This window comes from Streptomyces virginiae (genome assembly GCF_040638905.1).
Lineage (GTDB): Bacteria > Actinomycetota > Actinomycetes > Streptomycetales > Streptomycetaceae > Streptomyces > Streptomyces virginiae_B.
This window is the reverse complement of sequence record NZ_JBEZYV010000005.1, coordinates 173,015-288,357: the sequence shown is the minus strand read 5'-3', so window position 1 is coordinate 288,357 and position 115,343 is coordinate 173,015. Positions and strand designations below refer to the sequence as shown.

The window sequence follows — 115,343 nt, the reverse complement described above, 5'->3', positions numbered from 1 at the left end:
TCACCACTATTTTGTTCAGCGCTGCCGTGATCGCTGCGGTCCTGAATGCTGGCAAGGAAGTGAGTCTGCAAGCCCTCAAGGCGTACGAGATCACGGTTACCACGCCTCGCCCGGAAGCCACGGATGAGCTCGAACGCGCCTTCACTCGGCTCTTGGAGAAGATCAAGAAGAAGCGGGTCGTGATCGCCGTTGACGATATCGACCGACTTGGTGCAGACGACGTTCTTGATGCCCTGGCGACCGTCCGCAGCCTGCTTCTCACTGGTACGAATCACAAGCTGCACCCCGTATTCGTGCTGTCTTGCGATGAGGACATCGTTCGCGAGGCGATCGTCGGGGTCCGGCCGGGGCTGGCTCACCGGCCGGCGTCAGCCAGCCAGCCGACCGCCGGAGACTCGGCGGCACCGGCTTCGGAAGTCGCCGAGGGCTCGGTCTCGCGAGCCAGAGATGTAGCGGTTCGCAAGGCCACGGAGGAAGCCGCCCAGGAGTACCTGAACAAGTTGTTCACAGTGCGTATCGTCCTGCCCGCGCACCAGGACACAGATCTGCGTACCTACGCGGAAGACCTTCTGCTGAACGGTTCCCAACAGCACCCTGCTGTCGAACTCCTCGGTGGGCCCGCGGATCTGCGCACCTTGTTGGAAGTGCTCATCCACCGAGACGTGCAGAACCCGCGCCATGTCATCCGGCTGCTCAACTCCTTCTTTACGAACTACGACCTTGCCCGCCACCGGGAGGCAACCCCCGAACGCATCGGCAAGACAGCCCGAATCGCCCGCGGCGAGGTCACGGGCTACCCAGTGGAGCTGGCGCGGCTCACGGTACTGCGTCACGACTTCCGTGACCTCTACGACCGCGTCTGCGCCGAGCACAGCCTGTTGCATCTGCTCGATGACGCGCTGCTCGGTGACGAGGGAGCCATGCGTGACGTATTGCTCGACGACTTCATAGTCGAGCATGCCGGTAAGCCGCCGCGTATTGATCTCCGAATCCCTGGCCTCAGCTTCCTGAATGCCACAGTGCGACGCGCCAAGACGCAAAGACCTCCACGGATCGGCCCTCTGCTCAGTCTTGGATCCACCCAAGCGAGCCGACTGCTCGGTAGCGAAATGGCCACGGCCATCGAGACCGAGATGGTCCAGGGCGACAGTGCTGCCTTCGCCGAGCGTCTGGGCGAGGCAGATGGAAGGCGGCGTGTCCTGGAAGCCGCCACAGCAACACTCGATGCCGCTCGGGCTGGGCTGGATCGCGACAATGCTCTCGTTGCCGTCGTCGAAGGACTGGCGCAGGTGCCTGCCCTGACTGCCCTCACAGCGTCGGACGAGGACTTTCAAGCATTGCGCACTCTCACCGACCGCGTCGCGCGTATGCGAGGCAGTATGACTCTGCCGCTCCCCAGTCATCACCTGGTGCCCTTGTTGGGCCTGACTGACGACCCGCATCTGCCTCATCTGATCGCCACCCTGAAGATCGTTCCTCTCGATGCATTGGAATCGAGACGATGGGCCGTGGCGCTCCTCGCTCTTCCTTCCACTGCCCATGCCGCTGCCCTGGCACCGGCCGTTGTGACCTACTTCGAGCGAATGGCCGAGGACGGTACAAGTCTGGACACCTTGAACTTCTGGAGTAGCGGCGCTGAGATTCCGGCAGGTGCACTTCCCCTCGAAGCGTTCGGCTCCTTGATCCGTCTCACGGCGCGCCATGAGGACCCCGACGCGCTGCGGAGTTTGGGCCAGCTTGCAGTTGAGGCTGCGGACAAGGATGGCTGGGACGGCGTGATCACCAGGGCCCTGCTGGCTTGCCTCGTGATCCCAGAACTGGCGCCGGCTGCAGTGGAGATCCTCACGCACACCACCCCGGACGAGTCGTGGGGTCAGGCCGATGACCTCCCTGGACGCACGCTGGCGACAGAGATCGTGCTGGCTCTGAGTGGCTCGCTGACCGAGAACGATGAAGAAGCAGACATGCTGGCGACAGCCAGCTTGCTGCTCGACTGGCTGCCGTCGATTGCGGCACTACCCGATGCTGAGCAGGCTCTGGAGGCCGTCGCCACTGCTGTGGCTGGCGCGGGTGGGACCAACGAGGAGATCACGACAGTGGCCGGAGAGGTGCTGCTTGGCCTCACTGGGCAACACGCCGCCTCGCTGGCTCGCGGCCTCGCAGGTCAGGTGGCAGACCACAGAAGCGAGGCAGATCCCATTGGAGTGGTTCTTCGTGAGTCCTTGATCCGCTACCTTCAGGGCGTCACCGGCGACTCCCCCCAGCTCGTACTGCAAGCCGCCGCCGAGTGCGCCAGGGTGCTCACGACTGACCTTGAAGTTCTTGATGCAGGCGGCCACTTTGCCCGCATGTCGCTAGGTCGGCTGATGGTCACGCATTCCGGAAGGGTCATCGCGCAGGACCTTGCTCAACGGCTGATTGAAGGTGTTGAGAACCAACGGTCGTCGCCGCATGTGGAAGAGCTGCTATCGAGCCTCCATCTGCTCTTCCGGCATCCGAAGGTGCGGGAAGGTGGTCTGCCCAGGGCTCTGCAGGCCATGAACATGCTCATCTCGAGCAACCAAGTTCAGCCGGGCGTGTCATTCGCTGCTCACTACGTGGGTGAAACCGCACTCGATGGTTCTTGGCTCCACGTGTTCACGAACCACTGGGGGTCGGTCCCATCAGCAACCCACGCCCTGCTGGTGAAGGGGTTGGAACGACCGGACGCTGCGTCGTCTCCCCTTACTGTTCACCTGATCGACTTCCTGCTCGCTGCTGACGGGCCCGAGCTCTGGAAGCATGCTGAAGCCGCTTGGGCTCATGCGACTACAGAGGCCAAGAGCAGCCTGCTGGCCAAGGCTCAGGGCCAGGCTCCGGGGCTTGCGGGCTGCGCAGCTACTGCTGACGCCGATCTCCTGTGCGCCGCACTCATCAAAAGCGGCCCGCACATCGCAGAGACGCTGCAGCTCATGAAGGATGCTGAGCAAGCCGACGCCGCCATCGTACGGTTCATCGACCGTTGCCTTGTCCAGCCTCTGTGGGATCCGGAGCTCATCATCTCTGCGGTCGTCGCTTCCACTGCTCCTGAAGAGTTGTGGATTCACCTGCTACCCCAGATGACTGAGGAGCAGACAACGGCAGAAAGAGTCGCTGTGGCACTCAGGGCACTCATGAATGCCCATCCCGGCTCCTACCCCGACGGCCTCGTCGACAGCTTGCATCCGGTCCTCAGGGACGCGCGCCCAGACCTTGCCCGGGCGATCGGGCGGGTGTTCGCATCAGCCAGCAAGCTGGGGGACAAGCTTCGCAAGAGCCTGAACGGCCAGAGCAGCAGTCCGGAGGAGCGGGCACGCAACCAGGCATTCAAGGAAGGCCGGGAAGGCTAGGAGGGCGGATGGTGGCAGACGCTGGCCCTGTCGTAGGGGCTGGCGTCGGCCCGGTCGTGCGCAGTCACCACTCTGGCTTCGATTCTGCGAGCCTCGACGCACCCCGATGCGCACTGGCAAGAGCGCGGAGTTCTGGCGGACGGTGCCGCTGATGCCTGGAGGCAGGACATGGATCGCCGCCATGCGCCTCGTGCGCACAACCTGGGGGCGTTTTGAAATCCGGGGGATGTCGTTTTGGGTCACTTCGCACTGAGGCGCTGACCTGGACCTTCAGGGTTTTTGACAGATCCCACGAAGGCGGGGGCTTGTCGCGAACCGTGTCGGAAACCCCGCTGGGGCCGCCCGACTCGGACGGACAAACGTCATGGTCAGCTTGCGTGCGTATGCGGATCGGGCAGCGCCCTCGCGGACACTTTCCCGGGCACACGCCTGGTAGCCGTCTGACCGCTGACAGCCTAGCGGATCAGGCTGGGAGTGGTCGCATGGATTGCCGCAGCAGCGGGTCTGAGGCGAGGGCATGGTCGTGACCTGGGGGTTTTGAAGCCGGGGGGACGCGGAGAGAGGTTGGGTCACCTGGCAGCGTCGCCGTCGAGGTCCAGGCGGATCAGGGCCAGCGCGTCGGCGATCTCGACGGTCAATCTCGTCGTCAGGGCCGAACATCATGCACATGTCCGGATGGAGCGGTTCGAGGACCTGCCGGGCTTCGGCGCCTTGGCCCTGGGCGAGCAACAGCATCCCGATGTTGTGCCGCAGCTCCACCGCTTCCTCGCTCACGTCACTGTGACGCGGGCGTAGGCGTCGGCGAGGGCCTCGAACTCGGGCAGGGCGGCCCGGTAGTCGCCGCCGAGGAGGCGGATTGCCGCTCGCTCGCGGCGCAGCGCCAGAACGGCCTTGCTCTCGGAGCCGAGGGCGAGGGCCGCGGTTCGATGATCTGTGGGACAAGAACAAGGGCCGCATTGTCCATCGAGCCATTAGCATCGGCGTCGGTTTCGGCACAGGCCTCACTGCCGTAGGTGGGACGCTGTCCGACGTGCTTACATCGCCACGTTCGGCTGGGGAAACTGGATCTGAGCGTGCCGTACGCACACTGCTCGCGCAGCGTGCGTACGGGCGTCAGTCGACCCCTCTCAGGTAGATCCGGCTGCTCCGTTCGTCGATCTGTGCCACCGCGACCTTGAGCCAGTTCAGGTCGCCCTTGCAGGGAGCGCACACCTGCCCCTCCCTGACCTTGGGAAGCGAATCCGGTTCCGGCAGCCCCAGGCGTGCGAACGGCGTGGCCGGTGTTGCCTCGGCGGCGAAGGGCTGCTCGCGCAGTCTGAGGGGCTGCTCCGGCTTCAGCTGGGTGAGGAAGGAGTCCACGGCTTCCGCGGGCAGGACGAAGGACAGGATCAACCCGTCGTCCTGGAACCCCCTGCGGTGCGCTGCCGCGGTTTGGGTCGCTGTCGAGGGGACTTCCACGTGCAGGGTCCGAGCGATGGACTCGGCGGTGGCCCCCTCGACCCAGTCGGACGTCCCCGGGTCCGCCGAGCGGCCGCCTTCCCTGCCGCTACCGCCGGACGCCCCGGAGCATCCGGCGGCGAGCGCGCCGAGCAGCACCGCTGCCATGGCGAGCGCCGGGGCGCGGCCCGGGCGTCGTGCGCGGATCATCGGGCGGCCGTATTACGGCCGATGTCCGTGCGGGTGCCGTCCCGCCCGGTGTCCTCGGGCGCGGGCCAGGAATTTCCTGCCGACAGGTCGTGCCGCTGTACCGAGCTGCTTCCTCGCATGTCGAACTCCCTGGCCAGTCCTGTCGTGTGCATGCGGGCCATGTCGGCATCGGTGACGGTGGTCGGTCCGATCGGCGTGGCCTTGATTCCGTCCCAGTTGTAGCGGTCCCACACATTGACCTGGTAGTCGATGCTGACCTGCGGCTTCCCATCGGGTCCGGGGACGGCGGTGACCACCCCGGTCGTGTTGGTCATGCCGCTGCCTACGGCCAGGTACCAGTTGTTCGTACCGTCCGGGCCCTTCTCGTGTTCGTATCCGCTGCTGCCGGATTCCACGGGGATGGCGACAGGCTTGCCGCCTGACTTCTCGAAGGCATCCAGTGCCTGCTGCCGCCACTCGTCCTGCTCTGTGGCCCGGATCCGTGCCACCTCGTCCCGGAGCGCCGGGTCGTCGGCCAGCATGCGGTCGACGTCCAGATCGAGCGTCTTGCCGCTGCCGTTGAGGTAGTGATCCATGTGTCGGGCCGCGTCGGTCTTGCCCATGAAGTCGCCGGAGTTCGAGATGCCGTTGGCCTGGATCTCTTTCCAGTAGTCCGATATTCCGGGCGATTCGACGTCATACGGTCCAGCGCCGTCGTCCGCGGCGACCTGCTTGACCTGGGGGCGGAGCAACCCGGCCGCAAGGAGGTCGTCCCGGTGCTGGGTCCACAGCTGGGCCCGGGCCTCGGGCCCGAGTGACTGCCAGAGCCGCTGCAGCTCCTTCCGCTCTTTGGTGTTGGCCTCCTCGCCGAGGCCGCCCAGTTTCAGTGCTCGCGGGAGCATCTCCTGGTCGAGGGAGGTGTACGTCGCATGGCCGGCGTTGTGCGGATCCGCACCGTGACTGCCACGCAAAGCGCGTACGGCAGCGGCATCGACCTCGGCCGCGTGGCTCACTACTCCGCTCAGGGTGTCGGCGTACCAGCGCATGAGGTCCTGCTTGCGCTGGCCGGGACCGTCCACCTCGCAGACCAGGGCATCCTCAATCGTCACCGCTCCGCCTTGCCCCACACGGACGTTGAAGCCTGCCTCCTTGGCGTCGGCGGTCACGTTCTTCGCCTGCTGCTGGATGGCCACCAGTTCGGAGTGGGCGTCCTGGAGGACGCTGAAGATGCTCTTGGCCTCCGTATGGAGGTCCTCTATCTCCTTGACCGTCTTGCCGACGAAGGCGCGGGTCACACCGGCGTTCACGCCTTCCCAGCGGGCCTTCTCGGCCTTGGCCTTTGCACCGTCGCGGGCCTGTCCCCCCAGGCTCTGCAGAGCGTCGGCCATGCGCTTCCAGTCCTGAACGGCGGATCCCAGCTTCGTGAGGTCGAGTTCCATGAGGTCCGAGTAGTCCATGCCGTGCTCCCTACTTGAGGTACTCGTCGATACGGGAGACGGACACGGCCGAGCCGTCGCGGTTGCGGAGCGAGGCTGCGATGGCCTCGTCGTCCGCGGCGTGCGCCTTCTTGGAGTAGTCCAGGTGGTTCGAAATGTGGGCGCATGCCTGCAGGACCGTCTTCACCTGAGAGGTCCACACGGACACGGCGGTCTCCAGCTCGCCGCCGAGTGAGAAGCCGGCCGTCTTCAAGGATGCTGCGGCCTGCATCGTGGAGCCGTTTCCTGAGCCGTCGGCACCGGCGCCGGCGATGTCGGCCTGTTTCTGCAGTTGGCCGTGGAGCAGGAAAGCCTCATGACCCACTTCGCCCAGGTCATCCTGGTGTACGACCAGGTCGGCCTGACCGCCACCAGGTCCGCTGGTCAGCTGATTGAGGCGCATCGACACCTGGCGCTCGCCGGCGACATCTACCTTGGCCTTTTCCCATTCGTCCCACACCATGGCGCCATTTGATCATGATTTGACAGGCGAGGTAGGAGCAATGCGAGCCGGGTTTTCACAGCTCTGACCTGCCCGACACGGGCGGCCTGAGCCCACCGTCAGCCACCTGATGTATCGGCTGGTCGAGATGCCGATGCAGCGCCTGGGCCGGCGGGTGCACGCGGCGGTGGACCGCCGTCGGCCGGTGACCCCGACCGCGCTCCCGGCCCCGTCCGGAGCCTCCGTCGAGGCCGAGGCCACCCTCTCCGGGACCCGGCGCACCGGAGCCGCCCGGACGTAGGCGATGGCGCCCCGGCTCCCCTGTGGGGGCCGGGGTGGAGTCGTCAGGCCCGGCGGGGGCCGGCGGGGTCGTCAGTCGAAGGGGCCGCGGCGGGCCAGTGGGGGGATCGCGATCGGCGTGGCGATCTCGTCCTGCGCTGCGCCGCTGTCCTGGCGCAGCGCCGACATGACCATCAGCTGCGGGTCCTGGAGCAGCAGCCGGGCGTGGAGCGCGCGCAGGGCCGGGCCGGGCTCGACGCCGAGTTCCTCGACGCTGGTGAACGAGCGCGTGGAGATCCGGCACAACGGCGCCCACCTCGACCTGGCCGGCGTCGAGGACCTGTCGGGGGAGGAGTTCGGCCGGGGGCCCGACCTGGGCAGGGCCCTGGGCGGGCGGGAGCTCTCGCGCCCCGTCGTGCTCCTCGCCCACCAGCCGGTCTTCGCCGACGAGGCGGCCCGGCACGGCGTGGACCTCCAGCTGTCCGGGCACACCCACGGCGGGCAGATGTTCCCGCTGACCGCGGTCACCTCGCTGGCCAACCCCGTCAACTCCGGGCTCGGCAGGGTGCAGGACACGCAGCTGTACGTGACGAACGGCGCCGGCTTCTTCGGCCCGCCGGTCCGCGTCGGCGCCCCGGCGGAGATCACCCTGCTGGAACTGCGCTCGCCGCTGCCCGCGTAACGGGCCGTGCCCCGGGAACAGCCTGTACGGCTGTTCCCGGGGCACGGTCGTCAGGGCGCGGTCCGCCCGGTGGATCAGTTCTGCTGGTAGACGCCGAACATGTCGACCACGAGGTCCGCGGGCTCCCAGCCCCGGTTCCAGAAGTCGATGACGCCGGTCTTGCCGGTGCTCGCCTGGACCAGGTTCGGGACGGTTGCGCCCCCCGTCCAGTTCAGGTTCGAGGAGTTCGGCGGGGTCGGCGGCTTCCACGTGTCGTTGTCGTACTGTGCCCAGGTGTTCGGGTCCGGGGCGACCGAGAGGTGACCGCTGCCGCGGGTGTTGGTGACCGTCGTGTTCAGGACGTACGCCGTGTTGTTCGGCTTGCCGTCCGCCAGCGGCAGCCAGCGGTAGTCCTGGCCCTCCACCGGCCAGTCCCACTCGCGGGAGTCGTGCAGCCGCGTCGGCAGCACGGGCAGGTAAGCGGCCCCGCCGTTGGGGGTGTAGTAGCCGACGACGTCCACGACCACGTCGGCCGGGTCCCAGGCGCCGTTGCGGACGTTGATCTGGCCGTCCGGGCCGACCGGGACGATCACCGAGTTCGCGATCGTCTGGTTGGCGCTGAAGTTCACGTTCGACGTGCCGGGCGCCTGCTGTCCGCTCGGGAAGACCGTCAGGTGGCCGGCGCCGCGAGGGCCGGTGACGGTGACGTTGAGGGCGACGGCCGTGACGTTGGAGTACGGGATCGCCCCGCGGCCGGCGACCTGGACGGGGAACTGGCTCTGACCGGCGACCTGACCCCAGGTGCCGAGGCCCGCGCGGCTGTCGACGATGCGGGTCGGTTCCAGCGCGGTGTAGCCGCCGGCGGCGGCGGAGCGGCTGAAGTAGCCGGTGACGTCCGCGAGCAGGTCCACGTCGCCGTAGCTGCGGTTGACGAGCTCGACGTAGCCGTCCGCGCCCACCGGCACGATCGTCATGTTCGGCACGGTCTGGCCCGCGGTGAAGTTGACGTTGGAGGTGGTCGGCTGCTCCGTGCCCGACGGGTAGGCCGTGATGTGGCCGCCGGAACGGGGGCTGACGACGGTGAGGTTGAGCGCCACGGCGGTCGCGTCGTCCGGGATGCCGCTGTTGCCGCCGACCTTCACGCGGGCCACGCCGTACGGGGTGACCGGACGGTTGCTGCCGCCGATGCCGGAGCGGGTGTCCAGCAGCCGCGTCGGGGCGTGCGGGGTGAACTTCGAGCCGGCGGCCTGGACGTCGACGCTGTTGGTGGCCGTGACGTTGTTGTCCTGGTCGGTCAGAGTGACCGTGACCTTGTGGGTCCCGACCTCGGCGAAGGTGTGCTTCGAGGTCAGCAGCTTTCCCCCGGTGACGTGCTCGGTGTCGGTCTTGCCGTCGCCCCAGTCGATGTCGACCTTGACGGGCGAGCCGGCGGCGCTGGTGATCTGGGACGCAAGGCTGAAGCCGTGCGCCGAGGTGGCCGAGGCGCGCAGATCGACGGCGAGGCCGGCGTTGCCCTTCGCGGCCCCTGCGGCCCCTGCGGCCTGCGGAGCGGCCGCTGCCTTGCCGGATGTGCGGACCGTACGCTCCGCCGGGCTGTGGAAGACGGCGGACTTCGCCGCGGCGGCCTTGGCGGCGTCCATCGCCGCGGCTGCGCTCCCCTGGCGCTCCGCGGGGCGGTCTGCGGCCTGGGCCGCGGTCGGTACGAAGCCGATGACTGCCGCTACGACGGCAGCCGAAATCATGACGCGGTGACGCTGCACCGGTCCCCCCTTGTTTATTGAACCAGTTCAGAAATGAAGCGCGTTCAGAGTACACATACCGGATGGTCGATGCGAACAAGTTTCCGAAACGTGTGAACGCCCTGTCGAAGGGGACGACAGGGCGTTCGCGGCGGTTGCACCGAAAGTGATCAATGTGGCTGGAGAGGATGTCCGACCGCAGGCAGCCGGCGACGGTGCGGGCGATGGGGGTCAGGCATCGCCCGCGGCCGTGCTGCCGTCGTCGTGCGTGCCCGGGATCCGGTCCCCCCGTGCCTCCGGGCAGTCGCGCCGACGCGTCAACCGCCGAGGTGGCCTCGTCGATCCACGCGGGTGGACGTCCCCCAAGGCCCCGACAGGCGGCTGTCTTTCGGGACCATACCCGCAAGTCCGCGCAGGTGGGCGGAGTCCTCGGGCCGCGGGGCGGACACCGCCCGGCGTTCCCGCGGTGCGTACGGAGGGTGGCCGGGCGGTCGCGGTGGGAGTGCGTCAGGGCGGCTCCTGAGCCCGTCAGGCACGGGATCGGGCGCCTCTCGGAGGGTGTTGTGGCCCGCCGGGCCGGGGCCGTCGGATGTCCGGTTCGGGGTGGTACGGCCGCCCGCCGCAGGTCGCTTTCGAGCCGTTTGAATTTGGCTTGATCGGCTGGGGCGCGTTGGCGGGAAATGGTCGCTCAAGGGTGACGAAGAAACGGAATCGGGTCATGCCGGATGAGTGTGAGATGTGGCCGATTCGTGTGGAGCGTTCGTAATCCGGAGATTCCCTCTCGACACCTCAAGAGTTCCTCAGATGCGAGATGAGCGGCTTGACTCGATCTAGGTACCCCATGAAAGATCTAGGGGTGCGGAGGGGGGCTGCACGTTGCAGGCCGGTTGTTCGCATCCCCTTCGTGGCGCAGAGATCTACCAGGGGGAATGCCGTGAAGTTCCAAGTGCTCGGACCAGTAGAGATAGAGACAGAGGACGGGACCCAGGTTTCGCCGAGAGCGCTCAAGCTCCGCTCCCTGCTGGCCTATCTCTGTGCCCACCACGGCGAGGCAGTGTCCTCCGGCCGGCTCATCGAGGCCCTGTGGTCGGGCGCTCCCCCGCAGACCGCCTCCACCGCCCTGCACGTCTACGTGTCCAAGCTGCGCAAGCACCTCCAGGGCCTCGATCTCGACGCGGCCGCCCTCATCACCACGCAGCCGCCCGGATACAAACTCCGGCTCGTCGGGTGCGATCTCGACGTCTACGAATTCGACCGGCTGCTCGTGACAGCCCGGGAATTTCGCCGGAACGGTGAAAGGGAGAATGCTTCGAAAACCTTCGAGCAGGCCATTTCTTTGTGGCGCGGGCAGGCTCTTGAGGATCTGCGCAGCATTCCGGCGTTCGAATCCCTCGGCCGCAGGCTCGACGAACGCCGTTCTTTCGCGCACGAGCAGCGTTTCGAGCTCGAACTCGAACTCGGAAACCACAAGGCTCTCGTGGGCGAGATATACGCCCTGCTCGACGACCGGTCGACGTGGGAGAACCTTTACGCCTACCTGATGGTGGCGCTCTACCGCAGCGGGCGGACCGCCGAGGCGCTGGCCACGTACAGCCGGGTCAGGCGGAACCTGGTCGAGGACCACGGGATCGAGCCCGCCCCCCGCCTCCAGCGGCTTCAGCATGCGATCTTGACCCACGCCCCCTCCCTGGACGACTGTGGCGCGGATCAGCTGGTGGGCGTGACCGCGGCGTGAGGGCGGTCACCCCGCTGCATAGGCTGACCATTGGTCAATCCGGATCCGGGTCAGGGTCCATGGAACGAGGAGAATCACTGATGGTCGGGTCCCGCGTCCTTTCCTTCGGGCACTATCAGCCGTCAAAAGTTTTGACCAACGCCGATCTGGAGCAAATGGTCGAGACCAGTGATGAGTGGATTCAGAGCCGGGTCGGGATCAAGACCCGTCGGGTGGCCGCCGAGGGCGAGTCCGTTTCGGACATGGCAGCAAAGGCCGCTGCAAACGCTCTGGCGAATGCGGGCCTGACCGGAGCCGACATAGATTTCGTCATCGTGGCCACCTGCACGGCGCAGGACCGCTCTCCCAACATGGCGGCCCGCGTCGCCGCGGCCGTCGGCGCGAAGGCTCCGGCCGCGATTGACGTGAACACGGCTTGCTCTGGATTCCCACACGCAATGGCGCTGGCGGACCAGAGCATCCGGACCGGATCCGCCACCAAGGCTCTGGTCATCGGCGTGGAGAAGCTGACGGACTTCGCCGACTGGACCGACCGCACCACCTGCGTGCTCATCGGCGACGGAGCCGGAGCGGCCGTCGTGGTCGCCTCCGAGGAGTCCCTGATCAGCCCGGTCGTATGGGGGTCCGTACCCGAGATGGGCCACGCCGTGCGCATCGAGGCGCCGTCCCACACCTTCTCCCAGGAGGGGCAGTCGGTGTACCGCTGGGCCACCACCGCCCTGCCGAAGGTCGCGCTCCAGGTGTGCGAGCGGGCCGGGGTCAAGCCCGAGGACCTCGGCGGCGTCGTCCTGCACCAGGCCAACCTGCGGATCATCGAGCCGCTGGCCCGCAAGATCGGCGCGGTCAACGCCGTCATCGCCAAGGACGTCGTGGACTCCGGCAACACCTCGGCCGCCAGCATCCCGCTCGCACTCTCCAAGCTCGTCGAGCGCGGCGAGATCGAGAAGGGATCGCCCGTACTGCTCTTCGCATTCGGCGGCGGCCTGTCCTACGCCGGCCAGATCATCCACTGCCCGTGACCGGGAGAGGCGACGTGACCACGGTGAAGTCTTCCTCCACCGCCCCCTGGTGGCCGCTTCTGCGGCTGCAGGGGGCGGCGGTCGCGCCCCGGCTGCGGCTGCTGGTGTTCCCGCACTCCGGCGCCGGCCCCAACACCCTCTTCCCCCTCGTCGAACCGCTCCCCGACGACATCGAAGTGCTCGGGCTGTCGCTGCCGGGCAGGGAGCGCCGCTTCGGCGAGACCCCCGGCTGCCGCCTCGACGAGGTCCTCGACTCGGTCACCGACGAGGTGCTCGGCCGGGACCCGCTGCCCACCGTGGTCTTCGGCCACAGCCTCGGGGCGCTCCTCGCCGTCCGCACCGCGCACCTCCTCGGTCCGCACTGCCGCGCCGCCGTCGTCAGCGGCCAGGTGCCCGGCCGGACCAGGCGCCGGGCCCACGCCACCAGCAGCGAGGAGGACGCCGTCAGGCTGCTGCGGGACGGCGGGGGCACCCCCGAGTGGGTCATGCAGGACCCGGACATGCTCGCCCACGTCACGCGCGTCCTGCGCGCGGACATCGACCTCAGCCGGGAGGCCGCCGTGGGGTTCGAGGACATACGGCTCGACGTGCCCCTGCACGTCCTCGGCGGCACGGCCGACCCGCTGGTCCCGCACGAACCGCTGGACGGCTGGGCCGACCACACCACCGGCCCCTGCCGCGTCCGCCGCTTCGACGGCGACCACTTCTTCCTCCTCGCCGGCGAACACCGCGGCGCGGTCGTGGACACCCTGCGCGAGGCCCTCGCGTACTGACCGACCGGCAGCCGGCCGCCGCCGTGGGGACTGCCCCACGGCGGCGGCCGCTGTCATGCCCCGTCCATCTCGGCCGCCAGGTGGGCGGCGAGGGCCACGGCCGTCGGGTGGTCGAAGGCCGCCGTCGCGCCCAGCCGCACCCCCGCCTCGGTACCCAGCCTGCCGGTCAGCTCCAGCGCGGTCAGCGAATCCAGGCCCAGCTCCCAGAAGTCGCGGTCCGCGGCGACCGCCTCCGCCCCGGCGTGCCCCAGCACCTCGGCGACCCGGCGGCGCACGATTTCGACGAGTTCCGCCCGCCGCTCCGCGGCCGGCAGCCCGCGCAGCGCGTCCCGCGGGGAATCCGGCCCCGCGGACCCGGCCGGGGGCACCCCGCCGCCGAGGGCGAGCCCCCGCAGCAGCGCGGGCAGCCGGCGCCCGTCACCCCGCAGCGCGGCGGGTGCCAGGGCGACCGGTGCGACGACCGCCTCGTCGCCCGCGCAGGCCGCGTCGAACAGGTCCAGGCCCTGCTCCGCCGAGAGCGGCGCCAGGCCGATCCGGCCCATGCGGGCCAGGTCGGCAGCCGTGAGCCGGCCACCCATCCCGGCGCCGCCCCACAGCCCCCAGGCCAGGGACAGCCCCGGCAGCCCGAGGTCCCGCCGGTGCCGGGCCAGTGCGTCCAACTGGGCGTTGGCGGCCGCATAGTTGGCCTGACCGGCGCCGCCCAGCAGACCCATGACGGAGGAGAACATCACGAACGCCCGCAGCGGCGCGCCCTCCGTCAGCCGGTGCAGGTTCAGCGCCGCCGCCGCCTTGGCCTCCAGCACCCGCTCCAGCCGGCGCGGGGTGAGTCCCGCGATCGTCGAGTCGTCGGTGATCCCCGCCGCGTGCACCACGGCCGTCAGCGGCCGGTCGGCCGGTACGTCCGCCAGTACGGCGGCCAGCGCCCCGGCGTCGGAGGCGTCGCACGCCACGACGGTGGCCGACGCCCCCAGGTCCGCCAGGGCGGCCACGAGCCGCCCCGCGCCCGGGGCCTGCGACCCGCTGCGGCTGAGCAGCAGCAGGTCGCGCACCCCGTGGCGGCGCACCAGGTGCTCGGCCAGCAGGGCGCCGAGGGCGCCGGTGCCGCCGGTGACGAGCACCGTGCCGTGCGCACCCCATGCGGCCGCGGCCGGCTCCAGGCCGCCGTCGCCGCCGGTGACGGCCCGGGTCAGGGCCGGGTGCAGTACGGCGCCGGCGCGGATCGCGGACTGCGGTGCGCCGGAGGCCACGACCGAGGCCAGGGCCCGCGCGTCGATGTCCTCGTCCGCGGCCACGTCGACCAGGACGAACCGGCCCGGGTGCTCGGTCTGCGCGCTGCGCACCAGCCCCCACAGGGCGGCGCCGGCCAGGTCGCAGAGCTCGTCCGCGGCCGTCGCGGCGACCGCGCCGGAGGTGACGAAGACCAGCCTGCTGTCGCCGAGCCGGGTGTCGGTCAGCCACTCCTGGAGCAGCAGCAGCGTGCGCTGGGTCGCGGAACGGGTCGCGTCGGCGGTGTCCGGGGCCTCGCCGCGCGCCGTGACGAACACGACGTCGGGGACCTCCCCCGCCGCGCCCAGCCCCCCGTCGAGGGCGAGCAGGTCCACGAACGTGGTCACCGCTGTGTCCCGCGCCTTGAACGCCGTGGCCAGACCCAGGCTGTCGGACCCCAGCACCGCCCAGCGTCGGCCGTGCACGGCGGCGGAAGCGGCTTCCGGCGCGGGCGCCGGCTCCGCCCCCCGCTCCGCCCCCGATTCCGCCCCCGGCTTCGATGCCGGCGACCAGTCGAGGAGGAGCAGGCCGGCCGCCGGGTCGTCCCCGGTCGGACGGGCCCGGAACACGACGGACTCCGCCGTCAGGATCGGCCGCCCCCCGCCGTCCGTCAGCTCCAGCGCGAACGCGCCCGCTCCCGGCCCGGACTCCAACCGCACCCGGGCCGCGCCGGCTCCGGGGCTGTGCACCCGCACACCCCGCCACACGAAGGGCAGCAGGACCTCCTGCCCGCCCGAGTCGAGGGAGTCCACCAGGAAGGGGTGGAGCGCGGCGTCCAACAGCGCGGGGTGCGCCGCGAAGGCCGACCCGGCGGGCCGCTGCCCGTCCGGCAGGGCCACCTCGGCCCACAGCGCGCCGTCGGTGCGCCGCATCGACCGCAGCCCCCGGAAGCCCGGCCCGTACGCGAACCCCAGGCCGGCCAGCCGCTCGTACGTGCCGTCCGGCAGCCCGTGCACCTCGGCCGGGTCCACCGCCGCCGCCGCGCCGGGCGACCGCTCGTCCTGCGCCGCCGGGGCCTCCAGCAGGCCACCGGCGTGGTCGGTCCACGGCTCCCCGCGGCCCGCACCGGCCGGGCGGGAGTGCACCGTGACGGTGCGCGCGCCGTCCGGGCCGGGGGCACCGACCTGGCAGCGCAGGTCCACCGCGACCCCGGGGCCGAGCGCGAGCGGGCGCCGCAGGACCAGTTCGGCGATGCCCGCGGCACCGACGGCGGCACCGGCCTGCAGGGCGATCTCGACGAAGGCCGTACCGGGCACCAGGACCGCGCCCTGCACGACGTGATCGGCGAGCCACGGGTGGCTCTCCGTCGACAGCCGCGAGGTGAACAACAGGCCGTCTTGGCCGGGCAGTTCGATCTCTGCACCGAGCAGCGGGTGGCCGCTCGCCCCGATGCCCGCCGCGGCCAGGCCCCCGCCGGCCGGGCCCGGCAGCGGCAGCCAGTACGCGGCGCCCCGGAAGGGATAGACGGGCAGGTCCACCCGGCGCGCCCCGCGCCGGGACAGGACCCGGTCCCAGGCCACTGTCGTGCCGCGCACGTGCAGTTCGGCGAGGGCGCCGAGCAGCGTGGCGGGCTCCGGCCGTCCCCGCCGGGCCGCCGCGGCCAGTACGGTCGCCCCGGGCTCGGCCAGGCACGAGCGGGCCATGGCGCCGAGCACGCCGTCGGGGCCCAGTTCCAGACAGGCCCGTACGCCGTCCCCGGCGAGCGCGGTCATCCCGTCGAGGAAGCGCACCGGCAGGCGGACGTGCTCCACCCAGTGGTCGGCGGTGCACAGCTCGGCGGCGGACACCGGCCGCCCGGTGCGGTGCGACACGACGGGGATCCGCGGCGGGTGGTACGTCACCGACCGGGCCACGGCGGCGAACCGCTCCAGCATCGGCTCCATGAGCGGCGAGTGGAAGGCGTGACTGACGTTGAGGAGCTTGCCGCGCCGGCCCGACTCCCGGCAGCGGTCCAGGAGTTCCCGTACGACGTCCTCGTCCCCGGACACCACGACCGAGCGGGGGCCGTTGACGGCGGCGATGCCCGCGACGGCCTCGTGCCCGGCCAGCCAGCCGAGCACCTCCTCCTCGGGCGCGTGCAGCGCGGCCATGGCGCCGCCCTCGGGCAGCGCGCCCATCAGCCGGGCCCGGGCCGCGACCAGCGCGCAGGCGTCGGGGAGCGACAGCACACCGGCCGCGTGGGCGGCGGCGAGTTCGCCGACGGAGTGCCCGAGCAGCCGGTCGGGGCGCAGGCCCCATGCCTCGACCAGCCGGAAGAGCGCGACCTCGAAGGCGAACAGCGCCGGCTGCGTCCATTCCGTACGGTCCAGCAGCGCGGCCTCTGCAGTGCCCTCGTCGGCGAACATGACGGAGCGCAGCGGGCCTTCGAGCAGGCCGTCGAGGTGTCCGCACACCTCGTCGAGCGCGCGGGCGAACACCGGGAACGCCGCGTACAGTGCGCGGCCCATGCCGGGGCGCTGGCTGCCCTGCCCGGTGAAGAGGAAGGCGAGGCGGCCCGGTGCGGAGGCGGCGGTCCCCCGGTGGACGGACGTGGTCGCCGTGCCGTCCGCGAGGGCCGTCAGCGCTGCCGTGAACTCCTCGCGGCCGGTGGCGAGGACCACCGCGCGGTGCGCCAAGGCGGCGCGGCCGGTGGCCAGGGAGTGTCCGACGTCGGCCGGTGCGGGCGCCAGCTGCCCGCCGGTGACCGTGTCGCGCAGCCGGGCGGCGGCCTCGCGCAGCGCGTCCTCGTCGGCGGCCGACAGCGGCCAGGCGACGGGCACACCGGCCGGGACCGGGGCGGCCGCCGGTTCGGCGGCGGGCGCCGGGGCGGGCGGTTCCTCGACGACCACGTGTGCGTTGGTGCCGCTGATGCCGAAGGAGGAGACGGCGGCCCGGCGCGGGGCGGCGGCCGCCGGCCAGGGCCGGTGCTCCTGCAACAGCCGTACGGCGCCCGCCGACCAGTCGATGTGCGGGGAGGGGGTCTCGGCGTGCAGGGTGCGCGGCAGCAGGCCGTGGCGCATCGCGAGCACCGTCTTGATCACGCCGCCGACGCCGGCCGCGGCCTGGGTGTGGCCGATGTTGGACTTGAGGGAGCCCAGCCACAGCGGGGAGTCACCCGGCCGGTCCCGGCCGTAGGTGGCCAGCAGCGCCCCGGCCTCGATCGGGTCGCCGAGCACGGTGCCCGTGCCGTGGCCCTCGACCGCGTCCACCTGGTGCGGGGCGAGCCCGGCGGCGTCGAGTGCCGCGCGGATGACCCGCTCCTGGGAGGGGCCGTGCGGGGCGGTCAGCCCGTTGCTGGCGCCGTCCTGGTTGGTGGCGGTGCCCTTGACGACCGCGAGGACCGGGTGTCCGTGGCGGCGTGCGTCGGAGAGCCGTTCCAGCAGCAGCAGGCCGGCGCCCTCGCTCCAGCCGGTGCCGTCGGCGTCCGCTGAGTACGCCTTGCACAGGCCGTCGGCGGCCAGTCCGCGCTGGCGGCTGAACTCGGTGAACATGCCCGGGTTGGCCATGACGGTGACGCCTCCGGCGAGCGCCGCGTCGCATTCGCCGCGCTCGATGGCCTGCGCGGCCAGGTGCAGGGAGACCAGGGAGGACGAGCAGGCGGTGTCCACGGTCAGTGCGGGCCCCTGGAGGCCGAGGACGTAGCTGATCCGGCCGGATATGACGCTGGGCGCGGACCCCGTCAGCAGGTGGCCCTCGGCGTTCCTGGGGGCCTCGTGCAGCGGGGGACCGTAGCCGGAGGGCATGGCGCCGACGAACACGCCGGTGCGGTGGCCGCGGACGGACCGCGGGTCGATGCCCGCCCGCTCGAGGGCCTCCCAGGCCAGTTCGAGCATGATCCGCTGCTGCGGGTCCATGGCGAGGGCTTCGCGCGGGCTGATCCCGAACAGGGTCGCGTCGAAGCGGGCCGCGTCCAGGAGGAAGCCGGCCCGTCGGGCGTACGTGGTGCCCGGGCGGGCGGGATCCGGGTCGTGCAGGGCGTCCAGGTCCCAGCCGCGGTCGGCGGGGAACTCCGACATGGCGTCGCCGCCCTCGGTGACGAGCCGCCAGAGGTCCTCGGGGGAGCGCACGCCGCCGGGGTAGCGGCAGGCCATCGACACGATGACGACGGGGTCGGCGTCCTCCCGCGCGTCGCCGTCCACCCGCGCCACGCCGTCCACCCGCGCCACGCCGTCCTCCCGCGCGTCGGCGGCGGCGGCCGGTTCGGCGGGCGCGCCCGCGGGCCCGTGCGCCCGGTCGCCGTCCAGCTCCCGCAGCCGCCGCGCCGTGGCGTCGGGCGTGGGGAAGTCGAAGAACAGGGTGGAGGGCAGCCGCAGGCCGGTGGCCTCGGCGAGGCGGCGCCGCAGCTGCACCAGGGTCAGGGAGTTGAAGCCGAGGTCGCGGAAGGCGCCGTGCGGGTCGACGTCCGCCGGGTCCGCGTACCCGAGCAGTGCGGCCGCGTGGCCGAGTACGAGGTCCAGCGGGTCCGCGGCGGACGCGTCGGCGGCCGGTGCCGCCGCCGGCTCCGGCTCGACCGGGCCGGCGGGCCCGGCGGGGGCCGGGGTCGCGGTGCGCGGCTGAGTACGCAGCCAGTGCCGGCGCCGCTGGAAGGGGTAGGTGGGCAGCGTCACCCGGCGGCCCCCGGCGGCCCGGGCCACTTCGGCCAGGTCCGTCGCGGCGCCGCCGGCGTGGGCCTCGGCCAGCGACAGCAGGAAGCGGTCCCGGCCGCCCTCGTCGCGGGCGAGGGTGCCCACCACGCTGACGTCGGCGCCGCCGTCGGCCGGGCGGGACTCCAGGGTGTCGGCGAGCCCGGCGGCCAGTACGGCGTGCGGGCTGACCTCGACGAACAGGTCGAAGCCGGCGTCCAGCAGGGTCCGTGTCGAGCGGTCGAAGCGCACGGTGTCGCGCAGGTTGCGGTACCAGTAGCCGCCGTCGAGCACCCCGGTGTCGAGGAACTCCCCGGTGGTGCTGGAGCAGTAGGGGACGCGGGCCGCGCGGGGCCGGATGCCGCTCAGGGCCGTGCGCACCTCGTCGGCGATGGCCTCGACCTGCGGGGAGTGCGAGGCGTAGTCGACCGGGAGGGTGTGCGTGCGGACGCCGCGTTCCTCGCATGCCGTGCGCAGGGCGGCGAGCGCCCCGGGGGATCCCCCGGCCACGGCCGACGAGGGGCCGTTGACCACGGCCAGGGCCAGCTCGCCCGGATGCCGGGCGAGCAGCGGCTCCAGCTCCCGCGGGGACAGGGCCACCGACATCATGCCGCCGGTGCCCGCGAGGCGGACGATGGCCCGGCTGCGCAGGGCGACGACGCGGGCGGCGTCCTCCAGCGAGAGCGCCCCCGACACGCAGGCGGCGGCGATCTCGCCCTGCGAGTGGCCGACCACCGCGTCCGGCTCCACACCGTGCGAGCGCCACAGGGCGGCCAGCGACACCATCACCGAGAACAGCACCGGCTGGACCACGTCCACCCGGTCCAGGCCGGGAGCCCCCGGCGCGCCCCGCAGGACCTCCGTCAACGACCAGTCGGTGTGCGGCGCGAGAGCCGCGGCGCACTCCTCGACGGACGCCCGGAAGACCTCCGAGGTCTCCAGCAGGTCCAGCGCCATGCCCTCCCACTGCGAGCCCTGGCCGGGGAAGACGAAGACCGTACGGGCCGGGCGGCGGACCCGTCCGCGGAAGAGGCCCGGCGCGGGGCGGCCCTGCGCGAGGGCCTCCAGGCCGGTCAGGAACTCCTGCCTGGAGCCCGCCACGAGCACGGCGCGGTGTTCCATCCGGTCGCGGGTCGCGGCCAGTGCGTAGGACACGTCGGCGGGGGTCAGGCCGAGGTCGGCGGCGAAGCGCTCGCCGAGGGCCCGGGCCTGGTCGCGCAGCGCGGCGGTGCTGCGGGCGGAGAGCACCCACGGCACGACGGCGCCCGCGGCGGTCTCCCGGGCCGGAGCGGTGGCGGGCCGGGGCGGTGCCTGGCCGATGACCACGTGGCAGTTGGTGCCGCCGACGCCGAACGAGCTGACGCCGGCCAGCCGCGGTCGGTCCCCGCCGGGCCAGGTGCCGTGCTCCCGCTGGACGGCGAGCCCCAGCCGGTCCAGGGGCACGAGGTCGCTCGGCCGCTCGAAGTTGCGGCTGAGGGGGATCTCCCCGTGCCGGACGCTGAGCGCCGCCTTGAGCAGCCCGGCGATGCCCGCGGCGCCTTCCAGGTGGCCGATGTTCGTCTTCACCGAGCCGACCCGCAGCGGGCCGACGGCCTCGCGGCCGGCCGCGAACACACCGCCCAGCGCCTCGGCCTCCACCTGGTCGCCGCGCCGGGTGCCGGTGCCGTGCAGCTCGACGTAGCCGATGTCGCGGGCCGCGACGCCCGCCCGGCGCAGGGCGGCGCGGATGACGTCGCCCTGCGCGTCGGGGCTCGGCACGCCGAGTCCCTCGCCGCGGCCGTCGTTGTTGACCGCGCTGCCGTGGATGAGGCAGACGATCTCGTCCTCGTCGGCGAGCGCCCGGGCCAGCGGCTTGAGCAGGACGACGGCGGCGCCCTCGCCGCGTACGAAACCGTTGGCGCGGGCGTCGAAGGCGTAGCACTCGCCGTCCGGGGAGAGCACCCCGAACTGCGAGGCGCGCACGGCGCTCTCGGGGATCAGGTTGAGGTGCACGCCGCCGGCGAGCGCGAGCTCGGACTCGCCGCGGCGCAGGCTCTCGCAGGCCAGGTGGACGGCGACCAGGGAGGAGGACTGTCCCGTGTCCACGGTCATGCTGGGGCCGGTGAGGCCGAAGGTGTGGGAGAGGCGGTTGGCGACGAGGGCCCGCTGCAGGCCGGTGAAGGCGTACGGGCCGATCGCCTCGGGGCCCTGCTGCGCGAGCAGGGCCTCGTAGTCGGCGGCGATGGAGCCGACGAAGACGCCCGCGGCGCTGCCGCGGACCTCGGAGGGGCGCAGTCCGGCGTTCTCGAAGGCCTCCCAGCCCAGCTCCAGCACGAGCCGTTGCTGCGGGTCCATCGCCTCGGCCTCCAGCGGGGAGATGCCGAAGAACTCCGCGTCGAAGCCGGCGACGTCGTCGAGGAAGCCGCCGCGCCGCGTGTTCACGCGGCCCGGCCGCTGCGCGTCCCCGTCGTAGAAGTCCTCGGCGTTCCAGCGGTCGGCGGGGACGTCCTTGATACCGCTCGCCCCGTTGCGCAGGAGGCGCCAGAGGCCGCGTGGGCCGGCCGCGCCCGGCAGGCGGCAGGCCATGGCGATCACGGCGATCGGTTCGGCCGGCGTGTGCGGCTCCGGGTGGCCGGCTGTGGTCCCAGGCTTGCTGCTCATCGCTCTCTCTCGTCCGCTCGTCCGCTCGTCTGTTCCGTCCGCCGGCCCGCCGCGTGTGCCGCCGCCCGCCGGTTCAGTCCTTGAGGAAGTCCAGGACCCTGCCGATGACCTCGGGGTCGCCCAGGATCCGGCGGTGGCCGAGCTTGCTCGTGATGAGCAGCTCCGCCCGGTCGCCGTAGCTCGCGGCCAGCCGGCGGCCCTGGTCGACGCCGACCTCGCGGTCGTTCTCGTCGTGGACGACGAGGATGCGCGCCGTGATCTCCTCCGGCCGGTGGTCGGCGGAGAAGCGGTTCCAGACGTCCCGCTCGGGCGCGAAGAACAGCTCGGTGCGCCGGCGCAGTTCGGCGGCGAGGGCGGGTCGCAGGCCGAGCTGGCCGCAGAAGGTGTCCGGCAGCGAGCCGAAGTCCGCCACGGAGGAGATGGAGACGAGCCGCTCGGTGACGAGGCCGCGGCGGGCGGCCAGGTAGGCGGAGGTGCCGCCGAAGGAGTGCCCGACGACCGCGTGGAAGTCGCCGTACCGCTCCTGCAGCGCCGTCATGACGGCGCCGTGCTCCAGGATGGTGCAGGTCGAACCGCCCGACGAGCCGTGGCCGGGGGCGTCGTAGGCGACAGCGGTCAGGCCGAGGGCCTCGATGCCCTCGACGAAACCGGCGAAGTTCGCGGCCCGCCCGCTCACGCCGTGCACCAGCAGGACGGGCTTCTCGCCGTTGCCCCAGCGGTAGGTGCGGATGTCGCGGCCGCCGACGGTGAGGGTCTCCTGCTCGGCGCGGTCGTGGACCTCCCGCTGCTCGGGCCGGACCGGGGTGCGGGGCGGTGCACCGTGGAACAGCTTCCAGGCCGGGCCCCCGGCCGCCTTGACGGAGACGTACGACACGGCGTTGATGACGTTGCGTATGGTGCTGAGGGAAGCCATCCGGCTGCCTGCTTTCTCGCTGGGTCGGGACGGGAAGTGGGGGAACAGGCGCCAACACGACGCGCGTGGGACTCAGTTGACCTGGCGCTCCCGGTCCTGCCAGAAACGGTCGCGCAGTTCCCGCCGGAGGATCTTTCCACTCGGGTTGCGCGGGAGGGTCTCGATGAACTCGAAACCGGACGGAATCTTGAAGTCGGCGACCGTGCCCTTGAGGGAGAGCACCAGCTGCCGCGGACTGACCTCGTGACCGGGCCTGACCACGACGAACGCGTGGACGGCCTCGCCCCAGCGCTCGTCCGGGACGCCCACGACCGCCGCCTCCACCACGGCTTCGTGCCGGGCGAGCGCGTTCTCGATCTCGGCCGGATACACGTTCTCGCCGGCCACGATGATCGTGTCCTTGATCCGGTCGCAGATGAACACGTAGCCGCCGTCGTCGAGGTAGCCGGCGTCCCCGGTGTGGATCCAGCCGTCCACAAGGGTGTCCGCGGTGGCCTCGGGCAGCCCCCAGTACGAGAGCATCCGCGAGGGCGTGCGCAGGCACACCTCGCCGATCGCGCCCGTGGGTAGCACCCGGCCCGCCCGGTCGACGATCTTGGCCTCGAAGCCCGGGTAGGACCGCCCCGCCGCCTTCAGCCGGGCCCCGCCGGCCACGTGCTCGTGCGGCGGCAGGCACACCGCGGTGTTCCCCGTCTCGGTGAGTCCGTAGATCTGCGCGAATTCGCAGCCGATCCGCTCCAGGCACTCCTGGAGCAGGCTTTCGGAGATGGGCGAACCGCCGTAGACGATCTTGCGGAGCGTCGCGAAGTCGGCGGTGCCCGCGCCCGGTTCGGCCAGCATCATCTGGAGCATCGCCGGCACCAGGCACGTGGTGCTGACCCCGTGCTCGCGGATCAGCCGCACCGCCTCGCCGCTGACGAACATCCGCATCGCGACGTTGGTGACACCCGCGTTGAAGCCCTGCGTGGCCCACCAGAGGCCGCCGATGTGGAAGCCGGGGATGCCGATGAGGCTGACGTCGTCCTCACGCCAGTCGATCCACCCCAGCCCCTCGGACGCGAGGGCGTCGCGCACCTTGAAGAAGCTGCGGTGCGCGAGCACCACGCCCTTGGGCAGGCCCGTGGTGCCGCTCGTGTAGATCTGGGCGATCGGGTCGTCGGGGGAGGCGGACGTCTCCGGGTCGGCGTCCGAGTGCCCCGCCTGCCAGGCGGTGAAGCCGCTGCCGGGGCCCGCCGGGCCGTCGAGGGCGACGATCCGCACCTGCGAGGGCAGTTCGGCGGCCGCCTTGTGCGCGACGTCGAGGAACTCGTCCTCGACGAAGAGCAGTGCGGTCCCCGAATCCCGCAGGATGTGGTCCACCTCGGAGGCCGTCAGCCGCCAGTTGATGGGGACCAGGACCGTACCGGACTTCGCGCAGCCGAAGAGGATGTCGTAGTAGTGCTCCGACTCCTTGCCCAGGTACGCCACCCGGGAGCCGCGCACCGCCCCGGCGGCGTGCAGTGCGCGGGCCGTCCGGTTGCTGCTCCGGTGCAGCTCCCCGTAACCGACCTCGCGGCCCTCGCAGACCACGGCCGTCCGGTCGGGGCGCTCGGCGGCGTGGAAGGCCGCCGTACGGTCCAGGGTCTGCAGCTGCGGGTGGTACATGTCGGGCTCCTCGCTCCTCAAGTCCACTGGTTGCCCTCCGGCCAGTACCGCCGGCCGCGCACGGGCGCCGGTCCGGGCGCCTGCCGCGGGGGCCCGTCCACGCCCTCCATCAGGACGTGGGCGTTGGTTCCGGTGAAGCCGAACGCACTCACCCCGGCCAGCCGCCGCGGCGCGTCCGGCCACGGCTCGGAGGCCGTCGGCACCCGCAGCGCCAGGCGCTGCCAAGGGATCGCCGGGTCCGGCACGTCGAAGCCGGGCTGCACCGGGACCGTGCGGTGGTTCAGCGCCAGCACGGCCTTGATCAGGCCGGCAGCGCCGGACGCCGTCTCCAGGTAGCCGAGGGTGCCCTTGGCCGAGCCGACGAGCAGCTCGGGCGCGTCCGCCGCGTCACGGCCGTAGACGCCCGCGAGCGTCTCCGCCTCGATCACCCCGCCCAGCTTGGAGCCGTTGGCCTGCGCCTCGACGTAACTCACGGCGTGCGGGTCGATCCCGGCGGAACGCAGCGTGTCCGCGATGACCCGCCGCTGGCCCAGCGCGGACGCCGCGGCCATGGCGGGCCGGTCGCCGTGCTGGTGGATGCCGCTGCCGCGGACCACGGCGTACGGGACGTCCCCGTCCGCCTTGGCGTCGGACTGGCGCTTGAGCACCAGCACCCCGCAGCCCTCGCCCCGCACGTGTCCGTCGGCCGCCGCGTCGAATGGCCGGCTGCGGCCCGTCGGCGAGACCATGCCCGCCTGGGCGAACACGGCCGTGGTGAACGGCGCCAGCAGCAGGTGGCAGGCGCCGACGACGGCGAGGTCGCACTCGCGGGCCCGCAGCGCGTGCGAGGCCAGGTGCAGCGCAGTCAGCGCCGAGGAGCAGGCCGTGTCGACCGTGAGCACCGGCCCGCCCAGGCGCAGCCCGGTGGCGACGCGGGCCGCGGTGGCGCTCAGCGCGCCACCGGTGCCCATGTACGGGGAGAGGCCCTCGGGCCCCACCCCGTTGCGCAGACAGGCGTAGTTGTACTCGACGGTGCTCACCCCGGCGAACACGCCGACCCGGACGTCGGTGCCGGGCGCCGCTCCCGCGTCCTGGAGCGCCTGGGCGGCCACCGTCAGCAGCAGCCGCTGCTGCGGGTCCATGAAGGCCGCCTCCTCCTCGCCGATGCCGAAGCGCTCGGCGTCGAAGAGGTCGATGTCCGCCAGGTAGGAGCCCTGGCCGAGCAGCCCGGCCAGGGGAGCCAGGTCGGGTGCTTCCACGTTCCACCGGGGGCGGCCGGTGGAGTCGACGGGTATCCCGCCGCCACCGGCCACCACGCGGCCCTCCCGCAGCGCCTCCCAGTACTGCCGGGGGCTGTCCAGGCCGCCCGGCAGGCGGCAGGCGAGCCCGGTGACGGCGATGCCCTCGGTCTCGCGCAGCCGCTGCCGTGCCAGCATCAGGACCAGCTGCTTGCGGGAGAGCCCCGACAGGGACTCGATGTACTCCTTCACCGCGTCACAGATCCATCAGTTCGGCCAGTTCGGCGTCGGCGTCCGCCTCGGACAGCTCCCGGACGTCCGCAGGCTTCCGGCGCGCGGACCCCTCGTCGGCGGCCGGCGGGGAGATCTCCTGGTCCAGGTACTCGGCCAGCAGCAGGATCGACGGGTAGTCGAACACGATCGACGTCGGCAGCGGCACCTGGAAGCCCGCCTCCAGGGCGTTCTTCAGCTCGACGGCCACCAGGGAGTCGAGTCCCAGCTCGGTGAACTTCGCGTCCGCCGGGACGTCGTCCGCGCCCTCGAAGTGCAGGAGCACGGCGATGCGCTCACGGATCAGCTCGTTGACCGTGGCCCGGCGTTCGGCCCGCGGCAGCGCCCGCAGCGCCTCCAGGTCCACCGTGCGCACCGCCGCGGCGGAGGCCCGCGCCACCTCACGGTAGAGCGCGCTCACCGCCGGCCGCCCGGACGCGTACCGGTCCCAGTCGAACTCGCCGATCGTCACGTGCGACTCGCTGCCGCCCAGCGCCTTGAACAGGCACCGCGCGCCGTCCGTCGGCTTGAGGAACCGCATCCCCTGGCCCTCGATGCCGCGGATCAGCTCGGCGCTGAGGTTCGCGGCCATGCCCACCTCGGCCCACGGGCCCCAGCCGATGCTGAGACCCGGCAGGCCCGCCGCGGAGCGCCACTGCATCACCGTGTCGACGAAGGCGTTGCCCGCCGCGTAGTTGCCCTGCGCCACCGGTCCCAGCACCGAGGCCACCGAGGAGTACCCCACGAGGAACGGCTCCTCGGGGAAGGTCCGCAGGACCTGGTCGAGCTGCCAGGTGCCGAAGACCTTGGCCTCGAAGACCTTCTCGATGCTCTCCCAGTCCATCGCCGAGATCGGCATGTCGGCCAGGACGCCGGCGCCGTGGAAGACGCCCGCCAGCGGCCTGCCGGACGCCTTCAGGTCCTCGGCGATGCGGAGCACGTCCTCGGTGCGGGCGATGTCGCCCTGGTAGGCGGTCACCGAGACCCCCTCGCCGAGGCCGGCCGCGATGGCCGCGGTCCGCTCGGCGGACACGGCCCGCCGGCTGACCAGCCCGATGTGCCGGGCGCCCAGGGCGACCAGGCGTTCGGCGGTGACGGTGCCGATGGCGCCCAGACCACCCGTGATCAGGTACGTGCGGTCCGCGGCGATCTCCACGGGCCGGGCCGGGCGGTCGCCCGACGAGGTGAGGTCGAGGACGAGCTTGCCGATGTTCGCACCCCGGCTGAGGACCCCGAACGCCTCCTCGATCTCCTCCAGGGAGTACGAGGTCGTCGGGATGGGCCGGATCTCCTCGCGCTCCAGGAGGCCGGCGACGGTCTCCAGGATCTGCTTGTTCACCGCGCGCAGCTCGCGCTCGGGGAACTCGCTGAGGTCGAAGTTGTGGTAGGCCACGTCCGGACGCGCCTCGCGCGCCTGCTCCGCGGACCAGATGCCGATCTTGCCGAGCTCCACGAAGCGACCGCCCCGGCCCAGCGCCCGCATGCCCTCGGCGATGTACTCCTTGTTCAGGCTGTTGAGGACGATGTCGACGCCCGCACCGCCGGTGATCTCCAGGATCCGCTCGGCGAACTCCGGGGAGCGGGAGTTCAGGACGTGCTCGACCCCCTGGGCGTGCAGCAGGGCCTGCTTGCGCGGGCCGGCCGTGGCGATGACCTCGGCCCCGGCGAGCTTCGCCAGCTGCACCGCGGCCTGCCCCACCCCGCCCGCGGCGGCGTGCACCAGCACCTTGTCACCGGCCTTCATACCGGCCAGGTCGTGCAGGGCGTAGTACGCGGTCACGTACGCGGTGGCCAGACCGGCCGCCTCGGCGAAGCCGACGTTGGCGGGCTTGCGCACCGCCATGGCCGACGGCACCGTCACCCGGCGCTTCATGCACCCGAGGTGGCTGAGGACGACCTCGTCGCCCGGGGCGAACTCGGCGTCCGGGCCGGCCGCGAGGACCGTGCCGGAGCCCTCGAAGCCCAGCGGCAGCCGCTGGTACGGCACCCCGGTGTCCTCGGCGTGCTGCTTGAGCAGGCCGAGCGCGTTGAGGACGTCCTTGAAGTTGAGGCCCGCGGCGTGCACCTGGACCTGCACCTCGTCCCCCTGGGGGGTGACGTCTGCGAGCGGCACCGGCTTGATGTTCGAGAACTCGCCGTACTCCGTCACGGTCAGCTCGAAGTTGTCGTCGTCCGCTGCGGCCGGCTCCACCGGGCGCAGCCGGCGCACGTGGCGGTTGCCCGCCCGGTAGCCGATCTGGAACTCCTCGGCCTCCGCGGCCAGCCACTCGTCGGCCAGCGACCGCGCGTCGCCGCCCTCCGGCAGGTCGACCAGGGTGACCTTGTACGTCGGGTACTCGCTCCACAGGGACAGGCCGAAGCCCCACAGGGAGGACGCGGGCACGGCGCCGGCGCCCGGCGCGGGCACGTCGCCCGGCAGCCGCTGAGCGCCCTCGGTGACCAGCCACAGCCGCTGATCGCGGCCGAAGCCCTGCTGCTCCAGCGAGGCCAGCAGCGCCAGCAGGTCCCGGTAGTTGGCCTCGGACTCGGCGCGCAGCCGCTCCTCGGTGAGCGGCCCGGGCTCGGCACGCCAGAACCAGGCGACGTCGGTGGGCCGGCCCGCCAGGCCCTGGGCCGCGCGGGCCGTCGAGCCGGCGTCGGGGGCGAAGGCCAGGGAGGCGTCGGCCGCCTCCAGATCGCCGACCGCCCCGGCGAGGGCCGTCTCGTCCCGGCCGACGACCAGGATCCGGCGGGCTCCCTCGGCGCCGCGCCGCACCAGCGAGCGCTTGGTCCAGCGCGGGGTGTGGAAGAACCTGCGGCGGGGCCCGCCGGCGGTGTTGGCGACCCGCTTGAAGCCCAGGTCGCGCACCACGAACAGCGGCCGGTCGCCCTCCAGCAGCACCAGGTCGGCGGTGAGTTCGCCGTCGGCGCTCTCCTCGCTGGTGATCCGCGCCAGGCTGCGCAGGGCGCCCTGCTTGGGCTTCTTCAGCAGCTGGAAGGTGCCGAAGGCGACCGGGAGGTAGGTGTGGCCGTTGTCGAGGACGGCCGCCAGGGACTGGATGACGTTGTCGAGGACCGACGGCGGCATGTGCTCCACCGCGCCGGCCGGCCGGCCGAGGAGCTGGGCGACGGCCACGCCGTCGCCCTCGCGGGCCAGGAGCTCGATGCGGCGGAACTCGGGGCCGTACTCGAGACCGAGGTCGGCGAAGTCGGCGTACAGGTCGTCCGCCCGGCGGGGGGCCGGAGCCTGCCCGTCGGCGTCGGCGGCGGCCCGCGCGGACAGTTCGGCCGCCGCCTGCTCCAGCTCGGGCAGCAGGGTCCAGCCGGCGGCGATCCGGGCGACGGCGTGCCGCCGCTCGATGGCCCGGCCGGAACCGTCGACCCGGCTGACGATCTCCACCTCGGCGCCGCCGTCGGGCAGTTCTCTCAGGCGGGTGCGGACCTCGGTGGGCTGGTCCTCGGTGAGGATCAGCGGTTCGAGGATCTCCACGCCCTCCAGCGGCCGGCCGGTCTCGCCGTACACGGCGTCCTGGAGCGCCAGCAGGATCTCGACGTAGCCCGCTCCGGGGAACACCACCTGGCCCATGACCACGTGGTCCGCGAGCTGGGCCGGGCGGTCGGGGGCGATGGTCGCGGCGAACTCGCGCAGGCCCTTCTCCCGGCCCGCGGCGTCGGTGATCTCCTGGCCGAGCAGCGGGTGGTGGACGCGCGAGGCGTCGGCCACCAGCTCCTTGGAGTGCCGGACGCCGTTGATGGGGAGCCAGTAGCGCTTGCGGTCGAAGACCGTGCGGGGCAGCGGGACGCGGCGGTGCGGGCGGCCCGCGTGGTAGCCGGCCCAGTCCACGTGCAGGCCCGCGGCGTAGACGTCGGCGAGCGCCTTGCGGGCCGTGGAGCCGGCGGTGTCCTCGGCGCCGGTGCTCGCCACCCACACGTGGTCGCGGGCGTCGAGGATGCGCCGGCCCAGGCCCAGCAGCGTCGCGGCGGGCCCGACCTCGATGAAGGCGTGGCGGCCGCGGGCGCCGATGGTGGCCATGCCCGCGCTGAAGTCGACCGGCTCGCCGATGTGGCGCACCCAGTACTCGGGGGTGGCCAGCTCGGCCGGGTCGGCGACGGCGCCGGTCAGGTTGGAGACCAGGGTCAGCTCGGGCACCCGGAAGTCGATCGTGGAGACGACCTCGCGGAAGGCGTCGAACACCTCGTGCATCAGGGGCGAGTGGAAGGCGTGCGAGACCGGCAGGGCCTTCGTCTTCACCCCGCGGGTGGTGAGCGCGGCGGTGATCTGGGCGAGCGACGCGGTGCCGCCCGAGATCACGCACTGGCCGGGGGCGTTGAACGCGGCGAAGGAGACGTCCGCGTAGGACTCCAGCAGGGGCGCCACCTCCTCGGCCGGCGCCGTCACGGCGACCATGCCGCCGGGGGCGGTCACCGACTGCATCAGCCGGGCGCGGGCGGCGACCAGCCGCACGGCGTCCTCCAGCGAGAACAGCCCGCCGATCGCGGCGGCGACGACCTCGCCGATGCTGTGGCCGATCAGGACGCTCGGCTCGATGCCCCAGCTCAGCCAGAGCTTCGCGGTGGCGTACTCCAGGGCGAACAGCGCCGGCTGGGTGTAGCGGGTCTCGTGGATCACCTCGGCGTCCTCGGCGGTGCCGAGGACGAGGGCCTTCACCGACCGGCCGATGGCCTGCGAGAACAGCTGGTCGCAGGCGTCCAGCTGCTCCCGGAAGACCGGGTGGGCGTCGTACAGCGAGCGGCCCATTCCCGGGTACTGAGAGCCCTGCCCGGTGAAGAGCAGCGCGACCTTGCGCAGGTCGGAGGCGGCCGCGGGGGCCTTGTCCAGGAGCGCCTCCAGCTCGGCGCGGTCACGGACCACACCGGTCAGGCGGGTGCCGAAGTGGGCGCGGCCGATGTTGCCGGTGTAGCAGAGGTCGGCGAGGTCGGCGTCCGGGTTCTCGGCGAGGAAGGCGCGGTAGTTCTGCGCCTGGAGGGCCAGGGCCTTCTCGCCCTTCGCCGAGAGGGTGAAGACGTGCCCCGCGCCCTGCGGCGGGTCCTGGTCGGGGTGCTCCTGCCCGGCGGGTGCGGGCGGCTGCTCCAGCACGGCGGAGGCGATGGTGCCCTGGAAGCCGAAGGAGTTGATCAGGGCGCGGCGGACCGGAGCCTTCCAGGCGCGGCCCTCGGTCGGCACCTCGACGGGCATGTTCGCCCACGGGATGTGCGACGAGGGCCGGTCCGCGTGCAGGTGCGGGTAGATCTCGCCGTTCTGCAGCTGGAGCGCGGCCTTGACGACACCGCCGATGCCGGCGGCGGCCTCCATGTGGCCGATGTTGCTCTTGAGCGAGCCGACGACGAGCGGCGCGTCCGCGGTGTGGGAGCGGGAGAACACCCCGTTGATGGCGCCCATCTCGATGGGGTCGCCGAGCGAGGTCCCGGTGCCGTGCGCCTCGACGTAGGAGACGTCGCCGGGCTCCAGCATCGCCGCGCCCAGTGCGGCCCGCATCACCTGTTCCTGGGCGGAGCCGTTGGGGACGGTCAGGCCGCCGCTCTCGCCGTCCTGGCGCACCGCCGTGCCGCGGACCAGGGCGATCACCCGGTCGCCGTCGCGCAGGGCGTCGGACAGGCGCTTGAGGACGACCATGCCGCAGCCCTCGGCACGGCTGTAGCCGTCGGCCGAGTCGTCGAAGGTCTTGCACATCCCGTCGGGCGAGAGCATGCCCGCCTGGGAGAAGACGATGTGGTTGCGCGGGTGGTGGATGGCGTTGACGCCGCCGCACAGCGCGATCTCGCACTCGCCGCGCCGCAGCCCCTCGACCGCGAGGTGCAGGGCGACCAGCGAGGAGGAGCAGGCGGTGTCGATCGCCATGCTCGGGCCGCGCATGCCGAGGAAGTAGGAGATGCGGCCGGCCGCGACGCTGTGGGCCGTACCGGTGCCGACGTTGGCGTCCAGCTCGTCGTAGGCCAGGTCGTCGATCTCGATGGTGTAGTCGACGCAACTGATGCCGACGTAGACGCCGCCGTTGCCGCCGCGCAGGCCGGTCGGGTCGATGTTCGCGTGCTCCAGCGCCTCCCAGGCGGTCTCCAGCACGAGCCGCTGCTGCGGGTCGATGTACTGGGCCTCCTTGGGGGAGATGTTGAAGAAGCGGGGGTCGAACCGGTCGATGCCGTCCAGGAAGCCGCCGCTGTGCGGCAGGATCTTGCCCTTGGCGTTCTCACCGCCGGACGCGAACTCCGCCACGTTCCAACGCGATTCGGGAATGGGCCCGGTCCCGACACCGCCGGCGCGCAGGAACTCGGTGAAGCCCTCGGGGGTGTCGTTGCCGCCCGGGAACCGGATTCCGGCCCCGACGATGGCGACGGGTTCGTACTTCTCCAGCATCAGCTCCTTGAGGAGCTGCTTGTGCTGCTGGAGAGCCTCACGGGACGCCTCCAGCTCATCCTGCTCACGCGCGGGCGTGTTGGGCACGGTCTTTCCTCCAGATCCGGCAGGGCCGCGAGGACCCTGCCGGAGAGACGTGGTCAGGCCTGGTAGAGGTCACTCAGCAGGTCGTCCACCAGGGACTTGCGCAGGTCGGGTGCGGCGGGCGCGGCGGGGAGCGCCGGGCCGGGTGCCGGCGTACCGTCCAGGGGCTGCGTGAGCAGGTGGTCCAGGAGCCGGTCGACCGTCGGGCTGCCGAAGAGCACGGACGTGTCGATCGTGACGCCGAGACCGGCCTCCAGCCGCTGCTTGATCTCGGTGGCGCGCAGCGAGGTCAGGCCCAGGTCGAAGTAGTTCTCGTCGAGCGGAACGGTTTCGTCCCCGGTCATCAGCAGGGCCGTACGGAACTCCCGGACCACGAGGGCCTCCAGCTCCGTCCGCCATTCCGACCGGGGGAGCCGCCGGAAACGGTCGGCCGCACGGGGGTCGATGGTCATCGTTGCACCGCAGTCGTCGGATGGGTGATGGCGATCTTCACTTCGCCGTGGCAGTTGCCGCCGCTCGCGTCCCAGTACCGGCAGGCGGTGTGGACGACGAGCAGCGGCTCGCGGATGTCGCTGCCCTCCCACTCCACGACGTCCAGGATCTGGATCTCGCCGGAGAAGTGACGGCCGCGCATGGCCCGCTTGAAGGTGCTGCGGAAGTCGGTGATGAGGAAGTCGGCCAGCTGGCGCTGCCAGTAGTCCTCCATGGACCAGTGCGCGAAGGACTCCAGGAGCCCGTCCTGCACCGACTTCGCGATGACGTAGTACAGCATCTGGTTGTAACAGATGTTGAACTCGACCGAGTTGAAGTGCCCGGTGTCGTCGATGTAGCACGACTCGGGGATCTCGAACTCGCAGCGGGCCGACACCAGCCCGGCCGGCCCGTCACCCCCTACCGCCACCTCGCACGACTTCAGGTACTGGCAGTGCTCCCGGTAGGGCTTGAGCACCTGCGCCAGCAGTTCGGTGTCGGTCATGGTCAGTAGCGGATCGGAATGGCCTTGGGGGCGCGGATGAGGTACGCCTCGCGCCACTGGACGGAGTCGGCGGGCGCGGCCAGTTCCAGGTTGGGCAGGCGGCGCAGCAGGGTCTCGATGGCGATGGCGATCTCCATGCGGCCCAGCTCCGATCCGGGGCAGTAGTGCGGGCCCTGGCCGAAGGCGATGTGCGTGAGGTTGGGCCGGTCGAAGTCGACCTCGTCCGGGTTCTCGAAGCGCAGCGGGTCACGGTCCGCGGCACCCATGGAGCACAGGACGACGTCGCCCTTCTTGATCTCCACGCCGCCGATTGCCATGTCCTCGGTGGCGAAGCGGCGAACACCGGTGTGGGCGGTGCCGTACAGGCGCAGCAGCTCCTCGACGGCGTCCGGGATCTGCTCCGGGTGGGCCCGCAGCCGCTCCAGCTTGGGCCGGTCGTCCAGCAGGGCGAGCATGCCGCCGCCGATCATGCCCACGGTGGTGTCGTAGCCGCCGAGCAGGACCATGAAGCCCAGGCCGATCAGCTCGTGGTCGTCGAGGTGCTTGCCGTCGTCGTCCGTCCAGGCGATCCAGTCGGAGAAGATGTCGTCGCCCGGGTTGGCGCGCTTGTCGTCGATGAGGCGCTTGAGGAAGCCCAGCATCGTCGCGCCGGCCTCGCGCACGACCTCGGTGTTGATGCCCAGCATGGAGTCGGTCCAGTACTGGAAGTTCGCGCGGTCCTCGTCGGGGACGCCCATGATGTCGCCGGTGATGGTGATCGGCAGGGGCAGGGCGATCGCCGTCATGAGGTCGGTCTCGCCGGACTCGCCCATCGCGTCGATGTAGCCGTCGGTCAGCTCGACCACGCGCTTGCGCAGCGCGCGCACGCGCTTGATCGCGAACGACTTGTTCATGAACTTGCGCAGCCGCATGTGCTCGGCGCCGTCTTCGGTGGCGACGGTCTTGGTGCTGAACTCGGCCGGGAGCGGGAGCGTGCGGTAGTCCTCCCCGGCGTGTTCGATGCTGCGGGCGAGCCGGCGGTCGGCGAGCGCGTCCCGGGTCTCCTCGAAGCCCGTGACCAGCCAGGCCGGGAAGCCCTCGGGGGTCATGATGCGGTGGACGGGCCCCTTCTCGTGCAGGGACGCATAGGTCCCGTAGGGGTCGCGCATGTACTGCTGGTCGAACACCTCATGGGCGACCGGGCACTGGGGAGCGGTCATTCTTCACCTCTGTAGAGCGGGACTCGTGGGGGGCCGGCGGGAGCGTGCACCGCGTCAGGCGCCGATGCCCTCGTAGAAGGGGTACTGGTCGTACACGGTCACGCGGTGCGAGACGGCGGGCTCCGCAGTGGCGGTGTGCAGTGCCCGGTGGACGAGGCTGCGGTTGTCCCAGACGAGGAGGTCGCCCTGCTCGAAGGTCTGCAGGTGGATGTTCTCGTGCTCGAACGTGTCGTCCAGCTGGCCGCTCGACTCCAGGAGGGCCGTCAGCAGGGACTTGTCCAGCGCGTTGCCGTCCGCGTCGATCAGACCGGTGGTGAAGCCCTCGCTGATGTAGAGGACGCTCTCGCCGGTGGCGGGGTGCTTGAAGGCGGTCGGGTGGGGCGACGGGGGCGTCTTGGCCTGGATCTCGTCGACCAGCTCCCCGACGGGGCGGTAGACGTCCTCGGGGCGGATCTTGAAGTAGCGGCTGACGTTCTGGACCGCGCGGGTGCCCTCGACGGCGTGCTTCAGCTCGTCGGACAGGCCCTCGTAGGCGCGGCCCATGTCGATGAAGAAGGTGCCGCGGTTCTTCTTGGGGACGACCTGCGGGTAGATGAGGGTCAGGCCGAAGGGGTGCGGCATGAACTGGTAGTCCGCGTGCCAGAACTTGCCCGTCTTCGGGACGCCGACCTGGGTGCCGTCCGAGCTCGTCACGTTCGAGGACACGAAGATCTCGGAGACCTCCGGGTGCTGGTACATGGGCTCGTAGTACGTCTCCACGGTGCCCAGGCGGCGGCCGAGCTCGGCGAATTCCGGGGAGGACAGGTGCTGGTTGCGCAGCACGACGATCTTGTCACTGTAGACGCGGTTCTTGATCTCTTCGAAATCCGCTTCCGTGGCGGTGCTGAGATCGAATTCCTCGACGGTTACGCCGAACTTCTTGTCTTCTTGGCGGAGAATCTTCACGAGAACCTCTCTCGGTGGTCGAGTCGCGCTCGAATCGAGACTATCGGCGGAGACTAAAGCCCTTCTTATTCCGCGCTTGCTGCCGATGTGGTCCGGGATTCCTCCGCCGCCCGGCTCTTGACCGTGGCGGCATAGGTGTCCACGTATTCCTGGCCGGTCAGAGCGGATATCTCCTGGGTGATCCGATTCGTGACCGTCCGGCGCACGCGGCGGTCGTCCTCGCGCCCGGCGTGCTCGGGGAAGGTCATGGGGGTGCCGAAGCGGACGTCGAAGCGGGAGACGTAGAGCCGTTTGGCGCCGGCCGGGTGCACCCGCTCCGTGCCGGTCAGCCCGCACGGGACCACCGGCGCCCCGCTCCGCAGCGCGATCCACGCCGTGCCCGTGTTCCCCTTGTACAGGCGGCCGTCGGGCGACCGGGTGCCCTCGATGTGCACGCCGACCCCGTGCCCCTCGCGCATGATCCGCAGGGAGGTCTCCAGGCCCGCCATGGTCGCGGAGCCGCTCGTGCCGTCCACGGAGATCATCCCGACGGAGCGGAAGAACAGGCCCTGCAGCCGGCCCTTGAGGCCCGGCATCTCCAGCCAGCCCTGCTTGCCCACGAAGTAGAGGTGCCGCGGGACCAACAGCGCGATGAATATCGAGTCGAAAAAGGACAAGTGGTTCGCCGCGATGATGAACGGGCCGGATTTCGGCAGGTTGTCGACGCCGCTGACGCGGGGCCGCAGGACGAGCTTGAGCGGAATGAGGAGAAGCCGCCTCAGCAGCATCCGGAGCATGTGCACGTCTCCATCTCTGAACGTCTCGGCCGAGCGTTCACCGGGAATATAGGAGGGGTCGACGGGGTGGGCAAGGCTGATTTAGTGCCGCGGACAGCCGGATGAAAGGGTCGCTTTAGCCGGGTGCAGTCCGCTTCTTGTTAGGCTGCTGCGCGTTTCACTGCTCAGGATTCAGAGACGAGGATGTCGTGCCCCAGCCCGCCGATCTTGCTTCCGTCCGTGCCTTCGTCGAGCGCGAACTCGTCGACTTCGGGGCGGAGCCCGACGCGATCACGGACCAGGCCAGGCTGGAGGAGCTGGAGATCGACTCGCTCGGCGTCGTCGAGCTCACCGCTTCCGTCAAGCGCGAGTTCGCCGTCGACGTCCCCCTCGAAGCGCTGACCAAGGACCTGACGGTCGCTGCGGTCGTCGCCCTGATCCAGGACGCGGCAGCGGCCTGACCGGACGGCGCCGCGCAGGCAGGGCCGGTCCCGGACCACCGTCCGGGACCGGCCCTCGCGCGTACCCGCCGGCGGTCAGCCCGCGGGCGGGCGCTCCGCGTCGAACGGGGCGTAGCGCCGCCGTTCCCACGGGTACGCCGGCAGGTCGACGACGCGCCGGGGCAGGTCCGCGAACCCGGGTGCCGTGTCCGCCGCGACCTCCCGGACCTCCGGCGGGGTCAGGCCCCCGGCGACGGCGTCCAGGGCGGCCGCCGCCCGGTGCCGGTCGGACGCCTCGACCCGGATGCGGGTGGCCAGGGCCGTACGGCCGTGCGTGACGGTGTAGGCGAAGGCGGCGTACTCCTCGTCCTTGATGCCGGCCAGGCGGGCGGCCAGCCGCCCCGCGTAGGACCGCAGCGCGGCGGGGGTCCGGGCCGACACCTCGAAGCCGGTCACGGCCACGGGGGCAGCCGCGGCCGGGCCCGCGGCCGTCCCCGGGGCCGGGTCCGGTGCGCCGAGCACGACGTGCGCGTTGGTGCCGCTCATGCCGAAGGAACTGACGCCCGCGTACGCGCCGGCTCCGGCAGGCCACGGCTCCAGTTCGGTCGGGATGCGAAACCCCGTCCCCGACAGGTCGATGCGCGGGTTCAGGGTGGTGAAGTGCGGTACCGGCGGCACCGCCCGGTGCCGCAGGCTCAGCATGGCCTTGATCAGGCCCAGCACACCCGCCGCCGACTCCGTGTGGCCCAGGTTCGCCTTGGCCGAGCCGAGCAGGACCGGCGCCCCCGCGCCGCCCGGCCGGCCCAGGGCCGCCGCCAGCGCCTCCACCTCGATCGGATCGCCCAGCGAGGTACCGGTGCCGTGGGCCTCCACATGGCCGATGTCGGCCGGGCCCAGGCCCGCCTCCGCCAGCGCCCGCTCCACCAGCCGGGTCTGCGCCAGCACGTTGGGCGCGGTGAAGCCGGAGGCCCGCCCGTCGTGGTTGACCGCCGAACCGTGGATCACCGCGTGCACCCGGTCGCCGTCGCGCACGGCGTCCGCCAGCCGCTTGAGGACCACGATGCCGCAGCCCTCGGAACGGGTGAAGCCGTTGGCCCGCGCGTCGAACGGACGGCACACCCCGTCCGGGGACAGGGCGCCGGTGCGCGCCGCGAGCGCGGTGGCGTGCGGGGACAGCACCAGGTTCACCCCGCCGGCCACCGCGATGTCGCACTCCCCGCTGCGCAGCGCCTGCCGCGCCAGGTGGATGGTCACCAGCGAGGAGGAGCAGGCCGTGTCCACGGCCATGGCCGGGCCGGTCAGGCCCAGCGTGTGCGCGAGCCGCCCGGCGGAGAAGCAGTGCCCGTTGCCGGTCGCCCAGTACGAGTCGGGCCCCTCGCGCATCCACTCCCGGTAGTCCTGGCCGGTGATGCCCACGTACAGGCCCGTCGCGGCCGCCGCCGCCCGGCCGGCGGGGATGCCGGCGTCGTCCAGGGCCTCCCAGACCACTTCGAGCAGCATCCGGTGCTGCGGGTCCAGGGAGCGCCCCTCGCGGGGCGCGACACCGAAGAACGGACCGTCGAACTCCAGTACCTCGTCCAGGAACCCGCCCCGGTGCGGCACCTCGTCCCAGGCCTCCCCGAAGGGGGCCCGCCGCGACTGCGGGATCGGACGCACCGCGTCCGTCCCCGACGCCAGTGCCGACCAGTAGCCGTCGAGGTCCTCGATGCCGCCGGGGGCCCGCAGGCCGACGCCGACCACGGCGACCGGCTGGGCGCCCCGCAGCGCCGCCAGCTCTTCGCGCAGGGCGCGGATCGTCTCCATGGCCCGGCTGACCGGGGTGGCGCGGACCGCGCCCGCCGCCTTGCCGCTGTCCTGTTCCACCGTCAGGCCTCCTGTTCCGCGAGCCGCTCCACCAGCGCGCCGGCCAGCGGCCGCAGCGCCCCGTACGTCCACAGGAGCGTCGGCGACAGCCGCAGCCCCAGGTCGGCCTCCAGCCGGTTGCGCAGCTCCAGGCTCATCAGCGAGTCCAGTCCGAGCGACTTGAGCGGCGTCTCGCGGTCGATGGAGTCCGCGGACAGCCGCAGCACCCGGCCGGCGAGCTGCCGTACGCGCTCCTCGACCACCGCGTGCCGCTCCTCCTCGGGACAACCGCCCAGCAACTGGCGGAAGTCGCCGCCCGAGCCGGCGCCCGGCTCCTTCGTCGTGCGCAGCAGGCTCCAGCTGGGCAGGCCCGCCGCCGCCGGGTACGTCTCGAACCAGCGGCGCGGGTCCAGGGCCACGTACCCCACGACGCTCTCGCCGTCCGCGAGGAACGACTCCAGCGCCCGCCAGGCCTCGGCGGCCTCGAAGCCGTCCATGCCGCGGTCCGCGAGGCGCTCGCCGCGCTCGGCGGACCGGGCCGCCAGGCCGATGCCGTCGAAGGTGCCCCACTGGACGCTGAGCGCGGGCCGGCCCGCGGCCCGCCGGGCCGCGGCCAGCGCGTCCATGTACGTGTTGGCCGCCGCGTAGGCGGACTGGCCGACGTTGCCGACGAGCCCGGCGGCCGAGGAGAACAGCACGAAGAGGTCCAGCGGATCGTTCGCCGTCAGCCGGTCCAGTTCGGCGGCGCCGTCGACCTTCGGCGCCAGCACCCGGGCCACGTCGTCCGCGTCGAGGTTGCGCACGACGGCGTCGGAGAGGACGCCCGCCGCGTGGAACACGCCGCGCAGCGAAGGGAGTTCTGACCGCACCCGGGCGAGCGCCAGGTCCAGGGAGGTGGCGTCGGCGACGTCCGCGTGCACCACCGCGACCCGGGCGCCGGCCCCGCGCAGCGCCGCGATGCGGTCCGCGGCCTGCTGGGACGGCGCCGAACGGCCCAGCAGGGCCAGGGCGGTGGCCCCGCGCTCCACCAGGTGCTCGGCCAGGGAGAGTCCGAGGTCGCCCAGGCCGCCGGTGATCAGATAGGTGCCGTCGGCGCGGAACCGGCCGTACGGCAGCGGGTCCGCCACCACCCGCTCGACGCTCTGCGGTCCGTACAGCACGAACTTGCCGATGTGGTCGCCGTGCGACATGGCGCGCAGCGCCTCGGCCGCGTTGTCGAAGGCGTACTGGGTGACGGGCAGGGCCGTGAGCCGGCCCGCCTCCACCTCGTCCCAGACCGCGCGGAAGAGGCGGGCGAACCGCTGGGGCCGCCGCATGACGAGCCCCTCCAGGTCCACGGCCGCGAAGCTGACGCCCTTGCGGAAGGGGGCGAGGCCCAGCGTGCGCTCGCCGTGGATGTCCTTCTTGCCGACCTCGACGAACCGGCCGTCCTCGGCGAGCACCTCCAGTCCGCGCGCGATGGCCGCGCCGGTCAGCGAGTTGAGGATGACGTCGACGCCCCGGCCGCCCGTGCGCTCCAGCACGGCGTCCGCCCAGGACAGGTCGCGCGAGTCGAAGACGTGCTCGACGCCCAGTTCCCGCAGGTAGGCGCGCTTGGCGGCGCTGCCCGCCGTCGCGATGACCTCGGCGCCCAGCATCCGGGCCACCTGGACGGCGGCCAGGCCCAGGCCGCCCGCCGCCGAATGGACCAGGACGGTCTCGCCCGGCTCCGTGCGGGCCAGGTCGTGCAGCGCGTACCAGGCGGTCGCCAGGACCAGCGGCAGCCCGGCGGCGTCCTCCTGCGTCATCCCCTCCGGCACCGGCCGTGCGTGGTCGGCGCGGACGGTCACGTGCGAGACGATCGCGCCGAAGATGCACGCCACCACCCGGTCGCCGACGCGGAACCCGGTCGTGCCGGGGCCCACCGAGACGACCCGGCCGGAGCAGTCCCCGCCGAGCAGGTCCTTGCCGCCGGCCTCGTCGGGGTAGGTGCCCACGGCCTTCATCACGTCGATGAAGTTGAGGGAGGCCGCGTCCACCTCGATCTCGATCTCGCCCGGCCCCGGCCGGCGGCGCACCAGCGGCAGGTAGCGCAGGGACTCCCACAGGCCGGGCCGCGGGCCCGGGTGCAGCCGGAACGGCTGGCGGCCCGTGTACGGCAGCGGTGCGGCGGAGTCGTCCGGGCGGTGCCCGCCGCGCTCCAGCCGGCCGGCCAGGCGCCGCTCCCCGCGGCTGAGGGCCTGGTCCTCGCGCTCGGCGTCCAGCAGTTCCCGTACGACGCCGACCGCCCACCCGTCATCGCCCGCGGTGTCCACCAGCCGCGCCGCCAGCCCCGGGTGCTCGCCCTGCAGGACCCGTACGAAACCCCAGTACAGGGCGGCTCCCGGGTCGGGCGCCTCGGTGGCCGAGGCGGCCTGGGCCCGCGTGGTCAGCACCGTCAGGCGGGGCGCCACCGGCCGGTCCGCACAGGCCCCGGCGAGCGCGCCGAGAGACGGCAGGCCCGCCCGCTGCTCCTCCTCGCCCGCCGCACGGTCCGGGGCGACGAACACGACCTCCCCGCCGTCCGCGGCCCGCAGCGCCTCGGCCCAGGCCTGCGTTCCGTCGGCCCAGGCCCGCGGCAGCGTCACCGCGGTCCCGCCCAGCGCACCGGCCAGTTCGACGACGGCGGCGCGGGCCGAGTCCGGTCCGCACACCAGCCAGGGCCCCTGCTCCGCGTCCGGTCCCGGTCCCGCGTAGGGGCGTTCGCGGAAGCCGAAGCGGTGCACGCGCTCGGGGGCCGGTCCGGACCGCTCGCCCGTGCGCAGGCGGCGCAGCTCCAGCCCGCTGACGCGGGCCACCGGCTGGCGGTCCGGCCCGTACAGGGCCAGGTCGAAGAGCCCGTCGGGGCGGTGCACCGCGTGCACCCACAGCTCCGTCAGGTCCGAGGGCCGCCCCGGCAGCAGCGCGAGCCGCTCGATCGCGACGGGCACCACGGTGTCCTCGTGCCCGCACAGCGCGAGGGAGACCTGGAACGCCCCGTCCCACAGGGCGGGGTGCAGGACGAACCGGCGGGCGCCGGGCCGGCACTGCTCGGCCAGGGTCACCCGGCCGAGGGCCTCGTCGCCGTGCACGCGCAGTTCGGTCACGCCCTGGAAGGCCGGGCCGTAGCGCAGCCCGCGGGCGGTGCAGGACCGGTAGAACGCGGCTCCGTCGACGGCCGGTTCCCTCAGCAGGTCGGTGGGGAAGACCGGCGGGGCCGCCTGCTCGGAGCGGTAGGAGGCGTGCGCCGTCATGTGCCGCGTCCAGCTGTCGGCGCCGTCGGGCAGCGACAGCACCTCCAGGCCGGCGCCCTCGCCGGCGTCCTCCCGCCAGACGCCGCCCAGGTGCAGCCCGCCGTCCGTGAGGGTCATGTCGCTGAGGAAGGACAGGCCGCGCAGCGACTGCGGGACACCGCCGGTACGGGCGGCGGCCGTGCCGAGGCACAGTTCGATCGAGGCCGCGGCGGGCACGACGACGGCGTCGTGCACCTGGTGGTCGGCCAGCCACGGATGGGATCCGGTGCCGATCTCCGTGGTGCCGTGCCAGGTGCCGGCCTCGGTCGGCAGCGGGGCGAGCGGGAAGGCGAACGCGGCCGAGCGGCCCGCTCCGCGCTGCGGCGCACCGACCCAGTAGCTCTCGCGCTGCCACGGGTACGCGGGCACTCCCGCGTCGCGCGAGGTCGGGCGCGGCCCGTACGCCGTCAGGCCCGCGACGTGGCCCTGCGCGAAGCTCTCGGCGAGGTCCTCGGGGGCGCCGCGGTCGCGGTGCAGGGTGCCCAGCACGGCCGGGGGCTCCTTGCGCAGCGCGCCGATCTGCTCCAGCGCCGGTACCAGGACCGGGTGCGCGCTGACCTCCACGACATGGGTGACGCCCTCGTCGAGGAGCGCGTCCAGGGCCTGTGCGAAGCGCACCGGGCGGCACAGGTTCTCCACCCAGTACGCGCCGTCCATCTCCGGGCCCGCCAGTTCCGCGGCGCGCACCGTGGACATGAGGGGGATCGAGCCCTCGCCGGGCCGGACCGGGGCGAGCACCTCGTGCAGTTCGTCGGTCAGGTCGAGCATGAGCGGGCTGTGGGACGCGTAGTCCACGTTGATCAGACGGCAGTACGTGCCGTCCGCCTCCAGGAGTTCCTTCAGCAGCAGCACCGAGTCACCGTCGCCGGAGAGCACGCAGGAGCTGGGGCCGTTGTGCACGGCCAGCGCCACGCAGTCCTCGAAGCCCTCCAGGGCGGCGGCGGCCGCGTCGGCGTCGAGGTCGACGGCGAGCATCCGGCCGGTGCCCGCGGCGGTGCGCAGCAGCACGGCGCTGCGCCGGGCCACGACGAGGGCGGCGTCCTCCAGGGAGAGGATCCCGGCCACGGTGGCGGCGGCGATCTCGCCCTGGCTGTGCCCGACGACGACGTCCGGTTGCACACCGGCCGCGCGCCAGGCGGCGGCCAGGGCGACGGAGACCGCCCACAGCACCGGCTGGACGATGTCGACGCGGCCCATCCAGGCGTCGCCGTCGCGGCCGGTGAGCACCTCGGTCAGGGACCAGTCGGTGTGCGGGGCGAGGGCCGCGGCGCACCGGTCGATCACCGCGGCGAACCCCGGGTCCTCGGCGTACAGCCGGGCGCCCATGGCGGCCCACTGCGAGCCCTGGCCGGGGAAGACGAAGGCGGTACGGCCGCGGTCGCGGGCCCGGCCGCCGACGGTGCCCGACGAGGTGGCCTCCGGGTCGGCGGCGTAGGCGTCGAGCGCCGCGCGCAGGCCCTCGCCGTCCGTGGCGACGAGGCCCGCCCGGAAGGGGAACTGGTCGCGCTGCCAGCCGAGGGTGGCGGCGATCTCCCGCGGGTCGGCGCCGGGGACGTCCAAGGCCTCGCGGACGTCGCGGGCGCGCTGGACGAGGGCCGCCTGGCTGTGGGCGCTCAGCGGCAGGACGAAGGGCGCCCTGCCGCGGCCTTGCGGCGCCGGTCCGTCCGCCGTTTCGGTGGCCGGTGGCGCCGCGGTGATCACGGCGTGGGCGTTGGTGCCGCCCCAGCCGAAGGAGCTGACGCCAAGGTAGACCGGGCCGCCGTCCGAGGGCAGCGGCAGCGGCTCCCGCACCACCTCCAGGCCCAGTTCACCGAAGGGGATGTCCGGGTTGAGCTCGGCGGAGTGCAGGCTGGGCGGCACGACGCCGTGCTTCAGCGAGAGCACGGCCTTGAAGAGACCGGCGAGCGCGGCCACCGGTTCGAGGTGCCCGATGTTCGTCTTCACCGACCCGATGCCGAGCGGCCGGCCCGCCCGCTCGGGGGCCTGCCCCAGCACCCGGCCCAGGGCGGTCGCCTCGACGGGGTCGCCCGCCCGGGTGCCGGTGCCGTGCGCCTCCACGTACGCGACCCGGTCGACGGGGATGCCGGAGTCGGCGTAGACGCGGCGCAGCAGGTCCTCCTGGCCGGCCAGGCTGGGCGTCACCAGGCTGGTGCCGCCGCCGTCGTTGTTCGAGGCGGTGCGCACGATCACGGCGTGCACGCGGTCCCCGTCCCGGCGGGCCCGCTCCAGGGTCTTGAGGTAGACGGCGGCCACACCCTCGCCGCGTACGAAGCCGTCCGCGCCGGCGCCGAAGGCGCTGCACCGGCCCTTGGGGGAGAGGCCGCCGAAGTGGGTGAGGCCGATGGTGACGTCCGGCGTGAGCATCAGGTTGGCCGCGCCGACCAGCGCGCCGTCGACGTCGCCGGCCCGGATCGCCTGGCAGGCCAGGTGCAGGGCGACGAGGGAGGAGGAGCAGCCGGTCTCCAGGGTCAGGCTGGGGCCCGTGAGACCGAGGAAGTAGGAGATCCGCGCGGACAGCATGTCGAGGGCGTTGCCGGATATGGAGTGCTGGGTCGGGCGGGCGCCGCGGTCCTCGCGCAGCCGCTCGTAGTCCTGCCACAGGCCGCCGAAGTAGACGCCGGTCCGGGTGCCGCTCAGGCTCGCCGTGGGCACTCCGGCGTCCTCCAGCGCCAGCCAGCTGGTCTCCAGCATCAGCCGCTGCTGGGGGTCGAGGACCTCCGCCTCGCGCGGCGAGACCCCGAAGAAGGCCGCGTCGAACTCGTCGATGCCGTCGAGGAAGCCTCCGTGGCCCTGGATCTCCTTCTCCGGGTCCAGGGGCTGGTCGGTCTTCCAACGGGCCGACGGGATCGGGCGGATCGCGTCGCCGCGGTCCATGAGCAGGTCCCAGAACCGGTCCGTGTCGGGAGCCTCGGGGAATCGCCCCGCCATCCCCACGATGGCGATCAGCTCAGCCGGGTCGTGATGCACTTCCTACCTCCGTACGGCAGGGGGCCGGAGCTCCGGTTCTCCCTGGTTCGTTCATGGGTTCTGGTACGCGCGCCGGGCGGGCGGCGGCCCGACCGGCGGGACACGGCCTACGGGGTGCGCAGCACCACGGCCGAGGCCTGGCCGTGCTCGTCGGTCGTCAGGACCAGAGCGGGTCCGCCCGCCAGGGCCCGCGGGCCGTCCGCGGTGGCGACGGCGGGCAGCTCCGGATCCGGGGCGCCCCGGCCCGCGGTGGGCGGGGCGCACCGGTCGGCCAGGGCCCGCGCGGACAGCGCGACCTGGAGCAGGGCGGTGGCGCCCGCGCAGTCCCCGAGGGCGCCGAAGGGGCTGTGGACGGGGGTGCCGGATCCGACGGCGCCGTGCACGGCGAAGGCCTCGGCGCGGTCGGTGTGCGGGTCGCCGGCGGCGGAGGAGCAGACGAGGGAGAGGTCCCCGGCCGGGACGCCGGCCTCGGCCAGGGCCGCCGCGACGGCGGGAGCGGCGGCGCTCGCGCCGTCGGCGCCGCCCCGCAGGGCGCTCACGCCCGCGATCTCGGCGTGCACCCGGGCACCCCGGGCCCGCGCCCGTGCGGCGTCCTCGACGACGAGCACGACGGCCGCCTCGCCGGGCGGGGCGCCGGCCCGGGCCGCGCCGAACGGCCCCGGTCTGCCCGCCCGTTCACCCGCGGCCAGCCGCAGCGGGTCCAGCACGTCCACGGCCGCCACGAGCACGGCCTCCGCCTGGCCCGTACGGACGTAGTCGGCGGCGACGGTCAGCGCGTGCGCTCCGGAGCAGCGGCCGGCCGTGACGGTGACGATGCTGCCCTGCGCGCCGGCGGCGATGGACAGGTCCGAGGCCGCGGCGTTCAGGCTGCCCTGCGGGCCGGCGTACGGGCTGACCAGCTCCGGGCCGAGGGTCAGTCCGTCGCGCATCACCTGGAGGTAGCCCGTCAGACCGCCGCCGGCGGTGCCCAGGACCACGGCGGTCTCCTCCGGGTCCGGGGCCGTCCCCGGTCCGAATCCGGCGTCCTGCCAGGCGAGCATCCCGACCCGGGAGACCAGCAGGGACTCGCGGCTGAGCGCGCGCAGCCGCTTGCGGCCGAAGGCCGGTACGTCGGGCAGGTCGTCGGCGAGCGCGCCGGCCGTGGCCTTCACCACGCCCGGGTACAGGCCGTCGGCGGCGGTGGCCCGTGTGAAGCCGGTCCGTCCGGCCAGCAGCGCCTCCCAGGTCGCGTCGAGGCTGCCGCCGAGCGGACTGGCCAGGGCGATGCCGGTGACGGCGGCCGTGGGGCTCATCGTGCGCTCCCTGCTGTGCTCGGGCGGGTGAAGACGGTGCATGCGGTGTTGCCCCCGAAGCCGAAGGCGTTGTTGACGGCGACCCGCACCGGCGTCTCGCGCGCCTGGCCGCGCACGACGTCGACGTCGCACTCCGGGTCCAGGTCGACCAGGTTGGCCGTGGGCGGGACCACCCCGTCGCGCAGCGCCAGGACGCACGCCACGGCCTCGATGGCGCTGGCCGCGCCCTGGGTGTGCCCGAGGGCTCCCTTCAGCGAGGTCACGGCGGGTGTGCGGGCCCCGAAGACGTCCCGCAGGGCCTGTGCCTCGACGCGGTCGTTGGAGGGGGTGCCGGTGCCGTGGGCGCTGACGTGGTCGACGCGGTCGGGGGAGATCCCGGCGGACTTCAGGGCCCGCAGCATGGAGCGGCGGGCGCCGCTGCCCTGCGGGTGCGGGGCCGTCATGTGGTGGGCGTCCGACGCCGAGGCCCAGCCCGCCAGTTCGGCGTGGACGTGCGCGCCGCGCCGGCGGGCGTGCTCGTAGGACTCCAGGACCAGCGCGGCCGCCCCCTCCGAGACGATGAGCCCCGCGCGGTCGCGGTCGAAGGGCCGCAGGAAGTCGGGGGCCAGTGAGCGCAGGCTGGAGAACATCATCATGATGCCGCTGGACAGTTCGTCGACCCCGCCGGCGATCATCACGTCGGCGCGGCCCGCCCGGATGGTGTCGGCGGCGTGGGCGAGCGCGCTGTTGCCCGAGGCGCAGGCCGTGGCGACGGCCAGGCCCGGTCCGAGGAAGCCCAGTTCGCGGGCCACCGCGTCCGTGAGGTCCGGCGCCGGCCGCGGCCCCGGGTACGGCGCCCCGTGGGAGTCCGCGCCGCGGTGGAAGCCTGTCACGGCCGGTTCGAGCCCGGCGCGGCTGCCGAGGAGCGTGCCCAGGCACACGCCGGCCCGGTACGGGTCGCCGGTCCACCGGGGGATCCCCGCGTCGGCCGCCGCCGCGGCGGCCGCGGCCCTGGCGAGCGCCAGGCTGCGCTCACCGCCGGCCCGCGGCACGTCGAAGCCGGGCACCTCGCCGGCCAGCGCGGCCGGGAAGTCGGCCGCGTCGGGACGGGTCAGCGGGCCCGTGCCCACAACTCCGCGGACCGCGGCGTCCCAGAAGCCCGCCACGGTCGTGCCGATCGGCGTGAGCACGCCGAGCCCGGTCACGACGACCCGCGCGGGTCCCGTCTGCGCTGCCATCGCTGCCATCACCGCGCTCCCTCAGTTGCTGATGCCGCCATCGACCCGGATCACCTGTCCCGTGATGTAGGCGGCGCGGTCCGACGCGAGGAACGCCACGGTGTCGGCCACCTCCCCTGCGGTGCCGATCCGGCGGAGCGGGATCGTGGCGATGACGCCGTCGCGCGCCTTCGCCGTCATGCCGTCGGTCATGTCCGTCGCGATCAGGCCGGGCGCCACCACGTTGGCGCGGATGCCGAAGCGGGCCACTTCCTTGGACAGCGACTTGGTGAAGCCGATGATCCCGGCCTTGGAGGCCGCGTAGTTGGTCTGCGTGGCGCTGCCGTGGACGCCCGCCACGGACGACACGGTGACGATGCTTCCCCGGCCCTGCTTGATGAGGGCGAAGACGGCGGCGCGGCACACGTTGTAGGTGCCGGTCAGGTTGGTGTCGATGACGCTGTTCCAGGCGTCCTGGCCCATCGTCACCAGCGGGCCGTCGTGGACGATGCCCGCGCTGGTGACGAGTGCGTCGATCTGCCCGAGCCGTTCCTGCGTCCGCTCCAGGAAGCCGCGTACGGCGTCGGCGTCGGTCACGTCCACGGACGCGTCGAAGACCCGGCCGCCGTGCTCGGCGGCGAGGCGCTCGACCGCGTCGGCGTCGGCGGGCCTGGAGCGGTAGCAGTAGCCGACGTCGTACCCGTCGGAGAGGAACCGCTCCACGACGGCCCGGCCGATGCCGCGCGACCCGCCGGTGACGACCGCGACCCTGCGCGTGTCGTGCGGCATCAGGCGGCGAGCTTCTCGGCCAGCAGGTCGTGGACGACCTCGAAGGACCGCATCAGCTGGAGGTTCGACTCCTCCATCTTCACCTGGTACTTGCGCTCCAGGGTGACGAGGATCTCCAGCGCCAGGAGGGAGTCGACGTCGAGGTCCTCCTTGAAGTCGGCGGTGTCGGTCACCTCGGAGGGGTCGACGTCCAGGATCTCCGCGATGGTGGAGCGCAGGTCCTCGGTGTCCAGTACGGCGGCGGCGCTGGTGGTCTGCTCGGGCATGATCGTTTTCTCCTGGGATGGGTGTGCGGGTGGTGCGGGGGAGGGGTCAGACGAGGCCTTCGCCGCCGTCGACGTCGATGACGTTGCCGGTCATCCACGAGGAGTCGGTGGCCGAGAGCATGACGACGGCCTCGGCGACGTCCTCGGGGACCGTCAGGCGGCCGTGCGGGTTCGACTCCGTGGCGTAGCGGGCCAGGCCCTCGCTGCCGGGGATGCGCAGCAGCGCCGGGGTGAGGGTCAGGCCGGCGCGCAGGGCGTTCACCGAGACGCCGGAGGGAGCCAGTTCGACGGCGAGCTGGCGCACGTGCGAGGCCAGGGCGGACTTGGCGGCGGACACGGCGCCGTAGCTGGGCATCACCCGGCCGTCGCCGCGGCTGGTGAGCGCGAACACCTTGGCGCCGGCCGGCAGCAGGCCGGCGACGTACAGGTCGCGCACCCAGTACACGAGGCTGTGGCCCATGACGTCGACGGTCATGTCCATCTGGCGCGGGGTGATGACGTCCTCCTGGCCCTCCTGCGGGAGGAAGGGCAGCAGGCTGCCGAAGGCGAGGGAGTGCAGCAGCACCCGTACGCCCCCGGGCCCGGCCAGCTCCTTGAGGACCGGCACCAGTTCGGCGCGGGTCTGCTTGCTGGCGGCGTTGCAGTTGTGGAAGGACACCTGCACGCCCGTGGCGCGCAGCTCCGCCACCAGCTCGTCGGCCTCCTCCTGCTGGGCCGCTGTGCCGAAGTGGACGCCGAAGATGTTGGCGCCCTCCTTGGCCATGGCCAGGGCGGTGGCCCGGCCCATGCCGCTGGAGGCGCCCAGGATCAGGCACCAGGAGCCCTTGAGGGATGTCAGCATGCGTACCTCTCAGTCGGTGTGTTCGGGGGTGTGTGCCGTGGCGAGCGCGACGTTGCCCGCGCGGGAGGCGGTGACGACGAGCCGGCGGCCGGCGCCCGCCGGGAGGGGGCGTGCGGCCAGCCGGACCACCGGGGCCAGGGCTCCGGCCCGCGCCCCGGACCGGCGCGTGGACACCGGTGCGCGGTCGGCGCACCAGGAGCGCAGGGCGTCGGCGACGGCGTCGCCGACCGGCGAGGGGTCGGCCAGCAGCTCGACCTCGTCCGGTGCGGGCCCGCCCGCGCCCAGCGCGTCCAGGGCCTGCCGTACGGAGTCCCGGGCGCGGCGGCGGCCCTCCGCGGCGGCCAGGGCCGGCGGCGGGACGAAGCGCAGTACGGTCCGCAGGACCGCCCCGCCGGCCGGTACGGGCACTCCGCCCGGGCGCAGCACGAACAGCGCCGCGCCCGCCTCCGGTTCGGCGTCGCCCGCCCGCGGGTCGGGGGCCTCGGCGGCCCCGGCCAGCGTCACGGCGGCGCGTCCCGCGGCCAGTTCGAGGGCGGCCAGGTGCAGGGCCTCGACGCCGGCCACCCGCGGCGAGGTCACGGTCAGGTTGAAGCCCTTGAGCTGGTGCTCGGCCGACAGGCGGCCGGCGACGAGGTTCACCGCGAAGTACGGCACGCTCATCGGGCTCAGCGCGGAGGCCCCCTCGCGGCGGACGGTCTCGTCGATGGCCGCGTGCAGGGCCGCCACGGCGCTGTTGGTGCCGACGACGGCTCCGCGCAGCTCCGGGGCCGCGGTGTGCGGGTCCGCCTGCGGGCCGGAGTCCTCCAGGGCCGTCCGGGCCGCGGCGAGCAGGTACTGGCAGGCGGGCGGCAGGTACTTGTACCCGCGGCCGAGCCGCGCCCGGTGGTCGAACCAGGGCTCCGCCGGGCCGGTCCCCTCCGGCGGCAGGACCAGTCCCGCCCCGTGGACGACGGACTCTGCCACCACCACACGTACCGTCACCGCGCCCCGCCCCCGAACACCATCGTGAAGTTGCTCCCACCGAACGCGTAGGCGTTGACCAGGACGTTCGGCTGCCGCAGCACGGTCGGTCCGTCCTGTGGCAGCCAGACGGGACACTCCGGGTCCTGCTGCGCGAGCGCGACGTTCGCCGGGATCTCCCCGTGCCGGACCATCAGCGCCGCGGACACGGCGGCGAAGGCGGCGGCGGCGCCGGCGGTGTGCCCGATGAAGGCCTTCAGGCTGAACAGCGGGGTGTGCGCGGCGCGGTCGGCGAGGAGTTCGCGCAGGACCTGGTACTCGACCACGTCGTTCTGCCGGGTGCCGGTGCCGTGCGGGACGACGCACCCGATGTCGCCGGGACGGCGCCCGGCCTCCGCCAGGGCCGCGCGGGCCACCCTTACCAGCTGCTCGCCGCCGGGATCGGGCGCGGTGGGGTGGTGGGCGTCGCAGCTCCACGCGGTCCCCAGCACCCGGCCGTAGACGGCCCGGCCCGCCGCGGCCCGGGCGGACTGCAGGACCAGCACGGCGGCCCCCTCGCCGAAGACGGTCCCCCGGCGGCCGGCGTCGAAGGGCCGGCAGGTCTCGGGGTCGGCCGCGCCCAGCCGGCTGAAGCTCGCCAGGGGCACCCGGGAGATGCCCTCCGCACCCCCGAGCAGCACGGTGTCGGCCTCGCCGCGGCGGATCAGGTCCACGGCGACGGACAGCGCGTAGCCGCTCGCGGCGCAGGCGTTGCTGACGCTGATGTTCGGCCCGAAGGCGGCGAGTTCGGCGCCGACCGTGGATGCGACGGAGAACATGGGCTCCCAGGACCCCGCCGCCGGAGCCGTCCAGTCCCCGTCCCCGGCGCCCTCGCCGCCCGGCCCTTCCTCGCGCCCGCCGCTCTCGCCGACGGCCGTACCGATCACCACGGCGGCTTCCGAGACCTCGTGCGCGCCCAAGCCGGCGTCGGCGATCGCCTCGCGGGCGGCGGTCAGCGCGAACCGCGCGGCACGGCCCGGGGCGCCGGAGGGCGCGTCCGCCGTACCGGTCCCGTCGTCGGGCACCTGGTAGGCGAGTACGTCGGGCACGTGCTCGGTCAGACCCGGTACGGGGGTGGGCCGCGAGGCGGCGGCCTTCAGCCCGGTCCAGAACGCGTCCGCGGTGGCGCCGAGGCAGCTGACGGCGCCGATTCCGGTCACGAAGACGTCGGGGGTGGCAGAGGGGCGCAAGGGTCAACTCACTCTCGTGGGAGCCGCGGAAGGCTGCGCGGCCGACCCGGCGATCAGCAGGCGGACGGCGTCGGCGAACGGCCGGGGCCGCTCGGTCATCGGGAAGTGGCCGCAGCCCCGCAGCAGTTCGAGCCGCCCCTGCGGCAGCGCGGCCGCCAGCAGCCCGGCCTCCCGCGGCGGCGCGAAGCGGTCCTGCTCCCCGGCCACGACGAGCACCGGCAGGTCGAGGCCGCCGACATCGACGAAGGGGCTGCGCAGGTAGCTCTCCCAAAAGCGCGTCCAGCCGTACGGGCCGACGCGGTCGCGCACGAGCAGGGCCATGTCCCGACGGGTCTGCGGTGACAGCCGCCGCGCCGAGGCGACGCCCAGCGCCTCCTCGAACACCTCCTGGAAGATGCCGAGGTAGTGGCCGGCGTCGTCCCAGTGGAAGTCGGCCGGGTCGCGTCGGTGGAAGGGCGACACGGCCACCAGGGCGCGGGGCCGTCCGGCGTGCGGGACGCGGGCGAGGTGCTCCACGGCGAGGACGGCGGAGAAGGAATGGGCGACGAGGACGTCGGCCCCGCCGGGGACCGCGTCCAGGGCGCGGCAGATCCACTCGGCGGGGTCGCCGCGGTGGCTCCACGAGGTCGGGCCGCCGACTCCCCACGGCAGCTCGGCCGTCCACAATTCCACCTCGTCCGCGGCGTGTTCACCGAAGGCCGTCCAGGTGGTCGCGCTCGCGGCCAGCCCGTGCAGGGCGAGCACGCGCACCGGGCCGGCGCCGCGGGCGGGCCGCTCCATGCGGACCGCGAGACCGTTCCCGCCCATTCGCACCCCGTTCCTGGATTTTGCGGCCAGTTCCTCGAAAAAGTGGCGACGATCCGGAAATTGCGATTTCCTGCCAAGCCGACGGCGAGCGTACCCGGGGGATGCTAAAACGCCACTAAACAGTTCTGCCCGCAGGGCCGTCGTCCTGGTGAAGCAAAAGTTAAGGCGGGCTTTAGGGGGCTTTTTAGGGAGCGTGTTTAGGCTTTTGTGGAAGTCGAAACGAGGAGAGAGCGATGCTCGATAAGGTCATAGACCGGCTGCACGATCCAGCGGTCTACGCCCTGCCCGCCATGGCGTTGCTGATCGTGATCGAGATGCTGGCGATCAAGTTCGGTGACGACCACGACGAGCGGCCCGGATACGACCTGCGCGACCACCGCGCGAGCATCCTCACGGGCTTCGGCGCGCTGTTCTCGTCCACCATGCTGCGGACCGTGGCGCTCGCGCTCTACCTGCTCGTGTACGAGTACGTGGCGCCCTGGCACCTGTCGTCCTCGTCCTGGACCACATGGGTCGTCCTCTTCTTCGGCGTGGAGTTCCTCCTCTACTGGTACCACCGCGCCGCGCACGGCATCCGGCTCATCTGGGCCGGTCACCAGGTGCACCACTCCAGCCAGTACTTCAACCTCTCGACCGCGCTGCGCCGCAAGTGGGCCCAGTGGTTCGAGAAGATGATCTGGCTGCCGCTCCCGCTGCTCGGCGTGCACCCCGCGCTGGTCTTCACGATGCACTCGGCCCACCTCGTGTACGGGCTCTTCGCGCACACCGAGAAGATCGGAAAGCTGCCCCGCTGGTTCGAGTACGTCTTCGTGACGCCCTCGCACCACCGCGTGCACCACGGCAACGACCCGGAATACCTGGACAAGAACTTCGGCAGCATCCTCATCCTCTGGGACCGGATCTTCGGGACCTTCCAGCCCGAGGTGCAGCGCCCCACGTACGGCCTGACCAAGCAGATCGAGACCTTCTCCATCTGGAAGATCCAGGTCCACGAGTTCGGCAACATGTTCCGCGACGTGCGCGGCGCGAGCACGCTGCGCCACAAGCTCGGCTACGTCTTCGGCCCGCCCGGCTGGAAGCCCGCCGAGGACGGCTCCGGCCGCCGTGACGGCGCCGGCAAGCGCGACGGCGCCGGCCGGACGGCCGCCGCGGCGGCCGCGGGACAGCCGGGTGAGCTCCTGACATGAGCGGGGCGACCGGACACACCGCGGCCGCGGAGGGGCAGGGCGGCCCGCCCTCCCCGCCGCGCCGCGGGGTACGGGGCCACCCCTGGCTGACCCTGCTGACCCTGTCGGTCGGGGCCATGATGGTCTCGCTCGACGGCACCATCGTCACCGTCGCCCAGCCGGCCATGCAGGCCGACCTGGACGCGAGCCTGACCGGCATCCAGTGGGTGACGAACGGCTACCTGCTCGCCGTCGCCGCCCTGCTCATCGCCGCCGGCAGGCTCGGCGACCGCTACGGCCACCGCACCGTCTTCCTCATCGGCGCCGCCGGCTTCACGGCCACCTCGGTGGCCATCGGCGCCTCCGACAGCCTGGGCCGGGTCATCGCACTGCGCGTCCTCCAGGGCGTGTTCGGCGCGCTGATGCAGCCCGCCACCCTCGGCCTGCTGCGCACCGCCTTCCCGGCCGACCGGCTCAACATGCCGATCGCCGTGCGCAGTGCCGTCATCGCCGCGTCCACCGCGGCCGGCCCCGTCGTCGGCGGCCTGCTCGTCGAACACGCCGCCTGGAGCTGGGTGTTCTACCTGAACGTGCCGCTCGGCGCGGTCGCCCTGGCCCTCGGCGTCACGGTGCTGCGCGACGTGCGCGGCGAGCGGCCGCCCGGCCGCCCGGACCTGGCCGGCATGGCCGTCCTGGGCGCCGCGCTGTGCCTGTTCGTCGGGGGCCTGGCCACGGTCGCCGACCAGGGCCGCCCCGACGCCCGTACTCTGGCGCTGCTGGCCGCGGCGCTGCTCCTCGGTGCCTTCTTCACCTGGTGGGAGCGGCGCACCGCCGACCCGCTGGTCCCACCCCGCATCTTCCGGTCGGTCCGCTTCACCGTCGGAATCCTGGCCATGCTCGCCATGTCCTTCGTGATGTTCGGCGCGCCGTTCGTCCTGATCTTCTACCTGCAGAACGTGCTCGGGCTGACCCCCGCCGAGTCGGGCGTCCGCGTCCTGGGGCTGACCCTGCTGATGATCGTGGGCGCGCCGTTCGCGGCGATGTGGATCAGCAGGTCCGGGCCCCGGGCCCCGGTGGTCGCCGGACTGCTGGTGACCGCGGCGGCCATGTGCGCCCTGTCCCGTCTCGACGCGCAGTCCGGGACGCTGGAGACGACGCTGTGCTTCTTCCTGCTCGGGCTCGGCTTCAGCCCGGTCATGGTCGGCGCCACCAAGCTCGTCATCAGCAGCGCACCGGTCGAACTGTCGGGTGTCGCCGGCGGCATGCAGCAGACGGCCATGCAAGTGGGCGGAAGTCTGGGCACCGCCACCGCGGGCGCCCTCGTCGCGGCCCACGCCGCTTCCGCCCTGCCCGGCCGCCTCGCCGCGGAGGGCGTCGAGATCGCCCCCGGCGCCCTGGACGCGGCCGTACGCGCGGTGGCCGTGGGCCTCGCGCCCGATCCGGGGACGGTGGACGCGGCGCGCTCCACCCTCACGGACATCGCCCGGGCCGTGTTCCTGGAGGGCATGCAGCACGCCCTGCTCGCCACTGCGGCGGTGGCCGCCCTCGGCGCGGTGGCCGGCCTCTTCGCGGGCCCCGGCCGGGCGGGCGCGGAGCACGCGGACCCGGAGCACGCCGACTCGGAGCACACCGACCCGGAGCACGCGAGCGGGGGGCGCACGAAGTGATCGAGCGGATCCTGCCCGCGTGCGTGGCCAGTTCGGCGGAGTACGCGGACCCACCCGGCGCCGTCTCCCGCCTCCACCCCGAGGAACGGGCGGCCGTGGTGCGCGCCTCGGAAGGACGCAGACGGACCTTCGCCACCGGACGGCTCTGCGCCCGCCGCGCACTGGACCGCCTGGGCGTGCCCGCCGGGCCCGTCGCCGTGGGCGGCTCCGGAGAGCCGCTGTGGCCCACGGGCGTGGCCGGCGCCATCACCCACTGTGACGGCTACCGGGCGGCGGCCGCCGCCCGGTCCGCCGATCTGACGGGACTCGGCATCGACGCCGAACCGCACGTCCCGCTGCCCCCGGGAGTCCTGGAGGCGGTGGCGCTCCCGCACGAGCGCGTCCGGCTCCGGACGCTGGCCCGGTCCAGGCCGGGTCTGCACTGGGACACGGTCCTCTTCAGCGCCAAGGAGTCCGTCTACAAGACGTGGTTCCCGCTCACCGGGCGCTGGCTCGACTTCACCCAGGCCGAACTGCGGTTCCACCCGGAACCCGGCCCGGCCACCACCGACGGCGAGTTCCACGCACGCCTCCTGGCCGACGGCCCGGAGGTGGCCGGCCGTACCGTCCGGCATTTCGACGGACGCTGGCTGGTGGCCGACGGCCTGGTATTCACGGCCGTCACCGTATGACCGACCAATTTGAATTACCGGCAATTGCATTATGTGGGCCGCCCCGATGATGCTGCGCCCCCTCACGCACGAATGCGGACAACAGGAGAATCGGCATGACTACTGGGACGACAGAGGCACGCGGGGACCACAGGACGACCGGAGCCCGGCAGCTCCGCGACCTCTTCGCCCGCCCGGGCACCGTACGCATCATCGGCGCGCACAACCCGCTCGGGGCGCGCCTCGCCGAGCGGGCCGGCTTCGACGGCGTCTGGTCGAGCGGCCTGGAGGTCTCCGCCTCCCAGGGCGTGCCCGACACCGACATCCTGACCATGAGCGAACTCCTCGCCACCGCCACCTCGTTGGCGGCCGCCGTCGACGTTCCCGTGGTCGCCGACTGCGACGCCGGCTACGGCAACGCCCACAACGTCATGAACATGATCCGCCGCTACGAGGCGGCCGGGATCGCCGGCGTGTCCATCGAGGACAAGCGCTTCCCGAAGGTCAACAGCTTCATCCCGGGCCGTCAGGAACTGGCCCCCATCGCCGAGTTCTGCGGCAAGCTGCGCGCCGCCAAGGCCGCCCAGAGCACCCCGGACCTCATGGTCATCGCCCGCATCGAGGCCCTCATCGCGGGCTGGGGCATGGACGAGGCACTGCGCCGCGGCGAGGCCTACGCGGCGGCCGGCGCCGACGCCGTACTGATCCACGCCAAGGGCAGCTCCCCGGAGCCGGTCCTGCGCTTCCTCGAACGCTGGACCCTGCCCACCCCCGTGGTCGTCGTCCCCACCACCTACCACACCATCACCGCCACCGAACTGGCCGAAGCCGGCGCCAAGATGGTCATCTACGCCAACCACGGTCTGCGCGCGGGCATCGCCGCCGTCAGCGAGACCTTCGCCTCGATCCTGCGCGACGACCGCACCACCGGCATCGAGGACCGGATCGCACCCCTGTCCACCGTGTTCGACCTCCAGGGCATGGCCCTCCAGAAGCGCCACGAGGCCGAGTTCATCACCCCGTACGCCGGCCGCGCCCGGGCCGTCGTCGTCCCCGGCCGGCCCACCGCCCCCGCCGCCGGCCTGCTCGCCGAGCAGAGCGCCGCACTGCGCCGGGCGGACATCGAATCGGTGTCCGCCACCGCGGACGCCGACGCCGCGCGGGCCCCGCAGGACGTCACGCTCCTGCCCGCCCAGGCCGACGCCACCGGCGCCGTACTCGCCCTGGACGACGACGCCCTGAGCGGCACCGTGCTGGTCTCCGGCGACGTCTTCGTCGAGGGCGAGCCGCTGCGCCGCCTCGTCGCCGCGGGCGGCGACATCGCCGTGCTCGTCGACGTGTCCGGCGGACCCGGCGCCGAGCGCCGCGCCGACGCCCTGCCGCTGACCCTCGACTCCACGGTCCGCGGCGGCCGCCGGCTCGGCGGCGCCTCCGGCAGCGAGGTCCTCGCCGTCGCCGGTACCGAGGCGGACGGCGAGTTCGCCGGCGCCGCGGCCTTCTCCGCCCAGGGCTTCGCCGCACTGCGCCAGGTCGCCGAGAAGCGCCGCGCCGACGGCAGCGAGGGCACCCTGGCCGACCTGCTCACCGACCTGCTCGCCGCCGGGCACCGGGTCGGCGCGGTCGAGATCGGCTCCGGCTGGCTGGAACTGCGGACCGCGCAGGACATCGCCCGCGCCACCGAGCTGTTCGCCACCCGGGAGGGCGGACAGTGAGCACCGGACCCCTTCAGGCGCGCACCCTGGTCGAACTGCTCCGTCAGCAGGGGCACGGCCCGTTCACCGGCGTGCCCTGCTCCTTCCTCGGCCCGGTCATCTCCTGCTTGGAGGCCGAGCACCCGCAGGAGTACGTCATCGCGGCCAACGAGGGCGAGGCCGTGGCCCTGGCCGCGGGCGCCGTCCTCGCCGGACGCCGCCCGGTGGTCATCCTCCAGAACTCCGGCCTCGGCAACACCGTCAACCCGCTGACCTCCCTCTGCCACACCCTGCGCCTGCCGGTCCTGCTCCTCGTCACCTGGCGCGGCCGTCCCGGCCGGCCCGACGAGCCCCAGCACGAGCTGATGGGCCGGATCACCCAGGACATGCTGACGTCCATGGGCGTGCGCAACGAGGTGCTCCCAGACGACCCCGCGCTCCTCGCCGAGCGCCTCGACGTGGCCGCCGAGCACATGGACACCACCGGACTGCCCTTCGCGTTCATCGTGCCCAAGGGGGCCGTCGCCCCCTACGAGGCCCCCGCCGCGGCCCCCGTCCCGGCAGCCGGCTCGCAGCTGATGAAGCGGGCCGAGGCGATCGGCCACATCGTCTCCGCCATGGACCCCGACACCCTGCTCGTCGCCACCACCGGCAAGACCGCCCGGGAACTGGAACACGACTGGGACCGCCCGCAGAACCTGTACGTCGTCGGCTCCATGGGTTGTGCCTCCAGCGTGGCCCTCGGCGTCGCCCTGCACACCCCCGACCGCCGGGTCGCCGTACTCGACGGCGACGGCGCGGCCCTGATGCGGCTGGAGGCCATGGCCACCATCGGCCGCCACGCCGACACCGACCTGTGCCACCTCCTGCTGGACAACGAGTCCTACGAGTCCACCGGCGGGCAGCCCACCGCCTCCGCCGGGGTGGACTTCGCGGCGATCGCCGCGGCCTGCGGCTACCGGGCCACCCACGACGTCCGCGACGCCGGCGCCCTGCGCGCCGCCGTCCTGCGCGCACAGCAGGACGGGGGAGCCCACCTGGTCCGCGTCCGCATCGCCTCCGGATCGGACCCGAACCTCGGCCGCCCGGCCCTCGCCCCGCCCGCCTCGGCGGCCCGATTCAAGGAAGCGATCGCCCGATGAACGACAGCACGCCGCCGCGCCCGGAACGCCTCGTCCTGATGAACCCCGGCCCCGTCATCACCGACGACCGGGTGCGCACGGCGCTCGCCGGACCCGACATGTGCCACCGCGAGCCGGAGTTCTCCGACCTCCTCACCCGCGTCCGGCACAAGACCACCCTCGCCGCGGGCGGCGACGACCGGCACACCTCCGTCGTCCTCACCGGCTCGGGCACCGCCGCCGTCGAGGCCGCCGTCAGCTCGGCCGTGCCCCACGACGGAGGCCTGCTGGTCATCGACAACGGCCACTACGGCGAACGGTTCCGGCACATCGCGGACGCCCACGGCATCCGCGCCCACCGGCTCGAACTGGGCTGGGCCACACCCGTGGACCTCGCCGCCGTCGACCGGGCCCTGGCCGCGGACCCCGGACTGACCCACGTGGGCGTGGTCCACCACGAGACCAGCAGCGGCATGCTCAACGACGTCGCCGCCGTGACCCGGATCGCGCACGCCCACGGCCGCGAGGTCGTCGTGGACGCCGTCAGCAGCATCGGCGCGGAACGCATCTCCCTGGCCGCCGACGGCGTCGACTGGCTGGCGGGCTCCGCCAACAAGTGCCTCGAAGGAGCCCCCGGCCTCGGCTTCGTCAGCGCCGCCAGGACCTCCTTCGAAGCCCTGGCCGGCCACCCCCGCCGCGGCTACTACCTCGACCTGCACCGGCACTACGCCGCCCAGGAGAAGGCCCAGGCCCCCGCCTTCACCCCGGCCATCCCCGGCTTCTACGCCTTCGACGCCGCCCTCGACCTGGCCCTCGCCGAGGGCTGGGAGGCCCGCCACGCCCGCTACACCGCCCTCGCCCGGCGGCTGCGCGACGGCCTGGAGGCGCTCGGCCTGGAGATCCTGCTCCCGCCCGGGCAGCGCGCCGCCTCCCTGACCGCCGTCCGCATCCCGGCCGGCTGCCGCTACGCCGAGCTGCACGGCGGCCTGCGCGCGGAGGGCTTCGTCATCTACAGCGCCCAGGAACAGCTGGCGGCGGACTTCTTCCGGCTCTCCACGATGGGGCAGATGACGGAGCAGGACATCGACCGCTTCCTCGCCGCGCTCACCCGGATCCTGACGGCCCGCGGCTGACGGCCCGCCACCGACGGCCCCCAGCCCCGGCAGATCTCCTCCGACCCCTGAATGAGGTGCCCGTGACCACCCCCCGAGCTGACGCATCCGGCCGACCCGCGGCGACGCCCGAGCCTTACCGGCTCGCCGTGGTGGGTGGCGGGCCCAGGGCCACGTACGCCCTGGAGCGGCTGTCGGCGACGATCGACCGGCTGGGGGAGGGGCACCGCCTGGAGGTCCACCTCTACGAACGCACCGGCGCGTTCGGCGCGGGCCGCGCGCACGCCCCCGACCAGGCACGCACCAGCTACCTCAACCGCATCGGCGCCCAGGTGGGCTTCGCCGCCGACGAGACGGTGACCGGCGCCGGACCGCTGCGCCCGCCCGCCGAGCGGCCCACCCTGCACGAGTGGTGCCGCCGCCGCTTCGAGGAGACGGCAGACCCGGACCTCGACCTCGGCCCCGAGGACTGGCCCAAGCGCTACGTCCACGGACTGGCCCTGCGCGACATGTTCGACGCCTTCGCCGCGGACCTGCGCCGCCACCCCGGCGCCGAACTCCACCTGCACCACGCCGAGGTCGTGGACATCGCCCCCGCCGCCGGCGACCGGCTGGAGGTCGTCACCGCCGACGGCGACCGCCGCACCGCCGACGAGGTGCTCCTGCTGACGGGCCACTCGTACCACGACCCGGAGCGCTCCGCCGCGGACCGCCCGGCCACCGGCGGCGCGACCCGCCACGTACCGCACCCGTACCCGCTGGAGGAGGAGCTCGGCGCGGGCAGCTGCGGACCGGACACGGTCGTCGGCTGCGCCGGCATGGGCCTCACCGCCATCGACGCGATCCTGCACCTCACCGAGGGCCGCGGCGGCACCTTCCACCAGGACGGACCGCGCCTGGTCTACCGGCCCTCCGGCCGGGAGCCCGCGGCCGTCGTCGCGTTCAGCGGCTCCGGCCTGTTCACCTTCGCCCGCCCCGACAACCACAAGCCCAGCGACGGCGGCGGCGACCACCCCGGCACCTTCCTGACGCGCGAGGCCGTCGACCAGCTGCGCGCCCACGTCGGCCGGCCCCCGGGCGGCGACGGCACGGGGCGCCGGCAGCTGGACTTCGAGCGCGACCTCCTGCCGCTGGTCGTCCTGGAGATGGCCCACCTGCACTACGTCACCCTCTTCGGGCCGGCCGTCGCCCTGCTGCTGACCCAGCGCGCACTCCCCGGCCACCTGGCCTTCGTGACCGGCACGCCCGCCGACGGGCCCGGCGCCCTGACCGCCCCGCTGGAACGCGCCGTGGACGAGATCGCCGACGTGCTGGAGGGCGTACTGCGCGGCAAGTGCTCACTGTTCGGGGCCCAGGCCACCGTGTCCTGGCCGGTCCGTGACGTGCTGCTGCACTGGACGAGGACCGTGTACGGGCCCACGGCCGAGGCCGAGGTCCGCCGGTGCGTCGACCGGTCCGTGCCGCCCGGCTCCGTGACCGACCCCCTCGACTCCGCATGGGGGCTGGAGACCTACCTCCACGGCAACCGCTTCGACTGGCACCGCGCCGTCTCCCCGGTCCCGCCCGCCCCCTCCCCCGAGGAGTTCCGCGCGTCGGTCGCCGCGTTCATGGCGCGGGACCAGCTGTGGGCCCGCCAGGGCAACCTGAGGAACCCCCACAAGGCCGCCGCCGACGGCGTCTGGCGCGACCTGCGCCAGGTCATCTCGTACGCCGTGGACCACGCGGGCCTGACCCCCGCCTCCCAGCGCCACTTCCTGGGGACCTACGTACGCCACCACAACCGGCTGGCCAACGGGGCCGCCGCCGAGATCATGGCCAAGATGGCCGCCCTGGTCGACTGCGGACTGCTCGACGTCGGCGCCGGACCGGGAGCGCGCACCCGGGTCGACGAGGCCGGCGGGAAGACCGTGGTCGAAGGCCCGCACACCGGCCTGTCCCGGCCCGTCGACGTCCTGGTCGAGGCCCGCATGCACGGCTTCGACCCGCGGCTCGACGTCCTCCCGCTCTACCGCAACCTCCTCGACCGGGGCCTGGTCCGGCTGTGGCGCAACGAGTCGGCGGACGGCGAGGTCTTCCAGCCGGGCGGCCTCGACCTGAGCCCGCGGTTCCACCCCGTCGCCCCGGACGGAACCCCGGACCCGCGGTTCACCGTCCTCGGGGTCCCCTCCGAGGGCGCCCGCTCCTTCCTGCTCTCCGCGCTGCGCCCGAACGCCGACCACTACGTCATGCGGGACACCCTCGTATGGCTGGACGCCTTCTGGCCCAGAGCCACGGGCCGCTGACCCCTCCCGGCGGCCTGCGGAAACACCGATGGGCCCCCGCGCGAAGCGGGGGCCCATCGGTGTTTCCGCACGTCTAGAACAAGTCGTCGACGACGCCCAGGGCGATGAACGCCGCCACCACCAGCACGGCGACGGTGATCAGTCCGGCGCGTCGCCAGGCCGGCACCGAGCAGACGGCGACGAGCGCCGGGCCCAGCGCCAGGGCGATCAGGTTCGGCGCGTCGGCGTCGGGGACGTCGTGCGGCGCGAGCGGGCCGATGATGGCCAGCGCGTACGCCTGCAGGGCGAGGGCGGCGGCCGTCACCGACTTCCGGGGCCGTACCCCCAGCAGCGGCAGGACGACCGCGAGGACGACCGCGGCCAGGGCCACCCATGTGAGGATGCCGATCAGCGGATGGAAGGTGATGCAGACGGACTGGCTGTCCGCGCAGGTGCGCTTCTCCTCGGCGTCGGCCCACTGCCACAGGGCGAGCGCCAGCCACCCTGTGAGGGCGCCGGCGAGGGCGGAGCCGAGAACACCGAAGGCCTTGTTCATGGGGGAAGCCTTTCAGAGGAACGGGCGGGGGCCCTGAGTACGGATACTCAGGGCCCCTTCAGCCGGAGGCTGTTACTTCATTTCCGGACTGTTGAGCGTGCTCTGCAGGGAGTTCGCGTACAGCCGAGCACCGGCGATCTTCGGGTGGAAGGATTGGGCGGAGGTCGGTGCGTCCTCGTCACCCGGGGTCTTGTCCGTCACGATGCCGTGGATGGTCTCGGGCTTTCCACAGATCGCCTGGCCCTTGAAGTCGTCCGTGGGGTCGGAGAACCAGGCCTTGACGCCCGCCGCCCGCGCATCCGCGGCGGCGCCCGTCATCTCCTTGACCAGCAGGGCGCCGATCTCGTTGATCCAGGGCTGCTCGTCTCCGTTGATGCCCGGGATGCAGACGCTGCCCTCGAGGAGGGGCGGGTAGCCCATCAGCACGATCTTGGCGTTCGGCGCCCGCTCGGCGATCTCCTTGAGCGTCGTGACGATGGAGGGCCGGACCTTCTCCTTGATCAGTCGGGGTTCGGTGACCTTGAGATCCTCCGACTCGCCGTCCAGGCTCGCGCTCTGGCAGTTGAGGAGGACCGCCTTGTAGATGCACTCCTTGATCACGTCGGTGAAGCGGGCGTCGTTTCCGCCGATCGACATCGTCACCAGGGTGGTGTTCTGGTCGAGGTAGCCCTTGTCGAGCTGCGGGAGCTCGCCGTAGGAGGGCTGGCCGTACTGGCCTTCGGCGTTCTTGGCCTTGACCGAACCGATTCGGTCGTCCTTGGAGAGGATGTTCTCGGTCTGCGCACCGGAGCAGGCGATCAGGTGGTAGTCCATGTTGCCGTCACGGTCGTCCGACATGGCGCCGATCGACTTGGAGTGGCCCGGCAGTGTGGCCTGACGCGACCACGCGTGCTTGGACCGGTGGCAGGCGTTGCGGAGCTTTTTGTCCTTGCCGAGGAGGTCCGTCTCCTTGTAGTAGTCGCCGCCGCCCGAGACGGAGGCGCCTTCACCGGAGGAGTACGAGTCGCCCATGGCAACCACGAAGTTCGCCGGCTTGGCGCCGAGCGGCTGGAAGCCGACGGCGTCCCATGCGATGTCCTCGCTGCCGTCGCCGTCGATGCTGTGACTGTCGAGGACCACCTGGGGCGTGGCGGTGAAGTTGAAGACGCCGAGGTCCGCCCACTTGTTCTCCAGTACGCGCTGCGGCTGTACGCGCACGGGGCTCCTGGAGTCGGTTCCCTTGACCTGGTAGGAGGCCTGACGGGTGTGCGCGCCGTGGTCCGGGATGTGGACCCAGACGCGCATCCAGCCGCGGTTGGGCTTGTTCAGCGTCCAGGTACCGGAAGCGGCGAGCCTGGTGCCCTCGGCGGTGTTCTTGTCACGCGTGTGCGTGAACCAGAAGTGGTTGCGGAAGCCCGCGCCGATCTGGTGCGTGTCGATCTTGCTGGGGTAGACCCCGCCCGAGCCGCTGAAGGTGAACTGGAACGATCCGGCGGACTCGGCGTTGGCGCAGTTGCGCGCCCCGCCCGCCGGGTAGGCACCGTTCGGCATGTCGTCGACGACGAGCGTGCCCTCCGGCAGGCCGATGGTGCAGCGCGGCGGGTACGAGGCCTCGTCGGGCTGCTCAGGGTAGGTGTCGTTGAACCGGTGCACCGGGGTGCCGCACTGGGCGTCCTTGCAGTTCTTCCACGTGGCCGGCTTGTTGTACCAGCACTTCAGGTACAGAGGGTTCTTGCTGTCCGGATCACCCGGCAGCAGGCAGGCGCCCTGGCCGGTCTTGTTCGAGTCGTTCTCTCCGATCTTGGACCTGTCGCAGTCGTTGGAGGCGTCGCAGAACAGCCCGATCGGAGGCATCGCGCGGGTGCGCTCGCCCGGGTTGAGCCACCAGGCCTCGCGGTAGCCGGCGCCGAAGGTGCCCGGCTTGGTCATCGCCTCGATCGGGCGCGCCGCCCAGCCGATCACCTTCTCCTGGTACGGCCAGTGCTGCGGGTTGGCGGCGTGGTAGTACGCGTTCCCGCCGCTGGCGTCCTCCAGGAAGGGGGTCCGGTTCGCCTTCCACAGCGGGTTCGCCGGGTTGTTGGTCCAGCCCACGCCCCACTTGCCGCTGTTGGCGCCCGCGGTCGACTTCGGGTGGTAGCCCGCGTTGTAGGCCCAGAGGGCGTACGTCCAGTTCTCGATCCACTTCGGGTGGCCGTCGTTGATGACCAGCCCGTCACGGCGAGTGGAGTTCCACTTCTCGATCAGGATGGTCACGCCGGAGGCGATGTTGGCCGCGTAGTCCAGGGCGACGGCCTCCTGCTGGACGGCCGTCTTGGGCTTCTCGTCCTTCTTCTCCTTGCCGTGCATGCGCATGCCGTCGGTCACCTGGGTGATGCCGTAACCGCAGTCGGCGTCCGCCCAGTCGATGGCCCAGGGGTCCTGCTGCTGGCCGTTGGAGGCGTACTTGACGCCGTAGAAGTTGCCGATCAGGGAGTTGGCGGTGACACCCGGGACGGCGTAGCGCGTGGCCTGCCACATGTTGGACTCCTGCGCGGTGATGCCGAGCATCACCTGCGAGGGCACGTGCCACTCGTCACCGCGGTCGGGAGCGCCGTTGGGGTCGCCGTCCAGCACCGTGAGCGGGAAGAGGGACTGCGGCGCGTACGCCGCCATGCCCGTGTTCTTCCAGTTCGCCGGACGGCTGGCGCCCTTGTTGAGCTGGCCGATGACGGTCTGGTTGACCGCCCACTCCACCTGCCGCGGCGTCGGCTGGAAGGCCTGCTTGCGGGGGTCGTTGCGCGGGACGGAGCAGTACCGGTCGGCGTCGACGGTGTCGTTGGCCGGAGCCGCCGCCGCGGCCGAGGAGACGGCGGAGGGGGCGTTCTTCGCGGCCGGCTTCGCGGCCGGGGCCGAACCGCCCGCGGCGTTCTCCAGGGCCGGAGAGGTGGCCTGGCCGTCCTTGAGGGACTTCTCGCCGCCGATCGGGTCCGAGGTCGGGAGGGCGTCGAGCTCGACGGTCCTGCCCGTGTCCAGGGCCTTGAGCGAGGTGCGCGCGGCGCGGGCGCTCAGCGTGTCCTCGGGACGCAGACGGGAGTCCTTGCCGTCGGCCCAGCGGGTCATGACCGAGGCCTGGCCCTCGCTGGAGACCGAGGACTCCTTGGCGATGCCGCCCGGGTTCTTCACCGCACCCGGCAGGTTGCCGGTGGTGGTCGCCGTACCGGTGACGAAGACGGTGCCGGACGGGGTGCGGGCCAGGTCGAAGGCCTCCAGCCGGCCGGTGGCCACCTGGGTGCCCGCGGCCGTGCCGTCGGCCTTCGTCACGTCGTCCGCGGTGACCCGGGCGACGGCGCCGGTGGGCTCGGGCGCGGCGGGACCGCCCTTCGCCGAGGGGGCGAGCAGGCTGCTGCCGGGCTTGGCGGCGTTCTTCGCGCCGGGCTCGACGCGGTCGATGTAGGTGACGCCGCCCTCGGCGTCCGCCATCAGCTGGAACGGGACGGCCGAAGTCTTCTTGATCGGCAGGACCTTGGCGTCCTTGGCCACCTTGACCAGCGTCGGTCCCTGCGCGGCGACGATCTCGCCGTTGACCGGGATGGCCGAGGTCACCTGGCCGGGCACGGTCAGGACGTCCGACTTGGCCGTCGGGGCGTCGACCTTGACGAGGCGCGTCTCGTTCTTCGGGGCCGTCTCGTCCGCGAACTGCGAGAAGACGGCCGTGTCGCCCGTGCCGCAGCCCGGGGAGAAGTAGCCGAGGCTGGCCTGCAGCGGCAGCTTGGTCACCTGACCGGTCTGCAGGTCGACGATGGCGGTGAAGGCACCGCGCGCCATGAGCTCCGGCTTGTTGGTGAAGGTGCGCGGCGCGTACGCGACGGCGGCGTGGTTGCCCGACCGGGTCAGGCAGGCGTTGCCGATCCAGGTGTCGGTGTCGAAGCCGGGCTCGGCCAGCGTGGCGGCGGTGCGCCACTTGTAGCCGTCCTTCTCGTCGGCGAGCAGGACGTGGAAGCCCGTGCCGTCGCCGGAGGTGGTCCACGCGCGGTCCTTGGACCCGCGGTAGTCCTTCCCGAGGGTCGCGGAGCGGTCCTTCTCCGGAACTGCCTCGGGTTTGGGCGCCTCGGCGCCGGGGGGTCGGGCGGCCGGGTCGGCCGTCGCGTTCGGGGGCGGCGTCGGGGCCGGGGCCGAGAAGGCCTGCGACGTCGAGACGCCGGCGGCCAGGGACAGGGTGATGGCGGCGGTCACGGGTATCCGCGCACGCCTCAGGCTACTTCGGTTCACTCTTCGCTCTCTCGCGGTGGAGCCGGCGGCAGGATCCGACCGGGCCACGGGGACGGACACCAGTGGCCAGACTTGTAATGCTCATGTCAGATAAATGCACGCCGGGGGTCCCGGTCTCCCGGCCGGCGGGACGCCGGGACGGAGGTGCCGGGTGGTGGCGGGTCTTGAGGCGCCGCTGCGGTCAGTTGCAGGAGCCGACGACGCGCATGTGGTCGACGACGACCTTGCCGGACTTCTTCATGTACGAGTACACGTGGCCGCAATAGCCGCGGTTCTGGTAGACGGGGCCGGCGTAGGACGTGTAGGTGCCGAAGTCCTGGGTGTCAGGGGTGGAGGTGTAGTTGTCCTTCAGACGGACGCCCATGTACTGGGCCGAGCCGGTCTCGTTGTGCAGCACGGCACAGGTCGGCTGGTCGTAGATCTGCGGGCCGGTCTCCTTGCCGTTGGTGTAGACGTACACCGTGGCGTAGCGGGTGGTGGCGCTCGGCAGGCGCTCCGCCAGGAGGATCTGCGTGTAGCCGGCGCCGCAGGCGGTGGCCCCCGCGGCGGCCGCCTGCCGGTTCGCCGCCACGAGGCTCTGGGTCGAGGCCGGGGCCTGGGCGGCGACGGTGAAGTGGCGCCCGGGGGTGTCGGCCACGGCGGCCTGCGGGGCGGCGACGCCCAGCGCCGCGAAGGTGGTCGCGGTGGCCAGGGTGATGCGCAGGGTGGTCTTCATCGACATGGGGTGGTCACTCCTCATGAACGTCCCGTAAGTGATGCGGGTCAGGAGGAGCGTCCGCCGTACGACTCGGATGGCCGGCCCCCCTCCGACGATCGCTTATGGGGAAGCTACCAATGTCGATTCCGGGAGAATGTCCGCATAGCGGTCATATCGCCGCCAGGCGTCCGGAATTTAACCAGCGTGCACGAACCGGCTTTAGCCAAAGCTTAGTTGCACGCACCATGCGTCTTCCGGCGCGGGCATGCGGAGGAGCCGGGGCCACGCCGAGCGTGGCCCCGGCTCCGGAGCGCGATCCGTACCCGCCCGCAGGGGCGTTACGGGCGGGTGACGCGGATCCGGTAGCTGCCGTCGCGCAGTTCGCCCACCACGGAGATGCTGATGCCGGCCTTCTCGTCGGTGAAGGTCTCACCCGGCCGGAACGGCGCGTCCGACAGCTCGGCGTGCACATTGGGCCGGCGGGTGCAGCCGCCGCTCGCGTCCGAGCTGTCCGAGACGGTCACCGGCCCGTTCCCGGTGTCCACGTCGGAGTCCACCTTGTAGATGAGGACGCCGGACCGGCAGACGGCCTCGTCATTGCCGGCCCGGGTCCGCACCTCCACGGCGTACCCGACGCTCTCCGACAGCGGCACGAAGGCCAGCTTCATGCCGCCCTCCACCGCCAGCGGCGTCAGGACGTGGTCGCTGGTGCCCGACTTCGACGCGCAGGAGATCTGCGTGCCGTCCAGCCAGCCCAGCTTCCACTTGTGCCAGCCCATCAGGTCGTTGTTGGCACCCCAGTCCTCGCTCATGATGTCCCAGTGCCCCACCGTGTTCCCGCCGTCGGAGGTGTAGAGGTCGGGGAGCCCGAAGACGTGCCCGTTCTCGTGCGGGAGCACCCGGTAGCCGGTCTCCCGGTAGGTCCCGGACCCGTCGTCCTGCCGGCTGTAGACGAAGGACGTGTTGGACAGCGGGACCCCGTCCGCAGTCGGCGCCTCGCCGTTGCCCGAGAAGGTCACCGACAGGACGGTGTCCAGGGCGGAGGGCCCGGCGTTCGGCGTGACCAGGATGTTGATCAGGTCGTACCGGCTGAAGTCCACCTCGGCGTCGGCGGCCTTCGCGATGTGCTCGACGAGCTGCCGGTAGCCCGGCTCGTACGAGGACCCGCGCTCGATCCCGTACGCCGCGAAGGGCATCGGCATCCGCAGCCAGGTCCTTATCGGAGCCTCGGCCCGGTAGGCCAGCCGGCCGTAGGAGCTGGTGCGGAACCAGTCGGAGGTCTGGGGGAAGAACTCCGCCAGCCGGTCCAGGGCCGTGCCCTCGCCCTTGGCGTCGGGGAAGTCGATCATCAGGTTCAGTGCCCGGACCTCACCCGTCGAGCGCGAGTACCCGGGCGGGGTCGGCATGCCCTCGGACATCTGCACGCCCATCGTCCCGGCGATCCGGCAGGGCGCGAGAGCCGATTCGACGGTCGTGGCCACCGGTCCGGCCGCGGACTGGCCCCGGCCGGATGTCCCCGTGCTCGCGGTCGCGCTGACGCCGATCGCCAGCGCGGTCAGGCCGATGTACGCGCCGGTGAGGCGTGGTCTGCGTATCCGGTGGCGGGTCTGCGTCATGGAGATCGCCTTCGGGTCCGCGGCAGCCGGCCCTCTCCGGTCTGCGCCCTGTGCGCTCACCCTCCGCCGGGCGCGCCGCGCCCGCGCGTCGGAAGAGGCCAAACGGTGAGGGGCGGCCCTCGGCAGCGTGACCCGGCTCACACGGAAGGGTGAAATAGCCGGGGAGCCGTTCCCCGTTTGTACGTGAGTCCCGCCAAGCGGGGAGCGGCTCCCCGTTTGGCGAGTCGGCCCGCCCGTCCGATCCGTTCGTCACCGCCCCGGAAAGGCCCCGCGATGAAGCGCACCACCACGACCGCCGTGGCGGCCCCGCCCGCCCCGAAGGCGGCCGCGGGTCCGGCGGTCCCGGAGGCCGACCGCTCCCGCGCCTCCCGCGAGGGCGCCGTTCCGCGACCGCGCGCGGACGCCGTCCGCAACCGCGAGCGGATCCTGGCGGCGGCCCGCGAGGCCTTCGTCGAATTCGGCTCGGCGGCCCCCCTCGACGAGGTGGCCCGCCGGGCGGGCATCGGCAACGCCACCCTCTACCGGCACTTCCCCGACCGCGACACCCTCGTCCACCACGTCGTGCTCTTCACCACGGAGCGGGTCACGGCCTCGGCCGAGGCCTCCCTCGCCGAGGAGCCCGACGCCTTCGCCGCGCTGTGCCGGTTCACGCACACCGCCGCCGACGAGCGGATCGGCGCCCTGTGCCCGATGCTCGCCGACGGCTTCGACCGCGACCACCCCGAACTCCTCGCGGCGCGCACCGCCTTGGCGGCGGCCGTCGGGACCCTGCTGGCCGCCGGCCAGGAGGCCGGACTGGTCCGCGCGGACATCGGCGCCGGCGACCTGATGGTCGCCCTGTCCCAGCTCAGCCGCCCCCTCCCGGGCACCGCCTGCTTCGACACCGACACCTTCGCCCACCGCCATCTCCAGCTCTTCCTCGACGGGCTGCGGGCCCCGGCCCACTCCGAACTCCCCGGTTCGGCGGCCACTTTGGAAGACCTGACGCTGAAAAACCCTGTGACATCGCCAAAGCTTACGAACTAGCCTTTTTCAGTCATTCCGCACAGTGAAGTGGGTATCCCCATGCCGAAAACAGCCGCGACACCCCCGTCGGCTGCCGATCCCAGCCGCTGGAAGGCGCTCGTCTTCATAGCCCTGGCCCAGCTGATGGTCGTCCTCGACGCGACCATCGTGAACATCGCCCTCCCCTCCGCCCAGACCGACCTCGGCATCTCCGACGGCAACCGCCAGTGGGTCATCACCGCGTACGCGCTGGCCTTCGGCGGACTGCTCCTCTTCGGCGGCCGCATCGCCGACAAGTGGGGCCGCAAGAACGCCTTCGTCGTCGGTCTCATCGGCTTCGCCCTGGCCTCCGCGCTCGGCGGCGCCGCGAACGGCGAGGCCATGATGCTCGGCGCCCGCGCCCTGCAGGGCGCCTTCGGCGCGCTCCTCGCACCGGCGGCCCTCTCCCTGCTCGCGGTGATGTTCACCGACGCCAAGGAGCGCGCGAAGGCCTTCGGCATCTACGGCGCGATCGCGGGCGGCGGCGGCGCCGTCGGCCTGATCCTCGGCGGCGTCCTCACCGAGTACCTCAATTGGCGCTGGACCTTCTTCGTCAACATCCCGTTCGCGATCGTCGCGGCCGTGGGTGCCTGGATGGTCATCCGCGAGCCCGCAGGCTCCCGCAACAGCGCCCCGCTGGACATCCCCGGTGTGGTCCTGTCCACCGCCGGTCTCGTGGCCCTCGTGTACGGCTTCACCCGCGCCGAGTCGGCGGGCTGGTCGGACGCGGTCACCGTGGTCATGTTCGTCGCCTCGGCGGTCCTGCTGGCGGCGTTCGTCCTCGTCGAGTCCAAGGTGCAGTCCCCGTTGCTGCCGCTGCGCGTCCTGCTGGAGCGCAACCGCGGCGGTGTCTACCTCTCGCTCGGCCTGGCCGTCATCGCCATGTTCGGCCTGTTCCTCTTCCTCACCTACTACCTGCAGGTCGTCAAGGGCTTCTCGCCCGTCAAGACCGGCTTCGCCTTCCTGCCGATGATCGCGGGCATGATCCTGGGCTCCACCCAGATCGGCGCCCGCCTGATGACCCGCGTCGCACCGCGCCTGCTGATGGGCCCGGGCTTCCTGGTCGCCGCAGCCGGCATGCTGCTGCTGACCCAGCTGGAGGTCGGCTCCTCGTACCCGGCGCTGATCCTGCCGGCGCAGCTGCTGCTCGGCCTCGGCATGGGCACGGCCTTCATGCCGGCCATGTCCCTGTCCACGCACGGGGTGAACCCGGCCGACGCCGGTGTCGCCTCCGCCATGGTCAACACCTCGCAGCAGGTCGGCGGCGCCATCGGTACGGCGCTGCTGAACACCATCGCCGCATCGGCCACCACGGCGTACCTGACCGACCACGCCGCCGAGGCCGCCGGCGGCGGCGCCGCGGCCCAGCTGGTGCAGGCGCAGGCCATGGTCGAGGGCTACGCCTCCGCCATCTGGTGGGCGGTCGGCATCCTGGCCGCCAGCGCGGCCATCGCCCTGACGCTGATCAACACCGGCCGTCCGGGTGCGGGCGACCCGGTGGCCTCCGGGTCCGGCTCCGCCGAGGACGCCGGGTTCAAGGTCCCGGTGATCGCCCACTGAGCCCCTGAGCCCCGGCCGCTGGCCCGCGGGAATGACTGGACACCCCGCTTGGTTCAAATTTGAACCAAGCGGGGTTAGTCTTTTCGAGGCAGCCCTGTACGACGACGGAGGAGCGCCCCATGACCCCGGCCCCCGCACCCCAGGCCCCCACGGCCACCGGAGGGACGCGCATGCCGGCGCTGTACCTCAGCCACGGGGCGCCGCCGCTCGCGGACGACCCGCTCTGGCCGGGCGAGCTGGCCGCCTGGTCGGCGCAGCTGCCCCGCCCCACGGCGGTCCTCATGGTCTCCGCCCACTGGGAGGAGGCCCCCCTGGCCCTCGGTGCCACCGAACCCGCCCCGCTGGTCTACGACTTCTGGGGCTTCCCCGAGCACTACTACCGGGTCCGCTACGACGCCCCGGGCGCCCCGCGGCTCGCCGCCTCGGTCCGGGCGCTGCTCCGGGCCCCCGGCACCCCGGTCCAGGACATCCCGGACCGCGGCCTGGACCACGGCGCGTACGTCCCGCTCGTGGAGATGTTCCCGGAGGCCGACATACCGGTCCTCCAGATATCCATGCCGACGCTGGACCCGCGCCGCCTGATGGACCTCGGCCGCAAGCTGGCACCCCTGCGCGACGAGGGCGTCCTCATCGTCGGCAGCGGCTTCTTCACCCACAACCTGGCCGCACTGCGCCACACCGGCCCGGGCGTCCCCGCCTGGTCCGCGGAGTTCGACGCGTGGGGCCGCGAGGCACTGGCCGCCGGCGACCTGGACTCGCTGCTCGACTTCGAGGCCAAGTCCCCCTCCGGCCGCCTGGCCCATCCCCGTACGGAACACTTCGCCCCGCTCTTCGTCACCCTCGGCGCGGCCGAAGCCGCCGGCGACCTCACGACCCGCCGCGACCCGGTGGAAGGCTTCTGGATGGGCCTCTCGAAGCGCAGCCTCCAGTTCGGCTAGTCCGCCCGGCCCGGTCCGGTGATCTCCTCCCCGATGGTGAACCCCTTGGCCGGCCCGTCGGAGAGGGTCACGCCCGCCCGGTATGCGGCCCGGACCTCGTCGGCGTAAACGGCCGCTTCCGGGTCGGGAGAGGACAGTACGGTGATGGTGCCGCCCTCGTCGAAGTCGTCGATGAGCACGTAGACGGGAATGCCGGCCCGGGCGTATTCGCGCCGCTTGCGGGTGCGGTCGCGGGTGATGCCGTCGCTGCCGGGGGAGACGACCTCGACGATCAGCCGGACGGCGGACGCGTCGATGCCCAGCCCGTCCTCGGTGACGTGCTCCTCGGCGTCCTCCCGCGCCACGAAGAGGTCCGGGATCCAGACCTTGCGACGGCGGATGACGTTCGTGTCCTGCCAGGCGGCGAACTCGCTCTGGGCGAGGTGGAGGACGAGCCGGTCCCGCAGGCGATTGACGATCCGGCTGTGTGCGTAGCGCCCCGTGGGTGACACCTCGATGAACCCCTCGACGATCTCGGCGTGGTAGCCCTCGGGGAGTTCGATGGCCTTCCACGCCTGCCACAGGGCGTCGTCGAGGTCCGACGGGGAAGTCGCCTTCGACATCACAGCCTCCTGCGTCGCGTGGGCGAGAGCGGTCATGGTTCAGCACCTCCTCATCAGTGTGTGCGTCGCCGACCGGGCGGCACAAGCGACGCCCGGACGCTACGGAAATGGTGTCTTGTGCCACCGGGATATGCGCGCGTGTCACCCGGGCGGGTGGCCGACTCCGCGCGGTTGGGGGCGTAAAAAGCCGGTTCCGGGGTATTCGGGCACTCGATCGTCAGTCCAGGCAACCGGAAGCCGGTGGGGGTCGTCTTCAGGGTGGGAGTGCAGTCGGGAACGGTGCTGTTCCGGAGCGAACGCGGTGCGCCGAGCGTGACGGCTGTCTCACGGACTGGTGGTCGCACGAGTCCGGGACGTGGCGTCGGATCGGCCCCCGTTCCGGGTCTGACCTGCACCTCTTCGAGGACCCGCGGTATACGACCCCGTCTCGTGGCGGGGCAGCATACTGCAAGATCTCGAAAAAGAGGGACCAGCGTGGGAATTCTGTCCCGTTTCCAGTCGTTGTTTCCTTCGGAAGCGGGCACTCGGGAGAGTGTCCGAGGGCGCACCACCGCACCACCGGTGGCCGTCCGGCAGCCGCACCGCGACCGAACTCATCGCAAGGGAGCACGCATGGCAACCCGCGCCGTCGCCCGCCGTCAGTCCACGAGCAGCGCACGCGCTGTGGGCGGGGAGATCGCAGACCGCGACCTGGTCGGCATGTACCTGGACGAGATCGCGCGCACCCCGCTCCTCGACGCCGCCAAGGAAGTGGAGCTCTCCCAGATCATCGAGGCCGGTGTCTACGCCCAGCAGATCCTCGAAGGCGCGGCAGAGCGCGACGGGGACACCCCCACCCGCGAGGAACTGGAGGCGCTGGCCGCCGAAGGGGAGCGGGCCAAGGAAGTCTTCATCCGCTCCAACCTCCGCCTCGTCGTCGCCGTCGCCCGGCGCTATCCGCGCAGCGGCCTGCCCCTCCTCGACCTGATCCAGGAGGGCAACGCCGGCCTGGTCCGCGCCGTGGAGAAGTTCGACTACACCAAGGGCTTCAAGTTCTCCACGTACGCCACGTGGTGGATCCGCCAGGCGATCACCCGGTCCATCGCCGACCAGTCGCGCACCATCCGCCTCCCCGTCCACCTCGTCGAGGAGCTCGGCCGGATCCGCCGGGTCCAGCGCGAGTTCAACCGCGAGAACGGCCGCGAGCCGGAGCACGCCGAGATCGCCGCCGAGCTGGACTCGACGGAGAAGCGCGTCGGCGACGTACTGGACTGGGCGCGAGACCCGGTCAGCCTGAACATGTCGGTGGACGACGAGGGCGACACGCAGTTCGGCGACCTCCTGGAGGACACCTCGGCGATCTCCCCCGAGCAGTCCGTGCTCTCGCTGCTGCGCAGCGAGGAGCTGGAGGACCTGCTCGGCAAGCTCGACCAGCGCACCGCGTCGATCATCAAGATGCGGTACGGGATCGACGACGGCCGCGAGCGGACCCTGACGGAGGTCGGCAAGCAGCACGGCCTGACCCGCGAGCGGATCCGCCAGATCGAGAAGCACGCCCTGCTGGAGCTGAAGCGGATGGCGCGCGACACCGGCTTCGACGCGGTCGCCTAGCCACCCGCCGTCGAGCCCCCTGTACGAGCCCCGGTGCCTATCCCCCCCAGGCGCCGGGGCTCCCCCTGCCCGGTGGCCCGGCCCGCCACTGCACGTCCCGCTACCCGTCCGCCCCCGCGAGGGAGCCGGCCCCGCTCAGCCGTGCCCCCAGAGTGCGGGCCGCCTCCGCCAGGGATCTCGGCTCCCGCACCGTGAAGGCCAGGCCCGTCAGGGCCAGTCGGGCCGCCAGCCACTCCGGCGCGTCCCTGCTGTCGAAACGGACCACGGTCGGCGTCCTCCCGCCCGGCACGGCGTCCGCCCGCAGCCACTCCGGCAGCTCCGCGGCCCCCGCCTCGAAGGCGACCTCCACCGCGTACGCCTGCGTGCCGTGCGAGCCGAGCCCCCGCCGTACGAACTCCTGCGCGTCCATCGGCAGCTCCCGCGGCGCGAACCGGGCGCCCGTCGCGAACGCCTCGGCCACCCGGTCCACCCGGAAGGTCCGCCAGTCCTCCCGCTCCATGTCGTAGGCGACCAGGTACCACCGGCTGCCGGTACTGACGAGCCGGTACGGCTCCACCAGCCGCCGCGACTCGGCCCCGTCGCGCGCCCGATAGGCGAACCGCAGCCGCTCCGGTCCCGCCACCGCCGACGCCATCGTCGTCAGCGTCCGGGGGTCCACGCTGGCCCCGTCCCCGCGCGTCAGCGCGATCGTGGCCGACTGCAGCGCCCCCACCCGGTACCGCAGCCGCGACGGAAGGACCTGCTCCAGCTTCGCCAGGGCCCGTACGGAGGCCTCTTCGACCCCCTCGATCGCGTGCCCGGCACCCGCCCGCAGCCCCACCGCGATCGCGACGGCCTCCTCGTCGTCGAGCAGCAGCGGCGGCATCGCCGCACCCGCCACCAGGCGGTAGCCGCCCTCGGCGCCGAGCGTGGCCTCCACCGGGTAGCCGAGCTCCCGCAGCCGCTCGATGTCGCGCCGGATGGTCCGCGAGCTCACCCGCAGCCGCTCCGCCAACTCGCTCCCGGGCCACTCGCGCGGGGTCTGGAGGAGGGACAGCAGGGACAGCAGCCGTGCCGGTGTGTCGGTCATGTGATCCAGGTTGCCAGCGAAATAGGACACTCACTGACCTACATCCCGTCTAGGTTTCTCCTCATGACCACCGAGACGTCCAAGACATCGCCCGAAAGAGAGAACGGGCCCGTACAAGAAGAGCGGAACGACGTAGCCCACGACGCACCCAGCTCACCCCCCGACCGCCGCCGCTGGCTGGCGCTCGCCATCGTGATGACCGCGGCCTTCATGGACCTGGTCGACGTCACGATCGTCAACATCGCGATCCCCACCATGCGCCAGAACTTCGGCGCCTCCACCAGCGCGATCCAGTGGATCACCGCCGGCTACGCGCTCGCCTTCGCCGCGGGTCTCATCACCGGCGGCCGTCTCGGTGACATCTACGGGCGCAAGCGCCTCTTCCTCATCGGCATATCCGGCTTCACCGCCGCCTCGCTGCTCTGCGGAATCGCGGCCGACCCGGCCATGCTCGTCGCCTCCCGCATCCTCCAGGGCGCCATGGCCGCCATGATGGTGCCGCAGGTACTGGCCATCATCCACGTCACCTTCCCGCCCCAGGAGCGCGGCAAGGTCTTCGGGATGTTCGGCGCGATCGTGGGCCTCGGCGCCGTCTCCGGCCCCATGCTCGGCGCGCTGCTCACCGAGTGGAACCTCTTCGGCCTCGAATGGCGCCCGATCTTCCTGATCAACCTGCCCGTCGGCATCGCGGGCGTGATCCTGGGCTGCAAGTTCATCAGCGAGTCCAAGGCCCCCCAGGCCCTGCGGCTGGACCTGGTCGGCGTCGTCCTCGCGACGCTCGCCCTCGTCATGCTGATCTTCCCGCTCACCCAGGGCCGGGAGAACGGCTGGCCGCTGTGGGGCTTCGTCTGCATGATCGCGTCGCCGTTCGTCTTCGCCGCGTTCATCGCGTACGAGAAGTACAAGATCAAGAAGGACGGCTCCCCGCTCGTCGAACTCTCCCTCTTCAAGGTCAAGAGCTTCGCCGGCGGCATCGCGGTCCAGCTGACGTTCGGCATCGCGACCGGCATCTTCTTCCTGGTCTGGACGCTCTACATGCAGATGGGCCTCGGCTGGAGCGCCCTGCGCGCGGGCACCACCGGCATTCCCTTCTCCATCGCCGTCTCCGTGGCCGCGGGCCTCTCGGTCGAGAAGCTCGTCCCGCGCTTCGGCCGCAAGGTCCTCCAGGCGGGCGCCCTGGTCATGGCCGCCGGCCTGATCCTCTACATCTGGGAGTCCGAGCACTACGGCATGGAGATAGCCTCCTGGCAGATGGCCGCCCCGCTGGTCCTCATGGGCGTCGGCATGGGCCTGATCGTCGCTCCGCTCAACGACACCACGCTGTCCGAGGTGCCGCGCCGTGACGCGGGCTCGGCCTCCGGCCTGATCAACACCACCGGCCAGATGGGCAACGCGCTGGGCCTCGCCCTGACCTCCGTCGTCTTCTTCGGGCTGATCGAGGACGACATGGCCTTCGGCTCCCCCTACGTCGAGGCCTTCCGCGGCGCGCTCTGGTGGGTCGTGGGCGTGCTGGTCGTGATCTCCGTGGTGATGTTCATGCTGCCGCGCAAGGCGATCCCGATGGAGGAGCGCGAAGGCGCCGCCGAACACACGGGCAGCACCCCGGAGAAGGTGCCCGCCCTCTAGGTCGTGTCCGCCCAGGCCCCCGGCCTCGCCTTCTTCCACGGACATGCCCGCCCACCAGGGGCGGGCATGTCCGCTTTTCTTTGGCCGCCCGCGAAACGGTGGGCTCGGGCGCAGCCGCCCTGGCCGGCTTCCTGATCGCCGGCGGCCGACGGACCCGGCGCCCTCTGCTCCGGCCTGGCCCACGGCGCGGGCCGCGGACCGGCTGCCGGGACCGGTTCGCCGAACCCGGGACGCCCTGACGCGGCCGGGGGTGGGGAGGGGGCTCAGCCGACGCGGGCGCGCAGCTCCATCGCCCCGCGCGCGGCGGCCTCGTTCTCGTACACCTCGCACATGTGCCGCCCGTCGGGCGTCGCCGTGTGCTCGACCTCCCACAGGCTCAGCTCGGTCCCGTCCAGCAGCACGAAGGCGTGCTCGTACAGGTGGAAGCCCGCGCCCCGCCCGTTCGGTAGGAACTGCCGCGTGCCGAACGCCTGCGTGATGTGGTGCCCGTACGCCGACCGCAGCAGCGCCGCCACCTCTTCGCCGGGCCGGTCCGGGTTCTCCGCGCGGCGCAGCACCCGCCGGGCGTGGTCGGCGGACTCCTCCACCACGTACTCCCGGTGCCGGGCCGGCGGCCCCGGGGCGGCGAACAGCGAGCCGAGCACCGCCGGGTCGTCGTCGTGCTCCTCCTCACCCGGGAGCGGCAGCGGATCGGGGACCGCCCCGGCGGCGGCCTCGCCGAACAGCCGGGCAACCGCCAGGCAGGTCTCCGCCCTGCCCGCGAACACCTCGTGCCGCACGGCCCGGTCGCCCTCCAGCCGGTACGACAGCTCCCACAGCGAGACCGAGCCGCCGTCGGCCAGCAGATAGGTGTGCCGGCGCGTCTCCCGCCAGACGCCCGCCGCCGGGTTGTGGTGGGTGGTGCAGAGCGAAGAGCTGTGGGCGAGCGCCGTGCCGAGGCGCTCGACCAGCCGGTCGGGCAGGTCGAAGGAGTTGAGGGCGCGGCCGAGGAGTCGGTCGAGGTGCGCCTCGGTTGTCTCGTACGGATCGCTCAAGGTGGGTCTCCAGGCCGTCGCAGCTTGTCACTTCGCGGAAGCTCAACGTAACCCCTGGCTCTGACATCACGTCCGGGGTTCGGTAAAACGTCCGGGAAGCATCGGCGGTTCCCGCCACACCTTCAGGTCAACTTGCGTACGGCTGGGCATGGTTGGACCCGCTCTGGGTGGAAGCGGGGGACTATGGGCCACATGGCAACGAATACAGTGGACGTCCCGCGCCAACAGAGTCGGCCCCGCAGCGGCCACGAGGACCAACGGGACGCGGCCCCGAGGGGCTTGGCGTGGCTGCTGGCCGTCACCGGCGGGGCCGGGGTGCTGGCGTCCTGGGTGATCACCCTGGACAAGTTCCTCCTGCTGGAGGACCCCGACTTCAAGCCCGCCTGCAGTCTCAACCCGGTGGTCTCCTGCGGCAGCGTGATGCAGAGCGAGCAGGCACAGACCTTCGGCTTCCCCAACCCCATGCTGGGACTGGTCGCCTACGCCGTCGTCGTCTGCGTCGGCGCGGGCCTGCTGGCGGGCGCCCGCTACCGCGGCTGGTTCTGGCTCGGACTGAACGCCGGCGCGGTCCTCGGCGTGGGCTTCTGCAGCTGGCTGATGGTCCAGTCGCTCTACGAGATCAACGCGCTCTGCCTGTGGTGCTGCCTGGCCTGGGTCGCGACCCTGCTGATGTTCTGGGCGGTCACCGCGCACAACGTCCGTACGGGCGTGCTCCCCGCCCCCGGCCCGCTGCGGGTCTTCTTCACCGAGTTCGGCTGGGCCCCGCCCGCCCTGCACATCGGGGTGATCGGGATGCTGGTCCTCACCCGGTGGTGGGACTTCTGGACCGGCTGACCGCCGCGTGCGCGGCACGTGCGGGGGCCCCGGCAGCTGGACGCTGCCGGGGCCCTGTCACATCACCGGGCGGGCTCGTCGGCCCGGACCCCCGCGCGGGGCGGGGGGAGCGGAGATCAGCTGCCGACGGAGCCGTTGCCGGACAGGATCGGGATGTTGTCCAGGATGTGGGAGAGCGGCTCGTCGCCCTTGGCCTGGGTGGAGTTCTCGGTGCACTGCTGGTTCTGCGGGTTGGACAGCACGTTGATGTCCTGGACGCCGATGTTGAGCGCGGCGATCAGCGACTGGGCGTTGACCTTCGCCGGCAGGCCGATGCAGGGCTTGTTCAGGGAGCCCTGGACCAGGCTGAGCTGGGGGCTCTGGTCGCCGTGGGTCTTCTGGTTGCCGTAGATCTGCTGGGCACCATTGCCGTTGACGGTGTTGACCCCGTTGTCGTTGCCGATGGCCATGGCCGGGGCCGCGGCAGCAGCGCCCGCGCCGACGGCAACGGCGGAAACCGCGGCGGCGGTCATGAACTTCTTGAACATCTTGATCCTTTTGTCGCACGAGTGCCCGCTGATGGAGCGCCCTGATCAACTGCCCGGTCAGGAGGTTGGTTCCGCTGCTTCACTCAAACGGCCCGCGCGCCGCGAAGTTTTCCCCACCCCGGGTGAGCCGCCTGCGGACACGTGCGCGAAGCCCGTACGCGACCCCAGCCGCCCCGGCTCCTGTTGCGCTCCGTAAGAGGTGTTCGCACGGTGAGTGATGGGCGGCCCGTCCGGGTCCGTCCCCGTGCCCCGTGTCCCCACGCGAAGGAACCCCCCATGCACCGCACCAAGCCGTTCCGCGCCCGCCTCCTCGTCCCCTCGGCGCTCGCCGTCGTCATACTGACCGGCGCGGCGGCCCCCGCTAGCGCCGTCGACTCGGGCTCCGGCGCGGTGTCCAAGGCGGCCCCGGCCGGCCCGATCGACGACCTCGTCAACGGCCTCCTGGAGCAGATCAAGGCGCTGCTCCCGGCGGGCGTGACCCTGCCGGACATCAAGATCCCGGAGATCAAGCTGCCCGAGATCAAGCTCCCGGAGATCAACCTGCCGAGCGTCCCGGGGGTGCAACTGCCCGAGATCCCTGGGGTCGAGGTCCCGCAGCTGCCTCCGCTCACCCCGCCGGCGCTGCCCGATCCGGCGACTCCCGTGGAACTCGTACCGGAGGTCCCCGACGTGGAGGTCCCCGAGGTCGAACTCCCGGACTTCCAGTTCCCCGCCGTCCCGTAACGGCCCCGAACGGCAACACGGTGACGGCGATTGAGCCGAACAGGTCAGATCGTGCGCAGAACCGTGTCGTCTGGGAGTGTGGACCGTTTCGTTCGGTGTGAGCCCCGGAGCGGGGCGGAACGTCGAACAGAAGGTGCACTTCCCATGAACTCTGCCAAGAAGGCCGCCCTGGTCCTGGCCACCGCTGGTCTCGCCGCGGCCGGTGCCGCCGGCTCCGCCGTCGCCGACTCGTCGGCCGAGGGCGCGGCCGTGGGTTCCCCCGGCGTCCTCTCCGGCAACCTGGTGCAGGTCCCGGTCCACGTCCCGGTCAACGTCTGCGGCAACACCGTGAACGTGATCGCCCTGCTGAACCCGGCGTTCGGCAACACCTGCGTCAACACCTGAGGTCGGTTGCACAACTGACCGTGGGCGCCCCGGCCTTGCCGGTGGCGCCCACGGTCGTGTCGGCAGGTGCCGGACGAAACCCGGCCGGCCGGAGCCTGGCCGGGGCGGTTCAGCCCTTGCCGCCGTTGAGCTGTACGCCGCCCAGCATCGGGGACGCCTGGGTGGCGCCGTTGGCGAGGCCGAGAACGGTGCCGGGCACGTCGTTGCGGGCCTTGTTGACCTTCTGGGCCGTGCCCACGACCCCGTTGACGGTGTCCCCCTGCTCGGCCAGCCCGTTGCCCACCGTCTGCGGAAGGTTCTCGGTCACGGGCGCGACGGCATCCAGGGTCTGCGTCACCCCGCCGGTCAGGCTCATGGGGGGCATCGCGGCGGCCGGCTCGGCGGCGAACGCGGTACCGGAGGCGCCGAGGGCGGCGACGGAGCCGACGACGACGGCGGCGACCTTCGTGAGCTTCATTATCGAAATCCTCTTCTTTCGTGGACAGAGGCGTCAGCGGCGACCGGCGCGCCGCTTTCGCCATGCGTAACGATTACCGGGCGCCGTGGAAACGGAGCGCGGGTACATGACAGCGGCCGGAGAATCCGACGAGGGATTCTCCGGCCGACATTTCTTCCGATTACCGGTATCGCCGGTCAGGCGACGCGCGAGCGCCGGTACAGAATGGCGCCGCCCAGGATGAGGGCCGAGGCGAGCACCGCCGCGGCCGCGGGCTGGCCCGCGCCGGTCTCGGCCAGCACGGGCGCGCCGACGTGGGCGGGGGCCGGAGCAGGAGCCGGCTGCGGCGCGGGCGCGGGCGCCGGCGGCAGGTGGACGGGGGTGTCGCCGCCGGGGGCGGCCGGCGGCTGGTCCGCGGGCGGTGCGGCCTCCGGGCCGGAGGCCGGAGCCGGGCGCTCCACGGGGTGGCTGCCGCGGGGCGGCGCGGGCGGCGCCCCCTCCTCGACCACGGGGCCCGGCCCGGGCGCCGGGGCGGGGAGCGTGTGCGGGACCTCCTCCTCGGCCGGGGGCTGCGGGGCGGGTGCGGGCGCCGGGAGCGGTACGGGGTGTTCGGCGGGCGGTGCGGGCGCCTCCTGGACCGGCCCCGGGCCGGGCAGCGGGACCGGGTGGTCCTCCACCGGCTCCGGCATCGGATGCGGGTGCTCGGGCGCGGGCGGGGCGTGGTGCGCCGGCGGGGGCGGTGCGGGGTGGTCGTCGCACTCCTCCTCCGGGCCCTGCTGCTGCTCGCCGGATCCGCCGTGGCCGCCCTCGTGGCGCGGCTCCTCGTGGCGCGGCTTGGCGTGGCGTGGCCCCTCCTTCCGGGGGGCCTGCTGCTGCGGCACCTCCTGCCGCGGCACCTCGTAGCGGCGCGGTTCCCGGCGCTGCTCCGGGACGGCGTGGCGGCCCGGGCGCTCGTCGAGGTAGCGCTCGAAGGCCTCGGCGTGCTCGGGGCTCAGGTAGCGCCCGTAGTCGTGGCCCTCGTCGGTGTGCGCGCCGGAGCCGGTGGCGCAGGTGTTCCCCATTGCGGGATTGAGCGCCGCGCCCCCGTCCACGCTGTTGCCGCACACGTTCGGCGAGAGAGTGATCGGTACCGAGACGCTGTTGCCGGCGAGCACGCCCGGCGAATGCGAGACCTCGGCCGTCCCGGAAGCCGCGCAGGCCGCACCGGTCGCGATCGACAGCAGGCTCGAGGCGGCTGCCGCCGTGAGCATGCCCTTGCCCAGAACCTGTCGGCTCAGTACCTGTCGCATGGGTCCTTACCCTGTCTACCGGCAGGCGCCGGTGGTGAATCGGAGGTGGCCTCGGAGTGCACCGCCGTGCACTGCGAGGCCGCCTCTGAGGAGGTCTGCCCTTCCGGGCGCACGCACTGCGTCAGGCGTTGACGCACGTGTTGCCGAACGCGGGGTTCAGCAGCCCGACGATGTTCACGCTGTTGCCGCAGACGTTGACCGGGATGTTGACGGGGACCTGGACGGCGTTGCCGGAGAGGACACCCGGGGAGCCCGCGGCCGTGGCGTCGGCCACCGCGTCGGCCATGGCGGGGGAGGCGGCACCAGCTGCCATCAGAGCGCCGGCGGCCAGCACAACTGCCTTCTTGTACGTCATTTCGTTTCGATCCTTTCCGCAGAGGCGTCTCCGCTGCAGAATCAACAACGAGCCGCCGGGGCAAAAGAAACCGCGCCTTTTCGGCGGCGGTCCGGTAATTCACCCCGATGCTCCGCACGAATTCCGGCGGCTGGTCTTCCGGCTATTTGTGCCGCCAATTCCCCTGATGCGGTTCCGCCCGATATGCGGCGAGGCCGCCGCGACCCGAAGGTGCGACGGCCTCGCGTGCGCGGGGAGCGGTCAGCTGCCGGCGGAGGCGTTGCCGGAGAGGACCGGGATGTTGCTGAGGATGTGCGAGAGAGCCTCGTCGCCCTTGGCCTGGGTGGAGTTCTCGGTGCACTGCTGGTTCTGCGGGCTGGACAGGACCGGGATGTCCTGGACGCCGACGTTGACCAGGGCCAGCACGGACTGGACGTTGGCCTTCGCGGGGAGCGCGATGCAGGGCTTGTTGAAGGAGCCCTGGATGAGCGCCATCTGCGGGCTCATGTTGCCGTAGGTGGCCTGGTTGCCGTAGATCTGCGCGGAGTTGTTGCCGTTGACGGTGTTGATGCCGTTGTCGTTGCCGACCGCCATCGCCTGCGGCGCCATCGCGGCACCCATGCCCACAACCGAGGCGGCAACCGCGGCCGAGGCCATCATCTTCTTGATCATTGTCGTCCCTTTTTTGCAGGATTGCCCGGTAGCGGAGCACCTGGATCAACGGCCGAGACCCGGCCCGGGTTGCGTGGCTTCACTCGGATGCAGCCGTTTCGGGGGGCGCGATTGACGTTCAGGCGTTCACGCAGGTGTTGCCGAACGCGGAGTTCAGTGCGCGGACCACGTTGACGGTGAGGGCGCAGACGTTCACCGGCACGCGGACCGGGACCTGGCCGAGGTTGCCGCTCAGCACGCCCGGGGACCCGGCGGCGAGGCCGTCGGCCGTCGTGCCGCCCCGTGCGCGGAAGCGAGGCCCGCGCCGCCCATCAGCACGGCGACACCCGCGGCGGCGACCGGTGGTGCCGCGCGCCGGCCCCTTCTTCATCTGCGTATTTCCTTTCGGTTCGAACAATGGTGCACCTCATAACGACCCGCCCGTTGTGAGGGTGTGCGCCATCGCCCAAAAGGCCGTACGGGCGAGTCCGGCGTGATTTCCAGCCCGATTTCTGACAAAGTTCACTCCTGTTTTGTCCCCCTTGATCGAAAAATGGAGACGGGGTCATGGGTTCCTCCGGCAGAATCCTCGGGGCGTTCGGCCTGCTGTCCTGCCTCGCGCTTTCCGTGAACGCTCCCGCGGCCGCCGCCGCGCCCACCCCGAAGGAGCTGCCCCGGGTCCCGTTCACCCAGCGTTACCAGGCCGTGCAGCACGGCGGGCTGGTCCGCGCCTCCAACTCCGGCATCAGCTGCCGGAAGGAGAAGTCCCCGCAGGCGGAGCCGTGCGCCGAGGTCAAGCGGGGTGCGGCAGGGGTCAACAGCGAGTTCGAGATGTTCTACAGCGAGGTCGACAAGGACCCCGACACCTACAACTCCACCCGGGCCGAGCTCAAGGTCCCCCAGGGCGCGAAGGTCTCCTACGCCCGGCTCTACTGGGGCGGGAACCTGCGGGTGGGCGAGCAGAAGCCGCCGGAGGACAACGGCCGGGTGCTGGTCGCCGAGCCGGGAGGGGCGTACAAGGAGGTCCTCGCCGACACGGTGATGGGTCACCGCACGGACGCGGGCAGCGACGCCTACCAGGCATCCGCGGACGTGACGCCGCTGGTGCGCAAGGGCGGTGCCGGGATGTGGACGGTCTCACAGCTGAACATCGCCATGGGCCACTCCGAGGTCGGCGCCTGGGGCGGCTGGACGCTGGTCGTCGCCTACGAGCACCCCGGGGAGCCGCTGCGCCGGATCTCGCTGTGGGAGGGCTTCGAGTCGCTCGCCGCCCGGGCCGGCGACGCAGCGGTCGGGATCGAGGGCCTGGACGCGCCGGCCGGCGCGGCGGGCAAGGTCGGAGTGGTCGGGTACGACGGGGACCGCGGAACCCTCGGGGACTCACTCATCGTGACGGCCGACAGCGGCCGCCGAGTGAGCCTCAACGACGCGGAAAATCCTTTCAATGATGTTATGAATTCTTCGATCACTGAATTCGGAGGTCAGCCGTTCGTACGGCAGCCAGATCATATGAACAATCTCGGATATGACGCGGACGTCTTCGACCTGAGTCCCGCCCTGTCCGGTGGCGCCCGCAGCCTGAACTTCACGTTCACGGGCGAAAGTCAGGGTCATTTCCTCGGTGTGCTCTTCGTTCAGACAGACGCGCGCCGCTGAACGCAGGAGACCACTCCACGTGCCCACGTACTCCCGGGCGGCACAGCCCACGACCGTCCTCCATCTCGTCCAGCCCGTCGACGGCGGTGTGGCCAGGGTCATCACCGACCTCGTCCGCGCACAGACCGCCGAGGGCATCCGCGCCGTCGTCGGCTGCCCGCCCGGCGGCACGCTCGGCGGCGCGGCCCGGTCCGCCGGGGCGGAGGTGTTCACCTGGCGGGCCGGCCGGTCCCCGGGCCCCCGCCTGCCCGCCGAACTCGCCGGCGCCCGCGGGCTGCTGCGCCGCGTCCGGCCCGACCTCTTGCACGCCCACAGCGCCAAGGCCGGACTGGCCGGACGGCTCGCCGCGCGCGGGTCGCTGCCCACCGTCTTCCAGCCCCACGCCTGGTCCTTCGACGCCGTCGGCGGAGCCACCGCCGCTCTCGCCCTGCGCTGGGAGCGGTACGGGGCCCGTTGGGCCGACCGGGTGCTCTGCGTCAGCGAGGCCGAACGCCGCGCGGGCGAGACCGCGGGCATCACCGCCCACTGGACGGTGATCCGCAACGGGGTGGACCTCGCCCACTTCCGGCCCGGCGCACCCGACCCCGGCCGCGACCGGGCCGAGTCCCGCGCCGCCCTGCCGCTGCCGTCCTCCTTCCCGGCCGACGGGCCGCTCGCGGTCTGCGCCGGCCGGATCTGCGCGCAGAAGGGCCAGGACACCCTGCTGCGGGCCTGGCCGGAGGTGCTCGCGACCGTCCCCACGGCCCGCCTCGCCCTCGTCGGCGACGGCCCCGACACCGAACGGCTGCGGCGCGCGGCCCCGCCCGGAGTGCACTTCGCGGGCGCCGCCGCCGACATCCGACCGTGGCTTCGGGCCGCCGATCTCGTTGTACTGCCGTCGCGGTGGGAAGGCATGGCGCTCGCCCCGCTCGAAGCCATGGCCTGTGGCCGACCGGTCCTGGTCTCCGACGTCAGCGGAGCCCGGGAGAGCCTGCCGCCCGGCCAGGGACGCCTGTGCCTGGTACCGCCGGACGACCCGACGGCACTGGCCAAGGCCCTGGGGCGGCTGCTCTCCGAGCCGCGGCTCCTCGCCGAACTCGGGGACCAGGCCCGGCAGCACGCCCGGACCGACTTCGACGTGCGGCGGACCACGGACGCGGTCAGCGGCCTGTACCACGAACTGCTCAGCAGGCCCCGGCCCTCGAACCAGGAGCGCATCAGCCGATGACGATGGACAGCGCACCCGCCCGGCACACCGGGCAGGGCGGCACAGGGCCCGGCGGCAGCGCCTTCGCGCCCGCGCCCCACGCGGCAGCCCGCCGTTCCGCGACCGCCATCCACCCGCCGCGCGGGCCCAGGGCCGAGCAGGCCCGGTCCGCCGTACGTCCGCGGCGCGTCCGCCGCCGCAGCCGGGTGCTCCCCCTGCTCACCGCCGACACGCTGGCCGCCGTACTCACCGCGGCCACCCTGCCCGCACCGGCGCTGCCCGCCCTGGCGGCCGTGCCCGCCGTCGCCGCGCTGCCCGTTCTGCTCGTCGCACTGCACGCGCAGGCCGGCCTGTACCGGCCGCGGCTCGCCCCCTCCGCCCTCCTCGAACTGCCCGCGCTGGTGGCGCGCTCCGCCGTCCTGTGGTGCGCGGCGGCCGCCGTCACGGCGGCCCTGGCCCCCGCCCGCGCCATGGGCTGGAGCGCGCTGCTGACCGCCGTGTGCCTGCAGGCCGTACTGGTCTGCGCGGGCCGCGGGGTCGCCAACCAGCTGCACCGCCGCGCGGCCCTGCGCCACCCCGCCTCCGCCCTCGTCGTCGGACCCGGCGCCGGGGCGAGCGCGGTGGCCGCAGCCCTGCACAACCGCCCCGAGTTCGGTCTGCGCCCGGTAGGGCTCGCCGACACCGCGGCCGCGGCCGACGCGGGCACCGGCGCCCTACCGCTCCTCGCCACCCACGAGGACATCCGGCGCGCGGTCATCCAGAACTCCGTCCGGCACGCGGTGTTCACCCGGCCGCCCGAAGCCGACGAGCGCACCGCCTCCCTGGTCCGCCTCTTCCACGACCACGGCTGCCGGCTGTGGCTCGCGGACCCGGCCGGCACCGCCAAGGTCACCGGCATGAGGCTGGCCCACCCCGCCGACCAGCTGTGGGGGTACGCCGTCCAGCCGCTGCTGCCGCGCCCGGCCCGGCCGCTGGAGCGCTGGGCCAAGCGCGTGATCGACTCCGCGCTCGCCCTCGTCGCCCTGGTCGCCGCCGCGCCCGTGATGCTGCTCTGCGCGGCGGCCGTACGGCTCTGGGACGGGCCGGGGGTGATCTTCCGTCAGGAGCGGGTCGGCCTGTACGGGCGCCCCTTCACCCTGCTGAAGTTCCGGACGCTGCGCGCCGACGCGCACGAGGCCGCCACCCGCTGGACGGTGGCGGGCGACCGCGGCATGAGCCCGGTGGGCTCCTTCCTGCGCAAGTCCTCCCTCGACGAACTGCCGCAGCTGTGGAACGTCGTCCGGGGCGACATGAGCCTGGTCGGCCCGCGCCCGGAACGGCCCTTCTTCGTCGCCAAGTTCTCCACCGTCCACCCCGGCTACGAGGCCCGCCACCGGATGCCCGTCGGCATCACCGGCCTCGCCCAGATCAACGGCCTGCGCGGGGACACCTCCATCGAGGACCGGGCCCGCTTCGACAACCACTACATCGACACCTGGTCGCTGTGGCAGGACCTGTGGATCCTCGCCCGCACCGCGGCCTCCTTCTTCCGCTTCCGGCTGGGGGGCAGCTGATGAGCCTTGCCGCCCCCGGCCACTGGGCCCGGCCGGACGTACCGGACATGCTGCGACGGCACTGGCCGCTGCTGCCGCTCGCCGCGACCGTGCTGTTCCTGCTGGCCCCGCTCCCGGCCGGGGACGCGACCGCCTCCGGCAAGGTCGGCCCGGCCGACGCCGCCTCGCTGCTCCTCGTCCTCGTCTGCGCCGTGCAGGCGCTGCGCGGCCGGGTACGGGCACTGACCCCGCTGGGGGTCCTCGTCCTCGGGGCGCCGGCCGTCGGCCTCGCGGTCGCGACGGTGACCGCGGGGGACCCGTACGCCGCCCTCCCGGGTTTCGTCCGCTACCTCCAGGTCTTCGTGCTCGTCCCGGCCGCGGTGGTGCTGCTGGTCCGCGACGCGCGGGAGTTCCGGATCGCGGCCGGCTGCTTCGTGGTCCTGGCGCTGGTCCAGGGCGCGGTGGGGGTCGTGCAGTACGCGACCCACACCGGCGCCTCCTACCAGGGCGAGGACATCAGGGCCGTCGGCACCTTCGGCCCCGGCGACGTCATGGGCATGGCCACGGTCGTCGCCTACGGGCTGGTCGTCGCGGCCGCGGCCGCACTCGCCCCCGGACTGCCGCCGCGCCTGCGGCGGATCGCAGCGGGCGGCGCCCTGGTGCTCGTCCTGCCGCTGGTGCTGTCCTTCAGCCGGGGTGCCTGGATCGCCACCCTCGGCGCGGCGCTGCTGGTGATGGCGCTGGCCGGGATCCGGCGGGCCCTCACCGTCCTCGCCGCGCTGGCCGCCGCCGGGGTGGTCCTGGTGGCCGGGCTCGGCGTCGGCTCCGAGATGGTCGCCGAGCGACTGACCTCCATCACACAGGTCTCCAGCGCCCCCGACCAGTCGGTGACCGACCGCTACACGATGTGGGCCGCCGCCGAGTCGATGTGGCGCGAACGGCCGGCGGCGGGCGTGGGGCTCAAGGGCTTCCCCGCCCACCGCGACGGCCACGCCTCGCTCGGGCTCTCCTCCGGCAGCGACACCGCCGGCGCGGGGCAGGCGTACATCCGCCAGCCGCTGCTCTCCCCGCACAACATGTACCTGCTGATCCTCAGCGAGCAGGGCCTCATCGGGCTGATCGCGCTGGTGGGCGCCTGGGCGGCGCTGCTGGTCGCCGGGCTGCGGAGGCTCGCCTCCGGCGCCGGGGCGCGGATGCGGGACTGCGGGCTGATCGCGACCGGGCTGTTCGTGTGGCAGCTGACCGACTTCCTCTACGCGGACATCGGCGGCCCGTCCACCGTCCTGACCGGCGTGATCATCGGCCTGGCGGCCTGGTGGGCGCTGCCCTCCCCGGGCGATGCGGGTCCGCTGCGCGGGGGCCCGGCCCCCGAGAGCCCGAGCGGCCGGTGACGGGCACCACGCCCTGGCGGCCCGCCCCCGGCCCCCCGGCCGGGGCGGGCCCCACCCGTGTCCCGCCGCCCCCGCCCGGCGACCCGCGCCCCTTCGGCTCCGCCGGGTACGCGCGCAGTGCCCCGGCCGGCCAGGGGCCGGACCGGACCGACCCCGGTTTCGCCGCTGCCGGCGGGCCGGGCAGGGGCCCCGCCGTGCCGGTGCCGGCGGATCCGGGGTTCGTGGCCGGACGTCTGCCGGGAGGTGCGTCCGCCGTGCCGGCCCCCGTATTCGGCTCCGCCGGACATCCGGGCAAGGTCCCGGAGCGGCACAGCGTGCGGGTGGCGGCCCGAGCCGCCCGCGGCTCCGCCGGCCTGTCCGGGGGCCGGGGACCGACGGCCGGCGGGGCCGGCCGTGCCCGCCCCGCGGGGGAGCACGCCGCGCCCGACCGGGGTCGCTCAGGACGCGGCCGCCGCCGCGGCGTACCCGCCGTACCCGCCGTCCCCGTCGTGCCCGTCGAGCCCGCCGCAGGAGGAGGGGCACCGCTGGGGCGGTTCCTGGCCAAGGCCGCCGCCGTCACCGCCGGGCTGACCGCCGCCGGGTCCCTGCTGGGGCTGGTGCGCGACCAGACCATCGCGCACCTCTTCGGCGCCGGGCACGCCAGCGACGCCTTCCTCATCGCCTGGACCCTCCCGGAGATGGCCTCGACGCTGCTGATCGAGGACGCCATGGCGCTGCTGATGGTCCCCGCCTTCAGTCACGCCCTGGCCCGACGGGCCGCCGGCCGGGCCGGGCTGACCCGCAGCGAGGCCCGCGCGCAGGACCCCGTACGGCTGCTGGTCGGGGCGACCCTGCCGCGGCTCCTCGTGCTCCTGGCCGTCGTCGCCTCCGTCCTCGCCGTCGCCGCGCCGGCCGTCGTCTCCGTGCTCGCCCCCGGCCTGCCCGACCCCGGGCTGGCCGTCGAATGCACCCGCCTGACCGCGCTGACCGTGCTCTCCTTCGGCGTCGCCGGCTACTTCAGCGCCGCCCTGCGCGCGCACCGCTCCTTCGTACCGCCCGCCGCGATCTACGTCTCGTACAACATCGGCATCATCGCCACGATGGTGGCCCTCCACACCCTGTGGGGCGTGCGGGCCGCCGCCGCGGGCGTCGCCGTCGGCGGCCTGCTGATGGCGCTCGTCCAACTCCCCGCCTTCATCCGCAACGTGGGCTTCGGGCGGCCCCGGGCCAAACGGGTCACCGCCCCGCGCAGCCAGCGCGACCGCGACCGCCCCACCCTCATCGCCTTCGGGGTCATCGCCCCCGTCGTCCTCTTCGCCGTCTTCCGGCAGTCGCAGGTGCTCGTCGAGCGGTTCCTGGCCGCCTCGCTCCCGGCCGGGGCGATCTCCCACCTCAACTACGCGCAGAAGGTCGCGCAGATGCCGATGGTGCTGTCGCTGATGATCTGCACCGTCACCTTCCCCGTCGTCGCCCAGGCCATGGCCGGCGGCGAGCGGGAGAAGGCCCGCCGACGGGTGGAACGGGACCTGGCACTGGCCTCCCTCGCGGTCCTGATGGGCACCGCGCTCGTCATCGGCTACGCCCCCCAGATCATCCAGGTCCTCTTCGAACGCGGCGCCTTCACCCACCGGGACACCCTCGCCACCGCCTCCGTCATGCGGGTCTACGGACTCGGACTGCTCGGCCACTGCCTCGTCGGGGCACTGTCCCGGCCCTTCTTCTCGACCGCCCGGCCCACCTGGTTCCCGGCGCTCGCGATGGGTGCCGGACTGCTGGTCAACATCGTGGCCGGAGCCTTCGCCGTCCGCTGGTGGGGCACCTACGGGATCGCCGCCGCCAACGCCGCCGGCATCTCGACCGCCGCCGCCCTGCTGCTCACCGGCCTCGGCCCGCGGATCATCGCCATCCACCTCCGCCGCGTCGCCACCGGCATCGGACGGCTCGCGGTGGCCGCCGGCGCCGCCTGCGCCACCGGGTGGATCGCCGGGCCGATGATCCCCGACCCCCTGCTCAGCGCCGCCCTCGGCTGCCTGCTGGTCCCGGCCATGTTCTGCGCCACCGGCACTGCCGTACGCGCCCTCGAAGTCACCGCCCTGCCCGCCCAGATCGCCCAGTTCACGCAGAGGTTGCGCAATGTCCGCTGACACCGACACGGCCCCCGCCGCCGTGATGGTCCCCGCCCGCCGGACCGCTCCGCCGTGGGTCCTGATGTACCACTCGGTCGCCGAGTTCACCGACCCCGCCGAGGACCCGTACGGGATCACGGTCACTCCCCTCGCCCTGGAGGCCCAGCTGCTGTGGCTGCGCTCCCGGGGCCTGCGCGGGGTGTCGGTCGGCGAGCTGCTGCGGGCCCGGGCGGCCGGCCGGGGAGCCGGGCTGGTCGGACTCACCTTCGACGACGGCTACACCGACTTCCTCACCCACGCGCTGCCGCTGCTCCAGCGCCACGACTGCACCGCCACCCTCTTCGTACTGCCCGGGCGGCTCGGTGTGGACAACGTGTGGGACCCGCTGGGGCCGCGCAAATCCCTGCTCACCGCCGAGGGCATCCGCGAAGTCGCCTCCGCCGGTCAGGAGATCGGTTCGCACGGCCTGCTCCACCAGGACCTCACCGCGGCCGCCGACGACGTGCTCCAGCAGGAACTGCGCGGCAGCCGCGACCTGTTGCGCGAGCTCACCGGAACCCTGCCCGAGGGATTCTGCTACCCGTACGGGCACCTCGACGCCCGGGTCGTCGACGCGACGCGGGCGGCCGGCTACGGCTACGCCTGCGCCATCGACCCCGGACGGCTCGCCGGCCCGCACGCCCTGCCGCGCACGCACGTCAGCCAGGCCGACGGCGGTGTCCGGCTGCGGGCCAAGCACCTGCGCCACCAGGTCCGGGAGCTGCGGCGGGCGGTGCTCCGGTGAGGGCGATGGAGTCGGTCAGGGCGCTGCACGTCATCACCGGCCTCGGCGTCGGCGGTGCCGAACAGCAACTGCGGCTGCTTCTGCGGCACATGCCGATGCGGTGCGACGTGCTGACGCTGACCAACCCCGGCCCGGTGGCCGAGGGGCTGCGCGCCGACGGGGTACGGGTCGTGCACCTGGGCATGCGCGGCAACCGGGACCTGGGGGCGCTGCCCCGGCTCGTGCGGTTCATCCGGCGCGGTCAGTACGACCTCGTGCACACGCACCTGTACCGGGCCTGCGTGTACGGGCGCGTCGCGGCCCGCCTCGCGGGCACCGCGGCGACCGTCGCCACCGAGCACTCCCTCGGCGAGGGCGAGATCGAGGGCCGCCCCCTCTCGGGCGGGGTCCGGGCCCTGTACCTGGCCAGTGAACGGCTGGGCGCGGCGACCGTTGCGGTGTCGGACACCGTCGCCGCCCGGCTGGAGGGGTGGGGGGTGCCGGCCGCGCGGGTCCACGTCGTACCGAACGGCATCGAGGCCGTCCGCTTCCGTTTCGACGAGGGCGTCCGCCGGGCCACCCGCGCGCGCACCGGCCTGCCCGAACGGGCCTTCGTGGTCGGCGGGGTCGGCCGGCTGGTCCCGGGCAAGCGCTTCGACGTGCTCGTCCGGGCCGTAGCAGCGCTGCCGGGCGCGCACCTGCTGCTGGCCGGGGACGGTCCGCAGCGGGCGGGGCTGCGCCGGCTGGCCGCCGAGCTCGGCGCGCAGAGCCGGATCCACCTGCTGGGGGAGCGGGACCCGCTGGGCGACAGCACGGACGGCCGTACCCCGGGCATCCCGGCCCTGCTGGCCGCCATGGACGTCTTCGTCTCGCCGTCGCGGGAGGAGGCCTTCGGGCTCGCGGTCGTGGAGGCCCTGGCCGCCGGGCTGCCCGTCCTGCACGTGACCTGTCCGGCCATCGACGACCTGCCCGCCGCCCAGGCCCCCGGAGCCCGCCGCATCGGCACCGGCACCGAGGAGCTCGTCGCCGCGCTGCGCGGGCACATGGAGGCGGGCGCGCGCCGGCTGCCCCCGCCGCCGGTCGTGCGCCGTTACGACATCGCCGGCAGCGCGCGCCGGCTGCTGGACGTGTACGACCTCGCCCTCTCGGCCGCGCCGCGCGGGTCGGGGACGGGCCGGGGCTCCGAGCCGGACCCGCAGGCGCCGGCCCCGCAGGCACCGGAACCCTCAACGGGCCCCGCACCGGGTCCCGCACCGGGTCCCGCACCGGGCCCCGCGCAGCGACCGCCGGCGGGGCTGACGGTGCCCGGGCCCGGCTCCCCCCGGCAGGCGCCCGGCGCCGGCGGCTGACCCCCCATGCCCGAAGGGGTCCCGGCCGGGACCCCGCAGGAACCCACCTCCCTCCAGGAAGCGAGCACGACCATGGCCGACAGCGCCGAGAAGAAGTCCGAGAAGCCGGAGAAGAAGGCGGACCACCGCTCCGGGAAGAGGCCCAGGCGGCGCTTCACCCGGCCACCCGTGTGGTGGCCACTGCCCGCCTGCGCCGTGCTGGGGCTCGCCGCGGGCGGGGCGTACGGGGTGCTCAAGGCCCCCGAGTACGCCGCGACCAGCTATGTCGTCGCCGTCCCCGACGACACCACCGAGCCCGCCACCGCCCTCGGCTTCGCGCAGGCGTACGCCCGTATCGCCACCAGCAGTTCCACCCTCGCCTACGCGCAGCCCCGCGCGGGCCTCACCGCGCGTCAGCTGCGTACCCAGGTGCGGGCCGAGACCTCCCCCGAGTCCCCGATGATCGCCATCACCGGGACCTCCACGAGCCCCGCCGAGGCCGCCGACATCGCCAACGCGGTCGCCGACGCCCTGTCGCTGAGCAGCAACCAGGCCGCCAAGAGCACCGGCGTCCAGCTGCTCCTCTTCAACCAGGCCGTGGCCCCCGCCGAGCCCGCCTCCCCGTCCGCCGCCATCAGCGGTGCCGTGGGGACGTGCGCCGGCGGGCTGCTCGGCGGCCTGTGGCTGCTGGCCCGGCCAGGCCGCGCGCGGCGCCCCGAGGGCGGCGTGGCCGCACCCGCCGCCGCTCCGGTGGCCCGGCCTGCCGCGGAGCACGTGGCCGCGGCCCCGGCCGAGGAGTACGCCACGCTCCCCGCGCAGGGTGAGCCGGCCGCGGCCAAGGAGAAGGAGTCCGTTCGATGAGCTCGGGCTCCGCCGGGGCCCTGACGGTGACGCTGTGCCGCGACCCCCGGCAATTCGCCGCGCTGGAGGAGCCGTGGAACCGGCTCGTCCGCGCCTGCCCCAGCGCCACCCCCTTCCAGAGCCACGCCTGGCTGCACTCCTGGTGGCTGACGTACGGCAAGGAAGGCCGGCTCCGGATCGTCCTCGTCCGGCGCGGCGGTGAACTGGTCGGCGCGGCCGCCCTGATGCTCGTGCACCGGCCGCTACCCCTGCTGGTGCCCCTCGGCGGTCGGATCACCGACTACTTCGACGTGCTGGTGGCCGCCGAACACGCCGGCCAGGTCGTCCCGGCGCTGGCCCACGGGCTGCACCGGGCGGCCCGCGGCGCGGTGGTCGACCTGCGGGAGGTCCGTCCCGGGGCCGCCGCCGAGGAGCTGTACCGGCAGTGGCCCGGGATCGGCAGCAGGCTCGCCGACTCCACGTGCATGGAGCTGCCGACCCTGCCGTTCGACGAACTGGTCAAGCGGATGCCCGCCTCCGGCGCCCAGCGGGTGCGGGCGAAGCTGCGCAAGACCGACGCGGCCGGGATCGAGGAGCACGAGGCCACCGAGCAGGAGGTACCGCGCGCGGTACGGAACCTGCTGCGGCTGCACGAGAAGCAGTGGCGCGGGCGCGGGGTGACGCCGGAGCACCTGCGGCCGCGCTTCGCCGAGCACCTGACCCGGGCCACCCGCCGGATGGTGCGGGCGGGAGAGGGCCGGCTGACGGAGTTCCGGCTGGACGGGAAGGTGGTGGCCGCCAACGTCACGCTGCTGTCGGCGGGACTGAGCGGCGGCTACCTCTACGGGGCGGACCCGGACCTGCGGGCGCGCAAGGTGGACGTGGCGACGCTGCTGCTTCGCTACGAGGCCGGCCGGGCGCTGGAGGAGGGCCGGCCCGTGGTCAGCTTCCTGCGGGGCAACGAGCCGTACAAGAACCACTGGCGGCCGGCGACGGTCGTCAACCAGCGCTTCCTGATGGCCACCAGCGCGCTCGCGCCCCTGCTGCGGCTGCACGAGTCGCAGGTGACGGGGCGCGAGCGGGCGGTGGACGCGCTGCGGGAGGCGCTGCCGGCCGCCAGGGACTGGCGGGCGCGGCTCAACGAACTGCGGGTGCGATGACCCGTGCAGGTCGTGTCCGCAAAGCCCCGCCGCGCCCGCCCTGCGGCCGGCCGGCGCTGCCTTGCGGACACCCGCTAGAAGGGCCAGAAGCCGGAGCCCTCCCCCAGGTCGATCTTGACGCAGACCGACTGCTTGCCGACGAGCTTCGACAGCCACTCGCCGAAGTTGATCGGTACGCACCACTGCATGCTGTTGAGCGGCGGCTGCTGCGGCAGCGGCTTGGCCGGCGTGGGCTGGGGCTTCGGCACTTCGGGGCTCGGGGTGCCGGGCTCCGGGACCTCGGGGCTCGGCTCGGGCTCCGGCTCCAGCGGGCTGGGGCTGGGGTCGACGGGTGTCGGGACTTCGGGGCTCGGCAGGACAGGGCTCGGTTCGGCCGTCGAGGGCTCGGGGAGCGGCGTCGGGACCTGCGGGGTCGGCACCTGCGGGGTCGGCAGCTGGGGTGTGGGGACCTGGGGCGTGGGGACGGTCGGGGTCGGGACCTGGGGCGTGGGGACGGTCGGGGTCGGGACCTGGGGCGTGGGGACGGTCGGCGTCGGCACCTGCGGGGTCGGGACTGCCGGAGTCGGGACTTCGGGAGTCGGGACCTGGGGCGTCGGGATCTGCGGCGTGGGCACGGACGGCGTGGGAACGACCGGGGTGGGCACCACGGGGGTCGGCACCACGGGCGTGGGCACGACGGGCGTCGGCACGACCGGCGTCGGGATCACCGGGCCAGGCACCTCGGGCGTCAGCGCCGCCCGGAAGGCCTTCGTGGACTGCGGGTTCTGCTTGCACTGCCACACGCCGTGCGGGCAGTAGTCGGTGATGGTGTGGTAGAGCGGCTTGTTCTGCTCGATCCACCGCAGCATGCGCCGTACGTACTCCGGGTTGTCCCCGCGCCGGAACAGCCCCCACTCCGGGTACGAGATCGGCTTGTGGTGCGCCCGCGCGAAGTCGACGTGCTTCTGGAGCCCGTACGGCTGGGAGATCTGGTCGTCGAAGGTCTGTCCGGGACCCTGGTCGTACGAATCCATGCCGATGATGTCGACGAAGTCGTCGCCCGGGTAGCACTTCGTCCAGCCGATCGCGTCGGTACCCCTGTTCGGCGCGAAGTCGAACTTGAACTTCTGGCCGGGCACGGCACGCATCACGTCGACGATGCGCCGCCAGTACACCTTCCAGTTCGCCGGGTCGGGGCGGCAGCGGTGGGTGTAGGTGACGCCGTTCATCTCCCAGCCGAGCACGATGACGGTGTCCGGGACACCCAGCGACACCAGCCGCTCGGCGAGCCTGCGGAAGTGCTCGTCGTACCAGCCCTGCGCGCCCGCCCGGATCAGCCGGGCCACCTGCCGGTCGGGTACCCGCGCCTCGTTGCGCGCCTGCATGGGCACGTTCAGGACGAACATCCGGTCGTCGTCCGCGCGACGCCACCGCGCCCAGTCCTCCAGGAAGGAGACCCGGCCCTCGATGCCGGCCCACTGGTCGCCGGGGAGGTAGGTGTGGCCGACCCGGATGTCCTTGCCGCCCAGCCAGCGCGAGAGGTACGGGATGCGGGCCACCCCCCTCGGCCCGTAGTCGAGATAGGCGCCCATGGCGATGCCGGAGTCTTCGGCACGGTTCTCGTCCGGCGCCGCGAGGGCGGCACCGGTGGCGAGCAGTCCGGCCGTGACCGTGCCGATGCAGGTGCTCGCCAGTCGGCGACTTGGTCTGGGCATGGCGTCTCCCGAGCTTTCCCGAATCGGTGTGCTTGCCAGAGACGTTAGGCATCACATCTGACGAACGGCCTGTTCGGTGACCGCCGCGTAGGCCATTAGCAGCTGAGCACCACCCCCGCTTGGTCCGACTAGGTGAAAGACACCGTTGCCATGCACGCGTTCGCCAACCATGTGCCCGCCGTTGTGCTCAGACTCGACCGCAATCCGTTCCACCACGGAACCCTCGGCGCCGTCAGATCCCTTGGCCGCAAAGGCGTCGAGGTCCATGCCGTCGTCGAGGCCGGGGGAGGTCCCATGGGGCGTTCGCGGTACCTGCGCGCCGCCCATCCCGGCCCTGCCGGGGGGCTGGACCCCGAGGCGCCCGAGGCCCTGCTGGAGTGCCTGACCGGGGTGTCGGAGCGGATCGGCCGCCCGGCCGTGCTCGTCGCGATGGACGACCTGAGCGCCATCGCCGTGTCCCGGCTCGCCCCGATGCTCCGCGACCGTTTCCACATCCCCCATCAGCCCGACAACCTGCCCGCCCGCGTGGCCGACAAGGCCGAGCTGTCGCGGCTCTGTTCACGGTGGGACGTCCCCCACCCGCAGACCGTGGTCCCGGCGAGCGGAACGGAGGCGGCGGAGGCCGCCTGGCGGCTGGGCCTGCCCGTGGTCGCCAAGTGGAGCCGGCCCTGGCTGCTGCCCACCGGGGCGGCCGGGCTGCGCAGCACCACACTCGTGCACACCACCGCCGAGGCGCGCCGGCTGTACGAGCGCTCCGCCGAGGCGGGGAGCAGGCTGCTGCTCCAGCGGTTCCTGCCGGCCGGCCCGGACACCGACTGGTTCTTCCACGGAGCCTTCGCCCGCGGCGGACGTCCGCTGCTCGCCGGTTCGGGCCGCAAGGAGCTGTCCTGGCCGGTGCGCACGGGCCTGACGGCGGTGGGGCGCTGGCTGCCGGACCCCGCGGTGGAGGAGGCGGGGCTGAAGCTCGCCGAACGCCTCGGCTACCAGGGAATCCTGGACCTGGACTTCCGCCGGGACGAGCGCGGCGTCTTCCGGCTGGTGGACTTCAACCCCCGCCCGGGCGCGCAGTTCAGGCTGTTCACGGACGCGGCCGGGCTGGACGTGGTCCAGGCGATGTACCTGGATCTGACGGGCCAACGGGTCCCGAAGCCCTCGGGCGGCACGGGCCGGGTGTTCGTCGCCGAGAACTACGCGCTGCTGGCGGCGGTCCGGGGCCGGTCCCTGCCGCGCCGCCGCCCGGCGGCGGACCCCGCGTCCCCCACGCCGGGACCCGCCGCCGAGCGGGGGCAGGTCGAGGCGGCCTGGTTCGCGGCCGACGACGTCCGGCCGTTCCTGGCCATGCTCGCGGCGTTCCTGGGACGCGGCGCGGCCAAGGGGGCGAGGGCTCTGCGCGGCGTCCCGGCGCAGGGCCGCCGCACCGCGCGCGCGGTCGTACGCGCGCCCCGGCAGCGCGGGCGGGAGCAGCCGGGGGTGACCTCCGCCGGGTCGGTGTCCCGCCCCGCGCCGCCGGAGGCTCCGGCCGAGCCGGACGAGCTGGTGAGCCGTTGACCGGGCGGGCCCGGCGGGCGGGGCCGGGCAGGTGACCCGCAGGTGACGATCGAGGTGGAGGAGCGGCCGTGACGCGGATCGACGATCTCGTGGTGATCGGCGCGGGCCCGTACGGGCTGTCGATCGCCGCGCACGCCGCCGGCGCGGGTCTGGGCGTCCGGCTGCTGGGGAGGCCCATGGCCTCGTGGCGCGACCACATGCCCGACGGCATGTACCTGAAATCGGAGCCGTGGTCGTCCAACCTGTCCGCGCCGGACGGCCGGCACACCCTCGCCGAGTACTGCGCCTCCCTCGGAACGGTCGCGGAACACGGCACTCCGCTGCCCATCGGCACGTTCAGCGCGTACGGGATGTGGTTCGCCCGGCACGCCGGGCCGGAGGTGGAGGAGGTGACCGTCACGGAGGTGACCCCGCAGGGCGACGGCTTCCGCGTCCGCACCGCCGAGGGACCGCCCCTGCTCGCCCGTACGGTCGCCGTCGCGGTCGGGGTGATGCCCTTCACCCAGTACCCCGAGGCGCTGCGCGGGCTCCCGCCCGGCCACTACTCGCACAGCAGCGGCCACCGGGACCTGTCCGGCTTCGCCGGCCGCGACGTCGCCGTGCTCGGTGCCGGGCAGGCGGCCCTGGAGACCGCCGCCCTGCTGGCCGAGCAGGGTGCCCGGCCGTGCCTGGTCGCCCGGCGCTCCCGGCTGAACTGGAACAGCGTCCCGCAGCCGCTGAGCAGGCCCCCGCTGCGCGCCCTGCGCGATCCGCACAGCGGACTCGGCACGGGCTGGCGCAACTGGGTGTGGTCGGAGCTGCCCTGGGCGGTGCGCCGGCTGCCCGCGCACACCCGGGAGCGGATCGCGGCGACCGCGCTGGGCCCGGCCGGCGCCTGGTGGCTGCGGGACCGTTTCGAGCGGCGCGTGCCCGCGCTGCTCGGGCACAGGCTGCACCGGGCGGCGGCGGTGGGCGGACGGACCCGGCTCGGGCTGACCACACCCCAGGGCGAATCGGTGGTCATGGACGTCGCCCACGTCATCGCGGCCACCGGCTTCGCCCCGGACCTGCACCGGCTGGAGATGCTCGACGCGGAGCTGCGCTCGGCGCTGACGACCGTCGGCGGCGGCAGGGCCCCGGAGCTGGGCCCGGCCTTCGAGTCCTCGTGGCCCGGGCTGTTCTTCGCGGGGCTGCTGGCGGCTCCCTCATTCGGCCCTTCCATGCGATTCGTGCACGGTGCGGGCTTCACGGCGGGGAGACTGGTGAGAGGAGTCCGCAAGCGCCTCGGTGCCCGGGGGCCGCGGCCGGGCTCCCCCGGTGCCGCCCGGCTCGTCCGGGCTGCTTCCCCCGGGCCGGGTCCGGGGGTACAACCCCCGGGGCATCCGAAGACGTACCTGCGGTGAGATCCGCGGGGAGAAGGGGTCCGTGATGAGCGCGGAGCGAGCACAGGGCCGCGGCTGGGTACGCATTCCCGCCAGCCGCGGCGAACAGTCCGCCACGGCCCGGACCGCCGGGCACGAGCGGCCCCCGTACGCGGCGCCGTATGCGGCCCCGTACGGGGCGGCGTCCGCCGGCGACCAGCCCACGATCTACCTCTCCGTCGTCAAGCGCTGGCGGGAGGCCGGGCGCACCCTTCCGGGGCATCCCGACGAGGAGTGGGAGCGGCTGATCTCCCAGCCGTGCTGGCCCGGCCGTTAGGGGGTGCGCAAGGTGGCAGCGGCGGAGCGCGACGGACCCGGGCCGGCCCGGCGGACCCCCGTGACCGACGCCGGGGAGCGGCTCGCGCTGAACGGCATGGGCAGCTTCGAGTGGGACCTGGGCTCGGGGACGGTGGCCCTGGACCCGGCCGCCATGGCGGTGTTCGACCTGGAGCCGGCGGAGTACGACGGCACCGCGGAGGGCGCCGCGCTGCGCGTGCGGCCCGAGGACGCGGCCCGGCTGCGCGCTACCATCGCCGGTGTCCTGGCGGAGGGCGGGGAGACGTTCGGCGCGTACTTCACGGTGCACCGGCGCGACGGCCGCGACCAGTGGACGCACACCACGGGCCGGGTGGTGCGGGACGCCGGGGGCCAGGCGCTGCACATCGCCGGGATCGTCCGGGACGCGGCGGCGGAGCTGGCCCACGCGACGCTGCTGCGCAAGCTGGAGGCGGCGCGCGCGCAGCAGACGACGATCGTGCAGCGGACCACCGAGGCCCTGTCGCGGGCGGTGACCGTCGACGACGTCACGGCCGCGCTGACCGGGGCGGGCGCGCTGGAGCGGCTGGGGGCCGACGGGCTGGCCCTGGGGCTGGTCGAGGGCGGCACCATGAAGATCATCGCGTTGAGCGGGGAGTCCCTGGAGGTCCTCAGTGAGCGCCGCTTCACCCGGATGGACGGGTCGCTGCCGCTCTCGCACGCCGTGCTGACCCGGCAGGCACGTTTCGTCACCTCGCTCACCGAACTCGGCGGCGAGTTCCCGCTCCTCGCGGAATACCTGGGCCGCATCCGGTTCGACGCCGCCGCCTACCTGCCGCTGATCGCCCAGGCCAAGGCCATCGGCGGGCTGGTCCTCTTCTACCGGCACCGCGAGGAGTTCAGCCCGGAGGAGCGCAACCTGTGCCTGGGCCTGGCGGGCATCGTGGCCCAGTCGCTGCAGCGGGCGCTCCTCTTCGACCAGGAGCGGGAGTTCGCGACGGGCCTGCAGGCGGCCATGCTGCCGCGCCGGATCCCGGAGATCTCCGGCGGGGAGATCGCGGTCCGCTACCACGCCGCGTGGAGCGGGCGGGAGGTCGGCGGGGACTGGTACGACGTGATCGCGCTGCCCCGCAACCGGGTCGGCATCGTCGTGGGCGACGTACAGGGCCACGACACGCACGCGGCGGCCATCATGGGCCAGCTCCGGATCGCGTTGCGGGCGTACGCGGGGGAGGGCCATCCCCCGTCCACCGTGCTGGCGCGGGCCTCGCGCTTCCTCGCCGAGCTCGACACCGAGCGGTTCGCCACCTGCATGTACGCGCAGGTCGACCTCGAGACGGGCGGGGTGCGCGCCGTCCGCGCGGGACACCTCGGCCCGTTGATCCGCCACACGGACGGGCGAACGGGCTGGCCCAACGTGCGCGGCGGCCTGCCGCTGGGACTGGCCTCGGTCTTCGCGCAGGAGGAGTTCCCCGAGACCCAGCTCGACCTGGTCCCCGGCGAGACGCTGGTGCTGTGCACCGACGGCCTCGTGGAGGAGCCCGGTACGACCATCACCGCGGGCATGGACGCCCTTGCCCACGCGGTGCGCAGCGGCCCCCAGGGCGCGGGGGCGCTCGCCGACCACCTCTCGGACCGGCTGTGGGAGCGCTGGGGTTCCGGGGACGATGTCGCCCTGCTGGTGCTGCGCAGGGCCCCCGACCCCGGCACCCACCGGGCGCCGCGCATCCACCAGTACATCCACCAGGCCGACCCGGAGGGCCTCTCCGAGGCCCGCTACGCCCTGCGCCAGGCCCTGCGCGACTGGGGCGTGCCGGAGCTGGCCGACGACGTGGAGATCGCGGCGGGGGAGCTGCTGGTCAACGCCCTGCTGCACACCGACGGCGGAGCGGTGCTGACCATGGAGGTGCTGCCGGAGCCGGTGCGGCGGATCCGGCTGTGGGTCAAGGACCGCTCCAGCGTGTGGCCGCGCCGGCGCAGCCCGGGCGAGGCGGCCACCACGGGGCGCGGGCTGCTGCTGGTGGACGCCCTGGCCACGCACTGGGGCGTGGAGTCCCGGGGCGACGGCAAGGCGGTGTGGTGCGAGTTCGACGTCGGCGGCGGCGGCCGGCGCACGGCGTGAGCGGTCGGCCACGCCGAGTTGTGGGCGGCGGGGGCCGGGGTGATGATGCCGCCATGGAACGGAACGTGCTGTGCGCAGGCTGAACAAGGGCGCCGTGACCGGCGTCCTCGCCGTGCTCCTGCTGGCCGCCGGGGTGCCGACGGTCGTGGACTGGACGACGGGGCGGCCGCACGCGGACCCCGGCTGCCAGGCGGTGGCCTTCATGTCGATGACGGGCGTCGCCCCCGAGTGCCGGTCCCGGTAGCGGGGGCTACCGGGAGGGCGCGTGCCGCGTGTCCCGCACTGCTCAGTGCTCGCGGACCTCGACGTCCGCCGTGGCCTCGGCGACCGTGGCGACCGATTTCGGCATCAGGCCCGAGAGGTGGATCTCCTGGAGTTCGGCGGTGACCACCGCGTGGCCCGGGCGAACGTGCACCCAGCGGCCCGGGGCCGTTGCCACCCACCGGCGCTCCTTGCCGTCGCAGACGGGCTGCTCCGCGCCGATGCTCAGCTTGCCGCCCTCATGCTCGACGGTCGCCTTGATCTGCATCGCCCCCGTGGGTGACGCCTGCTCGCAGTGGTACGAACCGGAAAGGGTGACGGTGCCGTCCGCCGCGACGTACGCGTGGTGATGTACGGAAATACCTTGGTCGAAAACGGTCGCGCCGGCCGGAGCGCCGAACAGCGTGGTGGCGGCCAGTGCGGAGAAGGCCGCCAGGGCCATTCGGCGGGCGGGGATGCGCATTCTTCCTCCAGGGGGTGAGGGTGGCGGGATTCCGCCGGAACGCATTGTGCTGGCAGGTGGCCGCGGGCACTCGCTCCGCACACTCGTGTCGCTGGGTGCAATTGCCGGCCCGGGCGCGTGAAACTGGCCGAAATACGTGCCCGAAGGGATCTCGCATGCGCCAGCCCGCCCTACCCGCCCTCTCCGCCCTCCCAGCCCTCGCCCTCCTGTCGTCGCTGCTGTTCGGTGCCACCGCCTGCCAGGGCGTCCCCGACGGGGACGCCCTCGCCCCGGCCGCGGCGCCGGCCGTCCCGGTGGACGACGGGGCTCCGGGGGGCGAGGGCGCCCCGGTCCGGCCCGGGGCGGGGGATGCCCATGTGGGTGACGCCGTCCGGGTGCACGGCACGCAGGTCGGCCGCCACCTGGAGGTCGTGCTCGGCGCCTTCGTGAACCCCGCGATCAGCGCGGACAAGCACTTCGCCCCGGCCGCCGGCAAGCGCTGGGTGGCCGCCTCGATGTCCTTCGTCAACGTGGGCGGTGCCTCGTACGGGGCGCTCGGACGCATGTGGGCGCACGACGGCGCGGGGCAGCGACACCCGGTGGTGCCCACCGGTGAGCTGACGACCGGCAAACCGATCGTCTTCGATTCCCTGGAGGTCGGTGAGCGGGCAGAGGGGTGGGCCGTGTTCGAAATCCCGGAAAACGCGCGCATTGTGCGGCTCGAATACCAGGACGCGAACATCCGGGCGAATTCCGGAGAGGGATTCTGGGCGGTCTAGCCCGCCCGGGTGAAAGGCCGTGAAAGGCCCGGGCGCGCGACCACTAGGGTGCGGCGCATGACTTCTACTCAAGCCGAAATCGACCGGTCCCAGCTCGGCACCCTTTCGGTGCTCGCCTGGATCGGCGACCCCGCCGAGGCGCACGACATCCCGTACCTCCTCGCCTACACCCTGGGCGACGGCCCGGGTGGCCGGGAGGCCGGTGAGGCGGCAGCCCGCGGGCTGCTGGAGGAGATCGGCCTGCCCATCGGCGACGTCGTCATGGACGGCACCCGCAACCCGGCCGGCTTCCCCGTGCAGATCCTTCTGGAGGGCAACCAGATCGCGCTCACCCTGCCCGGGATGAACGCGCAGTGCACCGCCCCCGACGAGTGGGTCGCCGCGGCGGACGAGAGCGGGCAGGCGTACTTCCTCTTCGCCACGCGCGCCTGGCCCGAGGCGGTCCCGGGGCGGCCGGTCGACGCGAAGACCCTGCAGGCCTTCGCGGGCGACGAGGAGGTCCTCACGGGCAGCGCCCACTGCGTGCTGTCCGTGCGGCGCCTGCAGAAGTAGCCGCTCGCGCGCCGGGCGCCCGCCCCACCCGCTCCGGCCGCCGGGCTCCCAGCCAGCCCGGTGGCCGGGTCCCCCCTCCCCCGGGGGCGCCCCTCGGCGTCGCCCTTCAGGGCCGCTCGAAGGCGAACCTGAGCGAGCGGACCCGGTTGTCGAAGTTCGAGCCCGCCAGGTCCGGCAGGCCCACCGCGCGCAGCCCGACCGGCCGGGTCAGCAGCTCGCGGAAGAGCGCCTTCATCTCCACCCGGGCCAGGTGCGCGCCCAGGCAGAAGTGCGGCCCGCCGCCGCCGAAGCCCAGGTGCGGATTGGGCGAACGGGTGATGACGAAGGCGTCGGGGTCGGGGAAGACCGCCTCGTCGCGGTTGGCGGAGGCGTAGTAGAGGACCACCTTCTCGCCGGGCCGGAAGTCGCGGCCGCCCAGGGCGTGTTCGGCCACCACCGTCCGGCGGAACTGGATGATCGGCGTCGAGTGCCGGATCATCTCGTCCACCGCGCCGTCCGCGTACTTCTCGAAGTCCGACAGCAGCAAGTCGCGCTGGTCCGGGTGGTCGGTCAGCAGCGTCAGCCCGTGCGTGATGGCATTGCGGGTGGTCTCCACCCCGGCGACCATCAAGAGCGAGAAGAAGGCGCCGAGTTGGCGCGCGCCGAGGGCCTGGCCGTCCACGTTCGCACAGACCAGCGCCGAGATCAGGTCGTCGGTGGGGTGCTTGCGCCGCTCCCGGCCGATGCCCGCCACCATCCGCTGCATCCGGGCGAGGGCGCGCAGCCCGCGGCCGGGCATCCGCAGCCGGGAGGCCAGGCCGCGCTCCACGCCGATGTTCTCGGAGGCGTGGTTGACCCGGTCGGCGATCTCGGCGCGGTGGCGCTCGGGGATCCCCATCATGTTGCAGATGACCTCCAGCGGCAGCCGGGAGGCCACCGCCGAGACGAACTCGTCGGGCCGGTCGGCCAGGACGTCGTCCACGATGCGGGCCGCGACGGCGTGAATGTCGGCCTCGGCCGCCGCCAGCAGGCGCGGGGTGAAGGCCCGCTGGACGATCTTGCGCAACTGCGCGTGGTCCGGTCCGTCCAGATTGACCATCGAGTCCCCGAACAGGGCGCGGACCCAACGGGCCGGCTCGGGGGTGGTCACGCCGGGGGCGCTTGCGAAGACCTTGGGCAGCCGGCTGGCCTCCTGGACATGGGCGTGCCGGACGAGGGCCCAGTGCCCGGCCCCTTCGGGCACGAACACGGGGCCTTCGGCGGCGCGCAGGCGGGCGAAGGCGGCGAGCCGGTGGGCGGGCGGCTGCTGCCAGAAGCCTGGCTCGGCCAACTCCCGCCCGGGGTCGGTGCCGTGGCGTTGTGCCGGGAGTGTCATGGCCGGGCCTCCAGTCGATGCGGTTCGTCCTGCTCGTTCTGTGCTGGAGAACGGCGGCGGGGCCGCGGGAGTGACGGTCCCGCCGCCCCTGCCGCTAGGCCGTCGCGCCCGGCCGCTCGGCCAGGATCACGCCGACGGTGACCGCGACCACCCCGACGAGACCCGCGTAGAGGACGGCGTAGGCACCCGTCCAGGTGCAGGCGAGGATGACCAGGGCGGCCACCGGCAGGACCAGCTGCTGGGCGATACCGCGCTTGAAGTGGCGCGAGTGCAGGAACCACACCATGAACAGGAAGGCCGCGGCCGGGACCATGACGGCGGCGTTCGCCGAGACCTGGGAGATGTGCGCCTTGCCGACCGCGTGCTCGACCGCGACCTCGATGCCCGCACCGATCGCCGCACCGGACGCGAAGACCAGCAGGTGGCCGTAGCCCCACGGGATGGCCTCCCGGTTGGACGTCAGGTGCTCGTGCATCGGTACGGCGAAGTAGATCCACCACGCGGCGAAGACGATCAGCAGCCCGCCGGCGGCGATGGGGAGCAGCAGGCCGAGGGCCTCGTGCTCGTCGAGCGCCGACTTCACGGCCACCGTGCTCGCCGCGATCGTCTCGCCGAGCACGATGATGGTGAACAGTCCGTACCGTTCGACGATGTGGTGGGCGTGCCAGGGCGTCTGGTGGCCGCGCTCCGCGATCACCGGAACCATCAGCTCGGCCGCGACCAGCACCAGGAACAGCCACCCCTTGGCGTCGTCGGGTGCGAACAGCAGCGCCACCCAGCCGGCCTGGCAGATCACCAGCCCGGCCGCGTACTGCAGGGCCGCGGTGCGGGCGGCGCCGCTCTCCCCGGCGGCGGCCCGCAGCCACTGTGCCGTCAGAGCGACGCGCATGATGATGTAGCCGATGACGGCGACCGTCCAGTCCATCTCGTCGAAGGCCTCGGTGACCCCGGCCGCGTAGACGAGGACGCCGGCGATCTGGATCAGGGTCGCGATCCGGTACGGGACGTCGTCGCAGTCGTAGGCGGAGGCGAACCACGTGAAGTTCATCCACGCCCACCACACGCCGAAGAAGACGAAGAAGTAGCCGATCACCCCGGTCCCGGGATGGCCCTCCGCGAGCGCGTGCACGAGCCGGGCGCCGGCCTGGGCGATCGCGACGACGAAACAGAGGTCGAAGAACAGCTCCAGCGGTGTCGAGGTGCGGTGGTCCTCTTCGCGGCTGCGGGCGGTCATGGGGGAGTAGGCCATAGCGGCCAGAAGACCAGAGGAACCGGCTTCCGGCAGGTCGGGCGCGCTGTCCGGGCGCCGGCTGTGCCCCGGGCGGCCGCTGTGCCGCTGTGCCCCGGGCGCCGCCCGGACCAACGCGCCGCACAGGACGGGACCTTGTTCCGGCGAAGGCGCGGCAGCTCGGCGACTCCCGCCCCGAGATGACCCGGCAGCTCGGCTGCCCTGGCGCCGACCGGGGCTGAACCGGCCGGTGCGCCGAACGCTGTCCGCCGATCCGCCCCACCAGCGGATACGGCGATCCGCGGATCCGGCACACGGGCCCCGGCCCGGGCGCCGCCACCGAGCAGGAGCCGGAGCGGTCCTCGAAGCTCAACGCCCGTCCGGTGGCGGCCCTCACCGTCGTCGTCGCACAGCTCCGGGCGTGACCCGTCACGATCGACGAGTGGATGGACGGCAACACCGGGACGGCCTGGTGGGGAGCGGGATTCCTGAGCCTGTCGTTCCTCGTGGTGATCGGCCCGTGGCTCCTCGGCCCGAAGCACCGGTGATCACGGCCGGGCCGCCACCACCGGCGGCCGTACCCTGGAGGCATGAGCAGCACCCCCGCCTCCGACCCGCAGCCCCAGAGCTCCGCCCCCGAGGCCCGCCGGCCCAGGCCCAAGCCGCGAATCGATTTCGACGACCCGCTGGACCAGCAGTCGTCCGACGACACGGACCGCGGCTGGGGCGAGCGGCCGCCCACCGGCGGAAGTGCGGCCGACCTGGCCCGCTTCCTCGACGAGAAGCCACCGCACCACATCTGACCGGCCGGGGCGGCCGGCCCGGTCAGAACCCGTCGCGCGAACCCGCCTGGCCGCCGACACCGCCGCCCGCGCGCTGCGCGACCAGGGTGTCGCGGATCTCCTTGAGGACCTCCAGCTCGGTGATCTCGACGATCTCCTGGGCCCCTTCGCGGGCCTTGCGGCGCTCCTCCTGACGCGCCAGGTACTTCGCCATCGGCAGCACCATGAGGAAGTACACGACCGCAGCGGTGATCACGAAGGTCAGCGTGGCGTTCAGCACCGACCCCCAGAGGATCTCGACCCCGGTCGGCTGGCCGTCGGGGCCGATGGCGCAAGGCGACTTCAGGCAGGACTTGTAGCCGTCCAGGCTCTTCGTGCCCACCGCGCCCACCACCGGGCTGATGATCCCCTTGACCACCGCGTTCACGATGTTCGTGAACGCGGCGCCGATCACCACGGCCACCGCTAGGTCGACCACGTTGCCGCGCATCAGGAAGGCCTTGAAGCCCGCCAGTACGCTTTCCCTCTTCTCGCTCATCGCTGAGCCCTTCTTCACAGGAGCCGAACACGGAGCCAACGGTTCCGAAAGTTACGGCAGTCCGGGCGCGGTGTGTCCAATCGGCCGTCACTTTGAGGTGAATTGACCGATCGTGCGTGCAGGTCAGCACAACGTCACCGCCAGTCGCGTCAGCGCGCCCGCCCCCACCAGGGCCCGTGCGGTTTCCCGCGGCACGGACAGGACGACCAGCGCTCCGCCGTCCCCGACACCCTGCTCCGCGACGGGGACTTCGGCGACCCTGGCCCCCGCCGCCACCACCCTGGGCGGCTGCGCCCGCTCCGCCGCGACCACGTCCACCCGGTCCCCGGGCCGCAGCAGCCGCACCGTCGCGGCATCCGCGATGCGCACGGGCGCCGAGACCATCCGCACCGCCGCCGGCGGCGGTTTCACCACGGGAGGCGGCGCGCCCCGAGAGGCCTGTGCCTCGGTGCCCCCCACGGCCAGTGCCGCCGCCACGACGGCCAGGGCGGCCGAGACGGCCCGCCGCCGGCGCCGCACGGCCCGGCGCAGCCGGCCCGACCCGCGGCCCACCCGCAGCGGCGGGAACGGCGGGACGGGACGCAGGGGAGGACAGGTGGTTGAGGTCGCGCACCCGGAGAGGGAGCGGGAAGGCAGGCCCGCAGGGGCTGCCACGGCCGGGGCCACGGCCGGGGCCGGGGCCGCGCAGGAGGACCGGGGGGAGGCTGCGGAAGAGGACGAAGACGTCGCGGACGTACGGGACATGATGAGCACCACCAGACGCAGTGAGTTCCTGTGCCCGGACCCACCGCCCGGACACACCCCACGATCCGGCCTCCCGCCGGATCCCGCTCACGCCTGTGGACGGTCCCCAGCCTGTGGAAAACCCCCTCACCCCCCGGAGTGACGGAGCCCGGCCCCCGAGGCCTCGCGCGCGGCCTTCCGGACCTGCCGCAGCGCGGCCACCGGGTCGGCCGCCCGCGCGACCGACCGGCCCACCACGACGTGCGACGCCCCGGCCGCGAAGGCCGCCCCGGGCGTCCCAGGCCGGGCGTGCCCGCCCAGGTGCCCGCCCGCCCCGCCCTCCGCGGGCCCCAGCGTCACTCCCGGCGTCACGATCAGCGGCTGCGGCCCCAGCAGCGCCCGCAGCGGCCCGGCCTCGCGCGGTGAGGCGATGACGCCGTCGCAGCCCGCGCCCATCGCCAGCCGGGCCAGCCGCAGCACCTGCTCCTCGGCGCCCGCCCCGACGCCGATGTCGGCGAGATCGGTTGCGGTCATGCTGGTGACCACCGTCAGCGCGAGCACCCGCAGCCGCGGAAACTCCCGGGCCGCCTCCACCGCCGCGGCCATGATCCCCGTACCGCCCATGCCGTGCACCGTGACCATCGACGCGCCCAACGCGCCCGCGGCCCGGACGGCGCCCGCCACCGAGTTCGGGATCTCGAACAGCTTCAGGTCGAGGAAGACCTCGCGCCCCCGCGCGACCAGGTCCCGCGCGAGTCCGGGGCCCGCGGCGGTCAGCAGCTCCAGGCCGATCTTGTAGGAGCCGCACGCGTCCCCGAGGCGCTCCACGAGCACCTCGGCGGACCGTCGGTCGGCGAAGTCGAGGGCCACGATGACCCGGTCGTCGCCGGCGCGGCCGGAAGAACCGCAGGATGCGGAGAAGTCGGTGTTCACGCCGTCATTGTCGGCGTCACCGGCCCCCGGCAGGCACCTGGCAGGACTCCGAGAAGCCCTGGCTGGTCAGGCCGAAGGCGCTGTTGACGCGCGAGCGCCAGTTCTCCAGCGCGACCACCGCCGTGAGTTCGACGAACGCCGCCTCCCCGAGCCGCGCGACCAGTGCCGCGGCGAGCTCGTCCGTGACCGCCGGCTCGGTCTCGGTCATGGCCTCGGCGTACTCCATGACCAGCTGCTCCAGCTCACTGAACATCTCGGGGGCCTCCCGCCACTGCGGCACCCGCTCGATCTTCTCCGCCCCCATCCCTTGCTGACGGCCTTCCCAGTAGCCGAAGTCCAGGCACCACGAGCAGTTGATGCGGGCCGCCGCCGCCATCACGGCGAGGTGCTTCAGACCGGCGTCCAGCGCGTTCCACTTCGCCGCCCGCTGTTCCAGGCGGACGTACGAGAACAGCACGCGCGCGTTGTGCCCGTAGGCCTGGCCGGGGTCGAGCACCTTGCCGTAGGTGCGTCGCGAGTACCAGGCACCGATGCGCGTCAGCAGGGTGCGGGGCGGGGTGAGCGAGATACGAGGCACGACTGTCATCTCCCGGAGCTGTCTGTCCCGACTGGGCCTTCACAGAGGAAGACAGGACAGCCGCCCCGGATGTGACAGCCCACGACCGGGCGCCCCGGCCGGCCCGGCTCCGGACTACGGAAGCTCGATGCCCAGGTCCCAGCCGTCGTGCGCGTGCGTGCACAGGCAGTCGCGGGTCTCCGCGGGCGGCAGCGCCGCCACCGCGTCGAAGAGGACCTCGCGCAGGCGTCCGACGTTCTCGCCGAACACCTTCAGCACCTCCGTGTGGGAGACGCCCTCGCCGGTCTCGGCACCCGCGTCCAGGTCCGTGACCAGCGCCATCGAGGTGTAGCAGAGCCCCAGCTCACGGGCGAGGACCGCCTCCGGGTGACCCGTCATGCCGATCACCGACCAGCCCGCCGAGGCGTACCAGCGGGACTCGGCGCGCGTGGAGAAGCGCGGCCCCTCCACGACGACCATGGTGCCGCCGTCGACCGGCTCCCAGTCCCGCCCGCGGGCCGCGGCCACCGCCACCGACCGGCCCACCGGGCAGTACGGGTCGGCGAAGGTGGTGTGCACGACCTTCGGGACGCTCCCGTCCGGCAGCGGAACCCCGTCGAAGAAGGTCTGTGCGCGGCTCTGCGTACGGTCGACCAGCTGGTCGGGAACGAGCAGCGTGCCCGGCCCGTACTCGGCCCGCAAGCCCCCGACCGCACACGGGCCGAGCACCTGGCGGACACCGACCGAGCGCAGGGCCCAGAGGTTCGCCCGGTAGTTGATCCTGTGCGGCGGGACCGTGTGGCTGCGCCCGTGCCGGGGCAGGAAGGCCACCGACCGGCCGGCCAGCTCGCCCACGTACAGGGAGTCGCTCGGAGGCCCGTACGGGGTCTCCACCTGGACCTCCGAGACGTCCTCCAGGAAGGAGTAGAAGCCCGAGCCGCCGATGACACCGATCTCTGCGTTCACCATGCCGCTCACCCTAACCGGGCATGCCTGAGGCCCCGCTGCCCGGTGGGGCGGGCGGGGCCTCGGGAAGGAGCGGTCAGGCGGCCGACGTGGAGCTGCTGCTCGTGCTCGACGACGTCGAGGAGGACGAAGCGGCGGGAGCGGCGGCGGTCGACGTCGAGGACGCCGACGAGCTGGAGGCGGGCTTCGAGGCAGGGGTGCTGCTCGACGAGGCGCCACGGCTGTCGTTCCGGTAGAAACCGGAGCCCTTGAAGACGATGCCGACCGCGGAGAACACCTTCTTCAGGCGTCCGTCGCAGTTCGGGCACACGGTCAGCGCGTCATCGGTGAACTTCTGCACGGCCTCAAGGCCCTCACCGCACTCGGTGCACTGGTACTGGTAGGTCGGCACGAATTTCCTCCTGGCACTCTCACTCAATGAGTGCTAACGACGCTCCATGGTGACGCATTCCGGCGGATCAGTCCACCGCCACCGGCACGCGGTGACCCATCCCACGCTCGTTCACCCGGTTACGGGGGGCCTGCGAGGAGGTGGCGGCGGGGGTGGCCCCGACCGTGACGGCATCGGCGGCCGCGGCCTCGCCGTCCGGCGCGGACGAGTTCACGATCCGGCTCGGGGCCTTCGGGGCGAGCTTCGCCCGCAGCGCCAGCAGGGTGGCCAGCGCCAGCGCGGTGGCCGCCATCGGCACCAGGAAGCCGTACGAGGACCCGTGCGCGTCCGTCAGGCGGCCGGCCAGGATGACCGCGACGGCCTGCCCGAAGGCGATCGAACCGGTCAGCCAGGTGAAGGCCTCGGTCCGGGCGTTCGCGGGGATCAGCTGCTCGACCATCGTGTAGCCGGTGATCAGGGCGGGGGCGATGAACAGGCCGACGACCAGGCCGAGCGCGCCCAGCAGGATCACCGAGTTCGCGGCCCACAGGACGGACGCGGCGGCGGTGAGGCCGATGTAGCCCAGGATCAGCCGTCGGCGCGGGCCGATCTTCCACGCGACGGCGCCCATGGCGATGCCCGCGATCATGTTGCCGGCCGCGAAGACGCCGTAGAGCAGGCCGTTGGCGCCGGGGTTGCCGATCTCGTTGGAGAAGGCGGCGAGCGAGACCTGCATGCCGCCGAAGACGGCGCCGATCCCGAGGAAGGCGAAGATCAGGACGCGCAGACCTGGGTATGACAGTGCGAACGCGCGCTTCGCGCCGGTGGCCGACGGGGCGTGCGTCGTGGGCTGGGAGGCCCGCCGGGCCGCGAAGAGCAGACCGCCGAGCAGGGTCAGCGTGGCCTCGGTGACCAGGCCGGCCGCCGGGTGGACACCGGTGCACAGCGCGGTCGCCAGGACCGGGCCGACGACGAAGGTGAACTCGTCGGTGACGGACTCGAAGGCGGCGGCCGTCGGCAGCAGCGGCGAGCCCTCCAGCCTGGCGGCCCAGCGCGCCCGGACCATCGGTCCGACCTGCGGGACCGAGGCGCCGGCAGGGATCGCGGCCAGCGCCAGGAGCCAGACGTCGGCGTCGGCCAGCGCCAGGGCGGCGAGGCCGGTGACGGCGGCGGCGTGCGCGAGGACGACGGGCACGAGCACGGCGCTCTGGCCGAACCGGTCGGTGAAGATGCCCATCAGCGGGGCGGAGAGGGCCATCGAGATGCCGGTGACGGCGGCGACGATGCCGGCGCTGCCGTAGGAGCCGGTGGTGTGCTGGACCAGGAGCAGGATGCTGATGGTCAGCATGCCGAAGGGGAGCCGGGCTGCGAAGCCGGGGAGTACGAAGCCGAGGGCGCCCGGCGTGCGCAGGAGCTGCCCGTAGCCGGGGCGGGCGGACTTGTCGGTCGTGACCGCGGATGTCACGGCCTTGCCTTTCCGCTGCCTGGTAGAGCATCCCCGTCTGCGGACGGTGCCGTGCTTTGTGAGCGGTCGCACCCGTACGTGTTGGGAGCCCCGAGAGCTGTCCTCTTGCGCATAACCGAGTGATACCTGGGCGCCCATTGCGGGGGGTGCCACGGCCGCTTTGCGGTCGCGCCAGCTCTGCGTCAGGCAGAGTTGGTTCGATCTGTTGTGCCTTCATCGTACAGGGGAACCCGTTATCACGCCCTGTGATTGTGCCGACAGCCCGTGCCTTCACCTGCGATTAACGAGAGCTTCGCATTCAAAAAACCGCATATGTCCGCATAGGGGCGGGCAGATCTCGCCGAATCCGGCCGAATTAGAACGCCGCTCTAATGCGACGCGGATCCGTTGCCGGTCCCCAGCCAGCCCGCCAGCTTGCCGCCCCGGGCCACCGCCCGCAGCCGTGCCTCCGCCGCGTCCCGGACCGGGTCGGTGGCCACCACGAGCAGTTCGTCCCCGTGCTGCAGCACCGTCGTCGGCGCCGGTACGAAGCTCCTGCCGTCCCGGACGACCAGCGTGACCGAGGCCCCGGACGGCAGCCGCAGCTCGCTCACCTCGACGCCGTGCATCCGCGAGGCCGGCGGGATGGCGAAGGACAGCAGGTGCCCGCGCAGCTTCTCCAGCGGCGCCGACTCGATGCCGAGGTCGGACGCGGTCTCCATGCTCTGCCCGAGGTCCAGCTTGCGCGCCAGCCAGGGCAGGGTCGGCCCCTGCACCAGGGTGTAGACGACGACCAGCACGAAGACGATGTTGAAGACGCGGTCGCTGCCCTCGATCCCGGACACCATCGGGATGGTCGCCAGGATGATGGGCACGGCGCCGCGCAGGCCCGCCCACGACATCAGGACCTGCTCCTGCCACGGGATCCGGAAGGGCAGCAGGCTGAGGAAGACCTCCAGGGGCCGAGCCACCATCGTCAGCACCAGGCCGATGACGACCGCGGGCCAGAAGTCGCGGACCAGCTCGTGCGGGGTGACCAGCAGGCCCAGCAGTACGAACATGCCGATCTGGGCGATCCAGCCGAGCCCGTCGGCGAAGCCGCGCGTGGCCGGCCAGTGCGGGAGCTTGGCGTTGCCCAGGAGCATCGCCGCCAGGTAGACCGCGAGGAATCCGGAGCCGTGCGCCATCGCGCCGGCCGCGTATGCCACGATCGCGATGGCCATCACGGCGATCGGGTAGAGGCCGGAGGCGGGCAGTGCCACGTGCCGCAGGCCGTAGGCGCCGAGGAAGCCCACGGCCAGGCCGATCGCGGCGCCGATGGCGAGTTCCAGGGCGATCTTGCCCAGCAGGACGTACCAGTCGTCCACCGGGCCGACCGTGGAGAAGGCCACCACCAGGATGACGACGGGTGCGTCGTTGAAGCCGGACTCGGCCTCCAGGACGCCCGTGATCCTGGAGGGCAGCGGGACCTTCCGCAGCACGGAGAAGACGGCCGCCGCGTCCGTCGAGGAGACGACCGCGCCGATCAGCAGCGCCTGGCGCCACTCCAGCCCCACGAGGTAGTGCGCCCCCGCCGCCGTCACGCCCACGCTGATCGCCACGCCCACCAGTGACAGCATGATCGCGGCCGGCAGCGCCGGTCTGATCTCTTTCCACTTGGTGCCCAGACCACCCTCGGCGAGGATCACGACGAGGGCGGCGTAGCCGATGACCTGGGTCAGCTCGGCGTTGTCGAAGACGACGTTCCCGATGCCGTCCTGGCCTATGGCGACGCCTATGCCGAGGTAGATGAGCAGGCTGGGCAGGCCGCTGCGTGACGAGACCCGCACCGCGGCCACGGCGACGAGCAGTACGAGCGAGCAGACCAGCAGGAGCTCATTGAGCGTGTGCACAGTCAGCGGGCGGCCCTCCTCAATGCGCCCGGCGGATCGATCCTCCCGGCGACAAGTTCGGCAAGTAGTTCGTTACCTTACCTAATCTTTGACGCGCCCTTTACGCGATAACCACATTGTGAAACGGCTGTCCGCCCCTGTCCTCGGGACCGCCGGAGCCGCCGGTAGATCGTTTTCCGGCCGCCTCCGGGACCGTCGCGGAATACAGGCCCTCCACACGGCCTCCACCCCTGGCGGATC

The 115,343-nt window shown here is 72.9% G+C and carries 90 protein-coding genes and 2 pseudogenes (1 of these 92 cut by a window edge); 41 read left to right on the top strand and 51 right to left on the bottom strand.

Annotation, left to right across the window (positions count from 1 at the left end; genetic code table 11):
- Positions 1-3,368: the 3' portion of a P-loop NTPase fold protein gene (locus AB0F82_RS10830; RefSeq protein WP_362625648.1), read on the top strand. It extends 499 nt beyond the left edge of the window; only the last 3,368 of its 3,867 coding nucleotides appear in the window; its start codon lies beyond the left edge, outside the window; the stop codon is at positions 3,366-3,368.
- Between the two features lie 1,113 nt (positions 3,369-4,481).
- On the opposite strand, the gene AB0F82_RS10825 is transcribed toward AB0F82_RS10830, so the two are convergent.
- The 3 genes from AB0F82_RS10825 to AB0F82_RS10815 are packed head-to-tail and all read right to left on the bottom strand — an operon-like array spanning position 4,482 to position 6,824.
- Positions 4,482-5,015: a hypothetical protein gene (locus AB0F82_RS10825; RefSeq protein WP_362625647.1), complete on the bottom strand. Its 534-nt coding sequence runs from the start codon at positions 5,013-5,015 to the stop codon at positions 4,482-4,484.
- Positions 5,012-6,451 (bottom strand): hypothetical protein, encoded by a 1,440-nt coding sequence (locus AB0F82_RS10820; protein ID WP_362625645.1) that lies wholly within the window; start codon positions 6,449-6,451, stop codon positions 5,012-5,014. Before AB0F82_RS10820 ends, AB0F82_RS10825 begins: the two co-directional genes overlap by 4 nt.
- Positions 6,452-6,461: 10 nt before the next feature.
- Entirely contained in the window at positions 6,462-6,824 is a 363-nt protein-coding gene (locus AB0F82_RS10815) for a hypothetical protein (RefSeq protein WP_362625674.1), read from the bottom strand.
- Here AB0F82_RS10815 and AB0F82_RS10810 point away from each other — a divergent pair.
- On the top strand, positions 6,786-6,944 hold the full coding sequence (locus tag AB0F82_RS10810) for a hypothetical protein (protein WP_362625676.1): 159 nt from the start codon (positions 6,786-6,788) through the stop codon (positions 6,942-6,944). The two genes, AB0F82_RS10815 and AB0F82_RS10810, sit on opposite strands and share 39 nt — an antisense overlap.
- A 115-nt stretch (positions 6,945-7,059) precedes the next feature.
- Positions 7,060-7,212, top strand: coding sequence for a hypothetical protein (locus AB0F82_RS10805; RefSeq protein ID WP_362625643.1), 153 nt, complete (start codon positions 7,060-7,062; stop codon positions 7,210-7,212).
- Between the two features lie 71 nt (positions 7,213-7,283).
- Here AB0F82_RS10805 and AB0F82_RS10800 read toward each other — a convergent pair whose 3' ends face one another.
- The gene (locus AB0F82_RS10800; RefSeq protein WP_362625641.1) at positions 7,284-7,496 is read right to left on the bottom strand and encodes a hypothetical protein; all 213 of its coding nucleotides are present in this window, start codon (positions 7,494-7,496) and stop codon (positions 7,284-7,286) included.
- Between AB0F82_RS10800 and AB0F82_RS10795 the strand changes: the two genes are divergently transcribed.
- A complete protein-coding gene (locus AB0F82_RS10795; protein ID WP_436842068.1) occupies positions 7,480-7,872 on the top strand; it encodes a metallophosphoesterase in 393 nt (130 codons plus the stop codon). The genes AB0F82_RS10800 and AB0F82_RS10795 overlap by 17 nt on opposite strands.
- Before the next feature lie 74 nt (positions 7,873-7,946).
- Here the strand turns inward: AB0F82_RS10795 and AB0F82_RS10790 are convergent, their stop codons facing one another.
- The gene (locus AB0F82_RS10790; protein WP_362625639.1) at positions 7,947-9,593 is read right to left on the bottom strand and encodes a PKD domain-containing protein; all 1,647 of its coding nucleotides are present in this window, start codon (positions 9,591-9,593) and stop codon (positions 7,947-7,949) included.
- Positions 9,594-10,524: 931 nt separating this feature from the next.
- On the opposite strand from AB0F82_RS10790, the gene AB0F82_RS10785 reads away from it, so the two are divergent.
- From AB0F82_RS10785 to AB0F82_RS10775, 3 genes are all read left to right on the top strand, one after another.
- Positions 10,525-11,325, top strand: coding sequence for an AfsR/SARP family transcriptional regulator (locus tag AB0F82_RS10785; RefSeq protein WP_362625638.1), 801 nt, complete (start codon positions 10,525-10,527; stop codon positions 11,323-11,325).
- An 80-nt stretch (positions 11,326-11,405) separates the two neighbouring features.
- Positions 11,406-12,344 (top strand): beta-ketoacyl-ACP synthase III, encoded by a 939-nt coding sequence (locus AB0F82_RS10780; protein ID WP_362625637.1) that lies wholly within the window; start codon positions 11,406-11,408, stop codon positions 12,342-12,344.
- 14 nt (positions 12,345-12,358) lie between these two features.
- Positions 12,359-13,117, top strand: coding sequence for a thioesterase II family protein (locus AB0F82_RS10775; RefSeq protein WP_362625635.1), 759 nt, complete (start codon positions 12,359-12,361; stop codon positions 13,115-13,117).
- A 53-nt stretch (positions 13,118-13,170) separates the two neighbouring features.
- Here the strand turns inward: AB0F82_RS10775 and AB0F82_RS10770 are convergent, their stop codons facing one another.
- The 10 genes from AB0F82_RS10770 to AB0F82_RS10725 all read right to left on the bottom strand — a co-directional run bounded on the left by AB0F82_RS10770 (position 13,171) and on the right by AB0F82_RS10725 (position 36,000).
- Positions 13,171-21,624: a type I polyketide synthase gene (locus AB0F82_RS10770; protein ID WP_362625633.1), complete on the bottom strand. Its 8,454-nt coding sequence runs from the start codon at positions 21,622-21,624 to the stop codon at positions 13,171-13,173.
- A gap of 73 nt (positions 21,625-21,697) precedes the next feature.
- Complete coding sequence (locus AB0F82_RS10765) at positions 21,698-22,537, bottom strand: alpha/beta fold hydrolase (RefSeq protein ID WP_356812705.1); 840 nt, start codon at positions 22,535-22,537, stop codon at positions 21,698-21,700.
- Positions 22,538-22,609: 72 nt separating this feature from the next.
- Complete coding sequence (locus AB0F82_RS10760) at positions 22,610-24,181, bottom strand: long-chain-fatty-acid--CoA ligase (RefSeq protein WP_362625631.1); 1,572 nt, start codon at positions 24,179-24,181, stop codon at positions 22,610-22,612.
- A 17-nt stretch (positions 24,182-24,198) separates the two neighbouring features.
- Positions 24,199-25,650, bottom strand: coding sequence for a polyketide synthase (locus AB0F82_RS10755; protein ID WP_362625629.1), 1,452 nt, complete (start codon positions 25,648-25,650; stop codon positions 24,199-24,201).
- A 4-nt stretch (positions 25,651-25,654) separates the two neighbouring features.
- Positions 25,655-32,107, bottom strand: a complete 6,453-nt coding sequence (locus AB0F82_RS10750; protein WP_362625627.1) for a type I polyketide synthase — start codon at positions 32,105-32,107, stop codon at positions 25,655-25,657.
- Positions 32,108-32,160: 53 nt separating this feature from the next.
- Entirely contained in the window at positions 32,161-32,556 is a 396-nt protein-coding gene (locus AB0F82_RS10745; RefSeq protein ID WP_362625625.1) for an acyl carrier protein, read from the bottom strand.
- A complete protein-coding gene (locus tag AB0F82_RS10740) occupies positions 32,553-33,080 on the bottom strand; it encodes an FcoT family thioesterase (protein ID WP_356812700.1) in 528 nt (175 codons plus the stop codon). Before AB0F82_RS10740 ends, AB0F82_RS10745 begins: the two co-directional genes overlap by 4 nt.
- A gap of 2 nt (positions 33,081-33,082) precedes the next feature.
- A complete protein-coding gene (locus AB0F82_RS10735; RefSeq protein WP_362625623.1) occupies positions 33,083-34,279 on the bottom strand; it encodes a cytochrome P450 family protein in 1,197 nt (398 codons plus the stop codon).
- Between the two features lie 54 nt (positions 34,280-34,333).
- Positions 34,334-35,224 (bottom strand): (3R)-3-[(carboxymethyl)amino]fatty acid oxygenase/decarboxylase, encoded by an 891-nt coding sequence (gene scoE / locus AB0F82_RS10730; RefSeq protein WP_362625621.1) that lies wholly within the window; start codon positions 35,222-35,224, stop codon positions 34,334-34,336.
- Between the two features lie 65 nt (positions 35,225-35,289).
- Positions 35,290-36,000: a lysophospholipid acyltransferase family protein gene (locus AB0F82_RS10725; protein ID WP_362625619.1), complete on the bottom strand. Its 711-nt coding sequence runs from the start codon at positions 35,998-36,000 to the stop codon at positions 35,290-35,292.
- Positions 36,001-36,188: 188 nt separating this feature from the next.
- Between AB0F82_RS10725 and AB0F82_RS10720 the strand changes: the two genes are divergently transcribed.
- Positions 36,189-36,440 carry an acyl carrier protein gene (locus tag AB0F82_RS10720; RefSeq protein WP_030649152.1) on the top strand — a complete coding sequence of 84 codons (252 nt, stop codon included), beginning with the start codon at positions 36,189-36,191 and terminating at the stop codon, positions 36,438-36,440.
- A 75-nt stretch (positions 36,441-36,515) separates the two neighbouring features.
- Here AB0F82_RS10720 and AB0F82_RS10715 read toward each other — a convergent pair whose 3' ends face one another.
- The 10 genes from AB0F82_RS10715 to AB0F82_RS10670 form a co-directional block, all read right to left on the bottom strand.
- Positions 36,516-38,282 (bottom strand): beta-ketoacyl synthase N-terminal-like domain-containing protein, encoded by a 1,767-nt coding sequence (locus AB0F82_RS10715; protein WP_356812696.1) that lies wholly within the window; start codon positions 38,280-38,282, stop codon positions 36,516-36,518.
- A gap of 2 nt (positions 38,283-38,284) precedes the next feature.
- Positions 38,285-44,518 (bottom strand): type I polyketide synthase, encoded by a 6,234-nt coding sequence (locus AB0F82_RS10710; protein WP_362625616.1) that lies wholly within the window; start codon positions 44,516-44,518, stop codon positions 38,285-38,287.
- A 107-nt stretch (positions 44,519-44,625) separates the two neighbouring features.
- A complete protein-coding gene (locus AB0F82_RS10705; RefSeq protein WP_362625614.1) occupies positions 44,626-45,810 on the bottom strand; it encodes a beta-ketoacyl synthase N-terminal-like domain-containing protein in 1,185 nt (394 codons plus the stop codon).
- Positions 45,807-47,036, bottom strand: a complete 1,230-nt coding sequence (locus tag AB0F82_RS10700; protein WP_362625612.1) for a beta-ketoacyl-[acyl-carrier-protein] synthase family protein — start codon at positions 47,034-47,036, stop codon at positions 45,807-45,809. The genes AB0F82_RS10705 and AB0F82_RS10700 overlap by 4 nt, the downstream gene beginning before the upstream one ends.
- Before the next feature lie 12 nt (positions 47,037-47,048).
- On the bottom strand, positions 47,049-47,795 hold the full coding sequence (fabG, locus tag AB0F82_RS10695; protein WP_356815916.1) for a 3-oxoacyl-ACP reductase FabG: 747 nt from the start codon (positions 47,793-47,795) through the stop codon (positions 47,049-47,051).
- Positions 47,795-48,061 carry an acyl carrier protein gene (locus AB0F82_RS10690; protein WP_362625610.1) on the bottom strand — a complete coding sequence of 89 codons (267 nt, stop codon included), beginning with the start codon at positions 48,059-48,061 and terminating at the stop codon, positions 47,795-47,797. Before AB0F82_RS10690 ends, fabG begins: the two co-directional genes overlap by 1 nt.
- 46 nt (positions 48,062-48,107) lie before the next feature.
- The gene (locus tag AB0F82_RS10685; protein WP_356815915.1) at positions 48,108-48,902 is read right to left on the bottom strand and encodes an SDR family oxidoreductase; all 795 of its coding nucleotides are present in this window, start codon (positions 48,900-48,902) and stop codon (positions 48,108-48,110) included.
- Positions 48,903-48,911: 9 nt separating this feature from the next.
- Complete coding sequence (locus AB0F82_RS10680; protein ID WP_362625608.1) at positions 48,912-49,868, bottom strand: beta-ketoacyl synthase N-terminal-like domain-containing protein; 957 nt, start codon at positions 49,866-49,868, stop codon at positions 48,912-48,914.
- A gap of 11 nt (positions 49,869-49,879) precedes the next feature.
- Entirely contained in the window at positions 49,880-51,091 is a 1,212-nt protein-coding gene (locus AB0F82_RS10675; protein WP_362625606.1) for a beta-ketoacyl-[acyl-carrier-protein] synthase family protein, read from the bottom strand.
- A gap of 3 nt (positions 51,092-51,094) precedes the next feature.
- Positions 51,095-51,898 carry an alpha/beta fold hydrolase gene (locus AB0F82_RS10670; RefSeq protein ID WP_362625604.1) on the bottom strand — a complete coding sequence of 268 codons (804 nt, stop codon included), beginning with the start codon at positions 51,896-51,898 and terminating at the stop codon, positions 51,095-51,097.
- A 233-nt stretch (positions 51,899-52,131) separates the two neighbouring features.
- Between AB0F82_RS10670 and AB0F82_RS10665 the strand changes: the two genes are divergently transcribed.
- The 7 genes from AB0F82_RS10665 to AB0F82_RS10635 all read left to right on the top strand — a co-directional run bounded on the left by AB0F82_RS10665 (position 52,132) and on the right by AB0F82_RS10635 (position 61,587).
- On the top strand, positions 52,132-53,085 hold the full coding sequence (locus AB0F82_RS10665; RefSeq protein WP_362625602.1) for a sterol desaturase family protein: 954 nt from the start codon (positions 52,132-52,134) through the stop codon (positions 53,083-53,085).
- On the top strand, positions 53,082-54,731 hold the full coding sequence (locus AB0F82_RS10660; protein WP_362625600.1) for an MFS transporter: 1,650 nt from the start codon (positions 53,082-53,084) through the stop codon (positions 54,729-54,731). The genes AB0F82_RS10665 and AB0F82_RS10660 overlap by 4 nt, the downstream gene beginning before the upstream one ends.
- Positions 54,728-55,402 (top strand): 4'-phosphopantetheinyl transferase family protein, encoded by a 675-nt coding sequence (locus tag AB0F82_RS10655; protein ID WP_356811817.1) that lies wholly within the window; start codon positions 54,728-54,730, stop codon positions 55,400-55,402. The genes AB0F82_RS10660 and AB0F82_RS10655 overlap by 4 nt, the downstream gene beginning before the upstream one ends.
- Positions 55,403-55,497: 95 nt before the next feature.
- Positions 55,498-57,093 carry an isocitrate lyase/phosphoenolpyruvate mutase family protein gene (locus AB0F82_RS10650; RefSeq protein ID WP_362625598.1) on the top strand — a complete coding sequence of 532 codons (1,596 nt, stop codon included), beginning with the start codon at positions 55,498-55,500 and terminating at the stop codon, positions 57,091-57,093.
- Complete coding sequence (gene aepY, locus AB0F82_RS10645) at positions 57,090-58,214, top strand: phosphonopyruvate decarboxylase (RefSeq protein WP_362625597.1); 1,125 nt, start codon at positions 57,090-57,092, stop codon at positions 58,212-58,214. Before AB0F82_RS10650 ends, aepY begins: the two co-directional genes overlap by 4 nt.
- Entirely contained in the window at positions 58,211-59,326 is a 1,116-nt protein-coding gene (locus tag AB0F82_RS10640) for a 2-aminoethylphosphonate aminotransferase (RefSeq protein WP_362625595.1), read from the top strand. Before aepY ends, AB0F82_RS10640 begins: the two co-directional genes overlap by 4 nt.
- A 62-nt stretch (positions 59,327-59,388) precedes the next feature.
- Positions 59,389-61,587 carry an FAD/NAD(P)-binding protein gene (locus AB0F82_RS10635; protein WP_362625593.1) on the top strand — a complete coding sequence of 733 codons (2,199 nt, stop codon included), beginning with the start codon at positions 59,389-59,391 and terminating at the stop codon, positions 61,585-61,587.
- Between the two features lie 73 nt (positions 61,588-61,660).
- Here AB0F82_RS10635 and AB0F82_RS10630 read toward each other — a convergent pair whose 3' ends face one another.
- The 4 genes from AB0F82_RS10630 to AB0F82_RS10615 all read right to left on the bottom strand — a co-directional run bounded on the left by AB0F82_RS10630 (position 61,661) and on the right by AB0F82_RS10615 (position 68,662).
- Positions 61,661-62,122, bottom strand: coding sequence for a hypothetical protein (locus AB0F82_RS10630; RefSeq protein ID WP_362625591.1), 462 nt, complete (start codon positions 62,120-62,122; stop codon positions 61,661-61,663).
- Between the two features lie 72 nt (positions 62,123-62,194).
- Entirely contained in the window at positions 62,195-66,313 is a 4,119-nt protein-coding gene (locus AB0F82_RS10625; RefSeq protein ID WP_362625589.1) for a NocE, read from the bottom strand.
- A 217-nt stretch (positions 66,314-66,530) separates the two neighbouring features.
- On the bottom strand, positions 66,531-67,070 hold the full coding sequence (locus AB0F82_RS10620; RefSeq protein ID WP_356811824.1) for a hypothetical protein: 540 nt from the start codon (positions 67,068-67,070) through the stop codon (positions 66,531-66,533).
- A 314-nt stretch (positions 67,071-67,384) separates the two neighbouring features.
- Positions 67,385-68,662 (bottom strand): M6 family metalloprotease domain-containing protein, encoded by a 1,278-nt coding sequence (locus AB0F82_RS10615; protein ID WP_362625587.1) that lies wholly within the window; start codon positions 68,660-68,662, stop codon positions 67,385-67,387.
- A gap of 273 nt (positions 68,663-68,935) precedes the next feature.
- On the opposite strand from AB0F82_RS10615, the gene AB0F82_RS10610 reads away from it, so the two are divergent.
- The 3 genes from AB0F82_RS10610 (at position 68,936) to AB0F82_RS10600 (ending at position 72,204) form a co-directional block, all read left to right on the top strand.
- Positions 68,936-69,688, top strand: coding sequence for a TetR/AcrR family transcriptional regulator (locus tag AB0F82_RS10610; protein ID WP_362625585.1), 753 nt, complete (start codon positions 68,936-68,938; stop codon positions 69,686-69,688).
- 39 nt (positions 69,689-69,727) lie between these two features.
- Positions 69,728-71,266 (top strand): MFS transporter, encoded by a 1,539-nt coding sequence (locus AB0F82_RS10605; RefSeq protein ID WP_362625583.1) that lies wholly within the window; start codon positions 69,728-69,730, stop codon positions 71,264-71,266.
- Between the two features lie 119 nt (positions 71,267-71,385).
- Entirely contained in the window at positions 71,386-72,204 is an 819-nt protein-coding gene (locus AB0F82_RS10600) for a dioxygenase family protein (RefSeq protein ID WP_362625581.1), read from the top strand.
- Here the strand turns inward: AB0F82_RS10600 and AB0F82_RS10595 are convergent.
- Complete coding sequence (locus AB0F82_RS10595) at positions 72,201-72,842, bottom strand: Uma2 family endonuclease (protein ID WP_362625579.1); 642 nt, start codon at positions 72,840-72,842, stop codon at positions 72,201-72,203. The two genes, AB0F82_RS10600 and AB0F82_RS10595, sit on opposite strands and share 4 nt — an antisense overlap.
- Before the next feature lie 576 nt (positions 72,843-73,418).
- Here AB0F82_RS10595 and AB0F82_RS10590 point away from each other — a divergent pair.
- Positions 73,419-74,396, top strand: a complete 978-nt coding sequence (locus AB0F82_RS10590; RefSeq protein WP_362625577.1) for a sigma-70 family RNA polymerase sigma factor — start codon at positions 73,419-73,421, stop codon at positions 74,394-74,396.
- 100 nt (positions 74,397-74,496) lie between these two features.
- Here AB0F82_RS10590 and AB0F82_RS10585 read toward each other — a convergent pair whose 3' ends face one another.
- Positions 74,497-75,465 carry a helix-turn-helix transcriptional regulator gene (locus AB0F82_RS10585; protein ID WP_362625575.1) on the bottom strand — a complete coding sequence of 323 codons (969 nt, stop codon included), beginning with the start codon at positions 75,463-75,465 and terminating at the stop codon, positions 74,497-74,499.
- Between the two features lie 63 nt (positions 75,466-75,528).
- Between AB0F82_RS10585 and AB0F82_RS10580 the strand changes: the two genes are divergently transcribed.
- Positions 75,529-77,091, top strand: coding sequence for an MFS transporter (locus tag AB0F82_RS10580; RefSeq protein ID WP_362625573.1), 1,563 nt, complete (start codon positions 75,529-75,531; stop codon positions 77,089-77,091).
- A 263-nt stretch (positions 77,092-77,354) separates the two neighbouring features.
- Here the strand turns inward: AB0F82_RS10580 and AB0F82_RS10575 are convergent, their stop codons facing one another.
- Positions 77,355-78,125 (bottom strand): DUF6227 family protein, encoded by a 771-nt coding sequence (locus AB0F82_RS10575; protein WP_362625571.1) that lies wholly within the window; start codon positions 78,123-78,125, stop codon positions 77,355-77,357.
- A gap of 192 nt (positions 78,126-78,317) precedes the next feature.
- Here AB0F82_RS10575 and AB0F82_RS10570 point away from each other — a divergent pair, with 192 nt between their 5' ends.
- Complete coding sequence (locus tag AB0F82_RS10570) at positions 78,318-78,959, top strand: vitamin K epoxide reductase family protein (RefSeq protein ID WP_436842067.1); 642 nt, start codon at positions 78,318-78,320, stop codon at positions 78,957-78,959.
- Between the two features lie 116 nt (positions 78,960-79,075).
- On the opposite strand, the gene AB0F82_RS10565 is transcribed toward AB0F82_RS10570, so the two are convergent.
- Positions 79,076-79,486: a rodlin gene (locus AB0F82_RS10565; RefSeq protein ID WP_362625567.1), complete on the bottom strand. Its 411-nt coding sequence runs from the start codon at positions 79,484-79,486 to the stop codon at positions 79,076-79,078.
- Positions 79,487-79,762: 276 nt separating this feature from the next.
- Between AB0F82_RS10565 and AB0F82_RS10560 the strand changes: the two genes are divergently transcribed.
- Together AB0F82_RS10560 and AB0F82_RS10555 are read left to right on the top strand one after the other, a co-directional pair.
- Positions 79,763-80,209: a hypothetical protein gene (locus AB0F82_RS10560; protein ID WP_362625565.1), complete on the top strand. Its 447-nt coding sequence runs from the start codon at positions 79,763-79,765 to the stop codon at positions 80,207-80,209.
- A 144-nt stretch (positions 80,210-80,353) separates the two neighbouring features.
- Entirely contained in the window at positions 80,354-80,593 is a 240-nt protein-coding gene (locus AB0F82_RS10555) for a chaplin (RefSeq protein WP_356811837.1), read from the top strand.
- Between the two features lie 109 nt (positions 80,594-80,702).
- Here AB0F82_RS10555 and AB0F82_RS10550 read toward each other — a convergent pair whose 3' ends face one another.
- The 5 genes and pseudogenes from AB0F82_RS10550 to AB0F82_RS10530 all read right to left on the bottom strand — a co-directional run bounded on the left by AB0F82_RS10550 (position 80,703) and on the right by AB0F82_RS10530 (position 83,636).
- On the bottom strand, positions 80,703-81,050 hold the full coding sequence (locus AB0F82_RS10550; RefSeq protein ID WP_356811838.1) for a hypothetical protein: 348 nt from the start codon (positions 81,048-81,050) through the stop codon (positions 80,703-80,705).
- A 176-nt stretch (positions 81,051-81,226) separates the two neighbouring features.
- Positions 81,227-82,318, bottom strand: a complete 1,092-nt coding sequence (locus AB0F82_RS10545; RefSeq protein WP_362625563.1) for a chaplin — start codon at positions 82,316-82,318, stop codon at positions 81,227-81,229.
- A 121-nt stretch (positions 82,319-82,439) separates the two neighbouring features.
- Entirely contained in the window at positions 82,440-82,673 is a 234-nt protein-coding gene (locus tag AB0F82_RS10540; RefSeq protein WP_362625561.1) for a chaplin, read from the bottom strand.
- A 240-nt stretch (positions 82,674-82,913) separates the two neighbouring features.
- Positions 82,914-83,324 carry a rodlin gene (locus tag AB0F82_RS10535; protein WP_030031071.1) on the bottom strand — a complete coding sequence of 137 codons (411 nt, stop codon included), beginning with the start codon at positions 83,322-83,324 and terminating at the stop codon, positions 82,914-82,916.
- Between the two features lie 118 nt (positions 83,325-83,442).
- A pseudogene (locus tag AB0F82_RS10530) lies at positions 83,443-83,636 on the bottom strand (chaplin).
- A gap of 234 nt (positions 83,637-83,870) precedes the next feature.
- On the opposite strand from AB0F82_RS10530, the gene AB0F82_RS10525 reads away from it, so the two are divergent.
- The 9 genes from AB0F82_RS10525 to AB0F82_RS10485 all read left to right on the top strand — a co-directional run bounded on the left by AB0F82_RS10525 (position 83,871) and on the right by AB0F82_RS10485 (position 95,264).
- A complete protein-coding gene (locus tag AB0F82_RS10525) occupies positions 83,871-84,959 on the top strand; it encodes a DUF3344 domain-containing protein (protein ID WP_362625556.1) in 1,089 nt (362 codons plus the stop codon).
- Positions 84,960-84,978: 19 nt separating this feature from the next.
- Positions 84,979-86,166 carry a glycosyltransferase gene (locus tag AB0F82_RS10520; protein ID WP_362625554.1) on the top strand — a complete coding sequence of 396 codons (1,188 nt, stop codon included), beginning with the start codon at positions 84,979-84,981 and terminating at the stop codon, positions 86,164-86,166.
- Positions 86,163-87,698: an exopolysaccharide biosynthesis polyprenyl glycosylphosphotransferase gene (locus AB0F82_RS10515; RefSeq protein WP_436842066.1), complete on the top strand. Its 1,536-nt coding sequence runs from the start codon at positions 86,163-86,165 to the stop codon at positions 87,696-87,698. The genes AB0F82_RS10520 and AB0F82_RS10515 overlap by 4 nt, the downstream gene beginning before the upstream one ends.
- The gene (locus AB0F82_RS10510) at positions 87,698-89,068 is read left to right on the top strand and encodes an O-antigen ligase family protein (RefSeq protein ID WP_436842065.1); all 1,371 of its coding nucleotides are present in this window, start codon (positions 87,698-87,700) and stop codon (positions 89,066-89,068) included. Before AB0F82_RS10515 ends, AB0F82_RS10510 begins: the two co-directional genes overlap by 1 nt.
- A gap of 254 nt (positions 89,069-89,322) precedes the next feature.
- Positions 89,323-91,191, top strand: a complete 1,869-nt coding sequence (murJ, locus tag AB0F82_RS10505; protein WP_362625552.1) for a murein biosynthesis integral membrane protein MurJ — start codon at positions 89,323-89,325, stop codon at positions 91,189-91,191.
- Positions 91,181-91,957: a polysaccharide deacetylase family protein gene (locus AB0F82_RS10500; protein ID WP_356811844.1), complete on the top strand. Its 777-nt coding sequence runs from the start codon at positions 91,181-91,183 to the stop codon at positions 91,955-91,957. The genes murJ and AB0F82_RS10500 overlap by 11 nt, the downstream gene beginning before the upstream one ends.
- A 5-nt stretch (positions 91,958-91,962) precedes the next feature.
- A complete protein-coding gene (locus AB0F82_RS10495; RefSeq protein ID WP_362625550.1) occupies positions 91,963-93,285 on the top strand; it encodes a glycosyltransferase in 1,323 nt (440 codons plus the stop codon).
- Positions 93,286-93,357: 72 nt separating this feature from the next.
- Positions 93,358-94,125 carry a lipopolysaccharide biosynthesis protein gene (locus tag AB0F82_RS10490; RefSeq protein ID WP_362625668.1) on the top strand — a complete coding sequence of 256 codons (768 nt, stop codon included), beginning with the start codon at positions 93,358-93,360 and terminating at the stop codon, positions 94,123-94,125.
- Positions 94,122-95,264 carry a GNAT family N-acetyltransferase gene (locus AB0F82_RS10485; protein WP_362625548.1) on the top strand — a complete coding sequence of 381 codons (1,143 nt, stop codon included), beginning with the start codon at positions 94,122-94,124 and terminating at the stop codon, positions 95,262-95,264. The genes AB0F82_RS10490 and AB0F82_RS10485 overlap by 4 nt, the downstream gene beginning before the upstream one ends.
- Positions 95,265-95,338: 74 nt before the next feature.
- On the opposite strand, the gene AB0F82_RS10480 is transcribed toward AB0F82_RS10485, so the two are convergent.
- On the bottom strand, positions 95,339-96,958 hold the full coding sequence (locus tag AB0F82_RS10480) for a glycoside hydrolase family 26 protein (protein ID WP_362625546.1): 1,620 nt from the start codon (positions 96,956-96,958) through the stop codon (positions 95,339-95,341).
- A 51-nt stretch (positions 96,959-97,009) separates the two neighbouring features.
- A complete protein-coding gene (locus AB0F82_RS10475; RefSeq protein WP_362625545.1) occupies positions 97,010-97,225 on the bottom strand; it encodes a hypothetical protein in 216 nt (71 codons plus the stop codon).
- 27 nt (positions 97,226-97,252) lie between these two features.
- On the opposite strand from AB0F82_RS10475, the gene AB0F82_RS10470 reads away from it, so the two are divergent.
- The 5 genes from AB0F82_RS10470 to AB0F82_RS10450 all read left to right on the top strand — a co-directional run bounded on the left by AB0F82_RS10470 (position 97,253) and on the right by AB0F82_RS10450 (position 102,527).
- Positions 97,253-98,506: a carboxylate--amine ligase gene (locus tag AB0F82_RS10470; RefSeq protein ID WP_362625543.1), complete on the top strand. Its 1,254-nt coding sequence runs from the start codon at positions 97,253-97,255 to the stop codon at positions 98,504-98,506.
- Positions 98,507-98,583: 77 nt separating this feature from the next.
- Positions 98,584-99,888: an NAD(P)-binding domain-containing protein gene (locus AB0F82_RS10465; RefSeq protein WP_362625666.1), complete on the top strand. Its 1,305-nt coding sequence runs from the start codon at positions 98,584-98,586 to the stop codon at positions 99,886-99,888.
- Between the two features lie 25 nt (positions 99,889-99,913).
- Complete coding sequence (locus tag AB0F82_RS10460) at positions 99,914-100,183, top strand: hypothetical protein (RefSeq protein ID WP_356811850.1); 270 nt, start codon at positions 99,914-99,916, stop codon at positions 100,181-100,183.
- Positions 100,184-100,195: 12 nt separating this feature from the next.
- The gene (locus tag AB0F82_RS10455; protein WP_436842064.1) at positions 100,196-102,283 is read left to right on the top strand and encodes a SpoIIE family protein phosphatase; all 2,088 of its coding nucleotides are present in this window, start codon (positions 100,196-100,198) and stop codon (positions 102,281-102,283) included.
- Between the two features lie 70 nt (positions 102,284-102,353).
- Complete coding sequence (locus AB0F82_RS10450; RefSeq protein ID WP_362625541.1) at positions 102,354-102,527, top strand: hypothetical protein; 174 nt, start codon at positions 102,354-102,356, stop codon at positions 102,525-102,527.
- A gap of 42 nt (positions 102,528-102,569) precedes the next feature.
- On the opposite strand, the gene AB0F82_RS10445 is transcribed toward AB0F82_RS10450, so the two are convergent.
- Positions 102,570-103,007, bottom strand: coding sequence for a DUF6299 family protein (locus AB0F82_RS10445; RefSeq protein WP_362625539.1), 438 nt, complete (start codon positions 103,005-103,007; stop codon positions 102,570-102,572).
- A 155-nt stretch (positions 103,008-103,162) separates the two neighbouring features.
- On the opposite strand from AB0F82_RS10445, the gene AB0F82_RS10440 reads away from it, so the two are divergent.
- Complete coding sequence (locus tag AB0F82_RS10440) at positions 103,163-103,765, top strand: hypothetical protein (protein WP_362625537.1); 603 nt, start codon at positions 103,163-103,165, stop codon at positions 103,763-103,765.
- 57 nt (positions 103,766-103,822) lie between these two features.
- The gene (locus tag AB0F82_RS10435) at positions 103,823-104,317 is read left to right on the top strand and encodes a DUF5949 family protein (protein WP_356811854.1); all 495 of its coding nucleotides are present in this window, start codon (positions 103,823-103,825) and stop codon (positions 104,315-104,317) included.
- Positions 104,318-104,423: 106 nt separating this feature from the next.
- Here the strand turns inward: AB0F82_RS10435 and AB0F82_RS10430 are convergent, their stop codons facing one another.
- Together AB0F82_RS10430 and AB0F82_RS10425 are read right to left on the bottom strand one after the other, a co-directional pair.
- Positions 104,424-105,671 (bottom strand): cytochrome P450, encoded by a 1,248-nt coding sequence (locus AB0F82_RS10430; RefSeq protein WP_362625535.1) that lies wholly within the window; start codon positions 105,669-105,671, stop codon positions 104,424-104,426.
- Positions 105,672-105,765: 94 nt separating this feature from the next.
- Positions 105,766-106,920, bottom strand: coding sequence for a low temperature requirement protein A (locus AB0F82_RS10425; RefSeq protein ID WP_362625533.1), 1,155 nt, complete (start codon positions 106,918-106,920; stop codon positions 105,766-105,768).
- A gap of 196 nt (positions 106,921-107,116) precedes the next feature.
- Here AB0F82_RS10425 and AB0F82_RS10420 point away from each other — a divergent pair.
- Positions 107,117-107,447, top strand: a pseudogene (locus AB0F82_RS10420) (hypothetical protein).
- A 42-nt stretch (positions 107,448-107,489) separates the two neighbouring features.
- Positions 107,490-107,702: a hypothetical protein gene (locus AB0F82_RS10415; protein ID WP_362625531.1), complete on the top strand. Its 213-nt coding sequence runs from the start codon at positions 107,490-107,492 to the stop codon at positions 107,700-107,702.
- Positions 107,703-107,724: 22 nt separating this feature from the next.
- Here the strand turns inward: AB0F82_RS10415 and mscL are convergent, their stop codons facing one another.
- The 8 genes from mscL to AB0F82_RS10375 all read right to left on the bottom strand — a co-directional run bounded on the left by mscL (position 107,725) and on the right by AB0F82_RS10375 (position 115,103).
- Positions 107,725-108,219: a large conductance mechanosensitive channel protein MscL gene (mscL, locus tag AB0F82_RS10410; protein WP_362625529.1), complete on the bottom strand. Its 495-nt coding sequence runs from the start codon at positions 108,217-108,219 to the stop codon at positions 107,725-107,727.
- A gap of 123 nt (positions 108,220-108,342) precedes the next feature.
- Positions 108,343-108,771 (bottom strand): hypothetical protein, encoded by a 429-nt coding sequence (locus tag AB0F82_RS10405; RefSeq protein ID WP_436842063.1) that lies wholly within the window; start codon positions 108,769-108,771, stop codon positions 108,343-108,345.
- A gap of 318 nt (positions 108,772-109,089) precedes the next feature.
- Positions 109,090-109,875, bottom strand: coding sequence for an orotidine-5'-phosphate decarboxylase (gene pyrF / locus AB0F82_RS10400; protein ID WP_362625525.1), 786 nt, complete (start codon positions 109,873-109,875; stop codon positions 109,090-109,092).
- Positions 109,876-109,891: 16 nt separating this feature from the next.
- Positions 109,892-110,452, bottom strand: a complete 561-nt coding sequence (locus tag AB0F82_RS10395; RefSeq protein ID WP_362625523.1) for a carboxymuconolactone decarboxylase family protein — start codon at positions 110,450-110,452, stop codon at positions 109,892-109,894.
- A gap of 114 nt (positions 110,453-110,566) precedes the next feature.
- Entirely contained in the window at positions 110,567-111,400 is an 834-nt protein-coding gene (locus AB0F82_RS10390) for an S-methyl-5'-thioadenosine phosphorylase (protein ID WP_362625521.1), read from the bottom strand.
- 73 nt (positions 111,401-111,473) lie between these two features.
- Entirely contained in the window at positions 111,474-111,788 is a 315-nt protein-coding gene (locus AB0F82_RS10385) for an FmdB family zinc ribbon protein (RefSeq protein WP_362625519.1), read from the bottom strand.
- A gap of 67 nt (positions 111,789-111,855) precedes the next feature.
- Positions 111,856-113,232 (bottom strand): MFS transporter, encoded by a 1,377-nt coding sequence (locus AB0F82_RS10380; RefSeq protein ID WP_362625517.1) that lies wholly within the window; start codon positions 113,230-113,232, stop codon positions 111,856-111,858.
- Positions 113,233-113,600: 368 nt separating this feature from the next.
- Positions 113,601-115,103, bottom strand: a complete 1,503-nt coding sequence (locus tag AB0F82_RS10375) for a potassium/proton antiporter (protein WP_362625515.1) — start codon at positions 115,101-115,103, stop codon at positions 113,601-113,603.
- Between the last annotated feature and the right edge of the window lie 240 nt (positions 115,104-115,343).

Excerpts from the sequence above, each read along its gene's own strand:
- AB0F82_RS10825 (WP_362625647.1), bottom strand. The coding sequence starts at position 5,015 with ATGATCCGCGCACGACGCCCGGGCCGCGCCCCGGCGCTCGCCATGGCA.
- AB0F82_RS10820 (WP_362625645.1), bottom strand. The coding sequence starts at position 6,451 with ATGGACTACTCGGACCTCATGGAACTCGACCTCACGAAGCTGGGATCC.
- AB0F82_RS10810 (WP_362625676.1), top strand. The coding sequence starts at position 6,786 with ATGACCCACTTCGCCCAGGTCATCCTGGTGTACGACCAGGTCGGCCTG.
- AB0F82_RS10805 (WP_362625643.1), top strand. The coding sequence starts at position 7,060 with ATGCCGATGCAGCGCCTGGGCCGGCGGGTGCACGCGGCGGTGGACCGC.
- AB0F82_RS10790 (WP_362625639.1), bottom strand. The coding sequence starts at position 9,593 with ATGATTTCGGCTGCCGTCGTAGCGGCAGTCATCGGCTTCGTACCGACC.
- AB0F82_RS10780 (WP_362625637.1), top strand. The coding sequence starts at position 11,406 with ATGGTCGGGTCCCGCGTCCTTTCCTTCGGGCACTATCAGCCGTCAAAA.
- AB0F82_RS10770 (WP_362625633.1), bottom strand. The coding sequence starts at position 21,624 with ATGAGCAGCAAGCCTGGGACCACAGCCGGCCACCCGGAGCCGCACACG.
- AB0F82_RS10765 (WP_356812705.1), bottom strand. The coding sequence starts at position 22,537 with ATGGCTTCCCTCAGCACCATACGCAACGTCATCAACGCCGTGTCGTAC.
- AB0F82_RS10760 (WP_362625631.1), bottom strand. The coding sequence starts at position 24,181 with ATGTACCACCCGCAGCTGCAGACCCTGGACCGTACGGCGGCCTTCCAC.
- AB0F82_RS10745 (WP_362625625.1), bottom strand. The coding sequence starts at position 32,556 with ATGACCATCGACCCCCGTGCGGCCGACCGTTTCCGGCGGCTCCCCCGG.
- AB0F82_RS10740 (WP_356812700.1), bottom strand. The coding sequence starts at position 33,080 with ATGACCGACACCGAACTGCTGGCGCAGGTGCTCAAGCCCTACCGGGAG.
- AB0F82_RS10735 (WP_362625623.1), bottom strand. The coding sequence starts at position 34,279 with ATGACCGCTCCCCAGTGCCCGGTCGCCCATGAGGTGTTCGACCAGCAG.
- AB0F82_RS10725 (WP_362625619.1), bottom strand. The coding sequence starts at position 36,000 with ATGCTCCGGATGCTGCTGAGGCGGCTTCTCCTCATTCCGCTCAAGCTC.
- AB0F82_RS10705 (WP_362625614.1), bottom strand. The coding sequence starts at position 45,810 with ATGAGCCCCACGGCCGCCGTCACCGGCATCGCCCTGGCCAGTCCGCTC.
- AB0F82_RS10700 (WP_362625612.1), bottom strand. The coding sequence starts at position 47,036 with ATGGCAGCGATGGCAGCGCAGACGGGACCCGCGCGGGTCGTCGTGACC.
- fabG (WP_356815916.1), bottom strand. The coding sequence starts at position 47,795 with ATGCCGCACGACACGCGCAGGGTCGCGGTCGTCACCGGCGGGTCGCGC.
- AB0F82_RS10690 (WP_362625610.1), bottom strand. The coding sequence starts at position 48,061 with ATGCCCGAGCAGACCACCAGCGCCGCCGCCGTACTGGACACCGAGGAC.
- AB0F82_RS10685 (WP_356815915.1), bottom strand. The coding sequence starts at position 48,902 with ATGCTGACATCCCTCAAGGGCTCCTGGTGCCTGATCCTGGGCGCCTCC.
- AB0F82_RS10670 (WP_362625604.1), bottom strand. The coding sequence starts at position 51,898 with ATGGGCGGGAACGGTCTCGCGGTCCGCATGGAGCGGCCCGCCCGCGGC.
- AB0F82_RS10665 (WP_362625602.1), top strand. The coding sequence starts at position 52,132 with ATGCTCGATAAGGTCATAGACCGGCTGCACGATCCAGCGGTCTACGCC.
- AB0F82_RS10660 (WP_362625600.1), top strand. The coding sequence starts at position 53,082 with ATGAGCGGGGCGACCGGACACACCGCGGCCGCGGAGGGGCAGGGCGGC.
- AB0F82_RS10650 (WP_362625598.1), top strand. The coding sequence starts at position 55,498 with ATGACTACTGGGACGACAGAGGCACGCGGGGACCACAGGACGACCGGA.
- AB0F82_RS10640 (WP_362625595.1), top strand. The coding sequence starts at position 58,211 with ATGAACGACAGCACGCCGCCGCGCCCGGAACGCCTCGTCCTGATGAAC.
- AB0F82_RS10630 (WP_362625591.1), bottom strand. The coding sequence starts at position 62,122 with ATGAACAAGGCCTTCGGTGTTCTCGGCTCCGCCCTCGCCGGCGCCCTC.
- AB0F82_RS10620 (WP_356811824.1), bottom strand. The coding sequence starts at position 67,070 with ATGTCGATGAAGACCACCCTGCGCATCACCCTGGCCACCGCGACCACC.
- AB0F82_RS10615 (WP_362625587.1), bottom strand. The coding sequence starts at position 68,662 with ATGACGCAGACCCGCCACCGGATACGCAGACCACGCCTCACCGGCGCG.
- AB0F82_RS10610 (WP_362625585.1), top strand. The coding sequence starts at position 68,936 with ATGAAGCGCACCACCACGACCGCCGTGGCGGCCCCGCCCGCCCCGAAG.
- AB0F82_RS10605 (WP_362625583.1), top strand. The coding sequence starts at position 69,728 with ATGCCGAAAACAGCCGCGACACCCCCGTCGGCTGCCGATCCCAGCCGC.
- AB0F82_RS10600 (WP_362625581.1), top strand. The coding sequence starts at position 71,386 with ATGACCCCGGCCCCCGCACCCCAGGCCCCCACGGCCACCGGAGGGACG.
- AB0F82_RS10595 (WP_362625579.1), bottom strand. The coding sequence starts at position 72,842 with ATGACCGCTCTCGCCCACGCGACGCAGGAGGCTGTGATGTCGAAGGCG.
- AB0F82_RS10590 (WP_362625577.1), top strand. The coding sequence starts at position 73,419 with ATGGCAACCCGCGCCGTCGCCCGCCGTCAGTCCACGAGCAGCGCACGC.
- AB0F82_RS10585 (WP_362625575.1), bottom strand. The coding sequence starts at position 75,465 with ATGACCGACACACCGGCACGGCTGCTGTCCCTGCTGTCCCTCCTCCAG.
- AB0F82_RS10580 (WP_362625573.1), top strand. The coding sequence starts at position 75,529 with ATGACCACCGAGACGTCCAAGACATCGCCCGAAAGAGAGAACGGGCCC.
- AB0F82_RS10570 (WP_436842067.1), top strand. The coding sequence starts at position 78,318 with ATGGCAACGAATACAGTGGACGTCCCGCGCCAACAGAGTCGGCCCCGC.
- AB0F82_RS10565 (WP_362625567.1), bottom strand. The coding sequence starts at position 79,486 with ATGTTCAAGAAGTTCATGACCGCCGCCGCGGTTTCCGCCGTTGCCGTC.
- AB0F82_RS10560 (WP_362625565.1), top strand. The coding sequence starts at position 79,763 with ATGCACCGCACCAAGCCGTTCCGCGCCCGCCTCCTCGTCCCCTCGGCG.
- AB0F82_RS10555 (WP_356811837.1), top strand. The coding sequence starts at position 80,354 with ATGAACTCTGCCAAGAAGGCCGCCCTGGTCCTGGCCACCGCTGGTCTC.
- AB0F82_RS10550 (WP_356811838.1), bottom strand. The coding sequence starts at position 81,050 with ATGAAGCTCACGAAGGTCGCCGCCGTCGTCGTCGGCTCCGTCGCCGCC.
- AB0F82_RS10545 (WP_362625563.1), bottom strand. The coding sequence starts at position 82,318 with ATGCGACAGGTACTGAGCCGACAGGTTCTGGGCAAGGGCATGCTCACG.
- AB0F82_RS10540 (WP_362625561.1), bottom strand. The coding sequence starts at position 82,673 with ATGACGTACAAGAAGGCAGTTGTGCTGGCCGCCGGCGCTCTGATGGCA.
- AB0F82_RS10535 (WP_030031071.1), bottom strand. The coding sequence starts at position 83,324 with ATGATCAAGAAGATGATGGCCTCGGCCGCGGTTGCCGCCTCGGTTGTG.
- AB0F82_RS10525 (WP_362625556.1), top strand. The coding sequence starts at position 83,871 with ATGGGTTCCTCCGGCAGAATCCTCGGGGCGTTCGGCCTGCTGTCCTGC.
- AB0F82_RS10515 (WP_436842066.1), top strand. The coding sequence starts at position 86,163 with ATGACGATGGACAGCGCACCCGCCCGGCACACCGGGCAGGGCGGCACA.
- AB0F82_RS10510 (WP_436842065.1), top strand. The coding sequence starts at position 87,698 with ATGAGCCTTGCCGCCCCCGGCCACTGGGCCCGGCCGGACGTACCGGAC.
- AB0F82_RS10500 (WP_356811844.1), top strand. The coding sequence starts at position 91,181 with ATGTCCGCTGACACCGACACGGCCCCCGCCGCCGTGATGGTCCCCGCC.
- AB0F82_RS10495 (WP_362625550.1), top strand. The coding sequence starts at position 91,963 with ATGGAGTCGGTCAGGGCGCTGCACGTCATCACCGGCCTCGGCGTCGGC.
- AB0F82_RS10490 (WP_362625668.1), top strand. The coding sequence starts at position 93,358 with ATGGCCGACAGCGCCGAGAAGAAGTCCGAGAAGCCGGAGAAGAAGGCG.
- AB0F82_RS10485 (WP_362625548.1), top strand. The coding sequence starts at position 94,122 with ATGAGCTCGGGCTCCGCCGGGGCCCTGACGGTGACGCTGTGCCGCGAC.
- AB0F82_RS10480 (WP_362625546.1), bottom strand. The coding sequence starts at position 96,958 with ATGCCCAGACCAAGTCGCCGACTGGCGAGCACCTGCATCGGCACGGTC.
- AB0F82_RS10475 (WP_362625545.1), bottom strand. The coding sequence starts at position 97,225 with ATGGACCTCGACGCCTTTGCGGCCAAGGGATCTGACGGCGCCGAGGGT.
- AB0F82_RS10470 (WP_362625543.1), top strand. The coding sequence starts at position 97,253 with ATGGGGCGTTCGCGGTACCTGCGCGCCGCCCATCCCGGCCCTGCCGGG.
- AB0F82_RS10460 (WP_356811850.1), top strand. The coding sequence starts at position 99,914 with ATGAGCGCGGAGCGAGCACAGGGCCGCGGCTGGGTACGCATTCCCGCC.
- AB0F82_RS10445 (WP_362625539.1), bottom strand. The coding sequence starts at position 103,007 with ATGCGCATCCCCGCCCGCCGAATGGCCCTGGCGGCCTTCTCCGCACTG.
- AB0F82_RS10440 (WP_362625537.1), top strand. The coding sequence starts at position 103,163 with ATGCGCCAGCCCGCCCTACCCGCCCTCTCCGCCCTCCCAGCCCTCGCC.
- AB0F82_RS10435 (WP_356811854.1), top strand. The coding sequence starts at position 103,823 with ATGACTTCTACTCAAGCCGAAATCGACCGGTCCCAGCTCGGCACCCTT.
- AB0F82_RS10430 (WP_362625535.1), bottom strand. The coding sequence starts at position 105,671 with ATGACACTCCCGGCACAACGCCACGGCACCGACCCCGGGCGGGAGTTG.
- AB0F82_RS10425 (WP_362625533.1), bottom strand. The coding sequence starts at position 106,920 with ATGGCCTACTCCCCCATGACCGCCCGCAGCCGCGAAGAGGACCACCGC.
- AB0F82_RS10415 (WP_362625531.1), top strand. The coding sequence starts at position 107,490 with ATGAGCAGCACCCCCGCCTCCGACCCGCAGCCCCAGAGCTCCGCCCCC.
- mscL (WP_362625529.1), bottom strand. The coding sequence starts at position 108,219 with ATGAGCGAGAAGAGGGAAAGCGTACTGGCGGGCTTCAAGGCCTTCCTG.
- AB0F82_RS10390 (WP_362625521.1), bottom strand. The coding sequence starts at position 111,400 with ATGGTGAACGCAGAGATCGGTGTCATCGGCGGCTCGGGCTTCTACTCC.